Raw genomic sequence first — 115,343 nt, 5'->3', positions numbered from 1 at the left:
GACGAACTGCTATCACCTGTATCCGGCGCATGCGGCCTTCGGTGGCTACAAGAAGTCGGGCGTGGGCCGTGAGACCCACAAGATGATGCTCGACCACTACCAGCAGACCAAGAACCTGCTGGTGAGCTACGACACCAAGCCGCTGGGTTTCTTCTGATGCTGATGCTGATGGTGTAGGGCAAGGCAGCACGGCGGGCACACGGCGATCGACACCCGTGCGCCCGCCGCTGACCTGCGGGGCAAAGACCGCGCAGGCGAATAAAAGAGAAGAGGAGACATGGCCATGCGCCAACCACACGCACTGCCGCAACGCGGGCAGGTGTCTACCCGTCGCCGCTGATTCCTGACGAGAACAATCAGGGAGACACGCCGTGCATTCGAGCACCAGCGGCTTGTGCAAAGCCGCACCCCGCCTGAGCAGTGTGGTGTTGGCAGTCGCGTCTGCGGGGCTGCATGTGCCGGCTTTTGCCGACGACCAGATCGTTGCGGTGGCGTTGCCCGCCGCGCAGGTTGTGGGCTCCACCCCGATCGACAGCATCGGTGTTCCACTGTCGCAGTTTCCGGCCAACGCGCAACGCGTGAGCGCGAAGGATGCTCGCGAGCAACGCAGCTCGAATCTGGCAGACCTGTTGAACGACAACCTTGGTCAAGTCAGCGTCAGCAACGGGGCGGGCAATCCGTACCAGAACGACATCAACTACCGCGGGTTTCAGGTGTCTTCGCTGCTGGGCGTGCCCATCGGGGTGTCGGTCTACTTTGATGGCGTGCGGATGAACGAGCCCTTCGGCTCGATCGTGAACTGGGATCTCATTCCCATGAACGCGATGTCCAGCGTCAACATCCTGCCGGGCTCCAACCCGATGTTCGGTCTCAACACCCTAGGCGGCGCACTCGTCGTCAACACCAAAAACGGAAAAGACAATGCAGGCACGTCGATCGAGGCGCTGGGCGGGTCGTTCGGCCGCAAGGGCCTGAGTTTCGAGACCGGCATCGTCGACAAGGCGCACAGCACCGACTACTTTGTTGCCGGCAACGTGGATCGGCAGGACGGCTTTCGTGACCATTCCGGTTCCGAGGTCAAACAGTTGTACGGAAAGGCGCGGTGGCATGGCAATGAGGGGGCGACCCGGCTGGAGCTGTCCGCCGCGCTTGCAGATACATCGCTCAGCGGTACGCAGTCGCTGCCGGCGGACATGATGGCGAACCGCAGCGCCGCCTATACCTGGCCCGACACCATCTCGAACCGGATGGCGCTGCTGAATCTGAAGGGCAGCCATTGGCTGAACGATATCAACCAGCTTGCCGGCAGTGTCTACTACCGCAAGGCCAGTCTGCACAACGTCAACAGCAATGCACGGCTGGATGACGGCTGCTTGAACGATAGCGGCTCGCTGGCAACCACAACGACGGGTGGCATCACCGCCTACACATGTGCAAACAAGGCGCCCAATGGAACGGCCCTGAATGCCGTGACCGATGCCAATGCGCTGGCGCTGGGCTATGGCCGCTGGACCAACGCCATCAACACCAGCGTGGTCGATTCCGCCACGCATGAGGACACGGCAGGCACCGCCCTGCAATGGTCTAACTTCGGCCAGTTGGCGGGGCACAACAACACGTTCACGCTCGGCGGCGCGTTCGATCATTCGCGCATCACCTATGACCAGACCACCTACCTGGCCCGGTTAATCAACTACCAGGCGGTGGTGACCCCCAATCAGCAATATGGATTCACCGCCAATGGGCTGCCGCCGTCTGCATCGAACCCGGTGTCGTTTACGGGCAGCAACGTCATCGGCGCAGTCAACCTGTCGTCCAACGTCAACAATTTCAGTGCCTATTTCACCGATACGTTCAGCGTGACGGAAAAGCTGAGCGTGACCGCATCCGGAAGCTTCAACTACACCACGCTCAACCAGGGCGGGGCCAACAACAAGTACCTGAACGAAGATGGCGGCTACGCCTGGACGGACAACGTTTCGGGCACGTCGTACTACAACCCTGACTACGTGGGCGCCTACCGGTACGCAAACTCCGGCTCAGGCGCGGCGTCCAGCCCGAACGGCATCCCGGCGGGGGCCGTTGCAGGGCCGCAAACCAACGGTCTTGCAGGCTCGCACCACTACCACCGGTTCAACCCGGCCTTGGGGTTCAACTACGACCTTGGCAGGGGGCAGGGCATTTTTGGCAGCTACAGTGAATCGATGCGCGCACCAACGTCGATCGAGTTGTCGTGTGCAGACCCGAACAGCCCATGTTCATTGCCCACAGGCTTCAATGGTGATCCTGACCTGAAGGCCGTGGTGGCCACGACCATCGAATTCGGCAGCCGTGGAACGCTGGGCAAGTCGGCCTACTGGAGCGCGTCTGTCTATGACTCGCGGCTCAGCAATGACATCCAGTTCATCGCCACATCAAACACGTACGGCTATTTCGCCAACGTTGGCAAGACCGAACGGCGCGGCATTGAACTGGGCGCCAGCACGAAGATCGACAAGTGGTCGTTGTCGGCCAACTTTGGCTATGTCGATGCGATCTACAGGTCGGCATTCACCACGGCCAGTGGGCAGCACGTGGTCAGTGGCAACAAGATCCCCGGCATCCCTGCGAAAACGCTCAAGCTCGGCGCGTCGTACGCATTCAGCCCGAGCCTGTCGATGGGCGCGAACGTGATCCTGGTCAGCAGGCAGATCGCCCACGGCAATGAAAGCAATGCTGATCCCAACGGGGTGGTGGCCGGTTACGGTCTCGTCAATCTGAACGTGCACTACAAGCCGACGAAGCATCTCGAGATCTCGGCCTACGTCAGCAACCTGTTCAACAAGCGCTATTCCACATATGGCCTGTCTGGCACCAGGAGCATCTATTCGCTGACGACGCAGCAGTTCATGACGCCGGCGGCGCCGCGCGCAATCTGGATTGGCCTGACGTATTCGTTTGGAGGCAAGGCCTCCAACCCCGACACGAACTGAGCCCACAGCAAGGGACGATCATGCAAGCATTGAGTTACTACACCCGGGTTGCCACGTTGATCTGCGTGGGTTTGGTGTCCACCCTCCAGGCCGTTGCCGAGGTGCCGGACGCCGTTGCCTATGTCACGAATCAGGGCGGTGGCGTGACCGTGCTGAATGCCCGCACGCTCAAGCCCGTTGCCGAGATTGCCGTGGGCAAGGACCCGCGCGGTTTGGCCGTCACCCCCGATGGCCGCTGGTTGCTGACGGCCAACCAGGGCAGCGCGGATGTGTCGGTGGTTGACACCGCCACACGCCAGCAGAGCAAACGCATTGCAGTCGGCAGGAATGTCGAGTTCATGCGCATTTCGCCGGACGGCCACCGGGCATTTGTGACCTACGAGCCAGCGTCAGCGGGCGGGCCGCCGGGCAAGAACGCCGCGGCACAGAAAGACGAGGACGATGAGGCCCCCGCCGAAGTCGCCATCATCGATCTCACGCAATGGGCCGTTATCGGCCGCATCAAGGCCGCGCGCGAGACGGAAGCCATTGAGTTCTCAGCAGACGGCAAGTTGCTGCTGGTGGCCAATGAGGGTGACAACACGGTCGGCGTTTACGACTTGTCCACGCTCAAGCAGATCCGGTCGGTGGATGTTGCGCCGTTTGGCAATCGGCCGCGCGGCATCAAGATCGCGCCAGACGGCAAGACGTACGTTGTGACGCTGGAGAACTCGAACAACCTGCTGTTGCTGGATGCCGGCTTCAAGCCCGTCAAGACCGTGCCGACCGAGCGCGGCCCCTATGGCATCGCGTTTGACCGCGAAGGCCGGTACCTCTGGGTGGCCGCCAGCCGTGCGGATCAATTGCAGGTGTTCGATGCCCGCACCTTTGCACCGGTGGCTGCCATTCCGGTCGGCAAACGCTGCTGGCATTTCAGCTTCACGCCCGATGCACAGAAGCTGCTGCTGGCCTGTGGCCGCTCGAACAGCGTACAGGTGATCGACCCGCAGAAGCGCGAGGTCGTCGATACGCTCCAGGGCTACAAGCTGCCATGGGGCGTGGTGACCTATCCAACCTCGGTGGGCAGTCTCGATGCGCCGCGCTGACCGGCCCGCCCGTACCCCCGCGCCGACCTATGCGGGCCTGCTGATTGCATTGCATTGGGCAAGCGCTTTGTTGCTATGCGGTTTGTTTGCGCTGGGCTACTACATGAGCGGCCTGGCAAAGGGCGCGCCTGGAAAGGCCGCGTGGGTGAATCTGCATAAATCGCTCGGCCTGACAGCAGCATTGGTGATTGCGTGGCGCTTGGTCGTGCGCGCTCGCCGCGCTGTACCACCGGCGATTCCGGGGCTGCATTGCTGGGAGACAGCGCTGGCGCGCATCACGCATCGTCTGCTCTACATGTGCATGGTTGTTATGCCGCTGTCGGGCTACCTCGGGTCTTCATTCAACCAATACGGAACGCGCTTCTGGGGCGTGCCTCTGCCGCGCTGGGGGTGGGTTGATAACGCACTGCAGCACATGTTCTACACGGTGCACGGCACGACGGCCTATCTGCTGCTTTGTCTGGTCGTGCTGCACGTTGCCGGGGTAATCAAGCACCAATGGTTCGATGCACAGCAGTGCGTGCAGCGCATGTTGCCGCGCCGGCGCACGCGCGCGCTGTAACCCGGCGCGGTTTTCGTTCGGGCAGCGTTCATCGCGTTGCGCCTCGTGTTGCCCTTTGTGTTGCTCCTTGTGTTGCTCAATTTCGCAACAGAACAGGCGATGTGTTCCGGTATGGCACGCATCAAAACGCTGCAACCCGCCTGAAACCACGATTTCACGGCGTTTTCCGATGGCACGGGATTTGCCCTGAGTCCGACCGGTGTGACATCACACTGCCGGACCTGGACCATAAAGAGAGGTAGAGGAGATAAGAATGAGGACACTACGAGTGATTGCACTTGCGGCTGCCTTGGCGGCTGCAAGTGTTGCCGTGCACGCGGCAACGCCCCCCGTCACCGATGCCATGATCGAGAACGACGCGAAATCGTCGAACGACGTGCTGACCTGGGGCATGGGTACGCAGGGGCAGCGCTTTTCGACACTCACCAAGATCAACACGAAGAACGTCAGCCAGCTCGTGCCGGCATGGTCGTTCTCGTTTGGTGGTGAGAAGCAGCGCGGGCAGGAAGCCCAGCCGCTGATCTACAACGGCAAGATGTTCGTCACCGCGTCGTACTCGCGCATCTACGCGATCGACCTGAAGACCGGCAAGAAGCTGTGGAAATACGAGCAGCGCCTGCCCGAAGGCATCATGCCCTGTTGCGATGTCGTCAACCGCGGCGCGGCGCTTTACGACAACCTGGTCATCTTTTCCACGCTCGATGCGCAACTGATCGCGCTCAATCAGGACACCGGCAAGATCGTCTGGAAAGAGAAGATCGAAGACTATGCCGCAGGCTATTCGACCACCGCTGCACCGTTGATCGTGAAGGGCATGGTGCTGACCGGCGTGTCGGGTGGCGAGTTTGGCGTAGTTGGCCGCGTGGAAGCGCGCGACGCCAAGACGGGCCAGTTGATCTGGTCGCGCCCGACTGTCGAAGGCCACATGGGCTACAAGTACGACAAAGACGGCAACAAGACCGAGAACGGCATGACCGGCACGCTCAACGCCAGCTGGCCCGGCGAGACGTGGAAGACCGGTGGCGCATCGACGTGGCTGGGCGGCACGTATGACGCACAGACCGGCCTGGTCTACTTCGGCACCGGCAACCCAGGGCCGTGGAACAGCCATCTGCGCAAGGGCGACAACCTGTATTCATCGTCCACCCTGGCCATCAACCCGGACACCGGCAAGATCGTCTGGCACTACCAGAACACCCCGAACGACGGCTGGGATTTCGACGGCGTGAACGAGTTCGTGACGTTCGACATGGACGGCAAGCGCGTGGGCGGCAAAGCCGATCGCAACGGCTTCTTCTACGTGAACGACGCGAAGACCGGCAAGCTGCTCAACGCGTTCCCGTTTGTGAAGGTCAACTGGGCCACCAGCATTGACCTTAAGACCGGCCGCCCGAACTACGCACAGGATCACCGTCCGGGCGATCCGGCCCAGGCCACGGGTGAAGACAAGAAGGGCAAAGCGGTGTTTGCCGAGCCTGGCTTCCTGGGCGGCAAGAACCAGATGCCGATGGCGTACAGCCCGCAGACCGGCCTGTTCTATGTGCCCGCCAACGAGTGGGGCATGGACATCTGGAACGAGCCCGTCAGCTACAAGAAGGGTGCGGCCTACCTGGGTGCCGGTTTCACCATCAAGCCGCTCAATGAGGACTACATCGGCGCACTGCGCGCGATCAACCCGAAGACCGGCAAGATGGAATGGCAGATCAAGAACAACGCGCCGTTGTGGGGCGGTGTGATGACCACTGCCGGCGGCCTGGTGTTCTGGGGCACGCCCGAGGGCTACCTGAAGGCGGCAGACGCCAAGACCGGCAAGGAACTGTGGGAATTCCAGACCGGTAGCGGCATCGTCGCGCCCCCCGTCACATGGGAAGACAACGGCGAGCAGTTCGTGGCCGTGGTGTCGGGCTGGGGTGGTGCAGTGCCGCTGTGGGGCGGTGAAGTGGCCAAGCGTGTGAACTTCCTGGAGCAGGGCGGTTCGGTTTGGGTATTCAAGCTGCATAAGAGCTGACATGCGTTGTTGAGCGCTGCGCGCCCTTTGCGGCGCGCAGCCTCTCGCATTGCTTCAAGGAGTTTCAGAACGTGATCATGCGCAATGGAGTGTTCTCGCTGTTAGCCGTAGTGTGCGCAGCAACTGCGGCGGCATCTGCCCACGCAGCGCCCGATATGCAGGCCATGGCCGAGAAGAGCGGCTGCTTTTCGTGCCACAGCATGCATAGCAAGATCGTCGGGCCGGCCTTTGCCGACGTGGCCGCCAAGTACAACGGCGATGCCAACGCGTCAGCCAAACTGGCGCAGAAGGTGCGCGAAGGCGGCAAGGGCGTATGGGGCCGCATCCCGATGCCGCCGCATCCCAACCTGAAGGAAGACGAAGCGAAGCAACTGGTGGCCTGGGTACTGAGTTCAGGCTCCTGATTGGCTACGTCGTTTGCAAGGCAGGAGGGCCGGCACATTGTCCGGCCCCTTTTTTCTTCTATGACGGCGTCAACCGTCGAGAATTAGCGTCCGTTCGGAACACGATGGGCACCTCGCCGGTGCGCGTGTCACGGATCTGCCCGAACCCGTTCATCACGGCCATCCTGCCTTGCAGCACGACCTTCTGCAGTGCGGCATGGTCGGGGGACTTGCCACACACCGGATCGGTGCGTGCCGCATCGCCCGTAAGCAGATAGGCTTGGCAGCGGCAGCCACCGTAGTCTTCCTCACGCGAGTCGCACGACTGGCATGGCTGCGGCATCCAATGCGTGCCACGAAAGCGCTGAAAGGCGTCGCTGCTTCGCCAGATGTCGCGCAGTGGCTGGCTGAGCACGTTGGGCAGCTCCAGCCCCGGCAGCATGCGCGCGGAATGGCAGGGCAGCGCTACGCCGTCGGGTGCCACGCCCAGGAAGGTGGTGCCCCAGCCATTCATGCATTTTTTCGGGCGTTGCTCGAAGTAGTCGGGCACGACATAGAGCAATTGGCATCGGTTGCCGATGCGTGCGCGGTAGTCGTTCACCACGGCTTCAGCGTCGCGCAACTGCTCCAGGGTGGGCATCAGCGCCAGGCGGTTTTCCCATGCCCAGCCGTAGTACTGCGTGTTGGCCAGTTCCAGATACTCAGCGCCGATCTCCAGCGCCATGTCGATGATGGCCCCCACGTGCGGCAGGTTGTGCCGGTGCATTACGCAGTTCATCACCATCGGATAACCGTGCGCCTTGATCAGATCGGCCACGCGGCGTTTCAGGTCGAACGTGCGCGTGCTCGACAGAAAGTCGTTGAGTTCGCGTGTGGAATCCTGGAACGACAACTGGATATGGTCCAGCCCCGCAGCGCGCAGCGCGCCCAGCCGTGCATCGGTCAGGCCCACACCCGATGTCACCAGATTGACGTAGAACCCCAGCCCGTGCGCATGTGCGACCAGTGCTTCGAGATCCTTGCGCAGCAGCGGCTCGCCGCCGGACAGGCCGAGTTGCACTGCGCCCAACGCCCGCGCCTGCGTAAAGACATCGCACCACTGCTCGGTAGTGAGCTCCCGATCGTGCTGCGTGTAGTCGACCGGGTTCGAGCAGAACGGGCAATGTAGCGGACACCGATAGGTCAGCTCCGCCAGCAACCAGAGCGGCGGGCCTGGGGGCGGTGCGGCTTCAGATGAGCCAGCCGCGTTCGAGTGCATGTTTGACAAAGGCGTGGACCTCCGGAGCGATGCCCTGCACGCCAAAGGCGGACTGCAGGTCGTCGATCAGCATGTCGAGGGTATGGGCGCCGTCGCAGCGCTGCAGGATCGCGGCGGCGCTATCGTTGAGCGTGACCCTGCCTTCAGGGTAGAGCAGCACCCAGCTCTGTTGCATGTCTTCCCATTGCAGCCGGAAAGTCCTGTGCAGCGTGGGGTGGGCCGGATCAGACAAGGGCGGGGTCATGGGCGTGGGCCTGTTGAATGGCATCGAGCATCGACCAGAGGAGATCGAGCTTGAACTGCAGGATGTCCAGCGCGCGCTGTTGCTGCTCTGGCGTGCGGAAGGTGTCGAGTGTTACGCGCAAGCCGTGCTCGACATCGCGCGAAGCCAGTGGAATGCGCGAGCGGAAATACGCTAGCCCTTCCGGCTGCACCCACGGATAGTGCTCTGGCCAGCCGGCAAGCCGTTCCTTGTGGATGTCGGGCGCGAACATCTCCGTGAGCGAGGAGCACACTGCTTCCTGCCATGGCGCGCGGCGTGCAAAGTTCACATAGGCATCCACTGCAAAGCGCACGCCCGGCAGCAGATGCCGGTGAGACCACAGCGCATCGCGCGTGAGCCCCACGGCTTCGCCCAGGCGTGTCCAGCTCTCGATGCCACCGGGCTGCGTCTCATCGCCGTCGTGGTCGTGGATGCGGATGATCCACTCGCGGCGCGTTTCCCGATCGGGGCAGTTGGACAGGATGGCCGCATCCTTGAGCGGGATGTTGACCTGGTAGTAGAAGCGGTTGGCCACCCACGTGCGGATTTCTTCCGGCGTGCATTCGCCCGCGCGCATGCGCAGGTTGAACGGGTGGTGGATGTGATAGCCCGCCTGCTTCGCGCGCAGGCGGGCTTCAAATTCATCGGCATTCCAAGCAACAGCGTGTGTCATAGCAAGATTTCCATGCCGTCGTAAGCCACCTCGATGCCGTGAGCATCAAGCTCGCGGCGTTGCGGCGAGTCTTCATCGAGGATCGGGTTGGTGTTGTTGATGTGGATGAGTACCTTGCGCGTTGCCGGCAACTGGTCGAGCGTTTCGATCATGCCGCCGGGGCCGGACTGCGCAAGGTGCCCCATGTCGGCCGCGGTCTTGCGGGAAAAGCCGAGCGCGAGCATCTCGTCGTTGTGCCAGCAGGTACCGTCCACCAGCACCACATCGGCCGCGCCCAGTTCGTCGAACACGTGGGGTTCGATGCGGGCCAGACCGGGTGCATAGAACGCCCGCCGGCCGCTGTTGCGATCGACGATGCGCAAGCCGATGTTGTCGCCCACGCGGCGAGCGTAACGGCTGGGTGAATACGGTGGCGCCTTGCTCTCCAGCGGGATCGCCGTCAACGCCACATCGTCAAGCGGGGGCACCGAGAATGCCGTGCCGTTCAACGCCAGCGCGCGTGTGTCGAGCCCGCAGTAGTGCGACAGCATGCGTGTCAGCGGGAAGGCGGTGGACAGATCGCTGATGACCGCTGCGCTGGCATAGACGGGCAGCGCCTGCCGGTGCTCGCGCAGCATCAGCAGACCGGTCACGTGGTCGATCTGCGCATCCATCAGCACCACGCCGACGATGCCCGTGTCGCGCGGTGTGCGTGCCGGTTGCAGCGCCGGTGCACTGCGCAACTGCGCGAGGATGTCCGGCGATGCGTTCACCACGATCCAGTTGTGCTGCCCATCGCCGAGTGCGATAGAGGATTGCGTGCGCGGGGTGGCGCGCACGGTGCCGCGCCGCACACCATCGCAATTGCGGCAGTTGCAGTTCCATTGCGGGAAGCCGCCGCCGGCGGCCGAGCCAAGAACCCTGAGTATCGTCATAGTGCAAGCCCAACGTGTCGGGCAGATTGAGCAAGAAGTCGGCCAGGGGAATGCACGCGCCCAGAAGCATCCTGAGGCGAAAAAAAACCCGCCGTGAAGAACCAGCGGGCTTACCGAGCCTTGCGTGCTCAGTCGTGCAACATCAGCGGTTGGCGATGTACATGGTGATCTCGAACCCCAGTCGCAGTTCGGTGTAAGCGGGCGTCGTCCAGTTCATGTCTCCTCCTTGAGGGTTGGCATAGTTAGTGAGTGCACTGCGTTGTCCAGCGGCTGGCGCAGGGGTTTGCCGAACGCAGCCGCATCTTCATTAAGGCAACATCCATGCCCACACCCGACTGGCCAACCGCGTCCGCCCGCCTGAACTTGCGCACGCCAGACGGCCACTGCTTGCACGTGCGCCAATGCGGGCCCGAGAACGGCGAGCCATGGCTGGTGCTGCACGGTGGCCCCGGCAGCGGTTGTTCGCCATCCATGGCGGCATGGTTTGATCCGCTGCGGCATCGCGCGGTGCTGCCCGATCAGCGCGGCGCGGGGCGTTCGCGCCCGGCCGGCTCGGGGCGCCGCAATACGGTAACGGCGCTGCTGGCTGATCTTGAGCAACTGCGCACCACGCTCGGTATTGAACGCTGGGGCGTGGTCGGCGGGTCATGGGGCGCGGCGCTGGCACTGGCCTACGCCGATCGCTTTCCCCATGCCGTATCGACGCTGGTGCTGCGCGGGACCTTCCTGACCGGTTTCGACGATGTGCAGGCGCTGTTTAACGCGCGCGGTGCCGGCCGGGATCTCTTGCGAGGCACTGGCGGGCGGAGTGAGGGTTTTCCCGCAGCGCGCGGGCGTCTTCTCGCTGTAACAGACATGTTGCAGCTTGGTACAACTGTTCAGAAATTGAACATCGCCACAGCGTGGCAACGGGCAGAGCGGCGGTTGTTGGGGCTGCGTGCGCAGGCACATCGCCAATCGCGGCCGCAGCAGATGGCCCTGATGCGCAAGTACCGGCTTCAGGCCCATTACCTGTATCGCCGGGCCGGGCTGGGAAAGTCTGCGTTGCTGCGGGCGGCTGCGCGTATCGGCGCACGAGGGTTGCCCGTGACGCTGTTGCATGGGCGGGAAGACAAGGTTTGCCGGCCCGAGAACGCGCTGCGATTATCAACCGCGATGCCGCAAGCGCGGTTGGTGTGGGTGCCGGCCGGGCACCTGGCGCAGGGCGAGATGGCGAGGGCGCTGGGCGCTGCCATCCGTGATGCCGCGTGGTCAGTCGGTGTCAGCGGGCAGACCGCCGGCCTCGTCGATCCTGCGGTAGATCGTGTTGCGTGAAATGCCGAGCGCCTTCGCTGCGGCCGAGATATTGCCGTTGTGCGCTTTCACGGCCGCCATGATGGCCATGCTTTCTACATCTGCCAGCCGTTTTGACTGGGCGCCACCCACGTTTTGAATGGCGGGTTGTGCCGCCGCTGCCATCGTATTGCCGGAGGCGGGCTGGTCGCCATGCCGTGCCTGCCAGTCTTCAAGAAAGTCGTCGGGCAGATGGTCTTCGGTGATCTGCGCAGCGCCTTCGGCCATCAGCCGGGCGGTGCGCAACAGGTTGCCAAGCTGGCGGATATTGCCGGGCCAATGGTAACTGCGGAACATCTGCATCACGGGCTCGCTGATGTGGGGCGCGTCAGCCTGCTCGAGTTGCAGCAGCTTGTTGGCCACCACGTCGAGGTCGCTGCGCTCGCGCAAAGCAGGCAGCCGCACGACGAGGCCGTTGAGGCGGTAGTACAGGTCTTCGCGGAACTGGTTGGCGGCCACCATTTCGCGCATGTTGCGGTGCGTTGCGCACACCACCGCCACATCCACCTGGATCAGCTTGTTGCTGCCCAGCGGCGAAACCGCACGCTCCTGCAGCGCGCGCAGCAGGCGCGCCTGCAGGTGCAGCGGCATGTCACCGATCTCATCGAGGAAGAGCGTGCCGCCGTTGGCCAGCACCATCTTGCCGATGCCGCCTTTCTTGCGCGCACCGGTGAACGCGCCTTCTTCGTAGCCAAACAGTTCAGATTCAATCAGCGCTTCCGGAATCGACGCGCAATTCACGGCGATGAATGGCCCGGCGTGGCGCGGGCTGTCGGCGTGGATGGCGCGCGCGAGCAGCTCCTTGCCGGTGCCGGTTTCGCCCAGCACCATGACGGTAATGTCTTTGCCGATGACCTTGCGAAGCTTGCCGATGACGGTCTTGATCTGCGCGTCGCCGGTGTCCAGCGCCTCCAGGCTGGCCGGCTGCCTGGCGGGCTCAATATAGGGCCGGCGCGGTGCCATGTCGCGGTCGGCCGGCAACTCGCTGCCGAGTGCGCCGCCCACCATGCGGTTGGCTGGCCGCTTCCATTCAACGCGCGCAAACACCTTCACACCGCTTGGCAACTGCAGTTGCACGATGCCGGCAGGGGCGCCACGTTCCCGATCAACCAGTTGCGACATCGACAGCCCGAAGAGCGACGAGAAGGTATGCGCATGCAGCGCGCGGATCGACAGCCCGAGCTGGAATTCGCCGCTGCGGTTGGCCGACAGGAAGCGCCCCGCCGGCGTAAAGGCCGCAATGCCCTCGACCAGCGTGCCGATGAACTCCGGCCGCGAGTGGAAGTGGATGCACACCACGTCCTGGAACGTGTTGGCAAACAACTGGTTCTCAATCATCTGCGCTGACATCCGCACCAGCGCCATGGTGTGCTTGTGGAAGCCGCGGTGGTCACCTGTCACGTCGAGTGCACCCACGGTGGCGCCATACGGATCGAAGATCGGCGCACATGAACAGGTGAGGAACTGGTTGGCCTGCAGGTAGTGCTCGGAGCCGTGGACGAGCGTGGGTTTGCCGTCGGCCAAAGCTGTGCCGATGGCGTTGGTGCCCCGGCTCGCTTCCGACCAGAGCGCGCCCGGCTGCAGGGCCACCTTGCTGGCCTGGGCGAGAAAATCGTCGTCGCCCAGCGAATGCAGGATCAGGCCCGAGGTGTCCGTCAGGATCACCATGCTTTGCGTGTTGACGATCTGGCTGTAGAGCGTCTCCATCACGGGCAGCGCGTGCGTGAACAGCGACTGGCTGCGCTCGATCTCGGTCTTCAGCTCGTTGTGCAGTACCGGGCAGAAGTCGGGCGACTCATAGGGCCGCAAGCCGTAGGACTTGGAGCGCTCGTGTGATTGCGCGATCAGCTCGGGCTGATCGTTCGGGGCGTCACCGAGCGTGGCGGGGGCATTCTCGGAAGCGCGCGGGTCGGCTGCCGCGTGAGGGGTCATGGTGGTCTCCTTAAACCTCGCCCGCAATCTGTGTGCGGGTCGCCCGGATCGCGCAAGTCTATGCGCGGGCCGGAAGTGTTGCGCCATGAAGCAAGACGCTTGCCAGGGTGTTGCATTCCTGAGCACCTGCGCCAACCCGCCCGCCCGATCTGCGTGCTGCTTTTGGGGGTTTTCCTAAGTTTGTCGGCGGGTTTGCGTCTTGGTATGGCTTTTGCAGAAATGCCTCCAAAAATCGTTTCAACGACACTAAGGAGACACTCTTGAAAACGCCTCGCAACCTGTTCGCGCTGCTTTCTGTCTGCGCACTTCTGGCTGGGGGATTGCCCGCAGCCGCATTTGCTCACGGCGATGTCACACCGCAGGCCGTAGACACGCACACCTTACCGCAACTCGGGGCCGATTGGCGTCAGGACAATCCATACCGGACGGGCCCCGCGCACGATGAAGCGCTGCGTATCGGTTCATCGGCGTTCAATCAGAACTGCGCCCGCTGCCATGGGCTGGAGGCCATCTCCGGCGGGATCGCGCCCGACCTGCGCAAGCTCGATGTCGACTGCATGTCGCTGGCCGACGCCAAGAAGAAGGAAGCCTGCTACGGCGAGGTATCGCAGTACTTTACCGCCACCGTCCGCCACGGCCGCACCCGCGATGGCCGTGTCTACATGCCGCCGTTTGAAGGCGTGCTGACCCAGGAAGCGGTCTGGGCGATCAAGACCTATCTCGAATCGCGCCGGGTGCAGGACTAACGGGGTCGGCCCGCTGCTCTTCGCCGTTTGGCGGGCCGATGCCGTCCATGCCGCCATCTTGTTGCGTCGGCTCGCCTATTTCTTCCCCAGGAGATTTCTCATGAACGCCCGTCTTCGGTTGGTCGCGGCCCCCCTTGTTGGCTTTCTGCTTGCAACGGCAGCCATTCTGATGACCGCGGCGCCCGCGCACGCCGACATGGCGAAGATCCGCCAGAGCGGCGCCCTGAAGGTCGCGCTGTACAAGGGCTTGCCGCCGTTCTCCGACAACGCTGGCGGGCAATTCAGCGGCATTGATGTTGCGCTGGCCAACGCGCTCAGCAAGCAGATGGGGCTGTCGGCCTCGCTGCTGCCGTTTGATGCAGATGACGATGGCATGTCGGGCGATCTGCGCAACATGGTCTGGAAAGGCCATTACTTGGGCTATGGCCCGGCCGACGTGATGCTGCATGTGCCCGTTGACCCGAATTTCATTCGCCAGAATGGCCAGGTACTGATCTTCGCGCCGTATCTTCGCGAAGCCTATGTGCTGGTCTACGACAGCGAACGCGTCCACGGGGTGACCCGTTTCGAAGACCTCGCCGGTCAGGCCACCGGCGCCGAGCAGGGATCGGGCGGTGCAAGCGCGTTGCTGTCGAGCGCCGGCGGTGCACTGCGCGACAAGGTGAAGATCTACCCGGAAGCCAACGAGGCCTTGCGTGCGCTGTTCTCCGGCCAGATCGCTGCAGCAATGGTGACGCGCGCGCAGTATGAAAGTGCGCTGAAGATGCAAAGCCAATCCGCCACGCGCTTTGTGGCGACCGAGCTGCAGTCGCCGTTGCTGCCAGGGCGTGGCTGGGCTGTCGGGATGGCCGTCAAGGCGGATCAGCGCGAACTGGCGCAGGCACTGGAGAGCGCGCTCAATGCGCTGCGCGCCAGCGGCGAGTTGCAGCGCATCTTTGCGCAGTACGGCGTGTCGATGGTGGCGCCGTAAGCGGGCGCCACTATCGCGCGGCGCCGGACGTGTCGACGCACCTGATGCGCTGGCACTGTGGGTTGATACCCCCGGCCAGCTCACGCACTAGGCTTTCTCTGCCGCGGCATGCTTGGAGGGCAGTGCACTCACGTTGTCGTCGAACTGCGAATCCACGGGGATCTTCGAGAAGTGGTGGATCTTTGGCGCGTGCGACTCGTCGGTCTGCGCGTCGTGCGGGTCGATGAACGACATCGCCGTGCGGCGCTTGAGCATGTGCGAGTCGCGCGATTGTGATTCGCGCCACAGCTCGGCCGTGAACTTGAGACCGGCGCGCAGTGCGTGGGCGCTGTCCTGCTTGCCCTTGCGCTGGTCGGAGACGCGCTCGATGCCTTTCTTGACGACGTCTTCCAGGAATGTGATACGGGTGCGGTAATAGTCCGCGTGCATTTGTGCATCCATCACGCGCTGCTCTGCCTGGAACAGCTCCATGCGCAATTCGCCTAGCGCGCGTTCGGCCTGCTTTTCGGGAGAGGGTGCGTGGCTCAAGGCCCAGTTTGCAATCCACCGCAACATGGTCAAGCCCTCCTGTCTTGCGGTGTCCGCCACCGGTGGAAGACACCGTTCACTGCCCGCGCATTGATCGGAAGTGATCGCCGCTTGCCAAACAGACTAGCAAAAAAAGCAGGGGGATTGCGCTAGTCCACGTGCATGCCTGTTGTGAAAAGGAAGCATGCTCCGTTTGGCTGAGAGGCGCGAGCGCGAAGTTCTGGTTTCATTACCGGATTGCCTCGTGTGCACAGGTTTGCGAGGCAAATATCACGGCCTGCGCAAGCGATTGCGCCCATCGTGGCGGCACATTCTGGCGACAGTATCAGCGGAACCGGTAGGTGAGCGAGGCCATGGCCGTGGTCTGCTGGCGGCGCTGCGTGATCGGGCTGTCTGCGGCGTCGCCGCGCAAGCGCGCAACCGTCAACGAGCCGTTGGCCGTCCACCGGTCATCGAGCTTGCACGTGACGATGGCGTTGAAATGGACGTCGCGCAGGCCCGCATGCGTGGCAAATACTGGCAGGCCCGCGCGCGCGCTCTGCCCATCGTCCACGCCAAAGAACGTACGCATGTACTGACCATTCGTCCATGACACGCCGGTGCCGAGGCTGAATAGCCAACGGCCGATGGGCGCGCTCGCGTAGACGTCTGCATTGGCAATCAACCCCTGGCGGTTGCCGAGGATGTCCTGCTCCGCATCGGTGGACAGCGTGAGGAACGACACCGTGTACTGCGCGAACGCCTTGGCGCGCACCGTGGCATTGACATTGCCCAGACCATTGAGCCGGGCGTCGTCGTGTGCGTGGCGCCACGTCGGGTCAAACTGGAAGTTGCCGCCCACCTGCCATGTGTCGTCGTTGGCGAGGTACACGCCCGCGAAATCCATGCCCTTGGAGAAGAACCGGTGCTTGTATTCGATTTCCTGATCGATCCACGGAAACACGAAGCTCGATCTCGCGCCCGGGTATTTCGGCGACACATAAACCGCTGGGCCGACGGCGATGCTCCAGTCGCTGGCTTCGGTGGTGGTTTCCGTTTTGGCTGCAGGTGTGGTTTGTGCCTGGGCAGTGTTGCTCAAGAACCCGATGAGCAGGGCTGAGCAAAGCAGAAACGCAGAACGGGGCAGGACACGCGAAGACAGCGGCATGAGCAAACGGAAATCGAGAGAGTGTGGTCGAGGAAACAGCGGGCACGCCATTCTAGTGGAACCACCCGAACGGGTGATGACAGCGCAAACGTTGGCTCAATCAGACAGCGGAGGGCGCGTTACATTTGTCACGCGAGCGACATGAGCGGGTCGCCGTGCAGACATGCAGCAGGGCTAGCGTGACCGGGCCGCCTCATGACGGTAACTCAGAGGAGAAACCCCGTGTCCCCCAAGAAATACCTCGCTCTTGCAGTGCTTTCTACGCTGGCATGCGGTCTGTCTGTGCATGCGTACGCCGATGACGATGATGCACACCACGCGCACGCCAAGCACGTGCTGCTGATCTCGGTTGACGGTCTGCATCAGGCGGATCTCGACTGGTATGTCGGCAACCATCCGGGCTCCACGCTGGCGCGCCTCGTGCGTCAGGGCGTGAATTACCGCAACGCTCGCACGCCGTTCCCGTCCGACTCCTTCCCCGGCATGGTCGGCCAGGTGACCGGCGGCAACCCAAAGACCACCGGCATCTACTACGACGACGCATACAGCCGCAGCCTGCTCCCCGCCGGCACCACGGCCGCGAATTGCCACACCACCCAGCCCGGCGCGGAAGTGTTCTACGCCGAGGTCATCGCCAAAGACCTGAATCGCCTCGACAGCGGCCAGGGCATTCCAGGCCTCTATGCCGATCTGTCAAAGATCTCGCAGTTGACCGGCCGCGCGCAGGATCTGATCGACCCGACCTTCCTGCCGGTGTCGCCCGTGACGTGCGCGCCGGTGTATCCGCACCAGTACCTGAAGGTCAACACGGTGTTCGAGGTGGCGCGCAAGCATGGCTTGCACACCGCCTGGTCGGACAAGCATGCGGCCTACGAAATTCTCAATGGCCCGAGCGGCCAAGGCATCGACGATCTGTTCGCGCCCGAGATCAACAGCTCGGTGACCGATCCGTCGCTGCCCGCCGGCCCCGGCCCCGACTGGACCAAGGACAACACCAACACCCAGCGCTACGACAGCTTCAAAGTGCAGGCCGTGCTGAACTGGCTCAAGGGCCATGACCATGCCGGCAACGGTGCGCCGGGCGTGCCGGCCATCCTGGGCATGAACTTTCAGGCGGTGTCGACGGCGCAGAAGCTGAACAAGTCGGCGTACTACCCGGACCCCGCCAACACCGCCAACAAGGTGTCGGGCGGCCTGGGCGGCTACACCAACAACGGCACGGTGCCGGGCCCGGTACTGCAGAGTGCGCTCACCTTTGTCGACAACAAACTGGGCGAGATGGTCAAGGCGGCCGACCCGTCCAACACGGTGCTGATCGTATCGGCCAAGCATGGCCAGTCGCCGAACAGCCGCGCCGATCTCACGATCGTCAACGACGGCGACATGATCGATGCGCTCAACTGCGCGTGGGAAAAGTACGCCGCCACCTGCACGGATGCGACCAAGCCGCACCTCGTCGCGCACGCGATGGACGACGACGGCATCCTGCTGTGGCTGAACGACCGCTCGCCGGCCGCGCTGCAGTTCACGAAGCAGTTCCTGCTCGGTTACTCGGGCACGGGCGTGGGTTCGGATGCAGCGGGCAACGCCGTTGCCAAGCCGTTTACACAGGCCGGCGCGAGCCGCTTTGTGGTGGGCGAGGAGGTGGCCGACTTCTTTGGTGCGAAGCCCAATGACGACCGCGATCCGGATGTGGTCGGCATCGCGCAGCAGGGCACGGTGTGGGCTGGCAGCAAGCTGTCGAAGATCGCCGAGCACGGTGGCTTCCGTCCGGAGAACCGCCACGTGCCGATCGTGGTGTGGGGCGCGGGCGTCAACGCTGGCATCGTGGATGAGCGCGTTGACACCAACCAGATCGCGCCGACCATCCTGAGCGAGCTGGGCATCAAGCCGCACGAGCTGCAAGCCGTGCAGATTGAAGGCACGAAGCGTCTGCCGCATCTGCATTGATGTGGCATCGGGGCCGGCACGGCAGCGGAGTGCTGGTCCCGAGCGGGCATAAAAAAACGCCGGGAATGTCCCGGCGTTTTTCATCGCGCGATCGCCTTATTGCTTGGCGGGTTCAGCGGCCTTCAGGGCCGATGCGGCGCCAGCCTTGGCTTCCGGCTTGGCTGCAGCCTTGTGGGCCTTCTTGTGCGCGTGCTTCTTCTCGTGCTTGGCTTCAGCCTTCGGGGCCGAAGCGGCATCGGTGGTCGCCGCAGCAGCGGTCGCAGCCGGTGCGGGTGCGGCAGCCGGTGCGGAGGCGGTGCCAGCGGCGAACACGGGGGCTGCGAAGGCACCAGCAACGATCAGAGCGGCCAGAGATTGAGCGACTTTCATGTGAGACTCCTTAAGCGGAAACAAGCGGGATATTGGCGGGACTCCAGATACATGGATCTCGTCCCATTTGCGATCCATGCCTCCAAAAACGCGCCACATCGTGAGCACGCTGACCGCCGTTTGTAAGCGTTCTGCTGACGATGTAAGCGCGCGTAACAAGGTAGGCTGCAAGCTGCCCGGCAACTGTTGCGTTTGGTTGAGGCGTATCAAGACGCCGCCCTGCATGCGGGCGTAATGTTGGCTTCGGGTGGACAACCGCAGGCGCGTACACCACACTGCGTGCTGATGCGCACACCGCTTCGATCCCGGGGTGCGCATTGCACAGCAGTGGCGCCGGGGCGCACTGGGTCACGCCCCATCCGATACCGGGCGCGCCGCAAATCAGTCTCTTCATAAGGACAACACGATGAACAAGCTCCTGGCTGCCCTCGTGGCTGCACTCTTCAGCGCCGGTGCATTTGCGCAGGCTTCCGCGCCGGCCGCGCCCGCCACACCAGCCGCGCCCGCCGCTATGCCGGCTCCCGCCGCATCGGCACCGGCCACTGGCGAGACGAAGACACAACACCACAAGAAGAAAAAGAAGCGCGACCATCGTCCGAAGCAGCAGGACAAGAGCGCGTACGGCGTGGGCGGCTGATCCACGGCAGCCCGCCAGTTTTTCTGCACACCAAGGCGCCGGCCCCTTTATAGGGGGCCGGCGTTTTGTTTTATATGGGCCAGAACGATTCGCGTTAAAGTCGCTTGACTTAGAGTGCGCTCTAACTTCTAAGCTCCGTTCATGACCACTTTTCTGACCATTGCCCAAGTGGCAGAAGCCACCGGCCTGTCGACGCACACGCTGCGCTACTACGAGCGCATCGGGCTGCTCGACAGCGTGCAGCGGCGGGACAACGGCCACCGCGTCTTCCGCGCTGAAGACATGACGTGGCTCGCCTTCCTGCTGCGCCTGCGCGACACCGGCATGCCGATCGCGCAGATGCAGCAGTACGCCGCGCTGCGGCGCCAGGGCGACAGTCTGGAGAGTGTGTCGGCGCGCCAACGCCTGCTGGAGTTGCATGCCGAGGCGCTGGAAGCGGAGCTGCGCGCGCGGGCCGAAACGCTGGCTGTGCTGCGCGTCAAACTCGTCGTCTACGACGGTATCCGGGCACGGATTGAAGCCGTAGAGAACGTTCAGGGCCCCGCTTCCTCATCTTCCAAATCGAAGCACCGGCCAAAACGTCAATTGAACGAGGACGCACCACATGACTCTGATCGCCCAAAACGCACCGCAAGCGGCAAACCACGCCAACCTGCAGGACGAGCGCTACGCCCGGGGCTGGCAAAAGCTGAAGGAAGTTGATGATGTGGCCGGCGAGCGCGTGGTCGAGGCCTTGGCCGACATCTCGCCCGACCTCGGCCGCTACATCGTTGAGTTCGGGTTTGGGGATGTTTACTCCCGCCCAGGCCTGACGCTGCGCGAGCGCGAGATCGCCACCATTGCCGCGCTCACGGCGCTGGGCAACGCCGCACCGCAGTTGAAGGTGCACATCGCGGCGGGGCTCAACGTGGGGCTCACGCGCGAGGAGATTACCGAGACGATCCTGCAGATGGCGCTATACGCGGGCTTTCCGGCGGCGCTCAACGGCATGTTTGCCGCCAAGGAAGTGTTTGCCGCCAATGACGTGTAAGGCAAATCAGGGCGCGGTCGCCGCAGGCGGATCAATGCGCCGCGACACCAGCAGTTGATCGATGCGATGGTTGTCGATATCGAGCACTTCAATATGCAGCGGTCCGATATCGACGCTTTCGCTCTTTTTGGGAATGCGCTTGAGCGCGTAGATGACCAGCCCCGCGAGGGTTTCAACGTGGTGCTCGCCGGGCAGGTTGTCCAGATCGAAGGCGCGCTTGACGTCGCCCAGCGGTGTGACGCCGTCGATCAGGCAGGAGCCGTCATCGCGGCGCACGATCTGCTCATCTTCGCCCAGGTACAGGATGTCGCCCATCACCGCGCCGACGATGTCATCCAGCGTGACCACGCCCACCACGAGCCCGTATTCGTTGACCACGGCACCAAAGCGCTCGTGCATTTCCCGAAAGCGCGTGAGCGCCTGTGACAGGTTGAGCGTGTCGGGCAGCACCAGCAGGTTCTTGTCGTAATACTTGCTGATGTCGCGGATCACAGCAGACGACTCTTCCGACAGGATCTGCTGCAAGATGTCTTTTGACGCAATAAAGCCCAGCACCGAGTCGATGTCTTCACGGCAGACGAGGTATTCCGCGTGCGGCTGCGCAATGATCTTCATCTTGATCGACTCCAGCGGCTCGTCCACCGTGAAGTAAATCACCTCGTCGCGCACGGTCATCACCGAGGTGATGGTGCGCGATTCCAGCTCGAACACGTTCTCGATCATCGCCAACTCGTGCTTGCGCAGCACGCCGGCTTGCGCTCCGGCGCCCACCATCGCGGCAATGTCTTCGGTGGTGATCTGGTCGACCCGGTGCGTCGGCACGCCGAAGAGCTTCAGGAACATGTCCGCCGCGCCATTGAACAGCCACACCACCGGCCGCAGCCCGCGCAGGCACGATTGCATTGGGCCGATGATCGACATCGCGCAGCGCTCAGGGTAGAGCACGGCCAGGCGCTTGGGCAGCAGGTCGGCAAAGAGAATGAACAGCCCCGTCACGATGATGAACCCGGCGATGCTGCCGAACCGTTCGGCGCGGGCGGCCGGCAGCCAGTCACTCAGCCACGCGGCCAGCGGCCCTGAGATCTGGCTGTCGCCAATGACACCGGCCAGGATGGCCACCGCATTCACCCCGATTTGCACCACCGTGAAGAAGTTGCCGGGCATGTCCTTGAGCTGCAGCACGCGCAGGGCGCGGGTGTCGCCGTCGTCGGCCAGGGTCTGCAGGCGCGTGCGCCGCGATGCCGTGAGGGCGATCTCGGAAGCAGAAAAAAAGGCGCTGATCATGATCAGCAAGACGAGGGTGAGGGCGGACATGGTGTGGATGCGGCTGTCGCCGGTGCGCTGCGATCAAGATTCCTGCGCTTATCGCGCCGCGCAGCCGCCTGAAATGTGGCTTCGGCCGATCATGGTGCAGCGCGGATCGCTTTGTCAAACCGGCTTCTGGGCGCATACCGCAAACAATTACCTATGTCCACCGGTGGCGCTGAGGCATCCGAATTGTGGTTTGCTGCGTACCTATGGCTTGGGCGATACTTGCGCGGTCGGACCATATTGCCCCGGTCAGCCTTGCGGGGCCTGCGTTTGCAGGCGGTGATCGGTAGAGAGGGCAGATGTTCGGCACGGCGCAAGCACAACCGCCGGACGTTTTGGGGCGCCGACGCAGATCGGCCTGAATTATATGCACGGCGTGGCATAGGAGTGGGCTATGTGGGTTCTCAGCCGTTCAATGCGGCACCCCGAGGGGAAGCGGGGGAATACAAAACAAGCAGGGGCGATCGGACGCGTGGCGGCACTTTTGGCTGCGGCGCTCCTGTCAACGCCCTGGATGGCGCTCGCCCAGCAAACCGCTGGTGCATCGGGCAGCACACCCTCCGCTTCGATCAGCGCACCGAACATCGCGTGGTACTACGGCGACAAACCGCCGGTCGGGCAGTTGCGCGCCTTCGATGCGGTTGTCGTCGAGCCGGACCACGGCTTCGACCCCTCACAACTCAAGACCCCCAGCACACAGTGGTTTGCTTACGTGAGCCTGGGCGAGGTCACGCCCGAGCGCGGCTGGTTCAAGGCGTTGCCCAAGGCGTGGTTGCTCGGCGACAACGCCGCGTGGGCCTCACGCGTGGTCGACCAGGCCCAGCCCGATTGGCCTGCGTTTTATGTCGAGCACGTTATCAAGCCGTTATGGGACAAGGGCTATCGCGGCTTTTTTCTCGATACGCTGGACTCTTATCAGCTCGTTGCCAAGGACGATGCCTCGCGTGCGGCGCAGGAAGCCGGCATGGTGCGCGTGATTCGTGCGGTCAAGGCGCGCTACCCGGAAGCCAGGCTGATCTTCAACCGTGGGTTCGAGATCCTGCCGCAGGTGCATGACCAGGCCTATGCGGTGGCGTTTGAATCGCTGTATCGCGGCTGGGATCAGGGCGCCAAGCAATATAAAGAGGTGAACGACGCTGACCGTGCATGGCTGATGGGTCAGGCGCGCAAGATTCGTGACGAATACCACTTGCCGGTGATTTCCATCGACTACTGCCCGCCGGCCGATCGTGCCTGCGCGCGCGAGACGGCCAAGCGCATCAAGGCGCAGGGGCTGATTCCGTATGTGACCGATCCGGCGTTGTCGACCATTGGCGTGGGCCGCATCGAGGTGCTGCCGCGCAAGGTGCTGATCCTGCAGGAGCGCGACCTGCGCTACGCCATCGACACCAGCGACGGCGTCCGCTTTGTGGCCATGCCGCTGAACTTTCTCGGCTACGACGTGGAGTACGCCGATATCAACAAGCCGCTGCCCGCCGAGGTGCCGCCCGATCGTTACGCCGGCGTTGTGGTGTGGGTGAACTCGGGGGCGGTCAATCACGTGGCAGCGCTCACGTCGTGGGTGCGGCAGCGCATGCGTGACGGTGTGCGCATCGCCTTCATGAATCAGTTCGGCCTGCCGGCGGATGCCAGCATGGCCAATCTGCTCAAGCTCAAGCTTGTGCAGGGGCGCGCCACCGCGCCGCTCGAAGTGGTGTCGCAAGACAAGATCATGGGGTTCGAAATGGCCCCCCGGCCCGATCGCCGCGAAGCGCAGCCGATCCAGGTAGGGGCGAACGGGCAATCGCTGCTGCGCCTGAAGTCGGGCAATTTCGAGTTTGATGCCGCGGCCATTACGGATTGGGGCGGTTACGTGCTGAACCCGTATGCGGTGTTCTCGATGGACAAGATCGAGCAGGCGCGCTGGGTGGTGCAGCCGATGGAGTTCCTGCGCCGTGCGCTGGCGCTGCCCAACATGCCCATCCCCGACCTGACCAGCGAGAACGGCCGCCGCCTGATGCTCGTGCACGTGGACGGCGACGGCTTTGCGTCGCGCGCGGAATTTCCAGGCCCGGGGGAATACTCGGGCGAGGTGCTGCTGCAAGAGATCTGGGACAAGTACCGCATCCCGACCACGCTCTCCGTCATCGAAGGGGAAGTGGGGGCTACCGGCCTGTATCCGAAGCTGACGCCGCGGCTTGAGGCCATTGCCCGCAAGATGTTTGCGCTGCCGTACGTCGAGCTGGGCTCGCATACGTATTCGCACCCGTTTGATTGGAGCCGCACGGTGCAAAGCCCGACGACGGGTGGCCCAGGCAAAGACGCAGGCGGCGGGGACACCGCTTTCACGCTGACCATTCCTGGCTACAAGTTCAGCCTCGACCGCGAGATTGCCGGGTCCATCCATTACATCGACGAACGTCTGGCGCCGCCGGGCAAGCGCGTGAAGATCCTGCAATGGTCGGGTGACTGTCAGCCGCCGGAGCGGGCCGTGCGCATGGCGTGGGACGCTGGCGTGGTCAATATCAACGGCGGCGATACCACCATCAGGCGCAACTCGCCGTCGTGGACGAGCATTGCCTCCATCGGTATCGACAAGGGCCCCGGCGCCTACCAGGTGTTCGCGCCCAATCAGAACGAGAACGTCTATACCAACGACTGGGCAGGGCCGTACTACGGCTTCGAGCGTCTGATTGAAACGCTGCAGATGACGGACACGCCGTACCGTTTCAAGCCGATCAACCTCTACTACCACATGTATTCGGGCACCAAGCTTGCGTCGCTCAAGGCCTTGAAGAAGGACTACGACTACGCGCTCTCGCAGCCGGTGTTTCCCATCTACGCGACGCAATACGTTGCCAAGGTGATGGATTTCCGGGACATGGCCGTCGCCCGCGATGGTGATGACTGGATCGTGCGCGGCAACGGCGACTTGCGCGAACTGCGCTGGATGGCACCCGGTACGCCGCGCCTGGCCGATGCGCAAGGCGTGGTCGGTTACGACAAGGCCGCAGGCGGCATCTACATCCACATGGACGACGGTGCGGCACGCTTTGCCATGCCGCCGGCAGCAGAACCTGCCAAAGTGCCTTACATTGCCGAAGCCGCCGCCTTTGTGCGCGATTTCACGCGAAACAGCAATGGCCTGTCGTTTGAAGCGGGTGGCTATTACAAGCCGTTCGTCCGCCTCGCCAACGTTGGCGCATGCCGTGTGATGGTCAACGGGGCACAGGGCCGTGCCGCCCGCGCGCAGGGCGATACCGTGCGTGTGGACCTGAATGGCGTTGCCGCCCAAACCGTGACCTACCAACGTATTGATGTGGTCTGCTGACCTGACACCGCGCGAACGGCTGCTCCCGCCCTGGTTGATCGGCACGCTTGGCGCGCTGATCGGGCTGGCGCTCGCCCTGATGTTTCCGCGCGAGCGCCTGGAGGCGCGCCTGCTGGAAGGCGGCAAGGTCGATGCGCTGTCGGTGGCGTACCTGGAAGCATGGTTGCGCGTGCGCCCCAACGACGGTGAGTTCCTCAGCGTGCTGGCTGCGCAGTACGTGCGCACCGGCCGTCTGGATGACGCCCAGGTCATGCTCAATCGCATGCGCGGGTTGCACGACAAATCGCTCGACCGTGAAGCGCTGCTGCTCGATATCGCCATCTGTGAGCAGCGTGCTTATGCGCTGCAACCGAATGATCCGCAGCGCGCGTCCCTGCTGAACGACCTGCGTGGCCTGCTCAAACAAGCGCTCGCCCACCGCTGGACCGCAGCCGAACTGGAGATCCTGGCCGGCAAGGCGCGCGCGCTCGATCAGGGTGCGATTGCCGCGCAGCTCTACCAGCGGCTGGCCAGGCAGGACGTGGCACGCGCGGCGCAATGGCAGGCACGTACGGCCGAGATCGCGCTGGGTGTGGGTGAATACCGCGCTGCCGCCGCCGCCAACTTTGCCGCACAGGCCGATGCCAAATCGCGCGACGAACAGCGCCAGTACTTCATTGCCGGGCTCAAGGCGCTGCAAAGCGGCAACCTGTTTGACGATGCCATGGCCGAAGCGCAACGCCGCGTCGGCCCGCTGATTGACGACACTGAAACGCTGCGCTTTCTCACCCGCCTGGCCCTTGCGTGCAACCGGCCCGATCTTGCCGATCAGTACGCGCGCCGCCTGCTGCATCTGTCGTGGTGGCAGACGGAGCAGGGCATTGCCCTGGCGGTGGGCGCGGCTCGGCACGACTGGACCTTTGCGGGGCCGCCGCAGCCGCTGCCAGCCCCGGCGGACGCTGTGTTCATGGACGGGCCGCAAGGGCTCGTCCGGCGCCAACGCTATGCGGCACGCATCCGCCACGTGGCGGACAAAGCGGGCGGTGCCAGCACACCCGCGGCCCAACCCACCGGTGCCGACGCCATCGCACACGGCATCGCGCCGTTCAATGCCGACGATTACGACCTCGCGTATCGCGTCTTCATGAGCAGCGGCAACCTGAACGACGCCATGCGCGTGGCCGAAGCCGCCGTACGCCAGCGCCCGGACCTGAAGATCTGGACCGAGCGCGCAGCCCAGGTGGCGGAGTGGAACCGCCAGCCGATGTCTGCGTTGAAGTACTGGCTTTCGTACGCAGAAGCGACCGGCGACGATGCTGCCTGGCAGAACGTGCTGCGCCTGGCGCCCGCGCTCAACGAAGACCACGCCTATCTGGCCGGCCTGCGTTACAAGGCCAGCCGCCAGCCCGGCGACATGAAACTGCTCGACCAGATCATTGCGGCCTATGAGCGCTTGGGCGAGCCGGTTGAAGGGCTGGCCTATCTGAACAGCATCGCGCGCGGCCCGCACCGTCAGGTGATTCTGGAGCGCTACGCCATGCTGGCCGAGCGCGCCGGCAAGGACGATCAGGCCTACGACACCTACGTACGCCTGCAAAAGGCGTTCGGGCCGAATGTGAGGTATGCGCTCAAGCTTGCCAACGTGCTGTACGTGCGCGGGCAGTTCGAGCAAGCACTGGCCGCCATGCAGGCCGCCAGCAAGGCCGCATCGCCCACCGATGACCTTTACTGGCGCACGCTCGCCCAGCTCGCAACGCTGAATCAGCGGGATGACCTTACGCGCGAGGCGTATCGCCAATTGCTGGTGGGCGGCAATGCGCGGGCGGACGACCTGACGTCGATGATCGCCTTCTACGATGGCAGCCCCATCGACGCTGGCCGCCTGGCCGAACTCGCCTGGCGCAAGGACGGCGCGATGGCCCATCTGCAACAGGCCATTTATTACTACACGCGCGCCCGTGCGTTCCGCCGGGTTGACGCGCTGCTGGCTTCGCTCACGCCGGAACAGCGCCGCGCCGCCGAGCACTCCCCCGGCGTGCTGGCCGTCAGCGCTGAATACCACCGCCAGAGCGGCCGCTGGGATCTCGCCATGCGTGACCTGCGCCGCGCTGTCGCATTGCCTGATGCCAGCAGCGAGGTGAAGGCGGCGTTCCTGTGGGGCCTGCTCGATTCCGGCCAGAACGGCGAACTCAAGCGCGCACTGACCCGATGGCGTGGCGAGGCCGAGAATGACTCCGCCTACTGGGGCGCCTATGCCGCCGCCGGTCTGCAACTGTTCGATGCCAACCTCGCGCTGCGCTTCCTGGGCCGCCAGGCCGAGTCGATGCGCAACGATCCGCTGTGGCTGTTGGCGTATGCAGATGCGCGCGAGATGGCCGGTCAGGCTGATGCCGCCTGGGCGCTGCGCCGCGAGGCGTGGTGGCTGCTGTGGCGCGCGGATGGCGCCGACGGTGCAAACACCCAAGGCAAGACCCCCGCCAACCGCCGCGTCGGCACGCGCGTCACCGTGGGCAGCAACAACGCAGTGAGCGACGCCGTGCCGCTCGAAGATGGCGCCCGCACCGAACTGCGCGCCCGCCGCGTTGCGTTGGCGCAGACATTCGGCTCGGGCGATCTTGCACAGCGCCTGCTGATCGAGCTGCTGCGCGATGACCGCCGCGCCATGCAGCAGGCCCGCGAAGGCGGCAACGCTGCCGCACAGAAATCCGAGCTGGGCGACATCGATACGTTGCCGCCGGAGCCGCCCGAGACCCCGGCCGAGAAGCGCAGGAACGCCCGCGCGAGCGACCGGCTCGTCTCTGCCGTGGCCAAGGAAGCGGCGCTCGGCTGGGCGCTGTCGCAGGAGGCGAATGATCTGGCGCGTGCGTGGCTGCTGCAGCAATACGCCCGCCGCATGACACGCCCGGCCTATGCCGAAATTTCCATCGCCCTGGCCGAGCGCGATCTGCAGACGCTCAACCGCCTGCTGGACGACACGCCAGACCGCATTCCGCTCTACAACCGCATCGACGCCAATGTGTTGACCGATCGTTTGGGCGAGGCCCAGCGCCTGTCATTCGAAGGCCTGACGACCGCGCCCGACGATGAGCAGCTTCACGAGCGTGTGCAAGAGACGTTGCTGACAAACGCACAAGCGCTGGAGCCGCGCGAAACGTGGTTCAAGCAAGCGCCGCTCACGTACTTTGAAAGCAGCGCAGCGGCCGGCATTCGCCTGACGGATCACTACAGCATGCTCGTGCGTGCCACCCAGCGTAACCAGCGCTCGACTGACGCTACGCAGCTCACCGGCGTGCCCGCGCAGGACCGCCGCGTTGACTGGATTTCGCAATACCAGACGCAGAGCAGCCAGTGGAAGGGCACGGTTGGCTGGCGCCAGGGGCTGGCGTCGGTCTACGCATTCCGGCTGGATGGCTTGTTGGGGCTGGGGGGGCCACTATCGGGCCCGTTCGGCACCGAGCTGTCGGTCGGGCGCAACCAGCCCGCCGACGAAACCACGCAACTGCGTGTGGGCGGCGTGAAGGACTTGTTCTCGATTGGCGGCAACTGGCGCCTGACGCAGCGCGAATACATCCGCGCGCGCGTCGAGGGCAACCGCTTTTACGGCCAGGATCGCACGTTCCTTGGCAGCGGCGTGGTGCTTGATGCAGAGGCTGGTTATCGTTTGCGCGTGGAATACCCCGATTACACGATCCGCGTGGTTGGAACGCGTGCGAGCTACAGCGCGTCCGGCACGCCCAGCGCGCTGTTAGGGCGGCTCTTGCCGACGGGGGCGGTGCCCGATGCCAACGCCTTCATGCCGCAGTCGTTCACGCAGTTCGGGCTGCTGTTTGGCTTTGGCACGGACTATCTTGACCGCTATACGCGCGCGTGGCGTCCGTTCATGGATGCCGGCCTGCTGCACGACAATCGCGAAGGGTGGGGCACGCAAGTCCAGCTCGGGGTGGCGGGCAGCGTGTTCGGCAACGACCATCTGGCGTTGGTGTTCAGCCATGCCTCCATTACGCGCGCCGGTGCCGCGCCGATGACGGAAATCGGCCTGCGCTACCGCTGGCTCTACTGACAGGCGAGAACAATGCAACGGGGAAAGAACGAGATGAAACACATAACGGAAGACACCAGGGAGAAAGCAATGGCACCCTTGCTCAACCAGATGAAGGCCGGCCGCCGCCGCTGGCTGGCCGTGGCAGCGGGCGTTGGTGCGGCGCTTGCGTTGTCCGCCTGCGCGGTGGTCGACAGCGCGCGTGCGCCGGCAACCAGCGCCTCTGATGCGTGGGTCGTGCTGCCCATCGTCAACTACACCGAAACGCCGCAGGCTGGCCTGCGTGCGGAGACGATTGCGGCGAGCATCCTCAAGGCGCGCGGCTTCTCCAGCCTGAAGCAGTACCCGGCCAATCTGAATAGCGAATCGCTGTTCGAACCCGCCGAGCGCGAGGCCGTGGCGCGTGCGCTGGATTGGGCGCGTGGCGAGAAGGCGCGCTACGCCCTGACCGGCGCGGTGGATGAATGGCGCTACAAGGTCGGCGTGGATGGCGAGCCCGCTGTCGGCATCACGCTGCAGGTGATTGACGTGCAGACCGGTAACGTGATCTGGAGCGCGGCCGGCAGCCGTACCGGCTGGAGCCGCGATGCCGTATCGGCCGTGGCGCAGAAGCTGCTGCGCGAGTTGCTCTCGCCGCTGGGCCGGAGCTGATGAAGACCGGTCAGGCAGCCTCCACGCAATCGGGCGCGCGCGCGGCTGCGCCGCCGCGCGGCCAAGGTGGGCGAAATGAGCGTCGGCGCAACGCGCAGGGCATTGGCGCGTCGACATGGTATGGGCGCCTGATTGCCCCGGCCGTATTCAGCCCGAGCGCCGTGCTCGAAACGCTGGGCGCGGTGGTGGTGGCCATCAGCATCCTCTGGCTGTTCGTGCCGGACAACCCGCTGCTGCTCGGCTATGGTTTTCCGTGGGTCTGGCTGGTGCCGCTCATCCTGGCGCTGCGCTACGGCACGCTGCTCGGCGCGCTGGCAGCGCTGGTGGTGCTGGGCGCGTGGGGGGTGTTCTACGGGCAGGCGGCGGCCAGCACTTTCCCGCGCATGTATTTCCTGGGCGGGCTCATGCTGGTGCTGATCGGCGGGCAGTTCGGCGATATCTGGGGCGCGCGGTTGTCACGCGCCCGCACGGTCAACGGCTACCTGAACGACCGGCTGGCGGCGCTCACCAAGAACCACTTCCTGCTGCGCCTGTCGCACGAGCGTCTGGAAAACGATCTGCTGGCCAAGCCGACCACGCTGCGCGACACGCTCACGCAACTGCGCAATATCGCGCTGGCCGCGCGCGAGCATGGCGGCGGTACCGATCAACCGGATGTGGCGCAACTGCCCGGCGCCGAGCCGTTCCTGCAATGGACGGCGCAGGCCTGCCAGCTGGAAGTGGCGGCCATGGTGCGCGTGACGGCCAAGCGCATCGATACCGAACCGGTGGCTCGCGTGGGCACGCCGTTTGACATCGTTGCTGATGATCCGTTGATCCGCCATTGCATTGATACCCACACGCTGGGCCACCCGCAGGCGCCTGAGCTGCGCACCGAAGACAGTTCGCGCTATGTGGCGTGCGCGCCGGTGCTGTCGGGCGCAGATGAGCTGATCGGCCTGGTGGTCGTGAACCAGATGCCGTTCCTCTCGCTGTCGTACGAGAATCTGCAGTTCCTGCTGGTGCTGCTCGGCTACTACGCCGACGGCGTGCGGCACCTCACCGTCAGCTCCGAGATTCTGGATCTCGTGCCGGATGCACCGTACGAGTTCGCGCTCGACCTGGGCCGCCTCGCGCGTCTGCATCGCGATACCGGTATCGACTCGTCGGTGGTGGCACTTATCTTCGATCGGGACGAAACCAGCGATGCGCCGTTCGAGAGCGTGGTCCGCAGCCGCCGTGCGCTGGATGTTGTCTGGCAGGCAAGCGGCAAGGGCCGCCGCGCCATCATCACGCTGATGCCGCTGTCGGGCGCGGGCGCGGTGTCGGCGTATCTGGTGCGCATTGAAGACAGCCTGCGCGCGCAGTTTGGTGTCGATTTCGAGGGCGCGCGCATCAGCGTGCAGACGCTGCATGTGACGGGCGAGCATCCGGGCGAAGCGCTGGAGCGCTTCCTCACGCGGTGCCATCTGGACGCGTAAGGCACATAGGACGAACAGGCGATGTTCAAACTCACGCTCGGCGGCATATTGGCCCAGATCGCGGCAGTGGCGATGGCATTGCATGCGGGCAACAGCCTTGCGCTGCTGCTGTCGTGCCTGATGCTGCAGGGCACGGCCGCCGCGCTGATCGGTCTTGCCGCCTGGCGCCTGCTGCCGCGCCGCTATCGCGTGCCGTTTGTGTGGACGTACGGCTATCTTGCTGCGCTGTGCTTTTTCGTGCCGGTGGCGGGCGGGCTGCTCGTGCTTGGCAGCCTGCTGCTCGGCAAGCTGTTTCCCAAGCCGGAAGACGACAAGGACATCGCTGACGTGGGCCTGCCGGTGTTCGTGGCGCATTTGATCTCGCGCGTGACGCACGGTGGCGGGGCACGGCTGCGTGCGCAGCTCAGCAATGAACGCGCGCCGGTGCAGAGCCGCATGACCGCGCTGGTGGCCATGCAGTCAATGCCCACGCGCACTGCGAGCCCCGTGCTGCGTGATCTGCTGGCCGATCCGGTGGACGACATCCGCCTGCTCGCATACGGCATGCTCGACAACGCCGAGAAGGTCCTCACCCAGAAGATCCTGACCGAACTGCCGCGCCTGGAAGAGGCCACCACGCCTGAAGTGCGCTACGACATCAACAAGCGCCTGGCCGACCTGTACTGGGAGTTGATCTACCAGAACCTCGTGCAGGGTGATGTGTATCGCTATACCGCCGAGCAGGTCGAACGCTACGCCAGCGCTGCGCTCGACATTCAGCCTGGCAACGCCGCGCTGTGGTACATGCGCGGCCGGCTGGCCCTCTCGCGCCGCGAGCCGGATGTGGCTGAATCCCACCTGCGCCGCGCCGAATCTCTCGGCTTCCCGCGTGACCGCCTGCTGCCGCCGCTGGCCGAAGCGTGCTACCTGCGCCGCGATTACGCCGGTGCGCGCGCGGCGCTGGCGCAGTTCTCCAGCCGTTCGCCGCTGCCGCTCCTGCGCCCGCTGTTGCGCTACTGGACATCATGAGCAACGACAACTTCCCCCGCGCCCGGTCTGCCGACGTCGCGCTGCTGCTCGAAGGGACGTTTCCCTACGTGAGCGGTGGGGTGTCAAGCTGGGTCAACCAGATGATCCGGGCGTTTCCGGACATCAGGTTCGCCATCGTCTTCATCGGCAGCCGTCGCGAAGACTACGGCAAGCCCGTCTACGCCATTCCCGATAACGTGGTGCACCTGGAGTGCCACTACCTGTACGACTTCCCGCCGCCCCCGCTTGTGCAGGCCAGTGGCGGCGATGCTGCGGCCTTCGAGCGCTCGCGCAAGCTGCACGACGCGCTGCGCAACCCGGCCAACAAGGGAGAAACCGCTGACCTGATCCGCGCGTCCATTGCAGACCTGCGCGACGATGGCCCGCTGGCCGAAGAGCAGTTCCTCTACAGCCACCGCGCATGGGAAATGATGACGGACTACTACCGGCATTACTGCACCGATCCGTCGTTCACAGACTACTTTTGGACTGTGCGCATCATGCACAAGCCGCTGTGGCAGCTCGTGCGCATTGCTGAAAACCTTATCCCGGTGAAGGTGTTTCACACCATCTCGACGGGCTATGCGGGCTTCCTGGGTGCGCTGCTGCGCTACAAGCGCGGGCGGCCGCTGCTGGTGTCGGAGCACGGCATCTACACCAAGGAACGCAAGATCGACTTGTTCCAGAGCCAGTGGATTCGCGACAACCGCAGCATCTTTGAGAAGGACATCGCACAGATCAGCTACTTTCGAGACCTGTGGGTGCGCTTCTTTGAAACGATGGGCCGAGTCTGCTATGACGCCGCCGAAGACATCGTTGCGCTGTACGAGGGCAACCGGCAGCGGCAGGTGATCGACGGCGCGCCGGAAGCAAAGACGCGCAGCATCCCCAACGGCATCAATCTGCCGCGCCTGGCCGCGCTGCGCGAGAAACGCCCGGCCAACGTGCCGCGCGTGATGTGTCTGATCGGCCGCGTGGTACCAATCAAGGACGTCAAGACCTTCATTCGCGCCATGCTGACCATCACGCGCGAGATGCCCGACGCCGAAGGCTGGATCGCCGGCCCTGAAGACGAAGATCCGGAATACGCGCAGGAATGCCACAGCCTGGCCGAGAGCCTGGGCCTGGGCGATCGCATCAAGTTTCTGGGCTTCCAGAAGATTGACGACATCCTGCCCAAGGTAGGCGTGCTGGTGCTGAGTTCCATCAGCGAAGCGCTGCCGCTGGTGGTGCTCGAAGGGTTTGCCGCCGGCGTGCCGTCGGTCACCACCGATGTCGGCTCGTGCCGCCAGCTCCTGTTCGGTCTTGAGGGGGACGACGCCGCATTGGGCGCCGCCGGCGCCGTTGTGCGCATTGCCGACCCCGCCGCGCTGGCCGCCGAAGTGCTCACGCTGCTGCGCGACGAAACGCGCTGGCATGAAGCACAAGCCGCCGGCATCGCCCGCGTCGAGCGCTACTACACGCAAGAGATGATGGTTGGCAGCTACCGCGAGCTGTACACGCGCTTGCAGACCTTGCCCGACCTGAGCACCGAGCACGGCGCCAAGACCGCCGCCGCGGCGGCTTGCCCGCACCACGCTCAGCAGAACCAGCAGAATCCGCAAAAGGGAGCCCGCTGATGGCCGGTATCGGTTTTGAGCTGCGCAAGATGCTCAAGCGGGACAGCTTGCTCGGGCTGCTGCACGCCTATACCTACGCCGGCATCATCAGCTCGGGGCCATGGATTCTCTCCATCGTCGGGATTCTGCTGATCGGTATCCTGAGCTTGCCGTTTGTGGTTCCGGGCTCGCTCATCACGCAGTTTCAGGTGTCAGTTACCTACCTGATTGCGGTGAGCCTGATATTGACGGGGCCACTGCAGCTTGCTTTCACGCGCTTTACTTCCGATCGGCTATTCGAGAAGCGCGACGATCTCATCCTGCCCAACTACCACGCCGTGTCGCTCGTGATGACCCTGATTGCGGGCGGGCTGGGGCTGCTCGTCATCCTGTTTGCGTTTGCGCAGCAATCGGCCATTTATCGGTTGCTGATGCTGGCCGGCTTCGTGGTCATGGCCAACATCTGGATCGCGGTGATCTTTCTGTCGGGCATGAAGCAGTACAGGGCCGTCGTGTGGATCTTCCTGGTCGGCTACACGCTTACCGTGCTGCTGGCGCTGTTGTTCAACCGGCTGGGGCTGGAAGGGCTGCTGCTGGGGTTCGTGACGGGGCAGTTGTGCCTGCTGATCGGCATGGCCGCGCTGATCTACCGCAACTTCAGCGGGCGGCGATTCCTGTCGTTCGAGGTGTTCGACAAGCGGTTTGCGTATCCGTCGCTCATGCTGATCGGGCTGCTCTATAACCTTGGCATCTGGCTCGACAAGTTCATGTTCTGGTATGCGCCGGGCACGGGGCAGCAGGTGATCGGGCCGCTACATGCATCGGTCATCTATGACATTCCGGTGTTCCTCGCCTACCTCGGCATCATCCCCGGCATGGCGGTGTTCCTGGTGCGCATCGAGACGGACTTTGTCGAGTACTACGACGCGTTCTATGACGCCGTGCGGGGCGGGGCGTCGCTCGAGCATATCGAAGACATGCGCAACACGATGGTGCAGACCATCCGCGCGGGCCTGTACGAGATCGTGAAGATCCAGGCCATGGCCGCGCTGGTGCTGTTTGCCGTGGGCGCTTCGGTGCTGCGGGCGTTGCAGATTTCCGAGCTGTATCTGCCGCTGCTGTATGTCGACACCATTGCCGCGAGCTTGCAGGTAGTGTTTCTGGGGGTGGTGAATATCTTCTTTTACCTGGACCGGCGGCGTGTGGTGCTGGGGCTGACTGCCGCTTTTGTGGTGCTCAACGGCGCGCTGACATGGATCACGCTGCAGCTTGGGCCGGCTTGGTACGGGTATGGGTTTGCTGTTTCGCTGCTGCTGGTGGTGATGGCGAGTCTCGTGATTCTGGATCGGAAGCTGGATCGGTTGGAGTACGAGACTTTCATGTTGCAGTGAAGGGGGGGGGGTGCTGTTGGCCCCCTGATCACCGACCTGCTGCACCTTAATCTGGTAGTAGAACGTGCTACGCGACAGCCCCGCGACCTTCAGCAGTATTGCCAAATCGTGGCCTTGCCTCAGTTCAAGCACTACCCGCGCTTTTTCTGCGCGGCTTGCTCTTTGGCCTGAAGCAAGGCCCTCAATTTTTTTAGATACGCCACCTCCGCGCGCAGATATTCGTTTTCTTTGCGCAACTGCTCCACCGTGTGGGGATCTTCGTTTTGCGGTGCTACGGGCTCAGGAGGCTCTGGCGTTGTCATCTTCTTCGGGCGGCCGCGAGGTTTGGGTCTTAGGGCTTCCAGCCCACCCTCATCAACTGCCGCCGCCAGCCTCTGATGGCGCTAACACCGCCTCGGATATCGAACCGCGCGATCGCTTGATTGGCCGAGGAATCTTCCTTCCACATCCATTGCAACACGGACAACTTGAACTCTGCGCTGTAATGAGCAAATTTTTTGCGCGACCCACTCCGGCCGTGTTGTTCGTACACCTTGACCCAGCGTCTAACCGTTCCATGGTCAAGTCCGTATCGATTGGCCAGCTCTTTGAAACCCTGCCTCCCCTCAGCGTAGCTTTGCACTACCTGCAGCTTGAACTTCTCATCGTATTTCGCCATGAAAAACACCCCAAAGGTCGGATCGGTGTCCAACTTTTGGGGTGCAGTTCAAGAGCAGGATGGCAGCTTTTGCCGCCGATGCTAACTCAGGAGCAAGCAGCGGAAATCTGCTCAATTTTTAGTGGATTATTGCTGCACTCTCAGTCCATGACTCGGTCCGCACGTCCAGCCGGCCTAGGAACGGCCACGGTCTCGGCGTTCATGGCTATGAGCAACCCGCTGAAAGCATTTGACGCTAAAACTCCACCCCAACCTGAGCCATCACCGCTGGCCGCTCAGTCTGGAAACCCACCGGCTTGTACAGCGGCCAGCCAAACGAGATGTCATAGTTGAAGGCCATATACGCACCAGACGGCACGCGCCCACGCACGCCCACCACCGCACCGACGAGCTTGTCACCCAGCAGAAACTCCGCGCTCGGGCCACGCACCTGGCCCATGTCGATACCGGCGTAGACGGCTTGATTCGCTACGCGCCAAGCAAGCTCGTTGCGCCAGTACCAGCCATCCTCTGCCGCCAGCGTCAATTGGCCATCGAAGCCGCGCACCGTGTAGCGGTTGCCGATGATGAAGTAGTCGCTCGGCAGCACGCGCGTGCGACTGTGCTGTATGGCCCAGTTGCTGGTGTACTCGAACACCTGGTTGGCTAGCTTGAACGGCCAATACAGGCTCGCATTAGCCGTCTCGATTTGTGAACGGCCACCGTAGCCGGCGTCACCCACCGCCACACCCGGCACGTTGGAATGGTCGGGCAGCGTCTCTCGCCAAGCGAAGCCGCCATCGAACACCACCGGCCCAAGATAGTGCCGGTGCGACATCGACGCTTCATACCCGATAACATCCCGACGCTGGACCGCAATCTCGGTATCGTTCAGGTAGTTGCGATTGATTTTGCGGAAGAGCTTGAACTGCGCGCCCGTGCGCGACGTGGCATCCCGGTGCAACACGCCGCTGATGCCCGCATTCACCTCCGAGCTTTGCCCGCTGTAGACGATGGGCTCTTCAAAGCCGGCCACCGTTTGGTTGTAGCGTGACTTGTTGGCACCCAGAAACAACGTGGCGTAGCCCACCGGCACGCTCCAGTTGATGCCGTAAGAGCGGGTGCCCTGCGTGCTGGTGCCTCGGTCCGTGTTGGACGACGCGGAAATCGACAGCTGGTCATACAGATGCAGCGGCGAATCAATGACCAGCGAGCCGCTCATCTGATACTTGCCGGTCGACTTCAAGCCGGTGTTGTCTGCCGACAGCGAGGCATGCCAGCGCTTGTCGGTGCCGGGCTTGAGCACGATATCGGACTCACCCACCCGCTCGCCGGGCACGATGTCGAAACTCGTCTGCGATTGGCCGGGCAGGCGGCGGATGGTTTCCAGCGCCTGGTCCAAGTCACGCTGGTTCAGCAGGTCCGCCGGGCCAGCGAGCAAGGCCATGCGCGCCCAGCCGATGTTGTCATCCGACGCGTTGCGGATGGCGCCGATGCGTCCGGCCAGCACCTTGAGCGTGAGCGTGCCGCTCGCCAGGTTTTGCTTGGGGATGAGCACGCGCGAGGTGACGTAACCGCGCTCGATGAGGGCGCTGTTGGCTTGCAGCTCAATGGCCTCCAGCCCTTGCTTGCCAACGCATTGCCCGTTGACAGGTGCCAACAGCGGCGCCAGCCACGGGAACGCGTTGTCTTCCAGCACGATGCCGCGCACGGTAAAGCAGGGTTCCTCTTTGGGTAGCGATGCCAACGAAATCGCTTGCATCGGCGCGGGCGGCGTAAAGACGTCCGGCCGCGCATTGGCACGCTCAAGCGCCTGCTCGGCTTGTTGCTCCTGCAGGCGCTGGACTTCGAGCCCAGGGCCGGTGATGGGAGCTGGAGCAACTTGCGCAAACGCGAAGGAACTCAGCGTGCCAACGCAAAGGATGGCGGCGCGGGAAACGGCTGACAGCATGATGTGAAGACGTTATAGAGCGCGCGTGTTATTGCGCGGGCGTGATGATGGTAGAAATCGAGCCCGCGTTGCTAATCACCGGCACGGAGGCTTTTACGAGGCCGACGCCCGGCGCAAATCAGGCGGAACCGTTGACAGGTTTGCCAATGCTGAACGGTGTTCCATCCCCAAAGCTGTAATCCGTGCGACGCAGGCTGACGTCCATCTTGCAGGCCTTGGTGTAAACCGTGCTGCCCACCGTCACGTCTTCGCGGCCAGCGTAGGTGACGGTCAGTTCGTTGACGTAGGGGGCCATGAATGTCGACGGCAGAGAGTCCGTGCCCTGCGCGCGCTTCTCCAGCATCAATAGTGTGACTGGCGTGTTGAGCTGGAAGTCAGCCAGGGCGGGAACGACAGGCTTCACATTGGAATACGCAAGTTCATTAAACGAGACGCTCGCCTGATGGGATAGCACAGCATCGCGCAATTGCTCCAGCGTCATGCGCGTGTAGGTGTAAGCGTAGCGATGCTCGGGGTCGGTATCGGCGTACGTCTTGGCGCCCGCCGGCAGGAACGGTGCCCCCGCCAGCATATAGAGCATGTGGTGTTGGTCGCTCCCAGTGATTTGGTCGATGCGGTTGCGCACATCCAGTGCGGGGTATGCTTGGCCCTCCAACGTTTGCGCGCCTGCGCCGCTGAGCGAGACGATGTCGACTTCGACGGGCACCGTGGACGTCGCTGTTACGTTTGCAGTTTTGCCCGTGGCCGGGAGTGCGAAGCACGCTGCGTCTGCTGTCGTGCCGACTTGCGCGGCTGCTTCGTCGCTGCTGCCACTACCGCCTGTGTTGGCAGCGCTGCTGTTGTCACCACCACCGCCACCACAGGCGACGGTCATGGCTGCTGCGGCGATAGCCAGCAGATAGGTGCGAAGTTTGTTTTGCATGTTCAATCCTTTTAAGTAACAGGTGCTCGCTCGGCGCCAGCCCGGTACGTCGAGCAAAACGCCGATGCGTTGGAATACAACGTTGCTGGTGTGCGCCAATCGAGCTGGCGCACAGGCTCCAGGCGCCTCAGTTGCTGCGGCTGGACATAGGCTGCGGCACGGGGTGGCAGGCCCGATGCTCGTACCGCTCCACTTTTTGCGCGAGCGGCTCGCCGGATGCGTCGGTCACTTCCACCTTGCAGCCGCGCGGCACACGCGTGAAGCGCAGCGTGACCTCCGCGCGGTCGAAGGTGTAGACGCTGGGCACGAAGCAGTGCCACCACGCCGCACCGTTTTCCGCCTGGTCGTAGATGTCGATGTGGACGGGCTCGCCGCGTGGCACTTCGAACGTGGCAGCTTCCCGGTACGGCATCATCCCGTTCGGCTGCCAACCGATGCGCTTGTTGGCGGGTTCGCAGTTGCCGGGCTTCTCTGCAATCAGCAAATGGGCGGTCGAGCCGTAGTCATTCTGGAACGTGACGCGCGTGACCTGCTCGGTCGGCAGGGCTGGGGCTTCGTACTTGCCGAAGATGAACCAGCCGCAGCCGGAGAGGGCGATGATGGCTAGACCGGGAATGGCCATGCTCGCCAAGGAGCGCTGTGAAAATTTCATCCTGATGTCTTACGCCGACACAAGACCAGCACGAACTGCGGCATAACCCTGCGCAATCAAATAGCCGCCCATCGCAAGCGGGGCGGACGACAGATATGAGCCCATCCAGAACGCAAGTGGTTGTCCATTTGCGAGGGTTATCGGAAAGGCGATAAACCACAGAAGCAAAGCGGAGAAGCAAACATGCTCGATGCGGAACTCCTTTAGCCTGGCGGCTAGGAAGGCAAATGTCAGCGGCGTCAGGAACATGTTAGCCAGCATCAGGAAGACGGGGCCGGCCGGGTTGCGGGAGAGGAGAGCACCGATAACGAAGCTTGCAAAAAATGGGACAAAAGCACACATCAGGAATGGCAATATCCAACGCCGAAAATCAAGACGCCATTTTCCAACGGTCATGACAGGCGCCAGAATTTTGCCGTAGATGAAATTCGCAAGCGCCCCGAACATGGCACCAAATAGCATTGAGGAAAGCAACTCAATGAAATTGAATCCAAACTCCCTACTGAAAAATGGTGCGAAGAAAGATTGAAATATCGCAACACCCCAGAAAACAAAGAACAAGCAGAATGTGAGCTTTGATTTTTTCATTTTTACAAAAACATAAATCGCCTACAGCAACTTTCCAGGCGTCAAATCTGACGCTTTTATCAGTAATGTCTTGCAAACGCTTATTGGTAATGGCCGCTACCTCTTATTTCGGTTGGCAATCTTCAAAACAAGGAAAATTAGCACCAGTAGGCAAGACCAAAATACACAGGCGTACAACACCATCATCAGATGCCGGTCATCAATCCCGATACCGATAGTCCTCAGAAAGAGCGCCGCCAACAACAGCAGCCACGGTGAAAAAACCGCTTTCGTGAACTCGAGAATCTTTTTCATCTTGATGGCGACTGAGGGGGAGTAGAGGGTACAAAGGAGCCTCCACCTTGCACAAAGGCACCGGTTCCGACGCCAATGAGAGGGGCTGTAGCGTTCGGTCGCTGAAGTAGTGCTGGCAAGCCCGACGTATACCTTGGGAAGAAACCTGCAGCATAGCTCTGTCCCACTGCACCCGCTTTCGCGCCACCAGCACCGAATGCTTGGCCCACCAAAGCCGCACCTCCGACACTGTTATTGTCCCCATACGCCCAGTTTTGGAAAGCCGCGTTTGCTGCCGAGCCTAGTCCACCAAGTACGGCATTACCAAGCAGCCCTGTGTTCATACCCAACGGCGTTGTCAGAGCTCCATTCAATACCGCAAATGCGACTTCCCCCGGTCGAATCGTCTTGTTCAAGTATTGCTGACCAGCAGCATCAGCGGCACCAGAGAGTGCCCCTCCTGTGCCACTTGCGATAACACATGCCGACGGGTTAAGCATGCGAAGTTGCGCGGTCGCCGTCCCAACCCCAGCGAGGGCGGGTGCCATCGCTATGAGGCCCGCTCCAGCCGCAGCATTAATCGTTTGGTTTTGGGCCTGTTGGCGAGCAGCAGCGTCCCCATTATTTCCTGCAGCCAGTTCTTGAGCTGTCGGCTGCGACAGACCATTCTTCGCGTAGAACCAGTTCTGCCGGTCTTGTGGCAAATAGTTGGCATACATGTCGGCATTAGCTTTCTGGTCTTCCGTAGGGTGGAACATGTAGCTAAGACCGCAGGATGCGCATGACGGGTCTGGCGCCAACATTGCGTGCGCCTCGCCCAAGAAAGCGCGAGCCGCCGAATCTTCCGCTCCTCCGACCCCGTTCTGCACCTGCCGGAAACCTTGCTGGGCCAACCGCCGTTCAGCCTCTTGCTCGCTGATGCCCTGTTGCTTCGCAAAGCGACCGGCGTTGTCCTTAATCCATTTCTGCTCATCCGGGTGCAACTGCCGATTGAACCGGTCCACGTTGTAGCCTGCAACCGCTCCAGCATTCCCACCAACCGCACCTCCGATTGTCGTCGCCAACGCGTTGGAAACAATGTTGCCCAGCGCCTCGTCGACGTTCTTGTTGCCGGTCGGGCTCGAGTCTTGGATGCTACTGGCCAAGTCATTGAGCTTACCCGCCGCCAGCGACGTCGCACCGGCACCCGCAGCCGAGGCCAACGCGCTGCCGCCACCCAGACCGCCCACAATCGCTGCACCTGCCGCTTGCATGGCGGCACGGTTGGCGCCGCCTTCCCTCCATGCTTCCACGCCTGCGTCGTCACCGGCCGCCGCTGCTTCGCGCATCTTGGCATCGGCGTACGTGCCAATGTTGCGGGCAACCGCCGCGCTCGCCGCCTGAGCCGCCGACATCATGTCAGCCTGGTTGTTCAGCAGGTTCTGCAGGTCCGGCGTCTTGCTGACGGTGCCGTTTGTGTTGCCAGTATCGCGGCTCAGGTCAGCCAGGTCTTGCTTCTGGTTGGCCTTGTCCGTCAGCGTGATGGTGCCTTCGGAGACGGCGCTGCGTGTGGTGGCGCTGTCACTGCCGCTGTCGTGCTGGCTCAGCATCGGCGCACCGCCTCCGGTGTTCGAGACGGGGCCTTCGCCAGCCTTCTTGTAGTTGTTGCCGCCGTTGCCGATGGACGCGCCCGCACTGAAGCCGCTGGACTTGGCGTCGTAGTCGGAGTGGTTTTGCAAGTCCGAGAATGTGAGCGTGCCGGTAGTCAGTTGATTCTTGTCGGGTGTGGCGGTGCTAGCGATGTACGCGCCCTTGAGGTCCGTATTGCCCTTGACGGTGATGTCGAAGCCACCGTCGCCGGCCTGGATGCCGGATTGCTCGTTCACGCCCGCGTAGCTGCCGCTGGCGCTACCGCTGCTGTGGCTGAAGCTGGCACTGCCGCCTCCTTGGCTGATGCTGAAGCCGCCGCCCGTGCTTTCCTGGTGCGCGGTGCTCTTGCTGGTGTCTTGCGTGCTGGCGATGTTCAGGTTGCCGCCGATGTCGGCCAGCACCCGGTTGGCGTTGACATTGGCGCCGACGATGTTGGTGTCGCCACCGCTCACGATGGTGACGGTGTCGCTGGCGTTGATGTGCGTGTTGTTCTGCGTTTGCGCGTCCGAGTTCGCATCGCCGTGCGCCTTGGACATCGACGCCGACACACCGAAGCCGCCCGTGCCATATGACACGCCCACGCTCGCGCTCTTGGATTCGTTGGTGCTGCGCGTGCTGTCGGTGTCGGTGCTGCCCGTCAGGTTGACCTGGTTGTTGGCTTGCAGCAGCACGTTCTTGGCGTTGACATCAGAACCCACGATGTTGAGATTGCCGCTGCCCGGTGTGCCATCACCCGTGGCTACAAACGCGGCGGTGCCACCGGCCTTGATGGTGCTGCCGTTGTGCTGCGTGCCGTCTTCGGTAAAGGTGCTCTTGCTCGACTGCGAGCCCCAGCTCAGTTCAATCTTGGCTTCGGGCTTTTGGCCGCTAGCCAGCGCATCGGCTGCGCCACCTGCGGCACCCAGCACGCCGCCAATTCCATCCACGGCGGCCATGGCGTGCAAGGCAGCGGCGCGGCCGTTCTGGCTGTTGCCTGCGGCCTCGGCCTGCTGCTGCACGTTCTGGATGGCGTCGATGACGGGCGACTTCACCGCCAGCGTGAAGCCCGAGCTCTTGGTCTCGTGCGTCTCGTCGTGGTGGCGGTCGGTGGTCGAGGCCTCAATGGTCACGTTTTGGGCGATGCCCGTGACGTTCTGCGCGGCCACGACGTCGGAGCCGGTGATGCGCAAGTCCTTGCCAGCTTGCATGTGCACGCTGCCATCCGTGCTGCCGATGAGGCTGCCTTGCGAGCCCCGCACGGCGTCGTTGGACGTGTCCGTCGTTTGGTTGGTGCCGTACGAGATGCCCGCGCCTGCGCTGCCCAGGCCGCTCTTCTTGACGTCCTTGAAGTGCGACTCATTGGTGGCCGTGTCCGCCGTCGTGACGGTCAGATTGTTGCCGGCAGCCAGATTCACATCGCCGGTGCCGACAATCGTGGCGGCCTTGGCTGTCAGGTCTCGGCCCGCTGCGACGGTGACGGTGTCACCAGACAGCGTGGTGCCGACTGCATTCGTCTGGCCTGCCGAGTCGATGGTGTGCGTGGTCTTGGACGAGAGAAGGCCCTTTCCGGCTTGGTAGTGCTCGTCGCGCACGTCCTGGTGGCTTTGGCCGGCGTTGAGGTTCACGTCGCGGCCTGCGGCTACCTGGATGCCGCCATTGGTGTTGGCGTAGGCGGCCGTTGCGTTCACGTCCTGCCCGGCGCCGATGGCAAGGTTGCCACCGGTCTGGATTTGAGTGCCGGCGTCAGCGTAGGCGGAGCGGTCCGAGCGGTTCTTGTCACCCCAAGCTACGTATTCTTCATTCGACTGGCGCACGGCGTTCAGATTGACATCGCGGTCCGCCACGATAACGGCGTCGCCTGCGGTGTTGATGGCGGCGGCTGTCAGGTTGGCGTCGCGGCCGGCCTGAATCGACAGCGCGCCCGCATCGACGCTCGCCACTTGGTTGATGTTGGTGCCCGAGGTGGTGGCGTTGTTGGTGTTAACGGTGGTGCTGGTCAGGTTGACGTCGCGGCCGGCGGCCAGCAACACCTGGTCGCCCTGGATGTGGCCGCCGAGGTTGTTGAGGTCTTGCGTGGCCTGCGCGAGCAACGTACTGCCCGCCAGCGTGCCGGTGTTGGTGATGTTGTCAGCCGTGACGACCGTCACCTTGCGGCTGGCGATGGTGCCGCTGTTGGTGGCGTCGCCCTTGGCGTTGAAGCTGACATTGTTGCCCGCCATGAGCGTGCCGCCGCCCGTGATGGCGGTGTCCTTGGCGCGCAGGTAGACCTGCGGCACGAGCACGTCTTGCCTGGTGCCATCGGCTAGCGTGACGGTCTGCTTGACCATCCAAACGATGTCGCTGGTGAGTTGCGCCATCTGGGCTTCGGTCAGCGCGGTGCCGACGTTTAGGCCGAAGGCCTTGCCTGCATCGACACCATTGGCCAGCAGCGCCTTGTACTCGTCTTCGTTGCTGGTGTAGTCGCCGATGAAACGCTGACCGGTGGCACGCAGAATCTGCTGCTGAATCAGTTGCTGCTCGTAGAAGCCATCGCCCATGCGCTTGAGTGTGGCGTTCGGGTCATTGCGGAACTGCTCGAGCATGAAGTCGCTCGACAGCCAGCTACGGTAGTTCGCGAAGCGCGGGTCGGTTTCCACCAGCACGTGGCTGCCCGGGTCGCCAATCACGCGGTAAAGCGCGTTGTTGGGCAACGTGAGGTTGGGCACCACGGTGCGGATGACCGTGCCGCCTGGCAGGGTGATGGTGGTGGGCGTACCGGGTGCCGACACGGCCGCACCGGTGCCATTGCCTTGGCCTGCCTGAGCGGATACGGGGACCGACTTGATGGGGTTCAAGCTGCCGGGGCCCGTGCCGTTGGTGGGGCTGACATCCAGTTGGTAATTGGTCTGGATGGTCTGGCCTTGCCAGGCGCTGGAGTCGTAATCCCGGCGGTCGGGCGTGGTCCAGCCCCCCTCATTGATGTAGGTGTAGAGGGCCGTTCCCGAGGTGGTCACGGTTTCGGTGCCCGTCATGCCCACATTATTGGGGCGCGTGCCGATGATGTTGCTGCCCGTGAGGTCGCCGCCGGCCACGATTTGGCTGGCAACGTTGTTCACCACGCCGGCATTGAGCGTCATGTTGCCGCCGGACGTGATGAGGCCTGGGTCGCTCTTCGTGACCACGGTGCGGGTGATTTCCTGTGTGCCGTCGTAGATGGTGAAGGTGTCTACCTGACGGCTGCGCAGGTTGACGTTGAACGCGTTGATGGCGGTATTCAATGCTTGATACTGCGTGACAGCATCATCGTGGCGTTGCTGCCAAGCCTTCAGGTCGGCTTGGTATTGGGCATTGCCAGCCGCTGTCCACGGATAGCTCGCGCGGTCGGGCTGCTTGCCAATTTCTTGCGGCGCTGTGATGCCGAACACGCCCCAGATGGCGTCCGTGGTTTTGTAGAGGAACTGCTCCGGGTTGGTCGGCTCGGTGCAACTGTCCTGCCAGCATGGGGTTTCCGGCACATAAGCGCTGGTGGGCTGGACACCGCCGATGGCGTAATCGAACGGCGGGCCATAACGCTCGAACGGATACTGCGTGGACGGCAGCACCATGACACCCAAACGTGAATCGCCCAGCCACTGCCAATCCGTGCCGTCCGCGTTGCCACCCCGACCTTTCTGCATGAACCTGACCGTGGTCGGGTCAATATCCTGCGTGGAACCGTTCAGGCGATACGAGACAACGTGCTCGCCAGGCGTGGTCTGGTCGACGGTCTCGAAGTGGTTGTTCTGGTTGTTGATTTGCGCGGCGTCAATCGTCAGGTTGCCATCGGCGTTGATGGTGGCCGAGCCGTTGACGATGTTCTGCGCGGAGCCGGTCGCGCGATTGCTTGCATCCAGCGCGCCGCCGATGCGCATGTCGCCCGCCGAGTAGATGAGTGCGTGCTCCTGGTTGTTCAGCGTCTGCACGCCCAAGTCCATGTCGCCACGGCTGGCGATGACGCCGGCCACGCCATCGGCATTGACGGTGTTGGTGAGCGTGTTCGCGCCAATGGCCACGGTGTCGCCATAGAGGCGGCCGATGTTGACGACATCCTCTGCATTGACGACAGTGGCGCCGCCGTCGATGAGGCCATCGTTTGACAGCGTACCCTTTGCAGTCAGCGTGTTCGATGCCACACCCACCAGTTCGCCGCTTTGCGTGTTGGTGATGTTGTTGGCCGACACCGCCAGATTGCGGCCGGCGGACATCGTGCCCGAGTTGGTGACGTCGCCGGTGGTCGTGACGGATACGTCTTGCCCGGCGGCCAGCGTGCCGGTGCTGGTGTAGTCCGATTGCAGGTTCAGCGCGACGCTGCCTTGCGATTGCACCGTGCCATCGCCGCTCATCTGGCCCGCTGCAACGCCCACGCTCTTGGTGCCGTTGAGGTTGCCCTGAGTATTAGTGAGCGCCGTCGCCGCATTGATGCCGACCGTGCCTGCCGATTGGATAGAGCCCTGCGTGTTATTGAGGGTGGACGCCGTGATTTGCGTGCTGTTGTCCGAGCGGACGGCGCCTGCGGCGTTGTCGAACCCCTTCGTGGCGGTCAGCACCACGTTGGCGCCTTCCATGCCGGTGGTGTCGGTCTTGGTGTTCTGGTTGAGCACGTTGGTGCCGGAGACAGCAAGCGTGCCGCCGGCGTGCATCAGGCCGCCGGAGTTGTCGACTGTCGTGCCGGTCACCGTCACATCGCTGTTGGAGGCGATTTGGCCGCCAGCGTTGGTCAGCGTATCTGCGGTGACGGTCAATGCACCGTCGGCTACGAGCTGACCGTTGTCGTTGATGAGCGATTTGGCATGGGCGTCCAGCGTCGTCGCTGAGGAGACGATGCCGTGGTCGTTCGTCAGTGTGCCGGCATCGATGCTGACGGCTTGGCCCGCCACCTTGCCGCGCGTGTTGGTCAACGTGCCCGCCGTCAGCCCCAGTGTGCCGCTGGCCGATACGGTGCCATCAGTGTTGTCGAGCGCGCCGGTGCTGGTGTTCAAGGCAACGTTCTTGCCGGACACCGTGCCACCTTGGTTGCCCAAGCTCGCGGCAGCAATGGACACATCCTGTGCGGCGAGCAGCTTGCCGCCTGCATTGGCGACGTCGCCGGCACTGTTGATGTTCAACGCGCCCGCGCTGGAACCCAGCACACCAGCGGTGTTGTCCAGGCTCGCCACGTTGGCGGTGACATTGCCTGCACCGGCCAGTGTGCCTTGTCGGTTGACCAGAGTGCAGGCCGTAACGTTGGCTGTGCCGGTGGCGGAAATCGTGCCGCTGGTGTTGTTCAGCGCCCCGGTGCCCGTGTTGAGCGACAGGTTGCTTGCGGATACGGTGCCCGCCTGGTTGCCCAAGCTCGCGCCAGAAACGTTCGCATCCTGCGCAGCTATCAGCTTGCCATTCGCGTTAGCGATGTCGCCTGCGCTGTTGACGGTGAGGTTGCCGCCACTGGAGCCCAGTTCGCCCGAGGTGTTGTCCAGCGAACCGGTAGTGATGGTGGTGTCGCCATTGGAGGCGAGCAAGCCGCCTTGATTGACGACGCGCTGCGCATTGACGTGCGTACTACCGCTCGACGACAACTTGCCGGCCGAGTTGTCCAGCGTGCCGCCCGCTTGAACTGCCAAGCCGTTGCCCGAGAGCGTTGCACCGCGCGTCGAAACATCGCCTGTGGCGGACAACGTCACCCCGCCTTGGGCGGACATGTTGCCGCTGCTCGTATCGATGCGACCTGCTGCAACACCGATGGACTGACTCGCCAGCACGTTACCGCTGTTGCGCACCGCATCCAAAGCATTCAGGACAACGCTGCCGGCTTGCGTCAGATTGCCGTTGCCATCAACGCCTGCGCCGATGGTGCCGGTGTTGGCAATCTGCGCGCCCGTTACGGTAGCGTTTGCGCCAGCGACCAAGGTGCCGCTGTTGTTCGTGTTCCCAGCGACGGCGACGTTGCCGCCGCCCGTGATGGCGCCTTGGTTGTTGACGCTCGGCGCGCTAATGCTGGCATCCGCAGCGCTCTGCACGCGACCGGTTGGCGTGATGTTGACGTCGCCATTGGCGGCCAGGCTCAGGCTGCCCGTCAGCGCGGCCAGGTTGCCGCCGATATTGACGCCCAGACCGGCTTCGGTACCAATCAAGCGCGTTGCACCGCCGCCGTACATGCTGCCGAGTTGGCCGACGTCGATGGCGACTTGCGGTGCGGCGCCGATGCCCGCAATGGCGGTCGGCGTGACGCTGCCGTAGTCGATACTGTTGGCGCCCGCCACCGCGTTGATGTGCTCCGCCCACACCTGGCCATTGACGGCCATCGCACGAGAGAGCAAGTCGAGCTGCGCACCATGCGCATCCAGGCCCGCGCCGTTGACGGTGATTTGCCCCTGCTGCACCGACAGGGTGGAGATATTGCCCAGTGCATCGAAATTCGGCGTGCCGGTGGTCAGCGTTACGCGAGGCGCTTGAATGAACGAACAGCCCGCGCAGGTAATTCCCGCCGGGTTGGCGACGATGAGGTTGGCCTGGCGTCCGGCGATTTCCGTTGGGCCAGCCAGCACAGACGGGTTGCCGCTGGTGACCTGGTTCAGGATGACGCGCGCCGAGTTGTTGCCGAGAAACGGGTTGCCCTGCACCCAGCCGGCAATCTGCGTTTGCGAGTTCTGACCGGAGTTATTGAGGACAACGCCACCCGGACCGACGTTGTAGTTCGTGAACGAATTTGAGCTGACACCGGCGGCTGAAGGTGCGTTGATGTTAACGACCGGGGTGCCGTTGGCAGCGACGCCGACGACCGGATGCGGGCCGGGGGCGCCACGGTCTGGCGTCAGTGATTGGGCACCCAAGCCCGACGCAGTCAGTGCCACCGTGGCGGTCAGCGCGAAGGCAGATGCTCTGCGGCCTGCTCGGCTTCCGGTGCGGCGGCCCTTGCCTGTGCTCCGCGCCGATTCCTCCACGGCAACCAGCATGCCGCGTGCGGCATTGAAAACGGTTCGGTAGCACTTCGTGTTCATGAAAAATCCGGGCTTGATATTTTACGAAGCCCGGATTTTCGGCGCGATTAGCACTGCGATTGTGGCTTCACCACAACCGCAACAAACATTAATAATCGTGAATCTAAAGTCTGATTTTCAATTATTTTAATTGTTAACGCTTGTGACTCACCTACCAGGCATCCTCCGGAAATTCCCCTTCGACTTGCAACCATTCAAGACTTCACCCAGCATTACCCGAACGATTGAAGGGTTCGCCTGAACCAAGTGCTTTAGCTCCGCGTGATAGCCATAGAGCCGATGCAGCGCGAGAGCAACGGCACATGACCGGGAGTAGCCACTCTCGCAATGCACAACCAGGGATTTCACTTCCCCCGGCAGCACAGCGACGAAGGACCGAATAGCGTGGCTATGTTCCTGGGTGAATGCGTAGGGGAGCAGAAACCGATGTGGCAGTTTGACTATCAGCGCAGGACGGATTTCACCTGGGACGCTTTTGGCGAGAAGACTGACGGGAGAACGAACGTCGGCCCGCCAAATGGTGGGGCACTTGGCGCTAGAAAAGTTACGGCTTACGGCTAAGGGATACCGCTCAAGATGGCGACAATCACCGACCCGAGTTACCCAGCAACTGGCAGTGCGACTGTGAACCCGCTCCCGAACTCAGCAAATGAAATCCGGTCGCATCTACGCGATGGACACGCTGGGCAGCCCCGGAGCGTAGGGTGCGACTAGAAGGCCTTCGGGCATGGGGAGGCGGTTTCCTACCAGCACAAAAATCCATAGCCCCACAACATTTCCCCCAACAACTCCGCATTTGTGCAACTGCGCGGCTTCTCCGTAAGCTGCCGACAACGAAGCTTCAAGTCTTACCTTCTTCATGCAAATTGCAGTAGTCGGCGCCGGCATCATCGGTATCAGCACGGCGTACGCGCTGGCTCAGGACGGCCATCAGGTCACCTTGGTCGAGCGTCATCCTGGCCCGGGTGAGGGCACCAGCTACGCCAACGGCGGGCAGTTGAGCTACAGCTATGTGGCGCCGCTGGCCGGCCCCGGTGTGCTCTCGCATGTGCCGGGCTGGTTGTTGCGCCGCGATTCACCGCTGCGCCTGAAGCCTTCGCTGGATCCGGCGTTGCTGCGCTGGGGGCTGCGCTTTATCGCGGCCTGCAATCGGGACCGCGCTGATCGCACCACGCGTGAACTGCTCGCCCTGTCGTTCTACAGCCGCACCCGCATGGAGGCGCTGCGCGAGGCGTCGCCGGACCTGGCCTTCAGCTTTGCCCGGCGCGGCAAGCTGGTCGTACACCGCGACGCCGGTGCATTCGAGTCTGCCCGCGCACAGGTCGGCTATCAGGCCACGCTCGGTTGCGAGCAGCATGCCTTGTCGCCCGACGAGGCCATCGCCCACGAACCCGCGCTTGCCGGTGTGCGTGGCGAGATCGTCGGTGCCATCTACACGCCTGATGAAGACGTGGCCGATTGCCATCAGCTCTGCGTCGGCTTGTTCAACTGCCTGCGCGAGATGCCGAACGTGACGCTGCGCTTCAATACCGGCGTGGGCGCGCTGTGGGTCGAAGGCCGTCGCGTGCGAGGTCTCAAACTTGCCGATGGCGAACAGATTGCTGCCGATGGGGTGGTGATGGCAGCAGGCGTGACGAGCGCCAAGCTGCTCAGCCCATTGCGCATCGACCCCGGCCTGTATCCGCTCAAGGGTTACAGCATCAGCCTGCCGTTGGGCGAGGGCGATGTTGCCCCGGTGATCAGCGTGACGGATGCGGCGCGCAAGATTGTCTATGCGCGCATCGGACAAGCGCTGCGTGTGGCGGGCATGGCCGATCTGGTGGGCTGGTCAACGGCGCTCGACACGCGCCGCGTGCAGACGCTGTATGACGAAACCCGCGCGCTGTTTCCGGGCGCCATGCGCGCCAGCGACGCGGGCGCGGATGCGGCACCGTGGGCAGGCATGCGGCCTGCAACGCCCACGGGCGTGCCGGTGGTGGGCGCGTCGCCGGTGGACGGGTTGTGGTTGAACGTCGGCCACGGCGCACTGGGCTTTACGCTGGCGCTTGGCAGTGCAGGCTTGTTGACCGATCTGATTGCCGGGCGCAAGCCCGCGATTTCCGCCGTGCCGTATGCGCTGGCCGCGTGACACAAGAATGAGCGTCAAAAGACCGAGCGTGCAGGCCCGATGACGTATATCTGGCCAGCGCCCACCGGTAATCAAAGTAGTCTGGAGCGAACACACCCATAGGAGGGGAAGCATGAAGACCTTGCATTCGACCAAACGTATTCTGGGCGGCCTGACGTTGGCCGCTGCTGGTGCGCTGACGCTGGCTATGCTGTCAACCAGTGCACAGGCGCAGTCGAACGACACGCTGGCCAAGATCAAGCAATCGGGCGTGATCTCGGTGGGCTATCGTGAATCGTCGATTCCGTTTTCGTACCAGGCCGACGCGAACACCATTACCGGCTATTCGCAAGAAATCTCCAACATGATCGTTGCCGGCGTGGAAAAGAAGCTGGGCGTGCCGAAGCTGCAGGTCAAGCTCACGCCGATCACATCGCAGAACCGCATCTCGCTGCTGCAGAACGGCACGATCGATTTCGAGTGCGGCTCGACCACCAACAACCTCGAGCGCCAGAAGCAGGTCGCGTTCTCAAACAACATCTTCATCTACGGCATGCTGATGCTGGTGAACAAGAAGTCGGGCATCAAGGATTTCTCGGACCTGAAGGGCAAGACTGTGGTGACCACCGCTGGCACGACCGAAGACCGCATCCTGCAAAAGATGAACGGTGAGGCCAAGGACGCCGACAAGATGAACCTGATCCTCGCCAAGGACCATGGCCAGGCATTCCTGACGCTGGAATCGGGCCGCGCCGTGGCGTTCGTGATGGACGAGCCGCTGTTGTACGGCGAGCGCACCAAGGCCAAGAATCAGGCCGACTGGGTCGTGACCGGCACGCCGCTGCAGACCGAAACCTACGCGTGCATGATGCGCAAGGATGATCCGGCGTTCAAAAAGGTGGCCGACGATGTGATTGCTGACCTGATGAAGTCGGGCCGCGCCAACAAACTGTATGAGAAGTGGTTCATGCAGCCGATCCCGCCGAAGAACCTGAACCTGAACTACCCGATGACGGCAGGCATGAAGGACTTGTACGCGCACCCGAACGACAAGGCTATCCAGTAAGCCGCGTCATGGCGCATCAAAGAGAACGGGGGACATCGTGTCCCCCGTTTTTTTATTGCGCGATACCTGCGATCAGGCCGGCACGCTCCACGGCGAGCGGATATCGGCCAGAAAGCGCTGGGCACGCGGATGCTGCGGATGCAGGAAGAAGTCTTCCGGCGTGGCGCGCTCCAGCACCTGGCCCTGGTCCATGAAAAGCACGCGGTCGGCCACTTCGCGCGCGAAGCCCATTTCATGCGTTACGCAGACCATGGTCATGCCGTCGCGCGCGAGGTTCTTCATCACCTGCAGGACTTCATTCACCATCTCGGGGTCAAGCGCGGAGGTGGGTTCGTCAAACAGCATGACTGGCGGCTTCATCGCCAGCGCGCGGGCAATCGCCACGCGCTGTTGCTGGCCGCCCGACAGTTCACTCGGATAGGTATTGGCCTTGTGCGGCAGGCCCACGCGTTCGAGCAGGCTCATCGCAAAGTCTTTGGCTTCCTGCGCCTGCATGCGCTTGAGCTGCACCGGCGCGAGGACGCAGTTCTGCATCACCGTCAGGTGCGGAAACAGGTTGAACTGCTGGAACACGAAACCGATGCCGCTGCGCAGCACGTTGACGTCCACGCCGCGCGCATGCACATCGTGCCCGTTGACGGTGATGCGGCCTTTCTGGATGGCCTCCAGCCGGTTGAGCGTGCGGATAAGCGTCGACTTGCCCGAGCCCGATGGCCCGCACACCACCACCACTTCGCCCTTGGCGACGGTTTCGTTGACGTCGACCAGGGCGTGGTAATCGCCGTACCACTTGTCGACGTGCTCGATCGTGATCATGTTCATGGTTTGGATGGGGCTCGTGCTGCCAGCCTGCGCTCAAGGAAAAACGCCACGCGAGTCAGGCCAAAGCACATGACGAAATAACTGATGCCCAGCAGGCCATACACCTCGGCCGATTTGACCATCACGGCCGTGCTGATCTGCCCGGCCACGAACGACACCTCGGGCAGGCTGATGATGTAGCCCAGCGAGGTCTCCTTGATGGTCGACACAAGCTGGTTGACCAACGACGGCAGCATGTTGCGCAGCGCCTGCGGCAGAATCACCCGGCGCATCGCCTGCATGTATGACAGGCCGAGCGAGCGGGCGGACTCCATCTGCCCGCGCGGCAGCGCCTGGATGCCGGCACGCACGATCTCTGCCAGATATGCACCGTCAAAGATGACGAGCGCCGTCAGCATGGTGCTGAACTGATCGGTGCGATGGCCGGTGACAGATGGCAGCAGGAAGTACGCCCAGAAGATCACCATCAGCAGCGGCGTGCCACGAACCACGTAGACGAGTGCGGTGGCCGGCCAGCGCAGCGCCGCAATCGGGCTCACGCGGCACAGGCCGAGCACGATGCCCACCGGCAGCGCAAGCACCAGGCCGGCCGATGCCAGCAGGAAGGTCAGCGCCAAGCCGCCCAGCGGCCCATTCGGATACTGCCCGATCAGGTAATAGACGCCATAGGTTTGAATGAGATCGAGCATGGCTACAGTGTCCGCACGGGGTAGCGATGCTGATACCAGGCCGAGAACACCGTGATCGCAATCGAAATGCTCAGATAGGCTGCGGTGGCAAACGCAAAGGCCTCAAAGCCGCGGAAGGTCGCGGACTCCACCTGCTGCGCCTGGTACATCAACTCGGCCACGCCGATGACCATCGCGATGCTCGAGTTCTTCCAGAGGTTCAACGTTTGATTGACCAGCGGCGGAACCGTCACGCGCAGCGATTGTGGCAGGATCACCAGCCGCATCGCCTGCAAAAAGGAGAGCCCCAGCGCGCGGCTGGCCTCAATCTGCTCTTTCGGGATCGAGCGGATGCCGCTGCGGATGTCTTCCGCCATGTAGGCAGTGGTATATAGCACGAGTGCGATGACGGCGCTCGCGGCCTCGTAGTTCATGCTGTAGAGCCAGTCCCGGATGACTTCCGGCAGCATCTGCGGCGCGCCGAAGTACCAGAACAGCATGTGGGCGAGCAGCGGCACGTTGCGGATGGCCTCGACAAAGGTCTGGCCGATGCCGCGCAGCGGCGCGGCCGGCGCCAGCCGAAGCAGCGCGACGACGATGGCCAGCGGCAGTGCCAGCACGAACGCCAGCACCGAGAGCTTGATCGACAGGAAGAAACCGCTGACGAGCCACTGGTGATACTGCCCAGAGAGCAGCATCGACAAATCAAATTGGGGCATGGAGATTCACCGCCCGGCCGAAGGTCAACGCCGTGGCCGGGCGGCCCGACTTGCTAGGAATTAATCGATCTTGTCGGTAGAAATCTTGAACGTGCGCTGCGGGAAGGCCATCTTCGTGGTCGGGCCGAACCACTTGTCGAACAGCTTCTGCGCTTCGCCGCTCTTTTCCATGCCCAGCAGCACGTCGTCGACCTGTTTCTTGAAGGCCGGCTCACCCTTGCGGATGCCCAGCGCGAGGTGCTCGGTCGACAGATTCTGCGGCAGCAGCGCATAGTCCTTTGCCGCCGGGCCCATCTTGGCCATGTTGCCGATCAGCGTGGTCTCGTCGTTCACGTAGGCGGCGCCCTTGCCTTGCTGCAGGGCCAGCAGCGCTTGCGGGCTGTTGTCGAACGAGACGACATCGGCGTTCTTAATGGCCTTGGCGATGTTGGCTTCCATGGTCGAGCCCTTCACCGTCAGCAGCTTCTTGCCATCAAGCTGGGCGAGTGACGTGATGCCGCTGCTCTTCTTCACCATGGCCTTCTGGCCGGTGATGAAGGTCGACACCGAGAAGTCGATCTGCGCCTCGCGTTCCTTGTTGTGCGTGAGCGAGGCGGCCAGCAGGTCGACGCGGCCTTGCTGCAGTTCGGGCAGGCGCGCGGCCACGGCCAGTTGCTTGAGGACCGGCTTGACGCCCAGGCTCTTAGCCACCGCGTCGCACATATCGACGTCGTAGCCGACGATCTCGCGGCTCATCGGGTCCTTCAGGAAGCTGAACGGCTCGTCGGTGCCGAGCACGCCGCAGACGAGTTCGCCTTTCTTCTTGATGTCGGAAACCTGGTCGGCATGCGCAGTGGTGGCGATCAGGGTTGCCGCGGCCAGGATGGTGGCACCAGCAAATTGCGTCAGACGTCGGCTTATTTTCATCGGGATTCCTCCTTGGCGACTTGGGTAGTGGACAGCATGCGGATCAGGACAAATCAGGACCGCCCGCGAGCATACCGGTGTATGCGCGGTTTGGACGCACGGATTTCGGATAACCATATTACGGCGAGCGAGCCGTTGGGCCACGCCCGCATAGAACGCCCCACTATAGTCCATGCCGAAGCGGCGCAGAGGCAGGTTGGCGAGCAGAGCGGGGTGCAGTGCACAGGCGGGATGTCGGGTTGCCGGGGTTGCGCGCCTGCCGGCCGTTGAGGCTGGTGCAGCAAGGCAGGGGCCCGGCAGACGTTGGGTGAAATGAGACGTTGTCTGCCATTAATGACATGGCAGCCGACTGCACTCCATCAGGGGATTCCCGGGGCCCAGCGCGGGCTTACGGGCCTACGGGCCTACGGGCCTACGGGCCTACGGGCCTACGGGCTTACAGCGTGCCGCAGATCGATTCATTGATGGGCACGTCCCCCACTGTCTCGTGATCGTTGCCGCGATAGCGGTAGACCAGACTCAGGCCCAGGCGCGTAAGGATGCGCACATCGCCGTTGTTGCAGATGTTCTTCTGCAGGATCGGCACGAAATTCAGCCGAAAGCCCTGCGATGCAGCCGAGTGCGCCGCGTAATTGGTCAGCGTGATGACGAAGACGAGGTTCTTCTTCTGCACCAGCGAGCATTGCGCCAGCGCGGTCTCGCGGTCGAGCGGAACGGGGGTGAAGCGGTTGATTTCGGCGCAGGCCTGGGTGAGGGCGCGGTCCGCATTGCGGGCGGGACCAGTCAGGGCCGGCACGCCTGCGGCTGCCGTGCTGCGGCCGGTGGCGGCGCCTACCAGCATGCGGGCCAGCGGCGTCAGTTCTTGCATGGCCGTAGCCAGCGGCGTCGATTGTGCCCACACCGGGCTGGACAGCAACGGCAGGGCAAGCGCCAGGATGCGCCAAGCGTGCGCCCGGCGTTGGCGACCTCTCACATCCAGACCGGTTCGAATGGCGGTGTGTTGAGTCACAGACATCCTTTTTGCCCACGGAGCCACGATTTTATTGAAAAAACAGTCTGGATGCGAGGCTCACAGCGCACCGCGCGCTGCCGCTTGCAGTTCAGGTCCGTACCCGCACCATGGCCGAAATGCGCTCGGCCGCTTGTCGCAGCGGACCGAGAAACTGCTTCGTCATCTGCTTGCCGGACGTCCGGTTGGCTTGTCCGCTGATATTCATGGCAGCGATGATATCGCCGGCGCGATTGCGGATTGGGGCCGACAGCGAAATCAACCCTTCCTCAAGCTCTTGGTCGACCAGCGCCCAACCCTGTTGACGCACGCCGGTAATGATCTCTTTCAATGCGTCGACTTCTGTAACGGTGCGCTGCGTGCGCGCGCGCCGGTCTGACTCGCGCAGTGCAATGTCAAGCTGGGCCTCGGGCAGACCCGACAGCAGCACGCGGCCCATCGACGTACAGAACGCCGGCAGGCGGCTGCCGACCGACAGGTTCAGCGCGATGATTTTCTGCGTGGGCACGCGCAACACATAAACGATCTCCGTTCCATCCAATACGGAGGCTGAGCAACTTTCATGCACCGTTTGCACAAGCTCTTCCATCACGGGCTCGGCGAGGTTCCAGAACGGCATCGAGGTGAGGTAGGCGAAACCGAGATCGAGGATCTTGGGCGTCAGGCGGAAAAGGCGGCCTTCAAAGCTGACGTAGCCCAGGCTCACCAGTGTGAGCAGGATGCGGCGGGCGCCGGCGCGAGTCAGGCCAGTTGTCTCGGCGACTTCGGAGAGCGTCTGCTCGGGGCGTTCGGCATTGAACGCGCGGATGACGGACAGCCCCCGAGCAAAGGACTGGACGTAGGAATCGCTGGGTTTTTCAACAGGGAGTTCGGCGGCAGACATGCAAAAAAAAGCGAAAGCGATGCAGTGGCCTCAAGACTACTGACATTGCCCTGGTTTCGCTACTCGAACAGCTGATCGGTATGCGCACGCCCTTGACACCCTCGGCAAGGGAGGCGTAAATTAGTTCTCGGATCGAACTTGAGTTCGTATATCGAACAAACGAGGGAGAGATAGCGTAGGCCGGACAGCAAAGGCCTGTGTCGATCCAATCGTCAAACAGGAGACTCGCAGGCCGCACGGTTGCGGCTCGGCCATGTCCGAGCCGCCGCGATGCTCCGAACGGCGCCAGGCCATCGAAAATGCGCGGCGCCCTTGCCGGAGAATGCACGTGATCAACAAGCTTTGTCCGTCCGTCGAGGCCGCGTTGGCCGATATCCCGGACGGTGCCACCATCATGATCGGCGGGTTCGGTACCGCCGGCATGCCCTCGGAGCTCATCGACGGGCTCATCGCCCACGGCGCGCGCGAGCTGACCATCATCAACAACAACGCCGGCAACGGCGAGACGGGCCTGGCCGCGCTGCTCAAGGCGCGCCGCGTGCGCAAGATCATCTGCTCGTTTCCGCGTCAGGCCGATTCCTACGTGTTTGACGCGCTGTACCGCGCGGGCGAACTTGAACTGGAACTCGTGCCGCAAGGCAATCTGGCCGAGCGTATCCGCGCAGCGGGTGCCGGCATTGGCGGCTTTTTTTGCCCCACCGCATACGGCACGCAATTGGCTGAAGGAAAAGAAACGCGCATCATCAACGGCAAGCCGTACGTGTTTGAACTGCCGCTGACGGCCGACTACGCACTCATCAAGGCCCTGCGTGCAGACCGCTGGGGCAACCTGGTCTACCGCAAGACGGCGCGCAACTTCGGCCCGGTGATGGCGATGGCGGCCAAGTGCACCATCGCGCAAGTCAGCGAGACGGTGGAGTTGGGCGAGCTGGACCCCGAGCACATCGTTACGCCGGGGATCTTCGTCAAGCGCGTCGTGCAGCTCGGCAACGCTGCGCAAGCCAAGGAGGCCGCATGAGCGACGTCAATCCTACTGCCGTGCGCCGCTGGACGCGCGACCAGATTGCCACGCGTGTGGCGCGTGATATTCCTGATGGCTCGGTCGTCAACCTGGGTATTGGCCTGCCGACACTGGTGGCCAACCAGTTGCCCGCGGATCGAGAAATCATCCTGCACACCGAGAACGGCCTGCTCGGCATGGGCCCCGCACCTGCGCCCGGCCAAGAAGACGAAGACCTCATCAACGCCGGCAAGCAGCCCGTCACCATCAAGCCCGGCGCGTCGTTCTTCCATCACGCCGATTCGTTTGCCATGATGCGGGGCGGCCATCTCGACTATTGCGTGCTCGGCGGCTTCCAGGTGTCGGCCACGGGCGATCTCGCCAACTGGCATACCGGCGCGCCGGACGCCATTCCCGCGGTGGGCGGGGCGATGGACCTGGCCATTGGCGCCAAACGCGTCTTTGTCATGATGGAGCACCAGACCAAGCAGGGCGCGAGCAAGATCGTGCCGTCGTGCACGTATCCGCTGACGGGCATCGGCTGCGTCGATACCATCTACACCGACCTTGCCGTGATCGACATCACGCCCGAGGGGTTGGTGGTGCGCGAGATGGCCGACGGCCTGGATTTCGATACGCTGCAGACGCTGACGGCCGCGCCGCTGCGTCGTACATAACGACTATTGGAGACAGAACACATCATGACGGAAGCCTTTATCTGCGACGCCATCCGCACTCCCATCGGCCGCTACGGTGGCAGCCTGTCTGCCGTGCGTGCGGATGACCTGGGCGCCGTGCCGCTCAAGGCGCTGATGGCGCGCAACCCGCAGGTCGACTGGTCGGCTATCGACGACGTGATCTTTGGCTGCGCCAACCAAGCCGGTGAAGACAACCGCAACGTGGCGCGCATGTCGTCGCTGCTCGCGGGGTTGCCTGACAGCGTGCCGGGCTCGACCATCAACCGCCTGTGCGGCTCCGGCATGGACGCAACCGGCACCGCTGCGCGCGCCATCCGCTCGGGTGAAACCGCGCTGATGATCGCTGGCGGCGTAGAGAGCATGAGCCGTGCGCCGTTCGTGATGGGCAAGGCCGCGAGCGCCTTCTCGCGCGATGCCGCCATCTACGACACCACCATCGGCTGGCGCTTCGTCAACCCGCTGATGAAGGCCCAGTATGGCGTTGACTCGATGCCCGAAACCGCCGAGAACGTCGCCACCGACTACAAGATCAACCGCGAAGATCAGGACCGCTTTGCGCTGCGCAGCCAGGCCAGCGCCGCCCGTGCGCAGGAAGACGGCACGCTCGCGCAGGAAATCACCCCGGTGACGATCCCGCAGAAGAAGGGCGACGCCATCGTCGTGAGCCGCGACGAGCATCCGCGCGCAACCACCCTGGAAACGCTCGCCAAGCTCAAGGGCGTGGTGCGTCCGGATGGCACCGTTACCGCCGGCAATGCGTCGGGCGTGAACGATGGCGCCTGCGCGCTGCTGCTCGCCAATGAGGAATCGGCCAAGCGCTTTGGCCTGACGCCGCGTGCGCGCATCGTCGGCATGGCCACCGCCGGTGTGCCGCCGCGCGTGATGGGCATTGGCCCGGCACCCGCCTCGCAAAAGCTGCTCAAGCAACTCGGTTTGACGATTGATCAGATGGACGTGATCGAGCTGAACGAAGCGTTTGCCGCGCAAGGTTTGGCCGTCATGCGCCAGTTGGGCCTGCGGGACGACGACCCGCGCGTCAACCCGAACGGCGGTGCAATCGCACTGGGTCACCCGCTCGGCATGAGCGGCGCGCGCCTGGTGACGACGGCGATGTACCAACTGCAACGTACTGGCGGGCGCTACGCGCTGTGCACGATGTGCATCGGCGTGGGCCAGGGCATTGCGCTGGTGATCGAACGCGTTTGATGTTGCGATAAGCGCGGCCATGACCAGCGGACTGCTCGATCGTGCCTTTTCCACGCCAGCCATGCTGGCGGTGTGGTCTGATGCGGCCACCGTGCGCGCGATGCTCGATGTGGAGGCCGCACTTGCGCAGGCCGAGGGCGCGGTTGGCGTGATTCCGGCGCAAGCCGTTGCACCGATTCGTGCGGTCTGCGCCAAGGTGACGTTGGACCTGGACGCGCTCGGCAACGCGGCTGCCAGCGCGGGCAATCTGGCGATTCCGCTGGTCAAGCAACTGACTGCTGCTGTCGCGCAGCACGATGAAAATGCCGCGCGCTACGTGCATTGGGGCGCGACCAGCCAGGACATCATCGACACCGGTTTGATGCTGCAGTGGAGGCAATCGGCCGAGTTGATGGAGGCCGACTTGCAGAAGCTGGCTGACGCGCTGGCCGCGCTTGCGCAACGTCATCGGAATACGCCGATGGTGGCCCGAACGTGGTTGCAGCAGGCCTTGCCGACCACTTTCGGACGCAAAGTTGCTGGCTGGCTGGAGGCGGTGCATCGTGCGCAGGATCGCTTGGCTGCGTTGCGTGCGCATGTGCCGGCACTGCAGTTTGGTGGTGCCGCTGGCACGCTCGCCAGCCTGGGCGAACATGCGCGTGCGGTTGCGCAGGCGCTGGCGCACGAACTTGATTTGCCGTTGCCGACGCTGTCCTGGCACGGCGAGCAGGATCGGGTTGCCGATATCGGCGCTACGCTCGCGCTGCTGACTGGCACGCTGGGCCGCTTCGCGCGCGATCTCTCGTTGATGATGCAGACCGAAATCGGTGAAGTTGCCGAGCCTTCGGGTGCGGGCAAGGGCGGCTCTTCCACCATGCCGCACAAGCGCAATCCTGTTGGCTGCGCGACGGTGCTGGCCGCGGCCACGCGCATGCCGGGTTTGGCGAGCACGCTGCTCTCTGCGCTGCCGCAGGAGCACGAACGTGCGCTCGGTGGCTGGCAGGCGCAATGGGCGACGCTGCGCGAGATGGCCTGCCTTGCAGCCGGTGCGCTTGATCGCATGCGCGAAATCATTGAAGGCTTGCACGTGGATGCGGCCCGCATGCATGCCAACCTTGGCCTTACGCACGGCCTGATCCTTGGTGAGGCCGTCATGCTGGCGCTGGGCGCAGACCTTGGCCGCTTGCAGGCGCACCACGTGGTTGAAGCCGCCAGCCGCAAAGCCGTACAAGAAAACAAAACGCTGCATGACGTACTGGCCCAGGATGCTGACGTCCTGCGCATCTGGGGCAGCGCCACACCGCAACGGTTGACGGCACTGCTCGACCCCACCCATTACCTTGGCGATGCGGGCGCTGCTGTCGACCGCGTGCTTGCGGAACACGCCCGCCGCCACGCCTGAACACACCATTCCACGGAGACACCATGCCTTGGCTCGAACACGACAACGTCCGCCTGTATCACGAGCTCGACGACGGGCCTGCCTCGAGCAAGCCGGTGCTGGTGCTCTCGAACTCGCTCGGCACCAACCTGGGTATGTGGCAGCCGCAGCTCGAAGCGTTGCGCCAGCATTTTCGCCTGCTGCGCTATGACCAGCGCGGTCACGGCCAGTCTAGCGTGCCCGATGCGCCGTTTGGCATCGCACAACTCGGCGGCGACGTGCTCGCGCTGCTCGATCACTACAACATTGAGGTTGCGCTGTTCTGTGGCCTGTCGATGGGCGGCCTGACGGGCCTGTGGCTGGCGGCGTATCACGGCGAGCGCTTCCCGCGCATGGTGGTGACAAACACCGCACCGCTCATCGGTACACAGCAGGGCTGGAACGACCGCATCGCGCTGGTGGAGCGCGGTGGCATGCCGGCCATCACCGATAAGCTGCTGAGCTGGTTTTCGCCGCGCTATCCCGAGGCCAATCCGGCCCAGATCGAGCGCTTCATGGAGGTGTTTCTTGCCACGCCCACCGCTGGCTACAACGGCTGCTGTGCCGCCATCCGCGATGCGGACCTGCGCGCGCAACTGCCAAACATCCGTGTGCCGATGCTGGTGATTGGTGGCACGCACGATATCTCCACGCCTGCCGCGCAGACCAAGGGCATTGCCGATGACGTGCCGGGCGCGCAGTACGTGGAACTCCCGGCCGGCCATCTCGCCAACTGGGAAGACAGCGACGGCTATACCGAAGCGCTGGTCAGTTTCTTGACGACAGGTGTTGCGGGTGTCGCACGCGAGGCTGCTCATGGATGACCGCGAACGCTACGCCGCCGGCATGGAGGTGCGCCGTGCCGTGTTGGGCGACGCCCACGTCGACCGTGCCAATGCTGCGCAGACTGAACTGACCGCGCCGTTCCAGGACCTCATCACCCGCTATGCCTGGGGTGAAATCTGGACGCGCCCTGGCTTGCCGCGCCACACGCGCAGCCTGCTGACGATCGCCATGATGGTTGCCCTCGGCCGCGATGGCGAACTGCGCCTGCACTTGCGCGCCGCCGCCAACAATGGCGTCACACGCGACGAAATTCAGGAGACGTTGCTGCAGACCGCCATCTACTGCGGTGTGCCGGCAGCCAACCATGCCTTCCACCTCGCGCAGACCGTGTTTGCCGAGATAGATGCGGAGGCGGCTTCCAAGAAGTAGCACCGATCAGTCGCACCCATCGTCTCTGGGGAGACGCCACGCAACACACCGGGCAAACTGACCGACGAGTTAGCGGCCCAAGGAGGAGACCCATGCTCAGCGCATTGGGTGTGTTGTTCGACGGGCTGGCCTACGGCAGCCTGCTGTTCCTGATCAGCATCGGCCTGTCGGTCACGATGGGTCTGATGAATTTCATCAACCTCGCGCACGGGGCGTTCGCCATGGCAGGCGGCTACGTGTGTGTGGTGCTGATGAACCGCCTCGGCGTGCCATTTCTGGCAACGCTGCCCATTGCCTTCCTTATTACCGCAGCCCTCGGGTTTGTGCTCGAGCGCACGCTGTACCGACGGCTTTATCGCGCGAGCCCGCTGGATCAGGTGCTGTTTTCCATCGCACTCGTTTTCATGGCGATGGCGGGTGCGACGTACGTTTGGGGGCCGTCGCAGCAACCGGTTGAGTTGCCGGAGATGCTGCGCGGGCAATTGCGGGTATTGGACGGACTGGAAATCGGGCGCTATCGGCTGTTCCTGATCGGTGTGGTGGTTGTGCTGACGGCGCTGTTGGCGTGGCTGATCGAGCGCACGCGCTTTGGTGCGCAGGTGCGCGCGTCGGTGGACAACCAGCAGGCGTCGGCTGGGCTGGGCATCAACGTGAGTTTGGTGTTCTCCGTCACGTTTGCGCTGGGCTCCGGGTTGGCCGGATTGGGCGGCGGCCTGGGCCTTGATGTGCTCGGCCTCGATCCGGCGTTCCCGATCAAGTACATGGTGTACTTCCTGCTCGTGGTGGCGGTCGGCGGTGCGGGCTCCATCAAAGGCACATTGCTGGCCGCGCTCGTGCTGGGCGTGTTTGACGTGGCGGGCAAGTACTACGTGCCCGGCGTGGGTGCGTTTGTCATCTACGGGTTGATGGTGGTGCTGCTCGTGCTCTTCCCGGGTGGACTGCTGGGGAGGCGTGCATGACGGTGCTGCAGCAACTGAGGCGGTCTGGGCAGCCTTCAGAACCCATGGAGGCGCATGGCTTGCCCGGAGGGCGCTGGTCACCGTTCGAGATCGCGTTCTGGTGCTTGCCGATTGCGGTTTTCTTCCTTTTTCCCGATTACCTCGTCTTCGGCAGCCAGGTGCTGATCGTTGGGCTGTTTGCGTTGTCGCTCGACCTGGTGCTGGGCTATGCGGGCATCGTTTCGCTCGGGCACGCGGGCTTCTTCGGGCTCGGTGCCTACACGGCAGGGTTGCTCGCGGCGCATGGTTGGGGGGAGCCGCTCACGGGGCTGGCGGCCGGCGCCATCGTTGCTGCGCTCGGCGGGTTCTGCGTGAGCTTTCTCGTCGTACGCGGGCAGGATCTGACGCGGTTGATGGTCACGCTTGGCATCGGCCTGATGCTGTATGAGGCGGCCAATAAGATGGCGTTTCTCACGGGCGGCGTTGACGGTCTGTCGGGTGTGATGATGAGCAACCTGCTCGGCACCTTTGCGTTCGATCTGGAGGGGCGCACGGCGTACGTCTATACCCTTGTCGTGCTGTTCCTGATGTTCTTGGTGCTGCGTCGCCTGGTACGTTCGCCGTTTGGATTGTCGCTGCGCGGCATTCAGCAAGGCCCAAAACGTATGCCCGCCATCGGCGCCGATGTGCGTATGCGGCTGGTGGCGGCATTTACCGTGAGCGCAGCGGTTGCAGGTGTGGCAGGCGGGTTACTCGCGCAGACCACGCAGTTTGTTGGGCTCGATTCGCTCGGTTTCTCGCGCTCCGCTGAGTTGCTGATCATGCTGGTGCTGGGCGGTGCTGGCCGGTTATACGGCGCGCTGATCGGCGCGGCAGTGTTCATGGTGGCGCAGGATGTGTTGGCCGGAATCAATCCGGTCTACTGGCAGTTCTGGATCGGCCTGCTGCTGATGGTGATCGTGCTGTTTGCGCGTGGTGGCATTCTTGGTGGGCTGGAAGCACTCCGATCCGTAGTGCGAGGCTGGCGCGCTCGCAAGGGAGGTGCCGCATGAGCGCGCCGACGATGCATCCCGCGCCCACATTGAGCACGCGTGGTCTGTCCAAACGCTGGGGCGGCTTTCACGCCAATTCCGATATCTCGCTGTCTTTTACGCCCGGCGCACGTCATGCGCTGATCGGTCCAAATGGCGCGGGCAAGACCACCTTCATTAATCTGCTGACCGGCACGCTCGCGCCCACTGCGGGCCAGGTACTGCTGGATCAGGAAGACATCACGCGCCTGCCGGCACACCAGCGCGTCAAGCGCGGCATCACGCGCACGTTTCAGATCAACACGCTGTTTCCGGGGCTGACGGTGTTGGAGTCAGTGATGCTCGCCATCTTCGAGCGCTCAGGCGCGTCATGGCACTGGCATCGCACCGTTGCATCGCACAAAGACGCGCGTGACGAGGCCATGGCGTTGCTCGGCCGCCTGCAGCTCGGCGCCGATGCACTGTCGCCCACGCACGCGTTGCCGTACGGCAAGCAGCGGTTGGTGGAGATTGCGCTGGCGTTGGCAACGCACCCGCGCATCCTGCTGCTCGACGAGCCCGCTGCAGGCATTCCCAGCGGCGAGAGCCGCCAGCTGTTCGAGGTGATCGCCAGCCTGCCGCGCGACATCACCATCCTCTTCATCGAGCACGACATGAACCTCGTCTTCCGCTTTGCCGAACGGATCAGCGTGCTGGTGGCCGGCCGCGTGTTGACGGAAGGCACGCCGCAAGAGATCGCCGCAGACCCACGCGTGCGCGAGGTTTACCTCGGGGAGGCCGAGCATGTCTGAGTTGCTTTCGTTCGAGCGCGTGACCGCGGGCTATGGCAATGCCGTCGTGCTCGACGATGTGTCGTTCGCGTTGGAAGCGGGCGGCAGCCTGGCACTGCTGGGCCGCAACGGCGTCGGCAAGACCACGCTGCTAAGTACGCTGATGGGCTTCACGCGCCTGCATGGCGGACGTATCCGCTGGCAGGGCGCGGACATCGCGAAGGTGTCGCCGCATCGCCGTGCGCGGGCAGGGCTCGGCTGGGTGCCGCAGGAGCGGTGGATGTTTCCGTCGCTCACGGTAGAAGAGCATCTGAGCGCCGTGGCACGGCCCGGCGCATGGGATGTGGCGCGTGTCTACAAGACATTTCCGCGTCTTCAAGAGCGGCGGCGCAATCTCGGCAACCAGCTATCGGGCGGCGAGCAGCAGATGGTCGCCATCGCGCGTGCGCTTGTGACAAATCCCGCGTTGCTGTTACTGGATGAGCCGATGGAAGGCCTTGCGCCGATCATCGTGCAGGAACTGGGCCGCGCCATCCGCGCGCTCGTCGATGAAGGCGGCATGGCGGTGATCGTGGTGGAGCAGCATGCGCGTCTGGCACTGCAACTGACGCAGCGCGCACTGGTGCTGGATCGCGGGCGTATCGTGCATGCATCGGCCAGTGCAGATCTGCTGGCCGATGCGCCGTTGCTGCAACGGCTCGTTGCCGTTGCATAAGGCTTACTTGCCCGGGTCCTTCATGTCGGGAAACTTGTCGAACTCGACGTTGTACAGCTCGTTGCCGACCTTCTCTACCTTGCGGATGTAGACCGTCTGCACCACGTCGCGCGTGGCCGGGTCGATGGTGATCGGCCCGCGCGGGCTGTCGATCTTCATGCCCTTGAAGGCGGCGATCGCTTTCTCCCCATCGATCTTGCCGCCCAACTTGTTGATGACGTTGTAGATCGCGCCGATGCCGTCATACGCGGCCACCGCCATAAAATTTGGGCGGCCCGCGCCGGGATTGGCGTCGGCAAAGGCTTTCAGAAAAATCTTGTTCTGCGACGAGTCGTGCGCGGCCGAGTAATGGAACGAGGTGATGACGCCCAGCGTCGAGTCCCCCATGGCTGGCAGCACGTGGTCGTCGGTCAGGTCGCCGGTCGCAATGACTTTGATGCCGGCTTGCGCCAGCCCGCGCTCGCGAAAGCCCTTCATGAACGCCACGCCCTGTTCGCCAGCGGGCAGAAAGACGAATACGGCTTGCGGCTTGGTGTCTTTCACGCGCTGGATGAACGGCGCGAATTCCGGATTGCGCAGCGGCACGCGCACGGCTTCCACCACTTGGCCGCCGCCTGCGGTGAAGGTCTGCTTGAAGGCGTTTTCAGCATCGACGCCGGGCGCGTAATCAGCCACCACGGTAGCCACCTGCTTGATGCCGTTCTTCAACGCCCAAGAAGCGATCGGCGCAGAGATTTGCGGCAGGGTCATCGACACACGCGTCACGTAGTCCGACTTGGTGGTGATGGACGACGAGGCGGCGTTGAAGATCACCATCGGTTTCTTGGCTTGCTGCGCGATGGGCGCCACCGCCAGTGCCTCTGGCGTAAGGCCGAAGCCCGCCAGGAAATCCACCTTGTCGCGCACCACCAGCTCCTGTGCCAATCGCTTGGCGACGTCCGGTACGGGGCCCGTCGTGTCCTTCATGATGATCTGCACCTGACGTCCGCCAGCGGTGGTGCCGTGCAGCTTCTGATACGCCTTAATGCCGTCTTCCATCTGCTTGCCGTAATCAGCAAACGGGCCGGAGAAGGGCGCGATCAGGCCGATCTTGATCGGCTCGTCCGCAAAGGCGGGCAGGCCGGCCATCAGCGCACCAGCAACAGCAGTCAGTAGCAGCACACGACGTTTCATGAAGGTCTCCAAAGGTTGATCGGCAAGCGTGAGCCGTGCGAACTCACCGCGGCGTCGCTTGCGCGTGCAACGATCCTAAAGGCTCTGTGTTCGCATTGCAATCGAGTGTTCGAATGGTGAACATTCGACGTGGGTCGATTTATTTCGTGTTCTTGCGTTTGGCGGGCCGATGGCCAGGCTCGCGCCACTCGTCTGCCTCATCATTGAACAGCGACGACACCAGCGCGCGGAACCACCGGCTGCGTGTGTCGTTGTGGAACTTGCGGTGCCAGTGCTGTTTGAGATCGAAGCTCGGCAGCTCCAGCGGCGGCTCCATCACGCAGATGTTGGCGTGCGATTGCATGAACGATAGCCCTACCGCATGCGGCACCGTCGCAATCAGATCCGTGCGCGCGAGGATGAATGGAATGCTCATGAAATGCGGCGTAAGCAGCGCAGGCGTGCGGCGGATGCGTTTGCGTTCCAGAAAGCGTTCGTACAGCTCTTGGCTGCGCCCCTCTGCGCGCACCACGGCGTGGCCGTACTCCAGAAACTGCGCCATCGACAGCTTTGTGTTGCCGCCCCGCGTGACGGGATGATCGGCCCGCACGATGCACGTGAAATGGTGTGTGAACAGCCGTTGCTGAAAGAAGTTGTTCTTCTTCAGGTCAGGGAAGTAGCCGACCGCCAAATCGAGCGAGCCAATCTCCAGCGCCCGCTCGATCTGCGCCGGCGGCAGCGACACAGATTGCACCGATGCCCGCGGTGCCTGCCGCGCTATCGCCTCGACAATGCGCGGCAAGAACACCATCTCGCCCACATCCGACAGCGAGATCGAGAACGTATGCGTGGTCGTGGCCGGATCGAACGCGCCAGTCTCCAGAATGCCTTGTTGCACGCGCACCAGCACATCGCGCGCCGCTGGAATGAGCGCCAGCGCACGCGGCGTCGGCTCCATGCCGCGCGAGGTGCGCACAAATAGCGGGTCGTCAAATGCCGCGCGCAGCTTGCCTAGCGCAGTGCTCACACCCGGCTGGCTCATGCCGAGTTGCTGCGCCGCCATGCTCACGCTGTGTGCGTCGTGCAGCGCCAGCAGGATTGGCAACAGGTTCAGATCAAAGTTGGGCAGGGTGGACATGGCAATACCACTATCGGAATTAGCGATAAAGTTTATCGGCAATATTGCATTGTCCGATATCAAGACACACGCCAACAATGGTTGCCAGAACGATTCCAAATCCATCCGGAGACAACCACCATGCGCACCCAGGTCGCCATCATCGGCGCGGGCCCGGCGGGCCTTCTGCTCGGGCAGCTTCTGCACCGCAACGGCATTGACGCGGTCATTCTTGAAGCCAAGAGCCGCGTGTACGTTGAAGAGCGTATCCGCGCCGGCGTGCTGGAGCAGGGCACGGTCGATGTGCTCAACGAGGCGGGCGTGGGCGAGCGCATGCGCCGCGAAGGGCTCGTGCACCACGGCATCGAGCTGCTGTTTGGCGGCAAGCGCCATCGCATTGATCTGACGGCGATGTCGGGCGGCCGCTCAATCACCGTGTATGGGCAGCACGAGGTGGTGAAGGATCTGATTGCCGCACGCGTTGAGCAAGGTGCGCCGCTGCTGTTCAACGTGTCTGATGTCTCGGTGCACGACATCGAATCGGCCACGCCTTCCGTGCGGTTCGTGCACGACGGCGTGCCGCAGACGCTGCAATGCGATTACATCGCAGGGTGCGATGGTTTTCACGGCATCTGCCGCCCGGCGGTTCCGGTGCAGCGGCAGGCCATATTCGAGCGCGTGTATCCGTTTGCTTGGCTTGGCATCCTGGCCGAAGCCGAGCCCGCAGCAGACGAGCTGATCTACGCGAGCCACGATCGTGGCTTTGCCTTGTTCAGCATGCGTTCACCCCAGATCACGCGGCTCTATCTGCAATGCAAACCCGATGAAAATCTGGCCGAATGGCCGGACGCCCGCATCTGGGATGAACTCCACACTCGCCTGGAAAACAATGACGGCTGGCGCTTGAAGGAGGGCGCCATCCTGCAGAAGAGCATCACGCCGATGCGCAGCTTCGTCTGCGAGACGATGCAGCACGGGCGGCTGTTCCTCGCAGGTGATGCCGCGCACATCGTGCCGCCCACCGGCGCAAAGGGAATGAACCTCGCCGTCGCCGACGTGCGCGTGCTCGCTCAGGCGCTTACAGCGCGCTACAAACAGAACGACACCGCGCAGCTTGCGAGCTACTCCGAACGCTGTCTGCAACGCGTCTGGCGCGCCGAGCATTTCTCGTGGTGGATGACGTCGATGCTGCATCGCTTCGACGATCACACGCCTTTCATGCAGAAGCTGCAGCGCGCCGAGCTGGATTACGTGACCAGCTCGCCGGCAGGCGCCCGCGTGCTGGCGGAGAACTACGTCGGCCTGCCTTTTGCGGATGCGCTGGCCAGTGCGTCGTTGAATGTGCTCAGTAATTCCAGGGCGGCGTAGTCGTCGGCTTGGACAGCGCAATGCGCGAGACCAGCGGGTGGAAGCCTTGCGCGCGTGAAGCGGTGTAGACCGTCTGCGCGTTGGCAGTCTGCAACGCGTAGTCGATCGTGAAGACGGGTACGTTGCCGGCGCAGTACTTTTGCAACTGATTGATCGTCCATTGCGTGCTATCGGCGCTCGCGGCTGTGTCGCCGCCGGAAGCGCTGTCCCATGCTGCGCCAGCGGTGCCGCCGAACCACGTGTCCTCCTGCGAGATGCCATCGATCGTTGCCAGCAGCGTTGACCCGCCGCCGTCATCGATCAGCGTCGACGCATTCTGCTGGATCACCGCGAACTGCGGATTGATGGCGCGCCCCGCCGCCCGGATCTTGGCGATGAAGTCGACCATGGCCTGCGCCGGATCAATGCCGGCTGCCCGGGCCGCGTCCGCCACGGACGGCTCGGCATACGCCTGGACCCAATCCAGATAGACCCCATCGAACCCCTCGCGTGCTAGTTGCTCCACAGCGCCGTTTGGCCCGAGCCAAAGCGCTTGCCAGCGCGGGTCCCAGAACGCGACGGGGTAGTCGCCGGCCCAGCCATCGGGGTCGGCCTTGATGATGAAGTCGGGCGTGCCGGGGCCCGTGGATGTGGGCGCTTGCCAGCTCGACGTCCAATAGGTGCGAAAGTCTTCGGCCTCGCCAATGTCGATGTAGGCGAGTACCTTGCGCGCAGAGCCATCGGGCTTGGTACGCAGTCGCGACACCATATCGGTAGTGTTGAAGTTTTCCAGCCCCTTGATGGTGTTGTTGGCCTCAATGACCAGCATGTCGTATGGCTGTGCGTCGAGCGCGTCGATCTGCGCACTGGTGGTCATGCCCTGCAACTGGTACATCCAGGTCTGCACCCCGGCGAGCGCAGAGGTGCCGTTGGCGCCGCAGGCGGGGATGGCAGTTGCGGCCGCTGGGGCAACCGTATTCGACCCCGTACTCGCAGCGGTCGACGCGGCGCCGGTTTGCGGGCTCAATGACGAGCCACCATCACCGCCACCGCAGGCGGACAGCATCAGCCCGGCACACGCCAGGGCAATCGAGGAGGTCAGGCGCATTGTCTTTCTTGAGAGAGCGTTGAGGGTTGGTGTCTTGCGCAGCGCGCACATCCGTTTGGATGTCGTGGCAAGCATCCATCCACGCTAGCACAACCGGATTGCACCACACCCCGCTTGCGAGGGGTGACGTCCAGAAACGTCTTTAGACCAGCGTTCGATCGCTCTGGAAAGCTTTGCCATGGCCGATGCGCCTGCGCGCGTTATGTCGTTCAGAAGATCAAACGTTGCCGTCGCTTTCATCGCCATGCAAAACACACGGGTGTATAGTCGGACAGCACTCGACGTTCAAGAAGGGGGCATTTCAGATGGACACTTCGCCGGCGGGCCAGTACAAAGGCTTCGACATTTATCCGTTGGCTTTCCAGCATGAACGCACGGCACGCTGGCCCGAGGCCAGGGAGGACCGCAGCTACAACGCAGCCGTGATGATCTGTCGGGCGGGGGAGTCGCCCGAGCCGGGGCAGACCCAGGTCTTCCGTCTATCGGGGGACCGGCAATTCAGCAATGTGGGTGCTGCGCGCATTGCAGCACTGCGCTTTGCTGAGAGCATCATCGATGGCGGCGTGCCCGAACTGTCGTTTCCTGCCGACGGCGCCTGAAACCGCGGAACCCGTCCGTGGTAGAATAGCGGGCGAATCCGGCTCGCCGCCGGGCCAATCATGGCCGGTGGCGGCTGAGTCCAGCACCGGGGAATACCCCGCGCCGAGTCGGGCGGCGCGCATCTGCGACCGCCACCCATCCTCGCTCTCGCTTGCACGAAACGGCGCTCGCCAATGGCGGGCGCGATTTGTGTTTCGCGCAACTCGGTACCCCCCCAAGCCCGCTGTCCGGGCAGATGATCGCGGCGTACCGCTGCATGCCCATTGAGGCGTGTGGCGTGGTTCGGGTGGGTCATCACATCATTGCAACCATCGGCGCAGCCGCGTGCTGCATAAAAAGGAACGAGTTTGGCCAAGGAAGAACTGATTGAATTTGAAGGGGTGGTGTCTGAAGCACTGCCCGACAATCGTTTTCGCGTGCAACTGGAAAACGGCGTCGAAATCTGGGCTTACGCATCGGGCAAGATGCAAAAGCACCGCATCCGCATCCTCGCGGGCGACCGCGTGAAGCTGGAGATGTCGCCGTACGACCTCACCAAGGGTCGCATCAACTACCGGCACAAGTAAAAACGGCTGTGCCGCCAAGACGCCCATCAGGTGGGCGTTTCGAAGAAACCGCGTGTCTGCCAGACCCGCGGTTTTTTTATTATTGCTGCGTAAGCAGTGTTAAATTTCGTTGATCTTCTGGCAACCTTCGGTATCATGCCGCTTGGTCGCTGACGGGGGGAACGTAGTCAGCGACCAACTGAAGTGCAGAGCTTGTCATATCGTCAAGCTGCGGGTCGCCCTCGGGTGAGCACGCGCCATCTGTACCAGTCCATTCCATAAGCGCACGGCCGGCTGATCGATTCAATCGACGGCGAGGCTTCCAATCGCGCATTCATCCGCCGACCGGGGCGTCATGTGACGCTCACCCCCGTTCGGTGCTCAGTGTGTCAACGGAGTCACACCACATCGGGATACCGGATAGGTAGGGCGGCGCTTGTCCATCGAAGTACTGGGCGTAAGGTTTTGCGTCCGAGGGAATCGAAAAAACAATGTTGGAAACCAAGAAAGCAGCACAGAGGGCGGCGCGCACGAGCCTGCGCGCCTTGGTAGGTCTGGCGGCGGCAACAACACTGACAGGCCTGGGAATACAACCCGCCTCGGCGCAGGCCACGCGCCCGAAGGCACCCATTTATGGCGTCACGCTTGACGACGTCAGCAACATCAACGCGATCGTGGCCTCGCTCACGCATCTGCCGTACAAGCCGACCGTGCGCGTGGTCTTTGACCCGGGTACATCGGCGGCCGACTACTACGCACCGCTGGTCAAGCTTCATCAAGTCGCCTATGTCATGGGCGAAGTGATGGACTCGTACTATTTCCCGGTCGACCCGACCACCTACAGTGCACGCACCAAAGAGTTGGTGAGCACGCTGAAGAATGTCGTGGACGTATGGGAAATCGCCAATGAAATCAACGGCGAGTGGCTGCGTGCCAACCCGAACGGTCCGACCTCGACGGCAACGTCGCAGGAACAGCAGATCGGTCAGATGGTCGGTAACGCCTATGACATCGTAAAGGGCGCGGGTGGCCTGGTATCGGTGACGATGTACTACAACGACGATGGCAAGGGCACCAACTGCTACCAACTGCCGATGGACTCATGGCGTACCTGGGCGACCAACTTCCTGCCCTCTCGTGTGCGTCAGGGTGCGGACTACGCACTGTTCAGCTACTACCCGTACCAGGACTGCCCAGGTTTGGATCCGTCGTGGGCAACGGATTTCAACTTGCTTGAAACCGTCTTCCCGGCTGCAAAGGTAGGGTTTGGTGAGGTCGGTACGTCCAGCACGGCGGCTCCTGCCTCGGTGCAGCAGAATCTGATCACGTCGTATTACCCGATGGGCGACAACGAGATGGCGTCCGACCCGCGCTTCATTGGCGGCTACTTCTGGTGGAACTATGTTGCACAGATGCTCCCGTACAGCACCAGCTCGTACTGGAGCCTGCTGAACAACACGATCAAGCCGCTGGCAGCACCGCAATAAGAAGAGGCTGCAGCCTCTCCTCGCAGAAGGGTGGGACATCCGCGCCGGACGGGTTGGGACGAATCCGGCAACAAAAAACCCGCGTCAGCTTGTGCTGCGCGGGTTTTTTCTCGGGTGGTGTGCCAAATCAGGCTTGGCCGCGCGCTGCCAAGTAAGCGCGGAAGTCGTCAGCGACTTCCTTGTGCTTGAGCGCCAGCTCCACCGTGGCCTTCAGGTAGCCTAGCTTGCTACCGCAGTCATAGCGCACACCTTTGTAGCGATAGGCCAGCACTTGCTCGGCCGACAGCAGCGATTGGATCGCGTCCGTCAGTTGCAGCTCGCCGCCGGCGCCCGGCTTGAGGTTGCGGATGTGGTCAAAAATGCGCGGCGTCAGGATGTAGCGGCCAACCACACCCAGGTTGGACGGCGCGTTCTCCGGCGCCGGCTTTTCGACGATGCCCGACATCTTGATCACGCTGCCGTCTTCTTCCCACGGGCGGCCGTCGACCACGCCGTACGAACGGCTTTGCTCGCGGTCGATCTCTTCCACGCCGATCACCGAGCAATTGTAGTGGTCGTACAGATCGACCATCTGCTTCATGACGGGCGGCGTGCCGTCCAGCAAGTCATCGGCCAGGATGACGGCGAAGGGCGCATCGCCGACGAGCTTCTCCGCGCATTGCACGGCGTGGCCCAGGCCCAGCGCTTCGGGCTGGCGCACGTAGAAACAATCGACATGCGACGGCTTGATCGAGCGCACGACCTCAAGCAAGGCAGTCTTGTGCTTGGCTTCCAGTTCGGCTTCGAGTTCGTAGGCCTTGTCGAAGTGATCTTCAATCGCGCGCTTGCTACGGCCAGTCACGAAGATCATTTCGGTGATGCCGGCGGCCATGGCTTCTTCCACGGCGTACTGGATCAGCGGCTTGTCCACGACCGGCAGCATTTCCTTCGGGCTGGCCTTGGTGGCCGGCAGAAAGCGGGTTCCGAGCCCCGCGACGGGGAAAACGGCTTTGGTGACGCGTTGCATCGTGGTTTCCTTGGTATTGATTGTTCGGGCGCTTAGGTTTGGGCGCTCAGGCCTGCACCGGCAGCCGTGCAATCTGGGCTTCCAGTTTGGTCAACGTGGCTTTGAAATCCGCCACACGCTTTTGTTCCTGTTCCACCACGGCGGCAGGGGCGCGGGCGACGAATGATTCGTTACCGAGCTTTGCTTCGCACTTGGTGATCTCGCCGCGCAGGCGGTCGATTTCCTTCGACAGGCGCGCGTGTTCGGCGGCCACGTCGATCTCGATCTTCAGCAGCAGCTTGTTCTCGCCGACGATGGCGACCGGCGCGCCAGCGCCGTCCTGCTCCATGGCCGCGGCATCGGTGTAGACCTTCACTTCAGACAGCTTGCCCAGCGCTTGCACGTACGGCGCCGCGATCTGCAGGAACGCGGCTTCGCCATTGGCGTACAGCGGTACGCGCTGCGCGGGGGAGATGTTCATCTCGCCACGCAGGTTGCGGCAGGCATCCACCAGAGCCTTCAGTTGCTGCACCCATTGCTCGGCCTGCTCGTCGATCTTGGTCAGCGCGGCACGCGGGTATTCCTGCAGCGCGAGGCTCTCGGTGCCGTCGCCCTTGGCGCGGCCCGCCATCGGCGCGACCTTTTGCCAGAGTTCTTCGGTAATGAACGGGATAATCGGATGCGCCAGGCGCAGCACGGTTTCCAGTACACGCAGCAGCGTACGGCGCGTGGCGCGTTGCTGGGCGGGCGTGCCGGTCTGGATCTGCACCTTGGCCAGCTCCAGGTACCAGTCGCAGTATTCGTCCCAGACGAACTTGTAGATGGCGTTGGCGATGTTGTCGAAGCGGTAGTCGTCAAAGCCTTTTTCCACTTCGGTTTCTACACGCTGCAGCAGCGAGACGATCCAGCGGTCAGCCTGCGAGAAATCCAGATAGCCGTCGGGGCCGCAATCGCCGACGCATTCCTGCATGCCGCAGTCCTGGCCTTCGGTGTTCATCAGCACGAAGCGCGTGGCGTTCCAGAGCTTGTTGCAGAAATTGCGGTAGCCCTCGCAACGGCTCGGGTCAAAGTTGATGCTGCGGCCCAGCGTGGCGAGCGAGGCGAAGGTGAAGCGCAGCGCGTCCGCACCAAACGCCGGAATGCCTTCGGGAAACTCCTTGCGCGTGCGCTTCTCCACCTTGGGCGCATCTTTCGGGCGGCGCAGGCCAGTGGTGCGCTTGGCCAGCAGCGGCTCCAGCGCGATCCCGTCGATCAGGTCAACCGGGTCCAGCGTGTTGCCCTCGGACTTGCTCATCTTCTTGCCTTCCGAATCGCGCACGAGGCCGTGCACGTAGACGGTGTGGAAGGGCACTTCGCCGGTGAAGTGCAGGGTCATCATGACCATGCGCGCCACCCAGAAAAAGATGATGTCGTAGCCCGTCACCAGCACGGTGGAGGGCAGGAAGTGCTTGAGCTCGGGCGTATCGGCCGGCCAGCCCAGCGACGAGAACGGCACCAGCGCCGACGAGAACCACGTGTCGAGCACATCGTCGTCACGCGTGAGCGCGCCGGTATAGCCCTTGGCCGCGGCCTGCGCTTTGGCCTCGTCTTCCGTGCGGCCAACGTAGACGTTGCCAGCTTCGTCGTACCACGCCGGAATCTGGTGGCCCCACCACAGTTGGCGCGAGATGCACCAGTCCTGGATGTTGTTCAGCCACTGGTTGTACGTGTTGACCCACTGCTCGGGCACCAGCTTGATCTTGCCGCTTTGCACGGCGTCCAGCGCCACTTCGGCAATCGAACGGCCGGGGAAGCGCGTGCCTTCGGGCGCAGGCTTGCTCATGGCGACGAACCACTGGTCGGTCAGCATCGGCTCGATCACCACGCCGGTGCGGTCACCGCGCGGCACCATCAGCGTGTGCTTCTTTACCTCGGCCAGCAGGCCTTGCGCTTCGAGGTCCTCGACCATCTTCTTGCGCGCTTCAAAGCGGTCCATGCCCGCATAGGCGGCCGGGGCATCAGCGACGATCTTCGCGTCGAGCGTCAGGATCGACAACTGCGGCAGCTTGTGACGCTGGCCCACTGCGTAGTCGTTGAAATCGTGGCCTGGGGTCACCTTGACCACGCCGGTGCCGAATTCGCGGTCGACGTACTCGTCGGCAATCACCGGGATCTTGCGATCGGTCAGTGGCAGGTGAACGAACTTGCCGATCAGGTGGGCGTAGCGCTCATCTTCCGGGTGCACCATCACGGCTGTATCGCCGAGCATCGTCTCCGGGCGCGTCGTGGCAACCGTCAGATGTGTCAGGCCGCGCGCGGCGTCCGGTTCGGCCAGCGGATAGCGGATGTGCCACAGCGAGCCTTCTTCCTCTTCGCTTACCACTTCCAGGTCAGACACCGCGGTGCCGAGCACCGGGTCCCAGTTGACCAGGCGCTTACCGCGGTAGATCAAGCCTTGCTCATACAGACGCACGAACACGTCGCTGACGGCGCGCGACATCTTCGGGTCCATCGTGAAGTATTCGCGCTCCCAGTCGATCGAGGCGCCCATGCGGCGCACCTGGCGCGTGATGGTCGAGCCCGATTGTTCCTTCCATTCCCAGACCTTCTCAGTGAACTTCTCGCGGCCGAGGTCGTGGCGGGAAACGCCCTGTGCATCCAGTTGGCGCTCGACGACGATCTGCGTGGCGATACCGGCGTGGTCGGTGCCCGGCACCCACAGCGTATTGGCGCCGGCCATGCGCGCGTGGCGCGTCAGGCCGTCCATGATGGTCTGGTTGAACGCGTGGCCCATGTGCAGCGTGCCCGTCACGTTCGGCGGGGGAAGCTGGATACAGAAGTCTGGACGGCCGGCTTCAAGCGTCGCGCGGGAGACGCCCATCGCTTCCCACGCTGCGCTCCACTTCTGCTCGATGGTGGCGGGTTCGAAACTCTTGGCGAGGGACTGGTTTTGATCGGTCATGCTGACAGGGGCAAGAGGGAGCGCACGCAGGGGCGCAAAAGACGTTTGGCCCAGGAAAATGGCGGGCGAAAGCCTTGAATTATACGACCTGTCTGTGTCCGGCACGGGCAAGGCGCGGGAAGGGGCCGAGGAGGGGCCGGTATAATTTGGCGATTCTGCCGAGGCTCCTCCCGCATGTCTGATCTGCTCGCCAATCTGAACCCCGAACAACGCGCTGCCATTACGCTTCCCGATGCGTCGGCGCTGATCCTGGCAGGGGCGGGCAGCGGCAAGACGCGCGTGCTGACCACCCGGATCGCCTGGTTGATCCAAAGCGCACGGGTGTCGCCTGCGGGTGTGCTGGCCGTTACGTTTACCAACAAGGCTGCCAAGGAAATGACGGCGCGCTTGCAAGCCATGCTGCCGATCAACACGCGCGCCATGTGGATCGGCACATTTCACGGCCTGTGCAACCGGCTGCTGCGTGCGCACTACCGCGATGCCGGCCTGCCGCAGACGTTCCAGATCCTGGATACGCAAGACCAGCTTTCCGCCGTCAAGCGTCTGCTCAAGTCGCTCAATATCGACGACGAGAAATTCCCGCCCAAAAACGTCCAGTACTTCATCAACGGCGCCAAGGAGCAAGGCTTGCGCGCGGGCGACCTGGAAATCGCGAACGAATACGACCGCCGCATGGCCGATCTGTACGCCGCCTATGACGCGCAATGCCAGCGTGAGGGTGTGGTCGACTTTGCCGAACTGCTGCTGCGCTGCTACGAACTGTTGCGCTACAACGATGCGATTCGTGCGCATTACCAGCGTCGCTTCAAGCACATCCTGGTCGACGAGTTTCAGGATACGAACAAGCTGCAATACGCCTGGCTGAAGATTCTCGCTGGCCTGGGCGAGCCCGGTGTCACGCCCAATGCCATCTTCGCCGTGGGCGATGATGACCAAAGTATCTACGCGTTTCGTGGCGCCAACGTGGGCAATATGGTCGACTTCGAGCGCGAGTTCCGCGTCGAGCACCGCATCAAGCTGGAGCAGAATTATCGGTCGCACGGCCACATCCTCGATACGGCCAACCACCTGATTTCGCACAACACGCGTCGCCTGGGCAAGAACCTGCGTACGGATGCCGGCCATGGCGAGCCGGTGCGCGTCTACCAGGCCGCAACCGATGGGCAGGAGGCTGGCTGGATCGTCGAAGAGATCCGCGACCGCATTGCCACCGGCATGTCGCGCTCTGAAATCGCCATCCTGTATCGCAGCAACGCGCAATCACGGGTGATTGAGCATGCGTTGTTCTCGGCCGGCATCGCTTACAAGGTGTACGGCGGCCTGCGCTTCTTCGAGCGTGCGGAAATCAAGCACGCGCTGGCGTACATTCAGTTGCTGGAAAACTCGGATAACGATGCCGCGTTCGGCCGCGTGGTGAACTTCCCGGCGCGCGGCGTCGGGGCGCGCTCGCTGGAGCAATTGCAGGATGCGGCGCGGCTGTACGGCATTTCGCTCGCGGCGTCGGTGCCCTATCTGACGGGCGCGGCCGGCACCAAGCTCTCGGCGTTTGTGCGCCTGATCGAGCAGATGCGTGCCGACACGCGCCAGATGACGCTGCCCGAAATCGTCCAGCACGTCATTCACGCCAGCGGCCTCATTACGCATTACCAGGGTGAGAAGGAGGGCCAGGATCGCATCGAGAACTTGCAGGAACTGGTGACCGCCGCTCAGGCCTTCGTGGCCGAGGAGGGCTATGGCGTGGATGCCATCGCCACCGCATTGCCTGTGCGCCACGACGCCATGCTGCGCATTGAAGGGGGGGAGATCGATACCGTCTCCGAACTCGTCACCGATGAAACGCCCGCCGAGATGACACCGCTGGTCGCGTTTCTGACGCACGCCTCGCTGGAAGCGGGTGACAACCAGGCCCAGGCTGGCCAGGATGCCGTGCAGATGATGACCGTGCACGCAGCCAAGGGGTTGGAGTTCCACGTGGTCTTCATCACCGGACTGGAAGAGGGTTTGTTCCCGCACGAAAACAGCCAGATGGAGAAGGACGGCTTGGAAGAAGAGCGCCGCCTGATGTACGTGGCAATCACGCGGGCGCGCGAGCGGCTGTATCTCTCGTTCGCGCAAAGCCGCGTGCTGCATGGCCAGATTCGCTACCACATTCGCTCACGTTTCTTTGATGAACTGCCCGAAGACACGCTGAAGTGGCTTACGCCCCAGCACTCCGGCTATCAGTCCACGCGTAATGTGCAGGGTGACAGCGCGTGGGGTAAAGACTGGTTCAAGCGCCCCCAGCGCGGCGACGAAGAGTCCTACACCGGCACGCGCCCGACCGGCGGCATGGACACCGGCAAGAACTACGCCGATGCCAAGCGAGCGGAGGCGACAGGCTTTCGCGTCGGCCAATCGGTGTTCCATAACAAGTTTGGGGAAGGCGTCATCACGACGCTGGAAGGCGAGGGCGCCGAGGCGCGCGCGCACATCAAGTTCAACCGCCACGGCGTGAAGGTGCTGGCGCTTGGGATCGCCAAGCTGGACCCGATCAACTGAGCGTCGATCGACCCAGCGTGCAGGTCAGGCCGTCGTATCAGGGGTCTGGCCGGCGGCTTGCGTCACGTTGAAGCAGCCGCGGTAGGTGGCGTAGAACGAGCAATACAGGACCGCCATCACCAGAATCCGGTACGGCGTGGCGATGATCGGGGCGATGTTGTTGGCGCCGCTCGAGGCGAACAGCGCGTCAATGAACAGCGGCACCGCAATCAGCAGGATCGCGACCAGCACCCCATACAGAATGAACGCTGCGCGGTTGCGCCATACGGCCATCCAGCTGAAGAACAGCGCCTTGCCCATCGGAATGCCGTGCCATGCCACCAGCAGCGGCGCAAACCAGAACAGCACTGCCACCGGGATGTACAGCACCGAGCCCATCACCATGGCCAGGTAGAACTCGCGGATGGCTTCAGCGGTGAGCGGCTTGTCGCTGACCACGGTCATGAGCGTGTCAACGTCCACCATCGTCATCAGCACGCCGCTGACCACCAACACCAGCGCACCGTAGATGCCGCCGAGCTTGAGCAGGCCGCGCATCGCATCCTTGCCGTACGCACGGAAGCCCGCGATGAGCGATGTGGGCCCAACACGCTTGCCCGCCACCGTATCGCGGCACGCCGACATGAAGCCGACGAAGATGGCCGGATTGAGCAGCAGGACGGCGAAGACGCCAATCGGCGGCATCAGCAGCATCAGCAGGTTGACCGCAAACAGGTAGATGAACAGCAGCAGCAAAAAACCGATGGGGTTCTTGCGAAACAGCCACGCACCCTGGCGCAGCCAGACGTAGCCGTGCTTGGCCGGTACTTCGATCAGTTGCATGGTTGGGGGAGATCCAGAGTCGGGCCGCCTGCGCCCACCCGTTCACGCAGCACGCGCTCAAAGTGGGTGGGGTCATGCGGCTTGAGTAGTTCGGCATCGCGCGGCAGATAGAAATCCCAAAGGCGCGAGACCCAGAAGCGATACGCCGCGGCGCGCAGCATGTCTTGCCAGTGCCGCGTTTCGGCATCGGTGAACGGGCGCACGGCGTGATACGCCTGCAGCATCGCACGTGCCCGCCCGGCATCCAGCACGCCGGTGGCCAGGTCGATACACCAGTCATTGACGGTCACGGCCACGTCGAAGAGCCATTTGTCGACGCCGGCGAAGTAGAAATCGAAGAAACCGCCCAGCCGCTCAGGCTGGCCATTGGCTGCCGGCTCGAACAGCACGTTGTCGCGGAACAGGTCGCAATGGCAGGGGCCTTCGGGCAGCGCGGCGTAGTCGGCGCTGGCGAAGAAGCGTTGCTGATGCGCGAGTTCGGTTTCCAGCAGGGCGCGTGTATCGCCGTGCACGAAGGGCACCACGTCGGGCACCACCTCGTTCCACCACGGCAGGCTGCGCAGGTTGGGCTGATGGCGCGGATAGTCTTGGCCGGCCAGATGCATGCGCGCGAGCATGTCGCCGACGATGGCGCATTCCGACACCGTAGGCGCCAGGTTCGAGCGGCCTGCCAGACGCGTCACGATGGTCGCCGGCTTGCCGTTGAGGGTGCGCAGGATTTCGCCGTCGCGGCCTGGAATCGGTGCGGGCACGCTGATGCCGTGCTCGGCCAGATGCTGCATCAGATACAGATAGAACGGCAGCTGCTCGAACGTCAGCCGCTCGAACAGGGTGACGACGTATTCGTGCGCCTGCCCGTCCTTTTCCGTGGTCAGGAAGAAATTGGAGTTTTCGATCCCGGAGGGGATGCCGCGAAATGCGCGCACGGCGCCCACATCGTATTGATCCAGCCAGAGAGCGATCTCGGCGTCGGAGACCGGGGTGAAAACAGCCATGCTTCAGGAACGGGAAACGGGTGGAGGGAAGGGCGCGGCAAGCCGATGTTGCCGCGCCGGGACACCCCGGAGGGTGCTATCGCTGGAATTCAGAACTTCAGGACGTTGACCGAGGGCACGCGGTCGATGTCACCGCGCTCACGGATGCGCGGCGAGCTGTCTTCCGGCTTGCTCAGGTTGTAGGACGTACCCATGCCCGATTTGACATGGATGTCTGGCGCCTGACCCTTCTGGAATCGGTATTCCTCGACCTGCGTGCCGTCGTTGTCGCGGTAGTCGAAACTCGGCTTGACGCGCTCGTTATGGATGGCGCCCCGGGTCGGCTTGGAGATCGGCTGATTGTTGATTGCCTTGACGTCGGGCAGGTCCAGCCCGGCGCTGTCGGACGTTACCTCGGCGTGCGCGGGCAGGGCGAGGCACAAAGCGGCGCCAGCCAACAGCCCCCCGTGACAGATGCGGCGCATGAAGCGTGCAGCATTGGCAAAGCCGGAGTGGACGGTGGCGGACGGGTGAAGCAGCGAATCCATCATGGACTCCGGCGAGTGATCTGAGACCCCACATTCTAGCAGTCCAGCCCCCTCGCCATCGTCCGTTCGCGTGGTGCTGAATGTCAGCCCCGAGGTTACAGATAGAACATCTCTTCCTTGGGCGGAATCGGCGAGGTGCCTTCGCGCTTTTCGTAGAACTCATAGACGGCGTCGAGCGCGTCCTTGGGTTCGTCGACGATGCGCATGATGTCGAGGTCGTGCTCCGCAATCAGGCCCATCGGCAGCAGCGTGAAGCGGAACCAATCCAACAGGCCCTTCCAGAAGTGACTGCCGAACATGACGACCGGCACGCTGCGCGATTTGCCTGTCTGAACGAGTGTGAGCACTTCAGCCAGTTCGTCGAGCGTGCCGAAGCCGCCGGGCATGACGATGAACGCATCGGAGTTCTTCACGAAGGTGACCTTGCGCGTGAAGAAATGGCGGAAGCGCATCGAAATGTCCTGGTATCGATTGCCCTGCTGTTCATGCGGCAACTCGATGTTCAGGCCCACGCTGGCCGACTTGCCGGCGTGCGCGCCCTTGTTGGCCGCTTCCATGATGCCGGGGCCACCGCCGGAGATAACGGCGAAGCCGGCATCCGAGAACAGACGGGCGATTTCGATGGTGCGTTCGTAGTACGGAGAATCCTCGCGCAGGCGCGCGCTGCCGTAGATCGAGACGGCCGGCCGGATCTCCGATAGGTACTCGGTCGCCTCGATGAACTCTGCCATAATCGTGAACATCTGCCAGGAGGCACGCGCTTTCTTTGCGGTGGCGCGTTCTTCATCAGCGAGTGCCCGCAGGCTGGGGATCATCTTGCGGTCGGTGCGACCGTGTGCGACGTCGGCCTTGTCGGCTTTCAGTTCGTGCTCGACGCCCACCGTCACGTTGACGTCCATGTCGGCTGTGGTGGCCTGGCGCGCGGGGCTCACCCCCGTCAGTTCCGCCGCCGAAACCTCGGTCGAGGAGGCACCAGCCGCCTGCTTTGCCAAGCCGCCTTCAGCGGTGCCGCCATTATCGGAAACGCTGTTTGGCGTTCCAGTCACTTTAGAGTCCATGGGAATGTCGGAAAGTCAAGAAACGCTGTTGCTCGTCGATGGCTCGAGTTATCTGTACCGCGCCTATCACGCACTGCCCGACTTGCGAAACGGAGAAGGGTTTCCTACGGGGGCCATCTACGGCATCGTGAACATGCTGCGCAAGCTGCGCAACGATTACCCGGCCAAGTATAGCGCTTGCATTTTCGACGCCAAAGGCAAGACGTTTCGCGACGACCTGTATCCCGCCTACAAAGAGCACCGCGCGCCCATGCCCGACGACCTGCGCGCGCAGATCGAACCCATTCACGAAGCCGTGCGCGCGCTTGGCTGGCCGATCCTGGTGGTGGACGGCGTTGAAGCTGATGACGTGATTGGCACCCTGGCCGAGCGGGCGACGCGCGAAGGCGTTCAGACCATCGTCTCAACGGGGGACAAGGACCTCGCCCAACTGGTGAATGACCACGTAACGCTGGTCAACACCATGACCAACGAAACGCTCGATCCGGCTGGTGTGCAAGCAAAGTTTGGTGTGCCGCCCGAGCGCATCGTCGACTATCTCTCGCTGATCGGCGACACGGTGGACAACGTGCCCGGCGTGCCCAAGGTGGGGCCGAAAACCGCAGTGAAGTGGCTGACTGAATTCGGCTCGCTCGACAACGTCATCGCCCGTGCGGGCGAGATCAAGGGCGTGGTGGGCGAGAACCTGCGCAACACGCTCGAGTGGCTGCCCAAGGGCCGCGAACTGCTGACCGTCAAGCTCGATTGCGATCTGTCCAGGGAAGTGCCGACGTTCGATGCGCTCGTCGATGGTGGTGAAGACAAGTCAGAACTGATCGACTTCTTCTCGCGCTACGGCTTCAAGACGTGGCTGCGCGAAGCGTCCGGTGATGCGCTGCCTGACACGCGCAGCGTGGGTGCCGCACGCAAGGCAGCAACGCCCGTGAAGAACTACGCCGGCGAAGCCGCGCAACTGCAGGCGCAAGCCAACCTGTTCGACGTGGAGGCGCCGCCCGACGAGGTCAAGTACGAGACGGTGACCACCGAAGCGCAGCTCGAATCGTGGATGCAACGTCTGGACGAGGTGGATCTCGTCTGCATCGACACTGAGACAACGTCGATTGATCCGATGCTCGCGCAGCTTGTGGGTATCTCGTTGTCGGTCCAGCCGGGCGAGGCGTGCTACATCCCGGTGGCGCATCGCGGGCCGGACTTGGCCGGGCTTGACGCGCTTGGTGACTCCAGGCAGCTCTCGCGCGACACGGTGCTCGCGCGCATGAAACTGTGGCTGGAAGACGAATCGCGCAAGAAAGTCGGCCAGCATCTGAAGTACGACGCCCATGTGTTTGCCAACCACGGCATCGCGCTGCGCGGCATCGAGCACGATACGATGCTGCAGTCGTATGTGCTCGAATCGCACCGCAATCACGGCATGGACGCGCTGGCAGAGCGCGTGCTGCATCTGAAGACCATCACGTACGAAGCCGTGTGCGGCAAGGGCGCATCGCAGATCGGCTTTGACGAAGTACCGCTCGACCGCGCGACCGAATACGCCGCCGAAGATGCCGACATCACGCTGCGCCTGCATCGCACGCTGTTTCCCAAGGTGGCCGAAGACGACAAGCTGCGCTACGTCTACGAGCAGATCGAGATGCCGACGTCCATCGTGCTGCAAAAAATGGAGCGCAACGGCGTGCTGGTCGATGGTGAGCGCCTGGCCCGGCAGAGCAACGAACTGGGCCTGCGCCTGATCGAGCTGGAAGCCGAGGCGCACAAGCTGGCCGGTCAGCCGTTCAACCTGAGTTCACCCAAGCAGATCGGCGACATTTTCTTCAACCAGATGAAGCTGCCGGTCATCAAGAAGACTGCCAGCGGCGCCCCGTCGACCGACGAAGAGGTCTTGCAGAAGCTGGCGGAGGATTACCCGTTGCCGAAGCTGCTGCTGGACTACCGGGGCATGGCCAAGCTCAAATCCACCTACACCGACAAGCTGCCGAAGATGGTCAACCCGCGCACCGGCCGGGTTCATACCACCTACGGCCAGGCGACGGCGGTGACGGGGCGTCTGGCCTCGACGGATCCGAACCTGCAGAACATTCCGGTGCGCACGGAAGAAGGGCGACGCATCCGTGAGGCGTTCATCGCGCCCGAGGGCAGCGTGATCGTCTCGGCCGACTACTCGCAGATCGAGCTGCGCATCATGGCGCATCTGTCGCAGGATGAGGGCCTCATGCGGGCGTTCCGCGAAGGCCAGGATGTGCACCGCGCTACGGCTGCCGAGGTGTTCAACGTGACGCCGCTGGAGGTTTCGCCCGACCAGCGTCGCGTGGCGAAGGTCATTAATTTCGGCCTCATCTACGGCATGAGCGCGTTCGGGCTGGCCAGCAACCTGGGAATTGGCCGCGATGCCGCCAAGCTCTATATCGACCGCTATTTCGCCCGCTACCCCGGCGCCGCGAGCTACATGGACGAAACCCGCCAGCGCGCGCGTGAGCAAGGCTACGTGGAAACGGTGTTCGGCCGCCGCCTGTGGTTGCCCGATATCAACGGCGGCAATGGCCCGCGCCGTCAGGCCGCCGAGCGTGCCGCCATTAACGCGCCCATGCAAGGCACGGCGGCTGACCTGATCAAACTGTCGATGCTGGCCGTGCAAGGCTGGCTGGAAGCCGAGGCGATGCGCTCGCGCCTCATCATGCAGGTGCACGATGAACTGGTGCTGGAAGTCCCGCAGGACGAACTGCCCCTGGTGCGTGAGCGCCTGCCGGAACTGATGTGCGGTGTAGCGACGCTGCGCGTGCCGCTGGTGGCCGAGGTTGGCGTGGGCGCCAACTGGGAAGAGGCGCACTGACGCGATCGCTTGCCGCCTGAGCGTCACAGCGTAAAACAAGGCGTGGCGCAGGTTTGCCTGCCAAGGCAGTCTGCGAATGGCCTTGGCATGCGGGGGTCATGATTCGGCATATCCACGCGCCCGGGGTTGCGGTGAATTTTGCGTTGCAGCAGACTGCACCTGACAGATCACGTGATCGAAAAGATTCAACGGCTCCAGGAGAGGCACATGGCAGGGCAGGCAGATGGTGCAGGCGGAACGAATGGGCCGCGCATTGTGGTGGTGGGCGGCGGCGCTGGTGGGTTGGAGTTGGCGACGCGGCTGGGTGACAAGCTCGGCAAGCGTGGTGCGGCGCAGGTTGTTCTGGTGGACCGTAACCCCACACACATCTGGAAACCGCTGCTGCACGAGGTTGCCGCGGGCAGCATGGACCCGAACACCCATCAGCTCGAATACGCCGCGCAGGCGCGCTGGCATGGCTTCGAGTTCCAGCAGGGCGAGCTGAAGGGCCTCGATCGCGTGGCCAAATCCATTGTCGTCTCCGGATGCGTTGACGCGGATGGCACCGAGGTACTGCCCGAGCGTGCCATTGCATACGACACGCTGGTGCTGTCCATCGGCAGCGTGACGCATTTCTTTGGCGTGCCGGGCACCGCCGAGCACGCGATTGCCCTGGATACCGCATGGCAGGCCGAGCGCTTTCGCCGCAAGCTCATCGCGGTGTGCATGCGCGCCCAGAACGGCGTGGGCGATGCGCGCCCGCAGGTTGATATCGCCATCGTGGGTGCAGGCGCAACGGGCGTGGAGCTGTCGGCCGAACTGCGCAACACCGCGCATGTGCTGGCGGCCTACGGCCTGCACAAGCTGGATCCGCGCCACGACATCCGCATCCACCTGATCGAGGGCGGGCCACGCATTTTGCCGGTGCTCAAGGAGCGCATCTCGGCTGCGACCACCGAGCTGCTGCACAAGCTCGATGTGGACGTCGTCACCAGCGAGCGCGTGACGGAAGTCACCGCCAGCGCCGTCAATACGGCCAGCGGTAAATCCATTCCGGCAGATCTGACCGTGTGGGCAGCGGGCATTCGTGCGCCGTCTGTGCTTGGCGAACTGGGGCTGCCGGTCAACAAGCTGGGCCAGGTGATCGTCTCGCGCACGCTGCAGGTGGAAGGCGACGATTCGATCTATGCCTTTGGCGACTGCGCCAGCTGCCCATGGCCCGAGGCTTCGACCAGCGTGCCGCCACGTGCGCAGGCCGCGCATCAGCAGGCGACCTATCTGTTCGACGCATTGCGCAAGCGCATGGACGGCAAGCCGGTCCAGCCGTTCGCGTTCAAGGATCTGGGCTCGCTGGTGTCGCTGGGTCATTTCAGCGCGGTCGGCAGCCTGATGGGCGGCCTGATCGGCGGCTCAATGTTCATCGAGGGGCTGATGGCGCGCCTGATGTACACGTCGCTGTATCGCATGCACGTGCTGGCGCTGCATGGCTGGGTGCGCATGTCGGTGGATACCGTCATGCACTGGCTGCGCAGCAAGACGAATCCGCGGGTCAAGCTGCACTAAGTGTTTCGGGCCCAGTGCATGGCGGGACAACGAACCTTCGGTACACTCGTTGCTCCCCTTCACCGTAACCGCCCCCGTGGGCGGGAGGAGAGTGCGATGCAGCTTGAAGCAGAAGTGGAGAGCCTGGTGCCCGGCCGTGGCTTTGACCGGCGCGGCTTTGTGAAGACGGCGCTGGGTTCGGCGTTTGCGTTGGCTGTGTTGCCGGTTGCGGCGCAGGCCATCAAAACCGATTTCAGCGGATTGACGGCGGGCGAGGTTACTGTGCCCGTGGGTGACTTCAAGATGCCCGCCTACCGTGCCCAGCCCGAGGGCAAGACCCGCCTGCCGGTGGTCATCGTTGTCAGCGAGATTTTTGGTGTGCACGAGTATATCGCCGATGTGTGCCGGCGTTTTGCCAAGCTCGGCTATCTGGCTATCGCACCGGACTTGTTTGAGCGCCAAGGCGATCCGCAGTCGTATCCGACGATCCAGGCATTGCAGGCCAACGTCATCTCCAAGGTGCCGGACGCGCAGGTGACGGGCGATCTGGAAGCTACAGTGGCATGGGCCAAGCAGAATGGCGGCGACGCCTCGCGCATTGGCATCACCGGCTTCTGCTGGGGTGGCCGCCAGACCTGGTTGTTTGCCGAGCACAGCCCCGATATCAAGGCCGCAGTCGTGTGGTACGGCCATGTAAAAGGTGCGCCAACCCCGCTGCAGCCAGCTTTTCCGATCGACAAGGTGGCGGACTTGCGGGCCCCCGTGCTTGGCCTTTATGGCGCCAAGGACACCGGTATCTCGCAAGATGCAGTCAACGCCATGAAGACGGCGTTGGAAGCATCGAACGACCCCAAGGCGCGGGCTTCGCGCATCGTGGTCTATCCTGATGCCGGCCATGCCTTCCATGCCGATTACCGCCCGAGCTACGTAAAAGCCGACGCGGAAGACGGCTGGAAGAAATGCCTCGCCTGGTTCAAGGATCACGGCGTTGCCTAGCGCCTCAACGCATCGAACATGAAAAGCCCCGGAAGTTGGTCTGGGGCTTTTTCTTTGCCTGCACTGGCAAAGGTTGATAAAGCGGCATACAATTCGCCCTTCTTGCAACTCGGTTGCGTTTATTGGCTCCCGCTGCGTCGCCTTCGCATGACCTTCGATACCACCTTGTTCGGCATTCTCCTGGCCACCACGCTGTCGGGCGTCGGCAGCATGGCGGGTGCTGCCGTGCTGTCCCTGACGGTGCTGTCACGCATGGTCGATCGGATGGTCAGTTTCTCAGTGGGCGTGCTGCTGGCCACTTCGTTGCTGCACTCGCTGCCGGAGGCGTTTGAGGCGCATCACGGGATCGAGCCCAATACGCATGCGCTGTTCGCCACGTTGCTGGCCGGGCTGCTGGGTTTCTTCCTGCTGGAGAAGATCTCGCTGATTCGTCACTCGCACCATCACGAGGGCGATGGGCACGGCCATCACCACGGCCATGATCGCCAGGAAGCTGGCCGCAGCGGCTTGATGATCCTGGTGGGCGATGGGCTGCATAATTTTTCTGACGGCATCGTCATTGCCGCCGCGTTTTTGGCCGATACCAAGGTCGGTGTTGTCACCGCGCTGGCGATTGCCGCGCACGAAATCCCACAGGAAATCGGCGATTTCATGGTGTTGCTCAACGCCGGCTTCTCCAAGACGCGCGCGTTCGTATACAACCTGATCTGCAGCGTTTGCGCGCTGGTGGGCGCGGGGCTCGGCTATTACTTGCTGGACCGCCTGACCTCGTGGATTCCGTATGTGCTGGTGGTGGCTTCCAGCAGCTTCATCTACATCGCCGTGTGTGATCTGATGCCGCAGATGAAGCGCCGGCCGCGCTGGCAGGAATCGGCGGTGCAGGTCGCGCTGATTACAGCGGGCGTCGCGATGATCTTTCTGCTGACCGAAGGCTTACACGGTCACGCACACTGAGGCGCCGCCCGCGCTCCAAGAGAATAAGCCCGGCCGATGCCGGGCTTTTCGCCGTGCGCGAGATGCGTGAATTACGGGTTGGGCCCCGTCGCCACCGGGCGCGATGGGTCGCTGCACCACTCGCTCCACGAGCCGGCGTAAAGTGCGGCGCCCGTCAGGCCCGCGATCTCCATGGCCAGCGCGTTGTGGCAGGCGGTTACGCCCGAACCACATTGCAGCATCGCGTCCTGTGGTTTGGCGCCGGACAGTACGGCGGTAAAGTCGGCGCGCAATTGCTCCGCGGGCTTGAAAGTGCCATCGGCCTGCAGGTTGTCGCGGAAGAAACGGTTGCGAGCGCCCGGGATATGGCCGCCGACGGGGTCGAGCGTTTCGTTCTCGCCGCGGTAGCGGTCGGGCGCGCGGGCATCGACCACACGTTTATCAGCGTGGCCCAGGTATTTCTGCACGAGATCTGCGGTCACCATTTGCACGAGCGAGGGCTTGCGGGTGATGTTTCCCGGCGTGGCGTTCAGCTGCGGCTCTTCGGGTATGACCTTGTCGACGGGGAAGTGCGAGGCTTCCCAGGCTTGCAGGCCGCCATCGAGCACAGCGACGTCAGCATGGCCAACCCAGCGCAACAACCACCATAGGCGCGCGGCGTACATGCTGCCCTGTCGGTCATAGGCGACGACTTGCGTGTCGTCGTTCACGCCCAGCGCCTGCAGACGGGCGACCAGGGCTTCGGCATCAGGCAGCGGGTGGCGGCCGTTAGTGCCGGTCTTCGGGCCAGACAATTCGTTGTCGAGGTGCATGTAGAACGCACCGGGCACATGGCTGGCGTGATACGCATCGCGCCCCGCGGCGGGGTTGGCGAGGTCAAAGCTGCAATCGATGACCACCACCGCTGCGGGCGTGCTGTGCTGCAGCGCGGCGAGTTGCGGGGCGGTGATGAGGGTGGCGTAGTGAGCGCGTTCGCTCATGGCGGCAGTCTCCAGAGGGCGATCAAACTTCCGGGTGAATCTCAGCTTCGGGGCCGGACACAGCAGTCTGCGGCGTCGGATGCTCCGTGCCCGACTGGCGGGCGCGCATGACCGTGGTCACGATGCCGCTGCCGATGATGAGCGCCATACCCGCCCACGACAGCGCGTTGAGGTGATCGTGCCACAACAGCATGCCCCAACCGCTCGCAAACACGATGCCGGCGTATTGCAGGTTAGCAGTCAGCAGGGTGTTGCCGCGCTTGTACGCGCGTGTCATGGACGTCTGGCCGAGCGTGGCCAACAGGCCCACGGCCAGCAGCAGGCCGGCACCTGACCAAGTGTGCGGTTGTGCACCACCGATCAGCATCCATACGCCGCCGGCAATCGCACTCAACAACGAAAAATAGAACACGATGCGCGCTTCGTTTTCACCCAGGTCACCGAGTTGGCGTACCTCCACATAGGCGAGTGCCGTAAATACGCCTGAAACGAGCCCGATCATGCCGCCCGCGAGCGCAAGTTGCGATCCGCCCATGCTCGGTTGCAGCAGGCAGATCACCCCGAGGAATGACATGACGATGGCGGCTACGATGCGCCGGTCAGCCCCGCCGGGCTTGCCCGCCAGTGCTGCGCCCGCACCAATGATGAGTGCAATCCACACCGGCGACATGTAGTTCAACGTCATCGCAGTCGCCAGCGGCAGCAGGCTGATGGAGGTAAACCACAGCAGCAGTGAAGTCACCCCAAACACGCTGCGTTTGATGTGCGACAGGAAGTAGGGTGTTCGCACACCTTGTCCCGAGCGCTGCAGGATCGCGCCCATCAGCACCACGCCGATGATGCTGCGGTAGAAGACGATCTCACCCGTGCTGTAGTGAGCCGAGGCGAGTTTCACGCACACGCCCATTGCCGAGAAAGCGAAGGCGGCAAGAATCATCCACAGCGATTGACGGGAGGAGCTTTCAGGCGTCTGGACGGCCGTGTTGGTGACTGCGGTGCTGGTATCGGCAGGCATGGCGAGGGAGGGGCGAAAAAAAAACGGCGCAGCTCGCGTGGGGCCGCACCGTTCCTATTGTGACGCGGAAGGCGGCAGATGCCTACCTGCTGTCGCCGCTTAGTAGTTCATCGCGCGTCGATACCACTCGTGGAAGTGCTGCATGCCGTCCTCCATGGGCGACTGGTACGGGCCGACTTCGCTTGTGCCGCGCTTGAGCAGGGCCAGGCGGCCTGCGTCCATGCGTTCGGCGATCTCGTCGTCCTCGATGCACGTCTCCATGTAGGCTGCGCGCTCGGCTTCAACGAATTCGCGCTCGAACAGCACGATCTCTTCCGGGTAGTAGAACTCGACTACGTTGCGCGTCTTGGTCGGGCTTAGTGGATGCAGCGTCGAGACCACCAGCACGTTCGGATACCACTCGACCATCACGTTCGGGTAGTACGTCAGCCACACCGCGCCGTACTTGGGCATTTCGCCGTTGTTGAAGCGCAGGACAGCGTCGTGCCACTTCTGGTAGGCCGGCGTGCCGGGTTTGCGCAAATTGGCATGGATGCCGACCGTCTGCACGCTGTGCCATTCACCGAATTCCCATTCCAGGTCGTCACACGAGACGAACTGGCCGAGCCCGGGGTGGAAGGGCACGACGTGGTAGTCCTCGAGGTACACCTCGATGAAGGTCTTCCAGTTGTAGTTGCAGTCGTGCACCTCGACGTGGTCGAGCATGTAGCCGGAGAAATCAAGATCGCGCGCCACGCCCAGGCGGGCAAGGTCTTCGCGCACGTCGCGCTTGCCCTCGAACAGCAGCCCGTTCCAGTTCTGCAGCGGCGAGCGCGACAGATGCACACACGGTTGCTTCTCGAAGTGCGGCGCGCCGAGCAGGTCGCCCTGGAGGTCGTACGTCCAGCGATGCAGCGGGCAGACGATGTTCTGGGCATTGCCGCGCCCATTGAGCATGATTGCCTGCCGATGCCGGCACACGTTGGAGAGCAGTTCGACGCCGTTCGGATTGCGCACCAGCACACGGCCCTCGGCCTCGGCGGCAAGCGTGTGATAGTCGCCGACTTCCGGGACCATCAGCTCATGGCCGACGTAACCGGGGCCATGCCTGAACAGACGTTCGATTTCAGTTTGATACAGCGCCTCGTCGAAGTAAGCAGAGACGGGCAACTGGGTTTCAGACGGCACCAGATTCAGTGCGGCGCTGAGATTGGACATTATCCCCACTCCCAATAACGGTGAAAGTAGTGAACAACCCAACCATCGAAAAATTCGATTTGGGAAAGGACGCCATCGGCAGATGGCCTAGGGTCTGTTGATAGAGGAAACGAGCGCCTGCTGGCCCCCGCTTGGGCCAACGACCATACGTTCAATGGGCCAACAGCCCCAAGCCATCGTGCGGAGCGGCATGTGCCGGCCCGGCCTTTGGAGGAAAGGGGGCGATTGTACCCCAGGGGAATTGATAAGTCCCTGATTTTCGGCATCTTTCCGCCGCCAGCCCGCCGACCATCAGGTGGACGATGCCCCGCCTTACGGCCGCAGACCGCCTCCCGACGCCGTGCGTCATGTGCGCAGAACGCATGCGGAATTGCCGTAAAATGCCGGATTGTCCTTTTCTGATTCGCAATCGGCATGCCCCGTGCCCCACACGACGCCTCAAGCAGCGCGTCCGCCACACCTTCCGCCACGCCAGCTTCTTACGAAGCCGCCATGGCCGAACTCGAAACCCTAGTCGCCAGCATGGAATCCGGTGAGTTGCCGCTGGAGGCTTCGCTCGCGGCGTATCGACGCGGGGCGGAGTTGGTCAAGTATTGCCAGCAGGTACTGGAGCGCGTCGAGCAGCAGGTACGCGTGCTCGATGGCGACACCTTGAAACCGCTGGGCGACGATAGCAGCGCGAACGAACAAGGCGACGCATGAGTGATTTCGCCCAATGGATGGCGTCCGTGGTCGCTCGGACGGAAAGCGCGCTCGAACGTGCGCTGCCGGCCGAAGCCGTCTCGCCGCAGCGTCTGCATGCCGCGATGCGCTATGCCACGCTGGGTGCCGGCAAGCGTGTACGCCCGTTGCTGGCGCATGCCACCGGTGCGCTGGGTGACGCCTCGCCCGAGGCGCTCGACGGCGTGAGTTGCGCGGTGGAGATGATCCACGCCTATTCGCTCGTCCACGACGACATGCCTTGCATGGACGACGATGACCTGCGCCGCGGCCGCCCGACGGTGCATCGCGCCTATGATGAAGCGACGGCACTGCTGGTGGGGGATGCCTTGCAGACGCAGGCGTTTATCGTGCTGGCTGAGTCGGGCGCGGTGAGCCCGGCGACGCGGGCAGTGCTGGTAGGTGAATTGGCGCGCGCTTCCGGTTCGCTCGGCATGGCGGGCGGTCAGGCGATCGATCTGCAAAGTGTTGGCATTGCGCTGTCGCAGGATGAATTGGAAGCAATGCATCGCATGAAGACCGGTGCACTGCTGCGGGCAAGCCTGCGGATGGGCGCGCTCTGTGCTGGGGTGAATGCCGCTGCCCTGGAGCAGGTTGATGCCTATGCGGGTGCTGTCGGCTTGGCGTTTCAGGTGGTGGACGACATCCTCGACGTGACGGCAGATACCGCCACGCTGGGCAAAACCGCCGGCAAGGACGAAGCCAACGACAAGCCGACCTATGTGTCCCTCCTGGGGTTGGACAAGGCCCGTACGCTGGCGGATGAGTTGCACGCCGCAGCCGGCGCGGCCGTGGCACAACTGGCCCGTGAGCTTGGCGAAGCCCGTACCGTGCGGTTGGCAGAAATGGCCGATCTGATCGTGCGGCGTGGCCACTGAACAACATTGCATAGACGGTAGAAGTCTTTGCCCAAAAACGTTTGAGCGCCTGAGCGGCGGTCCCACATGACGTACGAACTCCTGAACACCATCGACGATCCGGCCGACCTGCGCCGCCTGGACCGTCGCCAGCTTGGCCCTCTGGCCAACGAGCTGCGCGCCTTCGTGCTCGATTCCGTCTCGCAGACGGGCGGCCATCTTTCGTCGAACCTCGGCACGATCGAACTGACCATTGCGCTGCACTACGTCTTCAACACGCCGGAAGACCGAATCGTGTGGGACGTCGGCCACCAGAGCTATCCGCACAAGATCCTGACTGGCCGCCGCGACCAGATGGGCTCGCTGCGCCAGTTGGAAGGTATCTCCGGCTTCCCGCGCCGCAGCGAGAGCCCGTATGACACCTTTGGCACGGCGCACTCGTCCACGTCGATTTCGGCCGCGCTGGGCATGGCTCTGGGCGCCAAGACCAAAGGTGAAGACCGCGTCGCCATTGCCGTGATCGGCGACGGTGCGATGAGCGCCGGCATGGCCTTCGAGGCGATGAACAACGCGGGCGTCTATAAAGACCTGCCGCTGGTCGTCGTGCTGAATGACAACGACATGTCGATCTCGCCGCCGGTGGGCGCTCTGAATCGCTACCTTGCGCGGCTCATGAGCGGCCAGTTTTATGCGGCCACCAAGAAGGGCGTGGAGAAACTGTTGTCAGTGGCGCCGCCTGTGCTCGAGTTCGCCAAGCGTTTCGAGGAACACACCAAGGGCATGTTCGTGCCCGCCACGATGTTCGAGGAGTTTGGCTTTAACTACATCGGTCCGATCGACGGACACGATCTCGAATCGCTCGTGCCGACGCTGCTGAACATCCGTCAGCGTGCGCGGGAAGGCGGCGGCCCGCAATTCCTGCACGTAGTGACCAAGAAGGGCCAGGGGTACAAGCTGGCCGAGGCCGACCCGATCCTCTATCACGGCCCGGGCAAGTTCAATCCGCAGGAAGGTATCAAGCCTTCCGGGCGCCCGGCCAAGGTAACGTACACGCAGGTGTTCGGCCAATGGCTGTGCGATATGGCGGCGGCCGACAAGCGTCTGGTTGGCATTACGCCGGCCATGCGAGAGGGCTCCGGCATGGTCGAGTTCGAGCAGCGCTTTCCGGATCGCTATTACGACGTCGGTATTGCCGAGCAGCACGCAGTGACATTTGCCGGTGGCTTGGCCTGCGAGGGCCTGAAGCCCGTCGTCGCGATTTATTCGACCTTCCTGCAGCGCGGTTATGACCAGTTGATCCACGACGTGGCACTGCAGAATCTGCCGGTGGTGTTCGCCCTGGATCGCGCTGGCCTGGTCGGCGCAGACGGTGCAACGCATGCCGGCGCGTATGACATTGCGTACCTGCGCTGCATCCCCAACATGATGGTGATGACGCCGGCTGACGAGAACGAATGCCGCCAGCTCCTGAACACGGCTTTTGCGCAGGATTGCCCGACGGCAGTGCGTTATCCGCGTGGCGCCGGTACGGGCGTGACGGTGCAGCCGACGTTGGAGCCGCTGCCTTTGGGCAAGGCCGAAGTACGCCGCGCTTCCACCGCCCCGGTGGGCCAGCGCGTTGCGATTCTGGCGTTCGGTTCGATGGTTGCGCCCGCGTCGGCGGCGGCCGAGCGTTTGGACGCGACCGTTGTCAACATGCGCTTCGTCAAGCCGCTCGACGTGGCCTGCGTGCAGGAAATGGCGCGCACACACGATTACGTCGTCACGGTGGAAGAGGGCTGCGTGATGGGCGGCGCCGGCAGCGCCTGCCTGGAGGCACTGGCTGCTGCTGGTGTGGCAACGCCCGTGCTGCAACTGGGGCTGCCCGATCGCTTTGTCGATCATGGCGATCACGCCGCGCTACTGGCGCAGTGCGGGCTCGATGCCAATGGCATCCTCGCCTCCATCCGGGAGCGCTTTGCCGTGCAGCCGCGCGCCGCGGCGCCGCGTGTCGCCTGAAGCACTTGCAGCGCCGAATCATAGGCAGAATCAATCACCCGCATTGCATCCGCGGGTTTGAGTAGTTGACTGCAGAGGTGGGAAATTTCTTTTACACTCCGCCAGTCTTATTTGTGAATTGTGTGCGCAGTCGCGGGATGGGTTGATTTGATCACTTGAGGGGTGGTCACCGTCAGCCAGGTTCCGCGGTTTCACACTCGTTGCGTTTCGGCCGACTGCGATGGCCGGGCGACCGTAAAGGAAACCGATCATGAACGATATGAACCCGGCTTTCGCGATGCCGGACGTGCAGTCCAGCCACGATACCCGCCAGATCCCCATTCAACGCGTGGGCGTGCGCGGCGTGCGTTATCCGATGTCGCTGCAAACGCCGTCGGGCGTGCAGAACACCGTGGGTACATACAACCTCGATGTGCACCTTCCGGCAGACCAGAAGGGCACGCATATGTCGCGCTTCGTTGCGCTGCTCGAAGAAGAGCGCGAACCGCTGAATCTGGCCCAGTTCCAGCTCCTGCTGGAAAAAATGCTGGAAAAGCTGGAAGCAGATGCCGGCCGCATCGAAGTCCATTTCCCGTATTTCGTCAGCAAGACGGCCCCGGTGTCGGGCGTGCAGTCGCTGATGGACTATGAAGTGACGATGATCGGCGAAGTGCGTGACGGCCATACCAAGGTTCGTGTCAAGGCGCTGGTGCCCGTGACGAGCTTGTGCCCGTGTTCGAAGAAGATCTCGCAGTACGGCGCGCACAACCAGCGCTCGCACATCACGATCGATGCCGAGCTGGCGGCCGACACGCCGGTCGAATCGCTGATCCGCATGGCCGAAGAAGAAGCTTCGTGCGAACTGTGGGGCCTGCTCAAGCGCCCGGACGAGAAGTTTGTGACCGAGCGCGCGTACGAGAACCCGAAGTTCGTGGAAGACCTGGTGCGCGATATCGCGATGCGCCTGAACCAGGACGACCGCATCGTCGCTTATACGCTGGAGGCCGAGAACTTCGAGTCGATCCACAACCATAGCGCCTATGCGCTGATCGAGCACGACAAGCGCACCGATAAGTAATCGACGTCGCGCCCAACAAAAAGCCGCTCAAATCGAGCGGCTTTTTTCATGCTTGCCGGATGCGGATGTCTTCCAGATCCCAGCGCGGCGTGACGCCGTAGCCGTAGCCGTCCTGCACTTGCGTTGGGTCGGCCTGGAGCCGCATGGCGCCGGCAAAGGCGATCATTGCGCCGTTATCGGTACAGAACTGCAGGTCGGGGTAGTACACGCGCAGGCCACGCTTCTTGCCTTCGGCGTTCAGGCCTTCGCGCAATTGGCGGTTGGCACCCACGCCGCCAGCCACGACGATGCGCTTGAGGCCATGCTCGCGCGCGGCACGTAGTGTCTTCTTGACGAGAACTTCGACAATGGCATCGACAAACGCACGGGCCAGGTCGGCGCGCGGCTGGTAGCAGGTTTCGCTGTCAGTCAGGTTGAGCTTGCGCACCTGCGTGAGCACCGCCGTTTTCAGGCCCGCGAACGAGAAATCGAAGTTGCCCGAATGCAGCATCGGCCGGGGCAGGTCGAACACACCCGGGTTGCCGAATTCAGCCAGGCGTGAGACGGCGGGGCCGCCGGGGTAGCCCAGGCCGAGCAGCTTGGCGGTCTTGTCGAAAGCCTCGCCAGCGGCATCGTCGAGCGTCTCGCCGAGCAGCGTGTACTGGCCAACCGCATCGACGCGCATCAGTTGCGTGTGCCCGCCCGAGACGAGCAGCGCCAGAAACGGAAACTCAGGCCGCTCCGCTTCCAGCAGAGGCGAGAGCAGATGCCCCTCCAAGTGGTGCACGCCGACGAGCGGCCGGCCCAGCGCAAAGGCCAGCGCATTGGCCACCGAGGCGCCCACCAGCAGCGCGCCGGCCAGCCCGGGGCCTTTCGTATAAGCGATAGCGTCGATGTCCGCGCGTGTAGCGACGGCCTTGCCGAGCACTTCTTCCAGCAGCGGAATTACGCGTCGGATGTGATCGCGCGAGGCCAATTCGGGCACCACGCCGCCGTATTCGCGGTGCATGGCGATCTGCGAGTACAGCGCGTGCGCGCGCAGACCGGCATCCGTGTCATACAGCGCGACACCGGTTTCGTCACAGGAGGATTCGATGCCGAGGACCAGCATGGCAAATAAGAACGCCGGGGCGTGAGGAATTGCAATGGAAAGGCCGACGAAGATAGCACAAGTTAAAATGCGCGGTTTTCAAGCATAGAGGCGAGCGCAGCGATCATGATGCGGTGCGATGTAGCGGTGATCGGCGCGGGCGCGGCCGGGATGATGTGCGCGGCCGTGGCCGGGCAGCGCGGCGCACGCGTGGTGCTGATCGACCATGCGACCAGGCTCGCAGAGAAAATCCGCATCTCCGGCGGCGGCCGCTGCAACTTCACCAACGTCAACGCGGCGCCGGCCAATTATCTGTCGAACAACCCGCATTTCTGCCGTTCGGCGCTGGCACGGTACACGGCGCAGGATTTCATCAGCCTCATTTCCAGCTACCGCATTGCGTATCACGAAAAGCACAAGGGCCAGCTCTTTTGCGACGACAGCGCGGAAGACATCATCCGCATGCTTGAAGTCGAGTGCGAGAGGGGCAACGTTGTCTGGCGTACCGGTTGTTCGGTCGCGGAGGTAGGCAAGGACGGCGATGCCTACCGTCTGTTGACCAGCGCGGGCGAGATCGTCGCGAGCAAGCTGGTGATCGCCACGGGTGGCTTGTCCATTCCCAAGATCGGCGCGACGGATTTCGGGTATCGCATTGCGCGGCAGTTCGGGCTAAAGATTGTTGAGACGCACCCCGCCTTGGTGCCGCTCACCTTTAACGCCGAGCATTGGGCGCCGTTCTCGGTACTGTCGGGGGTGTCGATGGAAGTGGACGTGGCCGTTGCACAGCCTGCGGGCAAGGGGGGCCGCAAGGGCGGTGCTATGACGTTCCGCGAAGACTTGCTGCTCACGCACCGCGGCTTGTCTGGCCCGGCTGTGCTGCAAATCTCCAGCTTCTGGAACGCGGGCCAACCGCTCGTCATCAACCTGCTGCCGGACACGGATGCGCCGCAGTGGCTATGCGACGAGAAATCCGGCTCGCGCAAGCAGCTCGGGACGGTGCTGGCGCAGCGCCTGCCGGAGCGTGTCGCACAGGCATGGTGTGCCACGCATGGCGCCAACCCCCAGGCGCCGATTGCTGAGTTGCCGGACAAGGTACTGCGCACGCTGGGCGGCGCACTTAACCGGTGGGAACTCACGCCATCCGGCAGCGAGGGCTACCGCAAGGCCGAAGTGACGCGTGGCGGTGTCGATACCCGCGCGCTGTCGTCCGCCACCATGGAGGCGCAATCTGCGCCCGGTCTGTACTTCATCGGCGAGGTGGTCGACGTGACGGGCTGGCTGGGCGGCTATAACTTCCAGTGGGCGTGGGCTTCGGCCGTGGCGGCGGGGGAGGCCGCGTCCGCACGCTGACCCCCCACTGATCAGCCCTGGAACTGTTTTGGTTCTGTGCTACGATCAGTGACCCATTTTTCCAAGTTTGCAACCCGCTGGGGTCAGCCGCCCGAGCGGGTTTTGCCGTTTATCGGAGTTCGGAATGTCGCAGTTGTCCCTCAAGGCACAGATCACGGAAGACATGAAGGCCGCCATGCGCGCCAAGGAAACGGACCGTCTGGGCACGATCCGTTTGTTGCAGGCCGCAATCAAACAGCGCGAGGTGGATGAGCGTATCGAGTTGGATGACGCTGCCGTGTTGGCCGTGATCGACAAGATGGTCAAGCAGCGCAAGGATTCCATCGCCGCATTCGAGCAAGCCGGCCGTGACGATCTCGTCGCCAAGGAGGCCGCAGAGGTGACCGTGCTGCAGGTCTATATGCCCGCGCAACTGTCAGAAGCTGAGGTCGACGCCGCTGTGCGCGACGCTGTGGCCAAGGCCGGTGCCGCCGGCCCGCAAGATATGGGCAAGGTGATGGGTATCCTCAAGCCCTCCCTGGCCGGCCGTGCCGACATGACGCAAGTCTCGGCACGCGTCAAGGCCGTCCTGGCCGGCGCCTGATTTCCTTTCAAACTCCCAACCCCGAAGGGACGCACTCCGCGTGATCCCGCAGCCGTTCATTGACGACCTGCTCAACCGCGTCGATATCGTCGACGTGGTGGGCCGTTACGTGCAATTGAAGAAGGGCGGCGCCAACTTCATGGGGCTGTGCCCGTTCCATAACGAGAAGTCGCCGTCGTTCTCGGTGTCGCCCACCAAGCAGTTCTATCACTGCTTCGGCTGTGGCGCCCACGGCTCGGCCATCGGCTTTCTGATGGAATTTTCGGGGCAGTCGTATGTGGAGGCCATCAAGGACCTCGCGCAGTCCGTCGGCATGGTGGTGCCCGAAGAGCGTGGCGGCTTGCCGCCTGCCGCTCGCGCCGAGCAGCAGGCCAAAACGGTCGCGCTCGGTGACATCATGTCCCGCGCGTGCGATCACTATCGCAAGCAACTGCGCAGCGCCCCCAACGCCATCCAGTACCTCAAGGGCCGTGGCCTGACCGGCGAGATTGCCGCACACTTTGGCCTCGGCTATGCGCCTGACGACTGGCAGTCGCTCGAAGGCGTGTTCGGCCCGTATCGCGAAGATGCCACTGCCGGGCCGCTCATCGAAGCGGGCCTCGTCATCGAAAGCGAGAAGACGTCCGCCGACGGCTCGCACCGCCGCTATGACCGCTTTCGCGATCGCATCATGTTCCCGATCCGCAATACCAAGGGCGTGGTGATCGGCTTTGGCGGCCGGGTGCTGGGGCAAGGCGAGCCGAAATACCTCAACTCGCCCGAGACGCCGCTGTTCAGCAAGGGCACCGAGCTGTACGGCCTGTTCGAGGCGCGCAATGCCATCCGCGAGTTCGACTATGTGCTGGTCGTGGAAGGCTATATGGACGTGGTCGCGCTGGCGCAGCTCGGCTTTGCCAATGCCGTGGCGACGCTCGGTACGGCCTGTACGCCGATCCACGTGCAGAAGCTGTTGCGGCAGGTCGATACCGTTATCTTCTCGTTCGACGGGGATTCGGCCGGGCGCCGTGCCGCGCGCCGCGCGCTGGAAGCGTGCCTGCCGCACGCCACCGACAACAAGACCATCAAGTTCCTCTTTCTGCCCTCTGAGCACGATCCGGACAGCTTTGTCCGCGAAGAGGGCACTGAAGCTTTCGCGCGCGAAGTCCATAACGCGATGCCGCTGTCGCGCTTCCTGCTGCAGGCCGTGACCGAAGACCTCGACCTGCGCCAGCCCGAGGGGCGTGCCCGCGCGCAATACGAAGCCAAGCCGCTGCTGACCGCCATGCCCGCCGGTGGCCTGCGCTTGCAGATCGTGCGCGGCCTGGCTGACATGACCGGCACGACGCCCGCCGACATCGAAGCGCTGTGCGGCCTGCGCAGCGACCCCGCGCAAGCGGGCCGCATGACGCAGAAGCGCCCCCGCGTGGCGCGCACCGCACCCACGGCATTGGAGCAGAAGGTGCTCCGTTTGCTGATGCGCTATCCCGCACTGGCGGCGCGGCTCGATGCCGATGCTCGCGGCCAGTTGACTGCGCCCCAATTGCCCCAAGGTGAGGTATTGGCGGGGCTACTGGCCGAATGCGATGCTGCAGGCCCCGAGGTGCACTTCGGGGCCTTTGTCGAGCGTTTGGGTCAGACGCCTTACGCAGAAGCTTTCGCCGGGCTGCGTACCGCCGTGCTCCAAGACGATATTGAGCTGGAGCCGGCCACTTCTGAATTCGATACCGCCGTACAAAAGATGCTTGCCGAGCCACTCAAGCGTGAGCTGGAAATGCTGCAACGCAAGATGGAAGCCGGCCATGCCGGCGACGATGACAAGGAGCGCATGCGCTGGCTGGTGGGCGAAATCAGCCGCCGCCGGCAGCTCGTGTAGCGCATACGCCGCAGAGCGAAGCTCCAAGCGGGGCGGGCAATTGCGGGTAGCCCCTTGATTTTTCAGGCGAAAACCCGATTTTCGTTTAGACCGGCTTGGTCTGGCGTGCTAGAATAGCCGGTTTGGATTGCAAGACCTTTTTCCCATTTTTGGGGGAGTGAGCGTGCCCATGGTGAAGGTGAAGACCTCCGCGAAGGCCAGTTCCAAGGCCAGTCCTGCTTCTGTTTCTGCCACGCGATCCTCATCGGCGCGCGGCGCCGGAGGCGGGAAAACCGCAGCGGGAACGACGAAAGTCGCAAATGGTCGGACTCATATAGGGCAGGCAGCACAGACAGGGGTCAAGGCCACTGCGCCGGCAAAGACGGGGAAAGCCCAGCCGCGCCAGACCGCCGAGATCACCGTCGCTGCCAAGCCGGCTAAGCCGGCACCGCGCACAAAGGGCGCGATCCAATCTTCAACCTCAGGCAAGGTCTCGACGTCGATGAGCACGAGCGCCAGACCTGGCGGCACAGCCGCTTCCGTCGCACTCAAGGGCAAGACAACCACCGTGGCGAAATCGAAAGCAACCGAAGTCGAGAGCAAGCAGACCCCTGCCAGCGCAAGCGCAACCAAGACGGGTACCGCTCGTACCAGCACCGCAGCCAAGCCAGCCAAGGCAGCCGCGGAAGACACCAAGCGCACCGCCCAGGCAGAGGCCACTCCCACAACTCCTCCTGCGCCCCGCGCCGAGGCAGCGGCCGAGCCCAAGAAGCGCGGCCGCAAGCCCAAGGCAGAGACGCAGGCAGACGACAGCAGCACGGACGTGACTGAAGAATTTGACACCCCCGCCGCTCCGGCACCGAAAACTGAAAAGCTGAAGGCCCGTGACCGCAAGGCCAAGGAAAAGGCCCTGCTCAAGGAGTTCGCTGCCTCGCAGCAAGGCGGTTCGGAAGAAGAGCTCGAGGCGCGCCGCCAGAAGCTCAAGGCGCTGATCAAGCTGGGCAAATCGCGCGGCTACCTGACCTACGCCGAAATCAACGATCACCTCCCCGACGACATGGTCGACGTGGAGTCGATGGAAACGTTGGTCGCCACGCTCAACGACATCGGCGTTGCCGTGTACGAGCAGGCCCCGGACGCCGAAACGCTGCTCCTGAACGACAACGCGCCTTCCGTGACCACGGAAGAAGAAGCTGAGGAAGAAGCCGAAGCCGCGCTGTCGACGGTTGACTCCGAATTTGGCCGCACGACCGACCCGGTGCGCATGTACATGCGCGAAATGGGCACCGTCGAGCTGCTCACGCGCGAAGGCGAAATTGAAATCGCCAAGCGCATTGAAGCCGGCCTGAAAGACATGGTCATGGCCATCTCGGCCTGCCCGGTCACCATTTCCGAAATCCTCGCCATGGGCGAGCGCGTGGCCAACGATGAATCCAAGATCGACGAATTCATCGACGGCCTGATCGACCCGAACGCTGAAGCCGAAGCCGCTGCGGCCGAGGAAGAAGAGGAGTTCGAGGACGAGGAAGCCGCAGAGGAAGGCGACGAAGAGGAAGACGAGGACGATGAAGGTGCCGGCGCTGCGGCAGCTTCGGCCCGTCAACTCGAAGAGCTTAAGCAGGCGGCGCTGATCAAGTTTGGCGTGATCGGCGAGCAGTTCGACAAGATGCGTCGTGCGTTTGAGAAGGAAGGCTACAAATCCAAGCCTTACGTGAAGGCGCAGGAAGCCATCCAGGCCGAGCTGATGACGATTCGCTTCACGGCCCGCAACGTCGAGCGCCTGTGCGACACGCTGCGTGGCCAGGTGGACGAAGTGCGCAAGCTGGAACGCGCCATCCTGAACATCGTGGTCGACAAGTGCGGCATGCCGCGTGGCGACTTCGTTTCGCGCTTCCCGGGCAACGAAACCAATCTCAAGTGGATCGAGACCGTGGTGGCCGATGGCAAGCCGTACAGCGTCATCGTCGAGCGTAACGTGCCGGCCGTGCATGAACTGCAGCAGAAGCTGATCGACCTGCAGGCCCGCGTGGTACTGCCGCTGACGGAACTCAAGGACGTCAACCGCAAGATGTCGGAAGGCGAGCGCCGCGCCCGCGAGGCCAAGCGCGAGATGACCGAGGCCAACCTGCGTCTGGTGATCTCGATCGCCAAGAAGTACACGAACCGTGGTCTGCAGTTCCTCGATCTGATCCAGGAAGGCAACATCGGCCTGATGAAGGCGGTGGACAAGTTCGAATACCGCCGCGGTTACAAGTTCTCGACGTATGCCACGTGGTGGATCCGTCAGGCCATCACGCGCTCGATTGCCGATCAGGCGCGCACCATCCGCATTCCGGTGCACATGATCGAGACGATCAACAAGATGAACCGCATCTCGCGTCAGATTCTGCAGGAAACCGGCAACGAGCCGGATCCGGCAACGCTGGCCGAGAAGATGGAAATGCCGGAAGACAAGATCCGCAAGATCATGAAGATCGCCAAGGAGCCGATCTCCATGGAAACGCCGATCGGTGACGACGACGACTCCCATCTGGGCGACTTCATCGAGGATACGAATACGCTGGCTCCGGCCGAAGCGGCGCTGCATGGCTCCATGCGCGGCGTGGTGAAGGACGTGCTCGACTCGCTGACGCCGCGCGAAGCCAAGGTGCTGCGCATGCGCTTCGGCATCGAGATGAGCACCGACCACACGCTGGAAGAGGTCGGCAAGCAGTTCGACGTGACCCGCGAGCGTATCCGTCAGATCGAAGCGAAGGCACTGCGCAAGCTGCGTCATCCGAGCCGTTCCGACAAGCTGAAGAGCTTCTTGGAAGGTAGTTAAGCAGGTGATTTCTGAGTGGGCTTGCGCCCACTTTCGGGTAAAATCCCGTACGAGGCCCGGCCTAAGCGCCGGGTCTCTTTTTTTCTCGGTGTACAGGGCCGGACGCCGTGCTGGTTGCAGGCAGCGGACTCATAATCCGCCTCCGAAAGGACACCGTGGGTTCGAATCCCACCCGGCCCACCATTTTTCGCCTCTTCCCCGCCGATGGGCTAGCCCCTCTCCGGCCGCTTCATCTTGCAAGCGGTCGGCAGGTCCAGTTCCTTGGCTGCGGTCGTGCTCTCGGTCTTGTGGCCCCACTGGGTGCCGTCGTAGCCGACCTTGACGGTCTTGCCGTCCACCGGCGCGATCGTTGATACAACCTGCGGTAGCAGCAACTGGTGGTCGACCTTGCGCATGGTGACTTCGCCCAGAAAGCTCTGTTTCTGCATGCCTTCCAGCGCCAGTGCAATCTTCAGCGGGTCGGTGGAGTTGGCCTTGCGGATGGCATCGGTCACGAGTTCGACGGACAGCACGGTGCGCGGCGCAAAGTGTTCGCCGGCGGGCGTCTGGCGCACGCGTGCATCCATCTGCGTCAGTTGGGCATTGCCGTTTCCGGGTGTCCATTCAGAGACCCACGTCACCTTGCCGATCTTGGCCTGTGACACTGCCAGCACCGTGCCGGGTGCACCTGCGCCGCTGTGGTTGAGATAACGCACGTCGTAGCTCATATCGCCCGCGGCTTTGATGAGCAGGTTCAGATCCTGCCCCCAGTTGCCGGTGAGCAGCGTGTCCGCGCCTGTCGCCTTGGCCTTTGACACATAGGGCGCAAAGTCCTTCACCTTGCCGATCGGGTGCAACGTCTCGCCTGTGAACTGCACGTCAGGCCGCGCGGCCGAGATCATCTGCTTGCCCAAGGACGCCCACAGCCGCCCGTGCGCATAGTCCTGATTGAGCGAATAGACCTTGCGGATGTCGGGCTGCGTCTTCACGAAGTTGGCCAGCGCGCGCATCTTCATGGCCGTGTTGGCCTCGGTGGCGAAATGCCAGAAGCTGCAGTGCGCGCCGGTCAGGTCAGGGTCGATCGACGCGTAGTTGATGATCAGCACGCGCTTGTCCGGATTGCGCTCGTTGTGCTTGGTGGCCGCATCCACCATGGCCGCCACCACGGACGAACCCGAGCCACCGGTGAACACGATCTTTGCGCCGGCATCGATGGCGCTTTGCAACGCCGACAAACTGTCCTGCGCTGACAGCTTGTTGTCGTAGGTCGACAGCTCGTAGCGCGCGCCGTTCAACACGCCTTGAGGTTGTGCGTTGGCATCGTCGATGCCGAGTTTCAGGTTGGCCAGAAATTGCTCGCCCACATTCGATAGCGGCCCGCTCAACTGGTCGATAAACGCCACCTTGATCGGTGCAGGGTCTGCAGCATGCGCCATCGGCGCGCAGAGCGTGGTGATCGCGCAGGCAGATGCATAGGCCAACGCGGACAACGGACAGGCAAAGCGGGTCGATGCGGGCATGTCTCCTCCTTGTTGTGTGGGGCGTTCTGTTATTTCGTCTACCAGGTATCGATGAAGCGGCGCGCGGCCGGATCGCGTGTGTGGCGCGGCAGTGCGGGCGGCGCCGATTGCAGCCCGCGCAGCAGCCAGCGGCGCGTGTCGGCGGGGTCGATCACGGCGTCGATTTCGAGATAACTGGCGATGTTGAGCGCGCGCCCTTCCTCGTAGGCGGCGTCGACCATTTTGCGGAACAGCGCTTCGCGCCCGGCATGGTCTTGCACGGCCTCCAGCTCTTTGCGGTAACCGAGGCGGATGGCGCCTTCAATGCCCATGCCGCCGAACTCGCCGCTCGGCCACGATGCTGTGAAGAACGGCGCATGGAAGCCGCCTGCCGCCATCGCCATCGCCCCAAGCCCGTAGCCTTTGCGCAGCACGACGGTAAAGAAGGGCACGCGCAGATTACCGGCCGTTACGAACATGCGGCTCACGTGGCGCACGGTGGCCGTCTTTTCCGCTTCGGGGCCGACCATGAAGCCCGGTGTATCGCACAGCGAGACGATAGGCAGGTCGAACGCGTTGCACAGCTGCATAAAGCGCGACGCCTTGTCGGCTGCGGCTGAATCGATGGCGCCGCCCAGATGGCGCGGGTTGTTGGCGATGCAGCCGAATGCGCGGCCCTCGATGCGGATCAGCGCGGTGATGATGCCAACGCCGAAGGCTTGCCGCAGTTCCAGCACCGAGCCGGTGTCGGCCAGCGCTTCGATCACGGCGCGCATGTCGTAGCTGCGCATGCGGTTCTCTGGAATCACATGGCGCAGGTGGCGTGCGTCGCCGGCGCTCCAGTTGGCAAGCGGCCCCTGGAAGTAGCTCAGGTAGCGGCGCGCGGCGTCTACGGCTTGGGCTTCGTCCTCGACCAGCACGTCGATTACGCCATTGGGCGCCTGCATGCTGACGGGGCCAACTTCTTCAGGCGCATACACGCCAAGGCCACCGCCTTCGATCATGGCCGGGCCGCCCATGCCGATGGTCGCGTCGCGGGTGGCGATGATCACGTCAGCGCAACCCAGCAGCGCAGCGTTGCCGGCAAAGCAGCGGCCCGACACGATGCCCACGGTCGGCACCAGCCCCGACAGACGCGCGAAGTGAATAAAGGTCGGGCAGTCCAAACCGCTGACGCCACGCTTTTCGGTGTCGCCCGGCCGGCCGCCACCGCCTTCTGCGAACAGCACAACGGGCAGCTTCCATTGCTGCGCCAATTCCAGCGCGCGGTCAGTCTTCTTGTGGTTGAAGGTGCCCTGCGTGCCGGCCAGCACGGTGTAGTCGTAGGCGAGCACCATGCAGCGCGCGTCCTGGTCGGGGAAGTGCGTGCCATTGACGGTGCCGATGCCGGTGATGATGCCGTCGGCCGGCGTTGAGCGGATCAGGTCGTCGAGCGCGCGCCGTTGGCGTTGCGCGGCGATGGCCAGCGCGCCGTATTCGATAAACGAGTCTGCGTCACACAGGTGCGCGATGTTTTCGCGTGCGGTGCGCTGGCCGGTCTTGCGGCGGCGTGCGACGGCATCTGGCCGGTTGGTGTCGAGTCCAAAGGCATGGCGGTCGATGACGGCCTGCAGGTCTGGGCGGATGTGGTCGAGGTCGATCTCGGCGTCGGTGGACTCGGTGTGGTGTTCTGCGTCGCTCAGGAGCAGCGCCACCAGCGGCTGGCCTTCTCGCACCGTGGCACCGGTTTGGGCGCATACCTGCAGCACCTTTCCGGATGCGGGTGCGAGCACCACATGCTCCATCTTCATCGCTTCGATCACAGCCAGCACTTGCCCGCGCACCACGGTTTCTTCGGGCTGGGCGTTGACCTGGATCAGCGCACCGTCCATCGGCGCGGTCAGCAGTTCGGCATCGTCTGGCAGCGCGTCAAGCAGTGATTCGCCCGGCTCGGTCTCGTGATCGGCAACCACGTCCGCTGATGCATGGAGCGCGGGATGCGCACCGTCGCTGGCGCTCACCAGTTCGGCCAAACGTTCGTCGAGAAACTGCGTGTGCACGGCGTTGGCTTGCACACGTGCATCGCTCAGCAAGTCCTGTAGCAGCCGCTTGTTGGTGGCCAGCCCTTCGATGCGGAACTCGCACAGCGCGCGGTACGTTTGCGCCAGGGTCTGCGCATAGGTGCCGCGTGGCGCGTGCACGATCAGCTTGGCCAGCAGCGAGTCGAAGCGCGGGTTGGGCCGGTAGCCCGCGTAGCCGCAGGTGTCGACGCGCACGCCGGGGCCGTTGGGCGGCTCGAACGCGGTGAGCGTGCCGGTGGAAGGATGCGGCTGCCCCGACGCATCGAGCGTCTCTGCATTGATGCGAACCTGTACGGCGTAGCCGCGCGGCGCGATCGGCTGTGCAAGCCCGAGTTCCGCAAGCGACACGCCTTGCGCCAGCGCCAGTTGCGTCACCACCAGATCGACGCCCGTCACCATCTCCGTAACGGTGTGTTCGACCTGTACGCGTGGGTTGGCCTCCATGAAGTAGAACGTGGCATGTGGTGTGCCCGTGCTTTCCACCAGAAACTCGAATGTGCCGATGCCGCAGTAGCCCGAGGCTTTGGCGAGGGTGACGGCTGCATCTGCGATGCGCGCACGTAGCACATCGTCCAGCGACGGGCTGGGCGCCATCTCGATCAGCTTCTGATGACGGCGCTGCAGGCTGCACTCACGCTCGCCCAAGTGCGCGACATTGCCGTGCGCGTCGGCAACGATCTGAATTTCGATATGGCGTGGCGCCGGCACCAGCGCTTCGACATACACGTCGCCGCTGCCGAACGCGGCGGTGGCTTCGGAGACGCAGCGCGCATACGCCTCGGCAATCGCCTCAGCATCGTGCACCGTGCGCATGCCGCGCCCGCCGCCACCGGCCACGGCCTTGATCATCATGCCGTGCGAGGGCGGCAGCGCTGCGAAGAAGGCGTGCGCATCCGCAAGCGTTGTCGCGCCTTGCGTGCCGTTGACGATGGGGATGCTGGCCTCATGCGCGAGCGCGCGTGCGCGTGCCTTGTCGCCAAAGAGATTGAGCACGTGCGGTGCCGGCCCGATGAATTGCACGCCAGCCTCTGCGCACCGGCGCGCAAAGGCCGCGTTCTCGCTGAGGAAGCCGTAGCCGGGGTGAATGGCGTCGGCGCCCACGGCGCGTGCGGCAGCAAGGATGGCCGCGCCATCGAGATAGGCGCGCGGGCCGGTGCCGGGCAAGGGCGCAGCTTCATCGGCGCGCAGCGCGTGCAACGCATCGCGGTCGTCCTCGGAATACACCGCGACAGAGGGCAGCCCAACCGTGGCGGCGGCGCGGGCAATGCGAATGGCGATCTCGCCGCGATTGGCGATCAGCAGTTTGCGAAACGTCATGGAGCAAGCGTGGGTTAGAGCTGTTCTGCGAGCGGCGCGAGATCCTGCTTGCGCACCTTGCCTGTCGCGGTGAGCGGCAGGGCATCGACAATGCGCACGATGGGTACCTTGTAGACGGCCATGTTCTCGCGGCACCAGCCGGTGAGCGTGGCGTCGTCCAGCGTGCCGACGGCCTCGGGGCGCAGCATCACGAAAGCGACGGGAAGTTGGCCGCGATGCTCATCGGCGCGGCCCACCACGGCCGAACCGAGAATGGCCGGGTGCTTGCCGAGCATGGCTTCGATCTCGGCGGGGAACACGCTCATACCGTTGACCTTGAGCATCTCTTTGCGGCGGCCGAGGTAGTGGACGTAGCCGTGCTCGTCGATGCAGCCGATGTCGCCGGTGTGGAACCAGCCGTCGCGCAGTGTCTGTGCGGTGGCCTCGGGCTTGTTCCAGTAGCCCTTGAGCAGCGTGGGTGTGCGCACGCACAGTTCGCCCTCGGCGCCGATCGGCAGCAGTTCGTGCGTGTCGAAATCGCAGATCTTGAAGTCGGTGCCCGGCACGGGCAGGCCCACAAAGATCGGCTGCGAGCGCAGATCGAAATCGTCGTCCTGCATGCCGACGGTGAAGCTGTTGCAGGTCTGGGTTTCCGTCATGCCCCAGGCGCTCTCGGCCATCATCGAGCCGGTGAGTTCGCGCCACGCACGGCGGTATTCGGGGTTTAGCTTTTTTACGAATGACGACACGCCCGTATGCCGCAGCGAGCGCAGGTTGTATTCATGCACGCGCGGATGTGCCATTACCTCGGCCGCGCTGTCGACCAGCATCGAACCGTTGGTCACGCGGTAGCGCTGCACGCCGGCCATGAAAGCCTCAGCATCCCAACGTGCGAGCAGCACCAGCGGCACGCCCAGGAAGGCGGGGAAGATCAGCCCCGTGTTCTCGCCCGCAATCCAGAACTGCGGGTAGAAGCTGAGCATGACGGTGCCCGCATCCGCACGTAGCGACACCGCTGAGAATGCGGCGGCCATATCCACCATGTCGCCCTGCGTGTGGATGCAGCCTTTAGGCAGGCCGGTCGTGCCGCCGGTGTAGTTGAGCGCGGCAACGGCATCGAGTGACGCGGGCGGCAGGGCGACCGGTGCCGTCCTGGCGAGCGCCGGCAACAGGTCGATCGCGTCATCGCAGGCCAGCGGCGGCTCGGTGAGCATTGCCGGGAGCGGCAGCGTCGGCTGGGCAGGGAGCACATCTGCGTAACGTGTGACGAAGATGTGTTCAAGCGATGTCTCGGCCCGCACGTCGCGCACCAGCGGCATCAGGCGGTCCAGCGTGACGATGGCGCGGGGCGTTGCATCGCCAAGCGCATGCATCAGTTCGGCACGCTGCGATAGCGGGCTGATTGGCACATACACGGCACCCAGCTTGAGGATGCCGAAGAACACCGCGTTGAACTGCGGACAGTTCGACAGGAACACCGCCACCCGGTCGCCCGCACCAATGCCGTGCTGAGCGAGCAGGGCGGCAAAGCGGTCGGAAAGATCGTCAAGCTGCGCGAACGTTGTGTCGTGCCCGTAGAAGTGGATGGCCGGTTTGTCTGGCGTGGTGCGGGCCCAATGACGCAGGTATTCGGTGAGGGGCGCGCGCCCGATCGGGTAGTGGGGCTCTCGGGGGGTATCGACCGGCCATGCGCGCGCCCAAAGCGCGCGAACGCGGCCGAGGTACTCGGACTCGTCCATCGCCAAAGCTTGTCTCCGTTGGGTTGTGCAGTGCGTGCGCAAAGTGGCGTCGCACTATCTATACTGAGAAGTAATTTTTTATACCAACGGGTATGAATATAGAAAGCGTCACTTGATGCGTCAAGCATTTCCCGCGCGTGATGCTGCCCAGATGCGCAGACACGACGGCGCGTCCAAAGGCGGCATGCGAGAATGCACACCATGTCCATCGCCCGCAAATCTGCCGTTCCTGACGTGCAACCGTCTGCTGAAACCGAGGCGCCCGAAGCCCCCAGCGTCACGCCGTCGGTCACGCGCCCGCACATTGCCGAGCGGCAGGAGGCACGCCGCCGGCAGATTCTCGACACAGCCGCGCAGCTTTTCTTTACTAAGGGCTACGCCGGCATGACGATGAGCGATCTGTGCAACGCGCTCGGGGTGACGAAACCGGCGGTGTACTACTACTTCACCGACAAGTACGAGATTTTCGACATCCTGTGCCGCGAGGCCGCGCAGATCTGCCTGTCGGCCATCCGCGAGACGGCCGACCCGGCGTTGCCCGTGCGTGAGCGCTTGCAGGCCTGCCTGCTGGAAATGGCGCGCCGCTGCATTGACTGTCACTACGCCGCCGCGCTCACGTATCGTGACAGGCAATACCTGCGCCCCGAAACGGTGGAGTGGCTGCACGGCATGTCGCGCGGCTACTACCGCGATCTCTATGCGTTGCTTGATGAGGGCAAACGCGCCGGCGTGTTCGATTTTGGTGATGCGCGCGTTGCGGCGCATTCGATGGGCGGCGTGATGGGCTTCATGTACACGTGGCACGATCCGTCGCGCATCGATGCCGATGTGCTGGCGGTCGAGCTGTCGGGCGCCATGATGAAGATCATCCTGCCGGCGGCTCAGAGTCCGGCTGCTAAACCCGCGTCCTGAGCGTCGCGCCCGCCGATGCATTGGGCAATGCGGGCAGCCGGAAGATCTCCGGCGTCATCAGGTCGATGCCGCAGTCGAGCGTTTCCACCCAGTCGATAAACCGGTTGACCATGGCCGGCCCGCGAAACGGCTGGCCATGCTGCGGCACGATCCACTCAATCTCCAGCCCGCGCGCCATCTGCGCCCACAGCCGGCACACGCGATTGCCGCTCATATAGCGGCGGTGGAACGGCGCCATTAACAGCAAGTGCGCATCGAAATCTTCGACGGGCTTAGCCGCCACGTTGGCATGCACCATCGACGCTCCCAGGTCGCCCGAAAACAGGATGCGCGATACCGGATCGTAGAACTGGAAGTTGCCCTCCGAGTGCAGAAAGTGCGCCGGCACCGCCAGCAGGTGCGATTGCCCCAGCGGAATCGCCATGCCCGTATCCGGGATCGGCACGATGCGTCCTTCGGTTTTGCCGACCGAGCAGAAGTGCGGCAGAAAACGTTCCCATACGCGCGAGATCAGGATGTCGCAGCTTGAACTCGTCAGCCATCTGCCGGCCGAGGCCACGATATCCGGGTCTGCGTGCGACGCCAGCACGTAGTCGAGCTGCTTGGGCGGAAAGTATCGGCTCATCGCCAGGAAGAGCGCGTTGTACGTCATCTGGCCACCCGGATCAATCAGCGCGCCATGGCCGTGATCGACGATGAGGAACTGGTTGGTCTGCACCGGCAGGTCGTCGTGATCGTCGGCCAGATCGGAAAACATCAGGCAGACGTGCTCGGGTGTTTCATACAGCGTGGTGACCATGAGGGAGGGGCGGGCGCACATTGGAATGCCCTGATGGTGGCGCAGCGAGCGCCCGCCACATTTGATCCGTGTCAAGGCAGGTGTGGCGCCGACATTGCCCTGGGTAGGCCGGTCATCCGGCCCCGGCCGGGTCTCACGTGATAAACTTTTGATTTTTAACGCTTTGCGCGAGCCGCATGCGGGCTCTTCCGCTTGGGTCTGGCGCGCCGCCATGCCAACCGGCATGCCGCACTCCCCTATGAATACTGCAACGATGTCTGAAGCGTCTGAAGCGCCGGCCAATGAATCGGTGACATTCGACAGCTTCGGCCTGCATCCGGACGTCCTCCGCGCGCTGACCGAAAGCGGTTACACCAAGCCAACGCCCATCCAGGCTGCCGCCATTCCGGTGGTCACCGCTGGCCGCGACGTCATGGGCGCCGCGCAAACCGGCACCGGCAAAACGGCTGGCTTTTCGCTGCCGATCATCCACAACCTGCTGCCCGACGCCAACACCAGCGCGTCGCCGGCACGCCATCCGGTGCGGGCGCTGATTCTCACGCCCACGCGTGAACTGGCCGACCAGGTGTACGACAACGTTGCCAAGTACGCGAAGTACACGGCGCTGCGCAGTGCGGTCGTCTTCGGCGGTGTCGACATGAACCCGCAGACTGAGCAACTGCGCCGCGGTGTGGAAATCCTCGTTGCCACGCCGGGTCGCTTGCTGGACCACGTGCAGCAGCGCAGCGTGAACCTGTCGCAGGTGCGCATGCTGGTGCTGGACGAAGCCGACCGCATGCTCGACATGGGCTTCCTGCCCGACCTGCAGCGCATCATCAACCTGCTGCCGGCGCATCGTCAGACGTTGCTGTTCTCGGCCACGTTTTCGCCCGAGATCAAGAAGCTGGCCTCCAGCTACCTGCGCCATCCGCAAACCATTGAAGTCGCACGCAGCAATGCCACGGCAGAGAACGTCCGCCAGGTCATCTACACCGTGCCGGACAACCACAAGCAGGCTGCACTCGTGCACCTGTTGCGTCAGCGTGCAGAGCAAGGCCTGCCGCGCCAGTGCATCGTGTTCTCCAACAGCAAGATCGGCTGCTCGCGCCTGTCGCGCGCGCTGGAGCGCGAAGGCATCAACGCCAACGCCATCCACGGCGACAAGACACAGACCGAGCGCATGCAAACGCTCGAGGCCTTCAAGCAGGGCACCGTCGATGTGCTGGTCGCGACCGATGTGGCCGCGCGCGGTCTCGACATCTCGCAGATGCCGTGCGTGATCAACTTCGACCTGCCGTTCAACGCAGAAGACTACGTGCACCGGATTGGTCGCACGGGCCGTGCTGGTGCCTCTGGTGACGCGCTGTCGCTATTCGCCCCAGGTGATGAACGCCTGCTGGCCGACATTGAAAAGCTGATCAAGCGTAACCTGCCGCGCGAGCAACTGGCTGAGTTCGATCCGACCGGCGAACAGGCCCGTGACCGAGAGCGCCGTGAGCGTGATGAAAAGCGTGCCCGCAGCGAGGTTCGTCGCTCCCGCGAACGCGATGAGCGCAACGGCGCCCGCGTGCTGGATCACACGATCGTGCGCCCGGCATTCCGTCCGTCGGACGATCCGTTCTTCAATCGCCCATACGAATCGGCCGTGCCGGCTGACTCGGCAGAGGCTGCCAAGCCGGCGCAACCGGCCGGCCATCCGCGCAGCGCAAAGCGCCCGATTGCTGCGTTGCTCGGCGGCGCGCCGCGCAAGCGTTAAGTCGTTACGTTGAAAACGGCGACGGCTATGTCGCCGGGGTCAATTGCGCAAGGCCGGTTGCGCA

90 protein-coding genes, 1 tRNA gene and 1 pseudogene (2 of these 92 only partly in view) are annotated in these 115,343 nt (G+C 63.4%); 52 read left to right on the top strand and 40 right to left on the bottom strand.

Translation table 11 applies throughout. From position 1 onward, the window contains the following. From PSUB009319_RS05905 to PSUB009319_RS05880, 6 genes are all read left to right on the top strand, one after another. Positions 1–157: the final stretch of an aldehyde dehydrogenase family protein gene (locus tag PSUB009319_RS05905; protein ID WP_124381309.1), read on the top strand. Its footprint begins 1,364 nt before the window's first position; the window shows 157 of its 1,521 coding nt (coding positions 1,365–1,521); the start codon falls outside the window, past its left edge; it ends in the stop codon at positions 155–157. A 214-nt stretch (positions 158–371) separates the two neighbouring features. Further along, a complete protein-coding gene (locus tag PSUB009319_RS05900) occupies positions 372–2,972 on the top strand; it encodes a TonB-dependent receptor domain-containing protein (RefSeq protein WP_124381308.1) in 2,601 nt (866 codons plus the stop codon). Between the two features lie 20 nt (positions 2,973–2,992). Next, complete coding sequence (locus tag PSUB009319_RS05895) at positions 2,993–4,057, top strand: beta-propeller fold lactonase family protein (protein WP_124381307.1); 1,065 nt, start codon at positions 2,993–2,995, stop codon at positions 4,055–4,057. Next, positions 4,044–4,619: a cytochrome b gene (locus tag PSUB009319_RS05890; protein WP_124381306.1), complete on the top strand. Its 576-nt coding sequence runs from the start codon at positions 4,044–4,046 to the stop codon at positions 4,617–4,619. Before PSUB009319_RS05895 ends, PSUB009319_RS05890 begins: the two co-directional genes overlap by 14 nt. Positions 4,620–4,872: 253 nt before the next feature. Beyond that, positions 4,873–6,627 (top strand): PQQ-dependent methanol/ethanol family dehydrogenase, encoded by a 1,755-nt coding sequence (locus tag PSUB009319_RS05885; RefSeq protein ID WP_124381305.1) that lies wholly within the window; start codon positions 4,873–4,875, stop codon positions 6,625–6,627. Between the two features lie 71 nt (positions 6,628–6,698). Further along, positions 6,699–7,031, top strand: coding sequence for a c-type cytochrome (locus tag PSUB009319_RS05880; protein ID WP_124381304.1), 333 nt, complete (start codon positions 6,699–6,701; stop codon positions 7,029–7,031). A 58-nt stretch (positions 7,032–7,089) separates the two neighbouring features. On the opposite strand, the gene pqqE is transcribed toward PSUB009319_RS05880, so the two are convergent. From pqqE to pqqA, 5 genes are all read right to left on the bottom strand, one after another. Beyond that, positions 7,090–8,268: a pyrroloquinoline quinone biosynthesis protein PqqE gene (gene pqqE, locus PSUB009319_RS05875; protein WP_124381303.1), complete on the bottom strand. Its 1,179-nt coding sequence runs from the start codon at positions 8,266–8,268 to the stop codon at positions 7,090–7,092. Further along, positions 8,240–8,512: a pyrroloquinoline quinone biosynthesis peptide chaperone PqqD gene (gene pqqD / locus PSUB009319_RS05870; RefSeq protein WP_124381302.1), complete on the bottom strand. Its 273-nt coding sequence runs from the start codon at positions 8,510–8,512 to the stop codon at positions 8,240–8,242. Before pqqD ends, pqqE begins: the two co-directional genes overlap by 29 nt. Then, positions 8,493–9,203, bottom strand: coding sequence for a pyrroloquinoline-quinone synthase PqqC (gene pqqC, locus PSUB009319_RS05865; RefSeq protein WP_124381301.1), 711 nt, complete (start codon positions 9,201–9,203; stop codon positions 8,493–8,495). Before pqqC ends, pqqD begins: the two co-directional genes overlap by 20 nt. Next, the gene (gene pqqB, locus PSUB009319_RS05860) at positions 9,200–10,117 is read right to left on the bottom strand and encodes a pyrroloquinoline quinone biosynthesis protein PqqB (RefSeq protein ID WP_124381300.1); all 918 of its coding nucleotides are present in this window, start codon (positions 10,115–10,117) and stop codon (positions 9,200–9,202) included. The genes pqqC and pqqB overlap by 4 nt, the downstream gene beginning before the upstream one ends. A 142-nt stretch (positions 10,118–10,259) precedes the next feature. Then, complete coding sequence (gene pqqA, locus PSUB009319_RS05855; protein WP_009277446.1) at positions 10,260–10,334, bottom strand: pyrroloquinoline quinone precursor peptide PqqA; 75 nt, start codon at positions 10,332–10,334, stop codon at positions 10,260–10,262. 104 nt (positions 10,335–10,438) lie between these two features. On the opposite strand from pqqA, the gene PSUB009319_RS05850 reads away from it, so the two are divergent. Beyond that, positions 10,439–11,431, top strand: a complete 993-nt coding sequence (locus PSUB009319_RS05850; RefSeq protein ID WP_124381299.1) for an alpha/beta fold hydrolase — start codon at positions 10,439–10,441, stop codon at positions 11,429–11,431. On the opposite strand, the gene PSUB009319_RS05845 is transcribed toward PSUB009319_RS05850, so the two are convergent. Next, entirely contained in the window at positions 11,369–13,381 is a 2,013-nt protein-coding gene (locus PSUB009319_RS05845; RefSeq protein ID WP_124381298.1) for a sigma-54-dependent Fis family transcriptional regulator, read from the bottom strand. The genes PSUB009319_RS05850 and PSUB009319_RS05845 overlap by 63 nt on opposite strands. Positions 13,382–13,641: 260 nt before the next feature. Here PSUB009319_RS05845 and pedF point away from each other — a divergent pair, with 260 nt between their 5' ends. Together pedF and PSUB009319_RS05835 are read left to right on the top strand one after the other, a co-directional pair. Further along, complete coding sequence (gene pedF, locus PSUB009319_RS05840) at positions 13,642–14,127, top strand: cytochrome c-550 PedF (protein WP_124381297.1); 486 nt, start codon at positions 13,642–13,644, stop codon at positions 14,125–14,127. Between the two features lie 100 nt (positions 14,128–14,227). Beyond that, positions 14,228–15,097 carry an ABC transporter substrate-binding protein gene (locus PSUB009319_RS05835; protein WP_124381296.1) on the top strand — a complete coding sequence of 290 codons (870 nt, stop codon included), beginning with the start codon at positions 14,228–14,230 and terminating at the stop codon, positions 15,095–15,097. 309 nt (positions 15,098–15,406) lie between these two features. On the opposite strand, the pseudogene PSUB009319_RS23395 reads toward PSUB009319_RS05835, so the two are convergent. Then, a pseudogene (locus tag PSUB009319_RS23395) lies at positions 15,407–15,652 on the bottom strand (hypothetical protein); the annotation flags it as partial. A gap of 298 nt (positions 15,653–15,950) precedes the next feature. Continuing rightward, on the bottom strand, positions 15,951–16,772 hold the full coding sequence (locus PSUB009319_RS05825; protein WP_124381294.1) for a MipA/OmpV family protein: 822 nt from the start codon (positions 16,770–16,772) through the stop codon (positions 15,951–15,953). Between the two features lie 222 nt (positions 16,773–16,994). Between PSUB009319_RS05825 and PSUB009319_RS05820 the strand changes: the two genes are divergently transcribed. Continuing rightward, on the top strand, positions 16,995–18,722 hold the full coding sequence (locus tag PSUB009319_RS05820; RefSeq protein ID WP_124381293.1) for an alkaline phosphatase family protein: 1,728 nt from the start codon (positions 16,995–16,997) through the stop codon (positions 18,720–18,722). 96 nt (positions 18,723–18,818) lie between these two features. Here PSUB009319_RS05820 and PSUB009319_RS05815 read toward each other — a convergent pair whose 3' ends face one another. Then, positions 18,819–19,091: a hypothetical protein gene (locus tag PSUB009319_RS05815; RefSeq protein WP_124381292.1), complete on the bottom strand. Its 273-nt coding sequence runs from the start codon at positions 19,089–19,091 to the stop codon at positions 18,819–18,821. Between the two features lie 406 nt (positions 19,092–19,497). On the opposite strand from PSUB009319_RS05815, the gene PSUB009319_RS05810 reads away from it, so the two are divergent. The 3 genes from PSUB009319_RS05810 (at position 19,498) to PSUB009319_RS05800 (ending at position 20,758) form a co-directional block, all read left to right on the top strand. Next, the gene (locus tag PSUB009319_RS05810; RefSeq protein ID WP_124381291.1) at positions 19,498–19,728 is read left to right on the top strand and encodes a signal peptidase; all 231 of its coding nucleotides are present in this window, start codon (positions 19,498–19,500) and stop codon (positions 19,726–19,728) included. Between the two features lie 141 nt (positions 19,729–19,869). Beyond that, positions 19,870–20,430 carry a MerR family transcriptional regulator gene (locus tag PSUB009319_RS05805; protein WP_124381290.1) on the top strand — a complete coding sequence of 187 codons (561 nt, stop codon included), beginning with the start codon at positions 19,870–19,872 and terminating at the stop codon, positions 20,428–20,430. Continuing rightward, entirely contained in the window at positions 20,333–20,758 is a 426-nt protein-coding gene (locus PSUB009319_RS05800) for a carboxymuconolactone decarboxylase family protein (protein ID WP_124381289.1), read from the top strand. Before PSUB009319_RS05805 ends, PSUB009319_RS05800 begins: the two co-directional genes overlap by 98 nt. 6 nt (positions 20,759–20,764) lie before the next feature. Here the strand turns inward: PSUB009319_RS05800 and PSUB009319_RS05795 are convergent, their stop codons facing one another. Continuing rightward, positions 20,765–22,072, bottom strand: coding sequence for a hemolysin family protein (locus PSUB009319_RS05795; protein ID WP_124381288.1), 1,308 nt, complete (start codon positions 22,070–22,072; stop codon positions 20,765–20,767). A 412-nt stretch (positions 22,073–22,484) separates the two neighbouring features. Between PSUB009319_RS05795 and PSUB009319_RS05790 the strand changes: the two genes are divergently transcribed. The 7 genes from PSUB009319_RS05790 (at position 22,485) to pelG (ending at position 35,505) form a co-directional block, all read left to right on the top strand. Then, a complete protein-coding gene (locus tag PSUB009319_RS05790; protein WP_260392893.1) occupies positions 22,485–25,379 on the top strand; it encodes a bifunctional glycoside hydrolase 114/ polysaccharide deacetylase family protein in 2,895 nt (964 codons plus the stop codon). Then, entirely contained in the window at positions 25,366–29,418 is a 4,053-nt protein-coding gene (locus tag PSUB009319_RS05785) for a tetratricopeptide repeat protein (protein ID WP_124381286.1), read from the top strand. Before PSUB009319_RS05790 ends, PSUB009319_RS05785 begins: the two co-directional genes overlap by 14 nt. A 69-nt stretch (positions 29,419–29,487) precedes the next feature. Further along, a complete protein-coding gene (locus PSUB009319_RS05780) occupies positions 29,488–30,048 on the top strand; it encodes a penicillin-binding protein activator LpoB (protein WP_124381285.1) in 561 nt (186 codons plus the stop codon). Beyond that, positions 30,048–31,508, top strand: coding sequence for a PelD GGDEF domain-containing protein (locus PSUB009319_RS05775; protein ID WP_124381284.1), 1,461 nt, complete (start codon positions 30,048–30,050; stop codon positions 31,506–31,508). The genes PSUB009319_RS05780 and PSUB009319_RS05775 overlap by 1 nt, the downstream gene beginning before the upstream one ends. A gap of 21 nt (positions 31,509–31,529) precedes the next feature. After that, on the top strand, positions 31,530–32,516 hold the full coding sequence (locus tag PSUB009319_RS05770) for a lipopolysaccharide assembly protein LapB (protein WP_124381283.1): 987 nt from the start codon (positions 31,530–31,532) through the stop codon (positions 32,514–32,516). Next, the gene (pelF, locus tag PSUB009319_RS05765; RefSeq protein WP_124381282.1) at positions 32,513–34,135 is read left to right on the top strand and encodes a GT4 family glycosyltransferase PelF; all 1,623 of its coding nucleotides are present in this window, start codon (positions 32,513–32,515) and stop codon (positions 34,133–34,135) included. The genes PSUB009319_RS05770 and pelF overlap by 4 nt, the downstream gene beginning before the upstream one ends. After that, positions 34,135–35,505 carry an exopolysaccharide Pel transporter PelG gene (gene pelG / locus PSUB009319_RS05760; protein ID WP_124381281.1) on the top strand — a complete coding sequence of 457 codons (1,371 nt, stop codon included), beginning with the start codon at positions 34,135–34,137 and terminating at the stop codon, positions 35,503–35,505. The genes pelF and pelG overlap by 1 nt, the downstream gene beginning before the upstream one ends. Positions 35,506–35,836: 331 nt before the next feature. Here the strand turns inward: pelG and PSUB009319_RS05755 are convergent, their stop codons facing one another. The 6 genes from PSUB009319_RS05755 to PSUB009319_RS05730 all read right to left on the bottom strand — a co-directional run bounded on the left by PSUB009319_RS05755 (position 35,837) and on the right by PSUB009319_RS05730 (position 49,131). Further along, positions 35,837–36,196: a helix-turn-helix domain-containing protein gene (locus tag PSUB009319_RS05755; protein WP_124381280.1), complete on the bottom strand. Its 360-nt coding sequence runs from the start codon at positions 36,194–36,196 to the stop codon at positions 35,837–35,839. A 202-nt stretch (positions 36,197–36,398) separates the two neighbouring features. Continuing rightward, positions 36,399–38,093, bottom strand: a complete 1,695-nt coding sequence (locus PSUB009319_RS05750; RefSeq protein WP_124381279.1) for a ShlB/FhaC/HecB family hemolysin secretion/activation protein — start codon at positions 38,091–38,093, stop codon at positions 36,399–36,401. 118 nt (positions 38,094–38,211) lie between these two features. After that, positions 38,212–39,015: a hypothetical protein gene (locus PSUB009319_RS05745; protein WP_124381278.1), complete on the bottom strand. Its 804-nt coding sequence runs from the start codon at positions 39,013–39,015 to the stop codon at positions 38,212–38,214. A gap of 127 nt (positions 39,016–39,142) precedes the next feature. Further along, on the bottom strand, positions 39,143–39,637 hold the full coding sequence (locus PSUB009319_RS05740) for a hypothetical protein (protein ID WP_124381390.1): 495 nt from the start codon (positions 39,635–39,637) through the stop codon (positions 39,143–39,145). A gap of 39 nt (positions 39,638–39,676) precedes the next feature. After that, entirely contained in the window at positions 39,677–40,255 is a 579-nt protein-coding gene (locus tag PSUB009319_RS05735; protein ID WP_124381277.1) for a hypothetical protein, read from the bottom strand. A 290-nt stretch (positions 40,256–40,545) separates the two neighbouring features. Next, positions 40,546–49,131, bottom strand: coding sequence for a hemagglutinin repeat-containing protein (locus tag PSUB009319_RS05730; protein ID WP_260392884.1), 8,586 nt, complete (start codon positions 49,129–49,131; stop codon positions 40,546–40,548). Between the two features lie 859 nt (positions 49,132–49,990). Here PSUB009319_RS05730 and PSUB009319_RS05720 point away from each other — a divergent pair. Both PSUB009319_RS05720 and PSUB009319_RS05715 read left to right on the top strand, forming a co-directional pair. Further along, positions 49,991–51,259 (top strand): D-amino acid dehydrogenase, encoded by a 1,269-nt coding sequence (locus PSUB009319_RS05720; RefSeq protein ID WP_124381276.1) that lies wholly within the window; start codon positions 49,991–49,993, stop codon positions 51,257–51,259. Positions 51,260–51,371: 112 nt separating this feature from the next. After that, complete coding sequence (locus tag PSUB009319_RS05715) at positions 51,372–52,304, top strand: glutamate/aspartate ABC transporter substrate-binding protein (RefSeq protein ID WP_124381275.1); 933 nt, start codon at positions 51,372–51,374, stop codon at positions 52,302–52,304. A 72-nt stretch (positions 52,305–52,376) separates the two neighbouring features. Here the strand turns inward: PSUB009319_RS05715 and PSUB009319_RS05710 are convergent, their stop codons facing one another. The 6 genes from PSUB009319_RS05710 to PSUB009319_RS05685 all read right to left on the bottom strand — a co-directional run bounded on the left by PSUB009319_RS05710 (position 52,377) and on the right by PSUB009319_RS05685 (position 57,311). Continuing rightward, positions 52,377–53,126: an amino acid ABC transporter ATP-binding protein gene (locus tag PSUB009319_RS05710; protein ID WP_124381274.1), complete on the bottom strand. Its 750-nt coding sequence runs from the start codon at positions 53,124–53,126 to the stop codon at positions 52,377–52,379. Continuing rightward, positions 53,123–53,815 (bottom strand): amino acid ABC transporter permease, encoded by a 693-nt coding sequence (locus PSUB009319_RS05705; RefSeq protein WP_124381273.1) that lies wholly within the window; start codon positions 53,813–53,815, stop codon positions 53,123–53,125. Before PSUB009319_RS05705 ends, PSUB009319_RS05710 begins: the two co-directional genes overlap by 4 nt. Before the next feature lie 2 nt (positions 53,816–53,817). Then, on the bottom strand, positions 53,818–54,513 hold the full coding sequence (locus PSUB009319_RS05700) for an amino acid ABC transporter permease (protein ID WP_124381272.1): 696 nt from the start codon (positions 54,511–54,513) through the stop codon (positions 53,818–53,820). 60 nt (positions 54,514–54,573) lie between these two features. Beyond that, positions 54,574–55,419 (bottom strand): ABC transporter substrate-binding protein, encoded by an 846-nt coding sequence (locus tag PSUB009319_RS05695; RefSeq protein ID WP_124381271.1) that lies wholly within the window; start codon positions 55,417–55,419, stop codon positions 54,574–54,576. A gap of 436 nt (positions 55,420–55,855) precedes the next feature. Further along, positions 55,856–56,434: a hypothetical protein gene (locus PSUB009319_RS05690; protein ID WP_124381270.1), complete on the bottom strand. Its 579-nt coding sequence runs from the start codon at positions 56,432–56,434 to the stop codon at positions 55,856–55,858. Positions 56,435–56,519: 85 nt separating this feature from the next. Continuing rightward, positions 56,520–57,311, bottom strand: a complete 792-nt coding sequence (locus PSUB009319_RS05685; protein WP_124381269.1) for an IclR family transcriptional regulator — start codon at positions 57,309–57,311, stop codon at positions 56,520–56,522. A 328-nt stretch (positions 57,312–57,639) separates the two neighbouring features. Between PSUB009319_RS05685 and PSUB009319_RS05680 the strand changes: the two genes are divergently transcribed. The 10 genes from PSUB009319_RS05680 to PSUB009319_RS05635 all read left to right on the top strand — a co-directional run bounded on the left by PSUB009319_RS05680 (position 57,640) and on the right by PSUB009319_RS05635 (position 66,283). Continuing rightward, entirely contained in the window at positions 57,640–58,329 is a 690-nt protein-coding gene (locus PSUB009319_RS05680) for a 3-oxoacid CoA-transferase subunit A (protein WP_124381268.1), read from the top strand. Further along, positions 58,326–58,988, top strand: a complete 663-nt coding sequence (locus PSUB009319_RS05675) for a CoA transferase subunit B (RefSeq protein WP_124381267.1) — start codon at positions 58,326–58,328, stop codon at positions 58,986–58,988. The genes PSUB009319_RS05680 and PSUB009319_RS05675 overlap by 4 nt, the downstream gene beginning before the upstream one ends. Positions 58,989–59,012: 24 nt before the next feature. Further along, the gene (gene pcaF / locus PSUB009319_RS05670; protein WP_124381266.1) at positions 59,013–60,215 is read left to right on the top strand and encodes a 3-oxoadipyl-CoA thiolase; all 1,203 of its coding nucleotides are present in this window, start codon (positions 59,013–59,015) and stop codon (positions 60,213–60,215) included. Between the two features lie 19 nt (positions 60,216–60,234). Next, positions 60,235–61,596, top strand: a complete 1,362-nt coding sequence (locus tag PSUB009319_RS05665; protein ID WP_124381265.1) for a 3-carboxy-cis,cis-muconate cycloisomerase — start codon at positions 60,235–60,237, stop codon at positions 61,594–61,596. Positions 61,597–61,619: 23 nt separating this feature from the next. After that, entirely contained in the window at positions 61,620–62,438 is an 819-nt protein-coding gene (pcaD, locus tag PSUB009319_RS05660) for a 3-oxoadipate enol-lactonase (protein ID WP_124381264.1), read from the top strand. After that, on the top strand, positions 62,431–62,829 hold the full coding sequence (gene pcaC, locus PSUB009319_RS05655) for a 4-carboxymuconolactone decarboxylase (protein ID WP_124381263.1): 399 nt from the start codon (positions 62,431–62,433) through the stop codon (positions 62,827–62,829). The genes pcaD and pcaC overlap by 8 nt, the downstream gene beginning before the upstream one ends. A gap of 92 nt (positions 62,830–62,921) precedes the next feature. Beyond that, the gene (locus PSUB009319_RS05650; RefSeq protein ID WP_124381262.1) at positions 62,922–63,788 is read left to right on the top strand and encodes a branched-chain amino acid ABC transporter permease; all 867 of its coding nucleotides are present in this window, start codon (positions 62,922–62,924) and stop codon (positions 63,786–63,788) included. Next, a complete protein-coding gene (locus PSUB009319_RS05645) occupies positions 63,785–64,819 on the top strand; it encodes a branched-chain amino acid ABC transporter permease (RefSeq protein ID WP_124381261.1) in 1,035 nt (344 codons plus the stop codon). Before PSUB009319_RS05650 ends, PSUB009319_RS05645 begins: the two co-directional genes overlap by 4 nt. Then, positions 64,816–65,589 (top strand): ABC transporter ATP-binding protein, encoded by a 774-nt coding sequence (locus PSUB009319_RS05640; protein WP_124381260.1) that lies wholly within the window; start codon positions 64,816–64,818, stop codon positions 65,587–65,589. Before PSUB009319_RS05645 ends, PSUB009319_RS05640 begins: the two co-directional genes overlap by 4 nt. Then, positions 65,582–66,283, top strand: coding sequence for an ABC transporter ATP-binding protein (locus PSUB009319_RS05635; protein WP_124381259.1), 702 nt, complete (start codon positions 65,582–65,584; stop codon positions 66,281–66,283). Before PSUB009319_RS05640 ends, PSUB009319_RS05635 begins: the two co-directional genes overlap by 8 nt. A 3-nt stretch (positions 66,284–66,286) precedes the next feature. On the opposite strand, the gene PSUB009319_RS05630 is transcribed toward PSUB009319_RS05635, so the two are convergent. Beyond that, entirely contained in the window at positions 66,287–67,456 is a 1,170-nt protein-coding gene (locus PSUB009319_RS05630; RefSeq protein WP_124381258.1) for an ABC transporter substrate-binding protein, read from the bottom strand. A gap of 139 nt (positions 67,457–67,595) precedes the next feature. Further along, entirely contained in the window at positions 67,596–68,573 is a 978-nt protein-coding gene (locus tag PSUB009319_RS05625; protein WP_124381257.1) for a LysR family transcriptional regulator, read from the bottom strand. A 120-nt stretch (positions 68,574–68,693) separates the two neighbouring features. Here PSUB009319_RS05625 and pobA point away from each other — a divergent pair, with 120 nt between their 5' ends. Next, entirely contained in the window at positions 68,694–69,920 is a 1,227-nt protein-coding gene (pobA, locus tag PSUB009319_RS05620) for a 4-hydroxybenzoate 3-monooxygenase (RefSeq protein WP_124381256.1), read from the top strand. Here the strand turns inward: pobA and PSUB009319_RS05615 are convergent. Further along, positions 69,898–71,007, bottom strand: coding sequence for an endo alpha-1,4 polygalactosaminidase (locus PSUB009319_RS05615; RefSeq protein ID WP_124381255.1), 1,110 nt, complete (start codon positions 71,005–71,007; stop codon positions 69,898–69,900). The two genes, pobA and PSUB009319_RS05615, sit on opposite strands and share 23 nt — an antisense overlap. A 305-nt stretch (positions 71,008–71,312) precedes the next feature. On the opposite strand from PSUB009319_RS05615, the gene PSUB009319_RS05610 reads away from it, so the two are divergent. The 3 genes from PSUB009319_RS05610 (at position 71,313) to PSUB009319_RS05600 (ending at position 73,639) form a co-directional block, all read left to right on the top strand. Continuing rightward, positions 71,313–71,606, top strand: coding sequence for a hypothetical protein (locus PSUB009319_RS05610; RefSeq protein ID WP_124381254.1), 294 nt, complete (start codon positions 71,313–71,315; stop codon positions 71,604–71,606). A gap of 348 nt (positions 71,607–71,954) precedes the next feature. Further along, positions 71,955–72,173 (top strand): translation initiation factor IF-1, encoded by a 219-nt coding sequence (gene infA, locus PSUB009319_RS05605; protein WP_004631109.1) that lies wholly within the window; start codon positions 71,955–71,957, stop codon positions 72,171–72,173. Between the two features lie 470 nt (positions 72,174–72,643). Then, entirely contained in the window at positions 72,644–73,639 is a 996-nt protein-coding gene (locus PSUB009319_RS05600; RefSeq protein WP_124381253.1) for a hypothetical protein, read from the top strand. A gap of 127 nt (positions 73,640–73,766) precedes the next feature. Here PSUB009319_RS05600 and galU read toward each other — a convergent pair whose 3' ends face one another. After that, a complete protein-coding gene (gene galU / locus PSUB009319_RS05595) occupies positions 73,767–74,645 on the bottom strand; it encodes a UTP--glucose-1-phosphate uridylyltransferase GalU (RefSeq protein WP_124381252.1) in 879 nt (292 codons plus the stop codon). 46 nt (positions 74,646–74,691) lie between these two features. Continuing rightward, entirely contained in the window at positions 74,692–77,565 is a 2,874-nt protein-coding gene (locus tag PSUB009319_RS05590) for a valine--tRNA ligase (RefSeq protein ID WP_124381251.1), read from the bottom strand. A gap of 174 nt (positions 77,566–77,739) precedes the next feature. Between PSUB009319_RS05590 and PSUB009319_RS05585 the strand changes: the two genes are divergently transcribed. Further along, positions 77,740–80,103, top strand: coding sequence for a UvrD-helicase domain-containing protein (locus PSUB009319_RS05585; RefSeq protein WP_124381250.1), 2,364 nt, complete (start codon positions 77,740–77,742; stop codon positions 80,101–80,103). A gap of 24 nt (positions 80,104–80,127) precedes the next feature. Here the strand turns inward: PSUB009319_RS05585 and PSUB009319_RS05580 are convergent, their stop codons facing one another. The 4 genes from PSUB009319_RS05580 to PSUB009319_RS05565 all read right to left on the bottom strand — a co-directional run bounded on the left by PSUB009319_RS05580 (position 80,128) and on the right by PSUB009319_RS05565 (position 83,505). Next, positions 80,128–80,925, bottom strand: a complete 798-nt coding sequence (locus PSUB009319_RS05580) for a BPSS1780 family membrane protein (RefSeq protein ID WP_124381249.1) — start codon at positions 80,923–80,925, stop codon at positions 80,128–80,130. Further along, the gene (locus tag PSUB009319_RS05575) at positions 80,916–81,920 is read right to left on the bottom strand and encodes a homoserine kinase (protein ID WP_124381248.1); all 1,005 of its coding nucleotides are present in this window, start codon (positions 81,918–81,920) and stop codon (positions 80,916–80,918) included. Before PSUB009319_RS05575 ends, PSUB009319_RS05580 begins: the two co-directional genes overlap by 10 nt. Before the next feature lie 89 nt (positions 81,921–82,009). Next, positions 82,010–82,447: a hypothetical protein gene (locus tag PSUB009319_RS05570; protein ID WP_124381389.1), complete on the bottom strand. Its 438-nt coding sequence runs from the start codon at positions 82,445–82,447 to the stop codon at positions 82,010–82,012. 95 nt (positions 82,448–82,542) lie between these two features. Continuing rightward, a complete protein-coding gene (locus PSUB009319_RS05565) occupies positions 82,543–83,505 on the bottom strand; it encodes a TIGR00730 family Rossman fold protein (RefSeq protein ID WP_124381247.1) in 963 nt (320 codons plus the stop codon). A 4-nt stretch (positions 83,506–83,509) separates the two neighbouring features. Here PSUB009319_RS05565 and polA point away from each other — a divergent pair, with 4 nt between their 5' ends. From polA to PSUB009319_RS05545, 4 genes are all read left to right on the top strand, one after another. Continuing rightward, positions 83,510–86,332: a DNA polymerase I gene (gene polA / locus PSUB009319_RS05560; protein WP_124381246.1), complete on the top strand. Its 2,823-nt coding sequence runs from the start codon at positions 83,510–83,512 to the stop codon at positions 86,330–86,332. Positions 86,333–86,539: 207 nt separating this feature from the next. Beyond that, positions 86,540–87,874 (top strand): NAD(P)/FAD-dependent oxidoreductase, encoded by a 1,335-nt coding sequence (locus tag PSUB009319_RS05555; protein ID WP_124381245.1) that lies wholly within the window; start codon positions 86,540–86,542, stop codon positions 87,872–87,874. A 96-nt stretch (positions 87,875–87,970) separates the two neighbouring features. Next, positions 87,971–88,849 carry a dienelactone hydrolase family protein gene (locus PSUB009319_RS05550; protein ID WP_124381244.1) on the top strand — a complete coding sequence of 293 codons (879 nt, stop codon included), beginning with the start codon at positions 87,971–87,973 and terminating at the stop codon, positions 88,847–88,849. Between the two features lie 147 nt (positions 88,850–88,996). After that, entirely contained in the window at positions 88,997–89,803 is an 807-nt protein-coding gene (locus PSUB009319_RS05545) for a ZIP family metal transporter (protein ID WP_124381243.1), read from the top strand. A 71-nt stretch (positions 89,804–89,874) separates the two neighbouring features. Here the strand turns inward: PSUB009319_RS05545 and PSUB009319_RS05540 are convergent, their stop codons facing one another. The 3 genes from PSUB009319_RS05540 to PSUB009319_RS05530 form a co-directional block, all read right to left on the bottom strand. Next, complete coding sequence (locus tag PSUB009319_RS05540) at positions 89,875–90,762, bottom strand: sulfurtransferase (protein ID WP_124381242.1); 888 nt, start codon at positions 90,760–90,762, stop codon at positions 89,875–89,877. 22 nt (positions 90,763–90,784) lie between these two features. Continuing rightward, positions 90,785–91,777: a DMT family transporter gene (locus tag PSUB009319_RS05535; RefSeq protein ID WP_124381241.1), complete on the bottom strand. Its 993-nt coding sequence runs from the start codon at positions 91,775–91,777 to the stop codon at positions 90,785–90,787. A gap of 99 nt (positions 91,778–91,876) precedes the next feature. Next, positions 91,877–92,974 carry an aromatic ring-hydroxylating dioxygenase subunit alpha gene (locus PSUB009319_RS05530; RefSeq protein ID WP_124381240.1) on the bottom strand — a complete coding sequence of 366 codons (1,098 nt, stop codon included), beginning with the start codon at positions 92,972–92,974 and terminating at the stop codon, positions 91,877–91,879. A gap of 414 nt (positions 92,975–93,388) precedes the next feature. Between PSUB009319_RS05530 and PSUB009319_RS05525 the strand changes: the two genes are divergently transcribed. The 4 genes from PSUB009319_RS05525 (at position 93,389) to folE2 (ending at position 97,606) form a co-directional block, all read left to right on the top strand. Beyond that, positions 93,389–93,676, top strand: coding sequence for an exodeoxyribonuclease VII small subunit (locus PSUB009319_RS05525; protein ID WP_124381239.1), 288 nt, complete (start codon positions 93,389–93,391; stop codon positions 93,674–93,676). Next, entirely contained in the window at positions 93,673–94,572 is a 900-nt protein-coding gene (locus tag PSUB009319_RS05520; protein ID WP_124381238.1) for a polyprenyl synthetase family protein, read from the top strand. Before PSUB009319_RS05525 ends, PSUB009319_RS05520 begins: the two co-directional genes overlap by 4 nt. A 66-nt stretch (positions 94,573–94,638) precedes the next feature. Continuing rightward, on the top strand, positions 94,639–96,549 hold the full coding sequence (dxs, locus tag PSUB009319_RS05515; protein ID WP_124381237.1) for a 1-deoxy-D-xylulose-5-phosphate synthase: 1,911 nt from the start codon (positions 94,639–94,641) through the stop codon (positions 96,547–96,549). Between the two features lie 250 nt (positions 96,550–96,799). Next, on the top strand, positions 96,800–97,606 hold the full coding sequence (gene folE2 / locus PSUB009319_RS05510; protein ID WP_124381236.1) for a GTP cyclohydrolase FolE2: 807 nt from the start codon (positions 96,800–96,802) through the stop codon (positions 97,604–97,606). A 46-nt stretch (positions 97,607–97,652) separates the two neighbouring features. Here folE2 and tsaD read toward each other — a convergent pair whose 3' ends face one another. Beyond that, on the bottom strand, positions 97,653–98,696 hold the full coding sequence (tsaD, locus tag PSUB009319_RS05505) for a tRNA (adenosine(37)-N6)-threonylcarbamoyltransferase complex transferase subunit TsaD (protein WP_124381235.1): 1,044 nt from the start codon (positions 98,694–98,696) through the stop codon (positions 97,653–97,655). Positions 98,697–98,801: 105 nt separating this feature from the next. On the opposite strand from tsaD, the gene PSUB009319_RS05500 reads away from it, so the two are divergent. From PSUB009319_RS05500 to PSUB009319_RS05480, 5 genes are all read left to right on the top strand, one after another. Next, complete coding sequence (locus PSUB009319_RS05500; RefSeq protein WP_124381234.1) at positions 98,802–100,025, top strand: NAD(P)/FAD-dependent oxidoreductase; 1,224 nt, start codon at positions 98,802–98,804, stop codon at positions 100,023–100,025. Between the two features lie 133 nt (positions 100,026–100,158). Continuing rightward, positions 100,159–100,608, top strand: coding sequence for a GatB/YqeY domain-containing protein (locus tag PSUB009319_RS05495; protein WP_306308025.1), 450 nt, complete (start codon positions 100,159–100,161; stop codon positions 100,606–100,608). 40 nt (positions 100,609–100,648) lie between these two features. Beyond that, the gene (gene dnaG / locus PSUB009319_RS05490) at positions 100,649–102,460 is read left to right on the top strand and encodes a DNA primase (protein ID WP_124381232.1); all 1,812 of its coding nucleotides are present in this window, start codon (positions 100,649–100,651) and stop codon (positions 102,458–102,460) included. A gap of 169 nt (positions 102,461–102,629) precedes the next feature. Beyond that, on the top strand, positions 102,630–105,260 hold the full coding sequence (rpoD, locus tag PSUB009319_RS05485; protein ID WP_260392892.1) for an RNA polymerase sigma factor RpoD: 2,631 nt from the start codon (positions 102,630–102,632) through the stop codon (positions 105,258–105,260). A gap of 95 nt (positions 105,261–105,355) precedes the next feature. Beyond that, positions 105,356–105,443: transfer RNA gene (locus PSUB009319_RS05480), tRNA-Ile, on the top strand. A gap of 26 nt (positions 105,444–105,469) precedes the next feature. Here PSUB009319_RS05480 and PSUB009319_RS05475 read toward each other — a convergent pair. From PSUB009319_RS05475 to PSUB009319_RS05465, 3 genes are read right to left on the bottom strand one after another with little or no spacing between them, the layout of a single operon-like run. After that, complete coding sequence (locus PSUB009319_RS05475; RefSeq protein WP_124381231.1) at positions 105,470–106,759, bottom strand: branched-chain amino acid ABC transporter substrate-binding protein; 1,290 nt, start codon at positions 106,757–106,759, stop codon at positions 105,470–105,472. A 38-nt stretch (positions 106,760–106,797) separates the two neighbouring features. Beyond that, complete coding sequence (locus tag PSUB009319_RS05470; protein WP_124381230.1) at positions 106,798–110,115, bottom strand: carboxyl transferase domain-containing protein; 3,318 nt, start codon at positions 110,113–110,115, stop codon at positions 106,798–106,800. Between the two features lie 14 nt (positions 110,116–110,129). Continuing rightward, entirely contained in the window at positions 110,130–111,833 is a 1,704-nt protein-coding gene (locus tag PSUB009319_RS05465) for an AMP-binding protein (protein WP_124381229.1), read from the bottom strand. A gap of 201 nt (positions 111,834–112,034) precedes the next feature. Here PSUB009319_RS05465 and PSUB009319_RS05460 point away from each other — a divergent pair, with 201 nt between their 5' ends. Then, complete coding sequence (locus PSUB009319_RS05460) at positions 112,035–112,745, top strand: TetR/AcrR family transcriptional regulator (protein WP_124381228.1); 711 nt, start codon at positions 112,035–112,037, stop codon at positions 112,743–112,745. On the opposite strand, the gene PSUB009319_RS05455 is transcribed toward PSUB009319_RS05460, so the two are convergent. Then, entirely contained in the window at positions 112,729–113,544 is an 816-nt protein-coding gene (locus PSUB009319_RS05455) for an MBL fold metallo-hydrolase (RefSeq protein WP_124381387.1), read from the bottom strand. The two genes, PSUB009319_RS05460 and PSUB009319_RS05455, sit on opposite strands and share 17 nt — an antisense overlap. Positions 113,545–113,797: 253 nt before the next feature. Here PSUB009319_RS05455 and PSUB009319_RS05450 point away from each other — a divergent pair, with 253 nt between their 5' ends. Next, a complete protein-coding gene (locus PSUB009319_RS05450; RefSeq protein ID WP_374704185.1) occupies positions 113,798–115,279 on the top strand; it encodes a DEAD/DEAH box helicase in 1,482 nt (493 codons plus the stop codon). A 39-nt stretch (positions 115,280–115,318) separates the two neighbouring features. Here the strand turns inward: PSUB009319_RS05450 and gluQRS are convergent, their stop codons facing one another. Beyond that, positions 115,319–115,343: the 3' portion of a tRNA glutamyl-Q(34) synthetase GluQRS gene (gene gluQRS / locus PSUB009319_RS05445; protein WP_124381226.1), read on the bottom strand. 923 nt of this gene lie beyond the right edge of the window; 25 of the gene's 948 nt are visible here — the last part of the coding sequence; the start codon falls outside the window, past its right edge; its stop codon occupies positions 115,319–115,321.

It is taken from the genome of Ralstonia sp. SET104 (genome assembly GCF_003851545.1).
GTDB lineage: Bacteria > Pseudomonadota > Gammaproteobacteria > Burkholderiales > Burkholderiaceae > Ralstonia.
This window is presented reverse-complemented; position numbering and strand designations above follow the sequence as displayed.

What these genes read in the sequence shown, in the direction of transcription:
- PSUB009319_RS05450 (WP_374704185.1), top strand. Translation starts at nt 113,798, where the DNA reads ATGTCTGAAGCGTCTGAAGCGCCGGCCAATGAATCGGTGACATTCGAC.
- PSUB009319_RS05545 (WP_124381243.1), top strand. Translation starts at nt 88,997, where the DNA reads ATGACCTTCGATACCACCTTGTTCGGCATTCTCCTGGCCACCACGCTG.
- PSUB009319_RS05615 (WP_124381255.1), bottom strand. Translation starts at nt 71,007, where the DNA reads ATGCGCCTGACCTCCTCGATTGCCCTGGCGTGTGCCGGGCTGATGCTG.
- PSUB009319_RS05465 (WP_124381229.1), bottom strand. Translation starts at nt 111,833, where the DNA reads ATGGACGAGTCCGAGTACCTCGGCCGCGTTCGCGCGCTTTGGGCGCGC.
- PSUB009319_RS05705 (WP_124381273.1), bottom strand. Translation starts at nt 53,815, where the DNA reads ATGCTCGATCTCATTCAAACCTATGGCGTCTATTACCTGATCGGGCAG.
- PSUB009319_RS05550 (WP_124381244.1), top strand. Translation starts at nt 87,971, where the DNA reads ATGCAGCTTGAAGCAGAAGTGGAGAGCCTGGTGCCCGGCCGTGGCTTT.
- PSUB009319_RS05810 (WP_124381291.1), top strand. Translation starts at nt 19,498, where the DNA reads ATGAACAAGCTCCTGGCTGCCCTCGTGGCTGCACTCTTCAGCGCCGGT.
- PSUB009319_RS05570 (WP_124381389.1), bottom strand. Translation starts at nt 82,447, where the DNA reads ATGGATTCGCTGCTTCACCCGTCCGCCACCGTCCACTCCGGCTTTGCC.
- PSUB009319_RS05745 (WP_124381278.1), bottom strand. Translation starts at nt 39,015, where the DNA reads ATGCAAAACAAACTTCGCACCTATCTGCTGGCTATCGCCGCAGCAGCC.
- pcaD (WP_124381264.1), top strand. Translation starts at nt 61,620, where the DNA reads ATGCCTTGGCTCGAACACGACAACGTCCGCCTGTATCACGAGCTCGAC.
- PSUB009319_RS05675 (WP_124381267.1), top strand. Translation starts at nt 58,326, where the DNA reads ATGAGCGACGTCAATCCTACTGCCGTGCGCCGCTGGACGCGCGACCAG.
- PSUB009319_RS05695 (WP_124381271.1), bottom strand. Translation starts at nt 55,419, where the DNA reads ATGAAAATAAGCCGACGTCTGACGCAATTTGCTGGTGCCACCATCCTG.
- PSUB009319_RS05800 (WP_124381289.1), top strand. Translation starts at nt 20,333, where the DNA reads ATGACTCTGATCGCCCAAAACGCACCGCAAGCGGCAAACCACGCCAAC.
- PSUB009319_RS05535 (WP_124381241.1), bottom strand. Translation starts at nt 91,777, where the DNA reads ATGCCTGCCGATACCAGCACCGCAGTCACCAACACGGCCGTCCAGACG.
- PSUB009319_RS05720 (WP_124381276.1), top strand. Translation starts at nt 49,991, where the DNA reads ATGCAAATTGCAGTAGTCGGCGCCGGCATCATCGGTATCAGCACGGCG.
- PSUB009319_RS05775 (WP_124381284.1), top strand. Translation starts at nt 30,048, where the DNA reads ATGAAGACCGGTCAGGCAGCCTCCACGCAATCGGGCGCGCGCGCGGCT.
- polA (WP_124381246.1), top strand. Translation starts at nt 83,510, where the DNA reads ATGTCGGAAAGTCAAGAAACGCTGTTGCTCGTCGATGGCTCGAGTTAT.
- PSUB009319_RS05685 (WP_124381269.1), bottom strand. Translation starts at nt 57,311, where the DNA reads ATGTCTGCCGCCGAACTCCCTGTTGAAAAACCCAGCGATTCCTACGTC.
- PSUB009319_RS05805 (WP_124381290.1), top strand. Translation starts at nt 19,870, where the DNA reads ATGACCACTTTTCTGACCATTGCCCAAGTGGCAGAAGCCACCGGCCTG.
- PSUB009319_RS05885 (WP_124381305.1), top strand. Translation starts at nt 4,873, where the DNA reads ATGAGGACACTACGAGTGATTGCACTTGCGGCTGCCTTGGCGGCTGCA.
- PSUB009319_RS05610 (WP_124381254.1), top strand. Translation starts at nt 71,313, where the DNA reads ATGGACACTTCGCCGGCGGGCCAGTACAAAGGCTTCGACATTTATCCG.
- PSUB009319_RS05785 (WP_124381286.1), top strand. Translation starts at nt 25,366, where the DNA reads ATGTGGTCTGCTGACCTGACACCGCGCGAACGGCTGCTCCCGCCCTGG.
- pcaC (WP_124381263.1), top strand. Translation starts at nt 62,431, where the DNA reads ATGGATGACCGCGAACGCTACGCCGCCGGCATGGAGGTGCGCCGTGCC.
- PSUB009319_RS05540 (WP_124381242.1), bottom strand. Translation starts at nt 90,762, where the DNA reads ATGAGCGAACGCGCTCACTACGCCACCCTCATCACCGCCCCGCAACTC.
- PSUB009319_RS05895 (WP_124381307.1), top strand. Translation starts at nt 2,993, where the DNA reads ATGCAAGCATTGAGTTACTACACCCGGGTTGCCACGTTGATCTGCGTG.
- pqqC (WP_124381301.1), bottom strand. Translation starts at nt 9,203, where the DNA reads ATGACACACGCTGTTGCTTGGAATGCCGATGAATTTGAAGCCCGCCTG.
- PSUB009319_RS05470 (WP_124381230.1), bottom strand. Translation starts at nt 110,115, where the DNA reads ATGACGTTTCGCAAACTGCTGATCGCCAATCGCGGCGAGATCGCCATT.
- folE2 (WP_124381236.1), top strand. Translation starts at nt 96,800, where the DNA reads ATGAACGATATGAACCCGGCTTTCGCGATGCCGGACGTGCAGTCCAGC.
- PSUB009319_RS05700 (WP_124381272.1), bottom strand. Translation starts at nt 54,513, where the DNA reads ATGCCCCAATTTGATTTGTCGATGCTGCTCTCTGGGCAGTATCACCAG.
- tsaD (WP_124381235.1), bottom strand. Translation starts at nt 98,696, where the DNA reads ATGCTGGTCCTCGGCATCGAATCCTCCTGTGACGAAACCGGTGTCGCG.
- PSUB009319_RS05590 (WP_124381251.1), bottom strand. Translation starts at nt 77,565, where the DNA reads ATGACCGATCAAAACCAGTCCCTCGCCAAGAGTTTCGAACCCGCCACC.
- PSUB009319_RS05600 (WP_124381253.1), top strand. Translation starts at nt 72,644, where the DNA reads ATGTTGGAAACCAAGAAAGCAGCACAGAGGGCGGCGCGCACGAGCCTG.
- PSUB009319_RS05815 (WP_124381292.1), bottom strand. Translation starts at nt 19,091, where the DNA reads ATGAAAGTCGCTCAATCTCTGGCCGCTCTGATCGTTGCTGGTGCCTTC.
- PSUB009319_RS05460 (WP_124381228.1), top strand. Translation starts at nt 112,035, where the DNA reads ATGTCCATCGCCCGCAAATCTGCCGTTCCTGACGTGCAACCGTCTGCT.
- PSUB009319_RS05750 (WP_124381279.1), bottom strand. Translation starts at nt 38,093, where the DNA reads ATGCTGTCAGCCGTTTCCCGCGCCGCCATCCTTTGCGTTGGCACGCTG.
- pqqE (WP_124381303.1), bottom strand. Translation starts at nt 8,268, where the DNA reads ATGCACTCGAACGCGGCTGGCTCATCTGAAGCCGCACCGCCCCCAGGC.
- PSUB009319_RS05585 (WP_124381250.1), top strand. Translation starts at nt 77,740, where the DNA reads ATGTCTGATCTGCTCGCCAATCTGAACCCCGAACAACGCGCTGCCATT.
- pelF (WP_124381282.1), top strand. Translation starts at nt 32,513, where the DNA reads ATGAGCAACGACAACTTCCCCCGCGCCCGGTCTGCCGACGTCGCGCTG.
- PSUB009319_RS05795 (WP_124381288.1), bottom strand. Translation starts at nt 22,072, where the DNA reads ATGTCCGCCCTCACCCTCGTCTTGCTGATCATGATCAGCGCCTTTTTT.
- PSUB009319_RS05770 (WP_124381283.1), top strand. Translation starts at nt 31,530, where the DNA reads ATGTTCAAACTCACGCTCGGCGGCATATTGGCCCAGATCGCGGCAGTG.
- pcaF (WP_124381266.1), top strand. Translation starts at nt 59,013, where the DNA reads ATGACGGAAGCCTTTATCTGCGACGCCATCCGCACTCCCATCGGCCGC.
- PSUB009319_RS05530 (WP_124381240.1), bottom strand. Translation starts at nt 92,974, where the DNA reads ATGTCCAATCTCAGCGCCGCACTGAATCTGGTGCCGTCTGAAACCCAG.
- PSUB009319_RS05640 (WP_124381260.1), top strand. Translation starts at nt 64,816, where the DNA reads ATGAGCGCGCCGACGATGCATCCCGCGCCCACATTGAGCACGCGTGGT.
- PSUB009319_RS05735 (WP_124381277.1), bottom strand. Translation starts at nt 40,255, where the DNA reads ATGAAAAAATCAAAGCTCACATTCTGCTTGTTCTTTGTTTTCTGGGGT.
- PSUB009319_RS05715 (WP_124381275.1), top strand. Translation starts at nt 51,372, where the DNA reads ATGAAGACCTTGCATTCGACCAAACGTATTCTGGGCGGCCTGACGTTG.
- pobA (WP_124381256.1), top strand. Translation starts at nt 68,694, where the DNA reads ATGCGCACCCAGGTCGCCATCATCGGCGCGGGCCCGGCGGGCCTTCTG.
- PSUB009319_RS05475 (WP_124381231.1), bottom strand. Translation starts at nt 106,759, where the DNA reads ATGCCCGCATCGACCCGCTTTGCCTGTCCGTTGTCCGCGTTGGCCTAT.
- PSUB009319_RS05665 (WP_124381265.1), top strand. Translation starts at nt 60,235, where the DNA reads ATGACCAGCGGACTGCTCGATCGTGCCTTTTCCACGCCAGCCATGCTG.
- PSUB009319_RS05525 (WP_124381239.1), top strand. Translation starts at nt 93,389, where the DNA reads ATGCCCCGTGCCCCACACGACGCCTCAAGCAGCGCGTCCGCCACACCT.
- PSUB009319_RS05825 (WP_124381294.1), bottom strand. Translation starts at nt 16,772, where the DNA reads ATGCCGCTGTCTTCGCGTGTCCTGCCCCGTTCTGCGTTTCTGCTTTGC.
- pqqD (WP_124381302.1), bottom strand. Translation starts at nt 8,512, where the DNA reads ATGACCCCGCCCTTGTCTGATCCGGCCCACCCCACGCTGCACAGGACT.
- PSUB009319_RS05580 (WP_124381249.1), bottom strand. Translation starts at nt 80,925, where the DNA reads ATGCAACTGATCGAAGTACCGGCCAAGCACGGCTACGTCTGGCTGCGC.
- PSUB009319_RS05630 (WP_124381258.1), bottom strand. Translation starts at nt 67,456, where the DNA reads ATGAAACGTCGTGTGCTGCTACTGACTGCTGTTGCTGGTGCGCTGATG.
- PSUB009319_RS05625 (WP_124381257.1), bottom strand. Translation starts at nt 68,573, where the DNA reads ATGTCCACCCTGCCCAACTTTGATCTGAACCTGTTGCCAATCCTGCTG.
- PSUB009319_RS05740 (WP_124381390.1), bottom strand. Translation starts at nt 39,637, where the DNA reads ATGGCCATTCCCGGTCTAGCCATCATCGCCCTCTCCGGCTGCGGCTGG.
- PSUB009319_RS05555 (WP_124381245.1), top strand. Translation starts at nt 86,540, where the DNA reads ATGGCAGGGCAGGCAGATGGTGCAGGCGGAACGAATGGGCCGCGCATT.
- PSUB009319_RS05690 (WP_124381270.1), bottom strand. Translation starts at nt 56,434, where the DNA reads ATGTCTGTGACTCAACACACCGCCATTCGAACCGGTCTGGATGTGAGA.
- PSUB009319_RS05780 (WP_124381285.1), top strand. Translation starts at nt 29,488, where the DNA reads ATGGCACCCTTGCTCAACCAGATGAAGGCCGGCCGCCGCCGCTGGCTG.
- PSUB009319_RS05890 (WP_124381306.1), top strand. Translation starts at nt 4,044, where the DNA reads ATGCGCCGCGCTGACCGGCCCGCCCGTACCCCCGCGCCGACCTATGCG.
- PSUB009319_RS05635 (WP_124381259.1), top strand. Translation starts at nt 65,582, where the DNA reads ATGTCTGAGTTGCTTTCGTTCGAGCGCGTGACCGCGGGCTATGGCAAT.
- PSUB009319_RS05835 (WP_124381296.1), top strand. Translation starts at nt 14,228, where the DNA reads ATGAACGCCCGTCTTCGGTTGGTCGCGGCCCCCCTTGTTGGCTTTCTG.
- pqqB (WP_124381300.1), bottom strand. Translation starts at nt 10,117, where the DNA reads ATGACGATACTCAGGGTTCTTGGCTCGGCCGCCGGCGGCGGCTTCCCG.
- PSUB009319_RS05645 (WP_124381261.1), top strand. Translation starts at nt 63,785, where the DNA reads ATGACGGTGCTGCAGCAACTGAGGCGGTCTGGGCAGCCTTCAGAACCC.
- PSUB009319_RS05710 (WP_124381274.1), bottom strand. Translation starts at nt 53,126, where the DNA reads ATGAACATGATCACGATCGAGCACGTCGACAAGTGGTACGGCGATTAC.
- PSUB009319_RS05845 (WP_124381298.1), bottom strand. Translation starts at nt 13,381, where the DNA reads ATGACCCCTCACGCGGCAGCCGACCCGCGCGCTTCCGAGAATGCCCCC.
- dxs (WP_124381237.1), top strand. Translation starts at nt 94,639, where the DNA reads ATGACGTACGAACTCCTGAACACCATCGACGATCCGGCCGACCTGCGC.
- PSUB009319_RS05455 (WP_124381387.1), bottom strand. Translation starts at nt 113,544, where the DNA reads ATGGTCACCACGCTGTATGAAACACCCGAGCACGTCTGCCTGATGTTT.
- PSUB009319_RS05520 (WP_124381238.1), top strand. Translation starts at nt 93,673, where the DNA reads ATGAGTGATTTCGCCCAATGGATGGCGTCCGTGGTCGCTCGGACGGAA.
- PSUB009319_RS05650 (WP_124381262.1), top strand. Translation starts at nt 62,922, where the DNA reads ATGCTCAGCGCATTGGGTGTGTTGTTCGACGGGCTGGCCTACGGCAGC.
- PSUB009319_RS05575 (WP_124381248.1), bottom strand. Translation starts at nt 81,920, where the DNA reads ATGGCTGTTTTCACCCCGGTCTCCGACGCCGAGATCGCTCTCTGGCTG.
- galU (WP_124381252.1), bottom strand. Translation starts at nt 74,645, where the DNA reads ATGCAACGCGTCACCAAAGCCGTTTTCCCCGTCGCGGGGCTCGGAACC.
- pelG (WP_124381281.1), top strand. Translation starts at nt 34,135, where the DNA reads ATGGCCGGTATCGGTTTTGAGCTGCGCAAGATGCTCAAGCGGGACAGC.
- PSUB009319_RS05565 (WP_124381247.1), bottom strand. Translation starts at nt 83,505, where the DNA reads ATGGACTCTAAAGTGACTGGAACGCCAAACAGCGTTTCCGATAATGGC.
- PSUB009319_RS05790 (WP_260392893.1), top strand. Translation starts at nt 22,485, where the DNA reads ATGCGGCACCCCGAGGGGAAGCGGGGGAATACAAAACAAGCAGGGGCG.
- PSUB009319_RS05500 (WP_124381234.1), top strand. Translation starts at nt 98,802, where the DNA reads ATGATGCGGTGCGATGTAGCGGTGATCGGCGCGGGCGCGGCCGGGATG.
- PSUB009319_RS05850 (WP_124381299.1), top strand. Translation starts at nt 10,439, where the DNA reads ATGCCCACACCCGACTGGCCAACCGCGTCCGCCCGCCTGAACTTGCGC.
- PSUB009319_RS05730 (WP_260392884.1), bottom strand. Translation starts at nt 49,131, where the DNA reads ATGAACACGAAGTGCTACCGAACCGTTTTCAATGCCGCACGCGGCATG.
- rpoD (WP_260392892.1), top strand. Translation starts at nt 102,630, where the DNA reads ATGGTGAAGGTGAAGACCTCCGCGAAGGCCAGTTCCAAGGCCAGTCCT.